91 protein-coding genes (2 of these 91 cut by a window edge) are annotated in these 115,343 nt (G+C 33.6%); 41 read left to right on the top strand and 50 right to left on the bottom strand.

What is annotated here, in order from left to right; genetic code table 11:
* Positions 1–292: the 5' end (the start) of an alpha/beta hydrolase gene (locus OIU83_RS06075; RefSeq protein WP_264205382.1), read on the bottom strand. The gene continues 644 nt to the left of window position 1, outside the view; only the first 292 of its 936 coding nucleotides appear in the window; the start codon lies at positions 290–292; the stop codon falls past the left edge of the window.
* A gap of 312 nt (positions 293–604) precedes the next feature.
* Entirely contained in the window at positions 605–1,534 is a 930-nt protein-coding gene (locus OIU83_RS06070; protein ID WP_264205381.1) for a ketopantoate reductase family protein, read from the bottom strand.
* A 100-nt stretch (positions 1,535–1,634) separates the two neighbouring features.
* Here OIU83_RS06070 and OIU83_RS06065 point away from each other — a divergent pair, with 100 nt between their 5' ends.
* Positions 1,635–2,468 (top strand): AraC family transcriptional regulator, encoded by an 834-nt coding sequence (locus OIU83_RS06065; RefSeq protein WP_264205380.1) that lies wholly within the window; start codon positions 1,635–1,637, stop codon positions 2,466–2,468.
* 504 nt (positions 2,469–2,972) lie between these two features.
* On the opposite strand, the gene OIU83_RS06060 is transcribed toward OIU83_RS06065, so the two are convergent.
* From OIU83_RS06060 to OIU83_RS06040, 5 genes are all read right to left on the bottom strand, one after another.
* Complete coding sequence (locus OIU83_RS06060; RefSeq protein ID WP_264205379.1) at positions 2,973–6,077, bottom strand: efflux RND transporter permease subunit; 3,105 nt, start codon at positions 6,075–6,077, stop codon at positions 2,973–2,975.
* A gap of 37 nt (positions 6,078–6,114) precedes the next feature.
* Positions 6,115–7,200, bottom strand: a complete 1,086-nt coding sequence (locus OIU83_RS06055; RefSeq protein ID WP_264205378.1) for an efflux RND transporter periplasmic adaptor subunit — start codon at positions 7,198–7,200, stop codon at positions 6,115–6,117.
* Positions 7,201–7,253: 53 nt separating this feature from the next.
* Positions 7,254–8,540 (bottom strand): TolC family protein, encoded by a 1,287-nt coding sequence (locus OIU83_RS06050; RefSeq protein ID WP_264205377.1) that lies wholly within the window; start codon positions 8,538–8,540, stop codon positions 7,254–7,256.
* Between the two features lie 96 nt (positions 8,541–8,636).
* Positions 8,637–9,995, bottom strand: coding sequence for a sensor histidine kinase (locus OIU83_RS06045; RefSeq protein ID WP_264205376.1), 1,359 nt, complete (start codon positions 9,993–9,995; stop codon positions 8,637–8,639).
* 2 nt (positions 9,996–9,997) lie between these two features.
* The gene (locus tag OIU83_RS06040) at positions 9,998–10,669 is read right to left on the bottom strand and encodes a response regulator transcription factor (protein ID WP_264205375.1); all 672 of its coding nucleotides are present in this window, start codon (positions 10,667–10,669) and stop codon (positions 9,998–10,000) included.
* Between the two features lie 424 nt (positions 10,670–11,093).
* Between OIU83_RS06040 and OIU83_RS06035 the strand changes: the two genes are divergently transcribed.
* Together OIU83_RS06035 and OIU83_RS06030 are read left to right on the top strand one after the other, a co-directional pair.
* Complete coding sequence (locus OIU83_RS06035; RefSeq protein WP_264205374.1) at positions 11,094–11,930, top strand: sulfite exporter TauE/SafE family protein; 837 nt, start codon at positions 11,094–11,096, stop codon at positions 11,928–11,930.
* Positions 11,931–11,934: 4 nt separating this feature from the next.
* Entirely contained in the window at positions 11,935–12,324 is a 390-nt protein-coding gene (locus OIU83_RS06030) for a DUF1634 domain-containing protein (RefSeq protein ID WP_264205373.1), read from the top strand.
* 16 nt (positions 12,325–12,340) lie between these two features.
* Here OIU83_RS06030 and OIU83_RS06025 read toward each other — a convergent pair whose 3' ends face one another.
* The 9 genes from OIU83_RS06025 to OIU83_RS05985 form a co-directional block, all read right to left on the bottom strand.
* Positions 12,341–12,871, bottom strand: a complete 531-nt coding sequence (locus OIU83_RS06025) for a hypothetical protein (protein WP_264205372.1) — start codon at positions 12,869–12,871, stop codon at positions 12,341–12,343.
* Between the two features lie 134 nt (positions 12,872–13,005).
* Complete coding sequence (locus tag OIU83_RS06020) at positions 13,006–13,701, bottom strand: DUF4328 domain-containing protein (protein ID WP_264205371.1); 696 nt, start codon at positions 13,699–13,701, stop codon at positions 13,006–13,008.
* Positions 13,702–13,825: 124 nt separating this feature from the next.
* A complete protein-coding gene (locus OIU83_RS06015) occupies positions 13,826–14,902 on the bottom strand; it encodes a serine hydrolase domain-containing protein (protein ID WP_264205370.1) in 1,077 nt (358 codons plus the stop codon).
* A 49-nt stretch (positions 14,903–14,951) separates the two neighbouring features.
* Positions 14,952–15,344, bottom strand: a complete 393-nt coding sequence (locus OIU83_RS06010; protein WP_264205369.1) for a VOC family protein — start codon at positions 15,342–15,344, stop codon at positions 14,952–14,954.
* 164 nt (positions 15,345–15,508) lie between these two features.
* Complete coding sequence (locus OIU83_RS06005; RefSeq protein ID WP_264205368.1) at positions 15,509–16,528, bottom strand: TQO small subunit DoxD; 1,020 nt, start codon at positions 16,526–16,528, stop codon at positions 15,509–15,511.
* A gap of 56 nt (positions 16,529–16,584) precedes the next feature.
* Positions 16,585–16,965 (bottom strand): hypothetical protein, encoded by a 381-nt coding sequence (locus OIU83_RS06000; protein ID WP_264205367.1) that lies wholly within the window; start codon positions 16,963–16,965, stop codon positions 16,585–16,587.
* Between the two features lie 172 nt (positions 16,966–17,137).
* Positions 17,138–17,548, bottom strand: a complete 411-nt coding sequence (locus OIU83_RS05995) for a hypothetical protein (protein WP_264205366.1) — start codon at positions 17,546–17,548, stop codon at positions 17,138–17,140.
* Between the two features lie 52 nt (positions 17,549–17,600).
* Positions 17,601–18,056 (bottom strand): hypothetical protein, encoded by a 456-nt coding sequence (locus OIU83_RS05990; protein WP_264205365.1) that lies wholly within the window; start codon positions 18,054–18,056, stop codon positions 17,601–17,603.
* A gap of 30 nt (positions 18,057–18,086) precedes the next feature.
* A complete protein-coding gene (locus tag OIU83_RS05985) occupies positions 18,087–18,635 on the bottom strand; it encodes a DUF2199 domain-containing protein (RefSeq protein ID WP_264205364.1) in 549 nt (182 codons plus the stop codon).
* Positions 18,636–18,957: 322 nt separating this feature from the next.
* Here OIU83_RS05985 and OIU83_RS05980 point away from each other — a divergent pair, with 322 nt between their 5' ends.
* From OIU83_RS05980 to OIU83_RS05960, 5 genes are all read left to right on the top strand, one after another.
* Positions 18,958–19,974 carry a YncE family protein gene (locus OIU83_RS05980; protein WP_264205363.1) on the top strand — a complete coding sequence of 339 codons (1,017 nt, stop codon included), beginning with the start codon at positions 18,958–18,960 and terminating at the stop codon, positions 19,972–19,974.
* A 32-nt stretch (positions 19,975–20,006) separates the two neighbouring features.
* On the top strand, positions 20,007–21,242 hold the full coding sequence (locus OIU83_RS05975) for a TolC family protein (protein ID WP_264205362.1): 1,236 nt from the start codon (positions 20,007–20,009) through the stop codon (positions 21,240–21,242).
* Positions 21,211–22,161: an efflux RND transporter periplasmic adaptor subunit gene (locus OIU83_RS05970; RefSeq protein ID WP_264205361.1), complete on the top strand. Its 951-nt coding sequence runs from the start codon at positions 21,211–21,213 to the stop codon at positions 22,159–22,161. Before OIU83_RS05975 ends, OIU83_RS05970 begins: the two co-directional genes overlap by 32 nt.
* A 5-nt stretch (positions 22,162–22,166) precedes the next feature.
* Positions 22,167–25,214, top strand: a complete 3,048-nt coding sequence (locus OIU83_RS05965; RefSeq protein ID WP_264205360.1) for an efflux RND transporter permease subunit — start codon at positions 22,167–22,169, stop codon at positions 25,212–25,214.
* Positions 25,215–25,285: 71 nt separating this feature from the next.
* The gene (locus tag OIU83_RS05960) at positions 25,286–26,029 is read left to right on the top strand and encodes a phosphatase PAP2 family protein (protein ID WP_264205359.1); all 744 of its coding nucleotides are present in this window, start codon (positions 25,286–25,288) and stop codon (positions 26,027–26,029) included.
* Positions 26,030–26,428: 399 nt separating this feature from the next.
* On the opposite strand, the gene OIU83_RS05955 is transcribed toward OIU83_RS05960, so the two are convergent.
* From OIU83_RS05955 to OIU83_RS05945, 3 genes are all read right to left on the bottom strand, one after another.
* Positions 26,429–27,223 carry a helix-turn-helix transcriptional regulator gene (locus OIU83_RS05955; protein WP_264205358.1) on the bottom strand — a complete coding sequence of 265 codons (795 nt, stop codon included), beginning with the start codon at positions 27,221–27,223 and terminating at the stop codon, positions 26,429–26,431.
* 194 nt (positions 27,224–27,417) lie between these two features.
* Positions 27,418–28,029, bottom strand: coding sequence for an FMN-dependent NADH-azoreductase (locus OIU83_RS05950; protein WP_264205357.1), 612 nt, complete (start codon positions 28,027–28,029; stop codon positions 27,418–27,420).
* A 41-nt stretch (positions 28,030–28,070) separates the two neighbouring features.
* On the bottom strand, positions 28,071–28,451 hold the full coding sequence (locus OIU83_RS05945; protein WP_264205356.1) for a DoxX family protein: 381 nt from the start codon (positions 28,449–28,451) through the stop codon (positions 28,071–28,073).
* A 149-nt stretch (positions 28,452–28,600) separates the two neighbouring features.
* On the opposite strand from OIU83_RS05945, the gene OIU83_RS05940 reads away from it, so the two are divergent.
* The 8 genes from OIU83_RS05940 (at position 28,601) to OIU83_RS05905 (ending at position 35,922) form a co-directional block, all read left to right on the top strand.
* Positions 28,601–28,972: a winged helix-turn-helix transcriptional regulator gene (locus tag OIU83_RS05940; RefSeq protein WP_264205355.1), complete on the top strand. Its 372-nt coding sequence runs from the start codon at positions 28,601–28,603 to the stop codon at positions 28,970–28,972.
* A gap of 164 nt (positions 28,973–29,136) precedes the next feature.
* On the top strand, positions 29,137–29,739 hold the full coding sequence (locus OIU83_RS05935) for a TetR/AcrR family transcriptional regulator (RefSeq protein ID WP_264205354.1): 603 nt from the start codon (positions 29,137–29,139) through the stop codon (positions 29,737–29,739).
* 60 nt (positions 29,740–29,799) lie between these two features.
* Complete coding sequence (locus OIU83_RS05930) at positions 29,800–31,062, top strand: TolC family protein (RefSeq protein ID WP_264205353.1); 1,263 nt, start codon at positions 29,800–29,802, stop codon at positions 31,060–31,062.
* Positions 31,063–31,069: 7 nt separating this feature from the next.
* Positions 31,070–31,963 carry an HlyD family secretion protein gene (locus OIU83_RS05925; RefSeq protein WP_264205352.1) on the top strand — a complete coding sequence of 298 codons (894 nt, stop codon included), beginning with the start codon at positions 31,070–31,072 and terminating at the stop codon, positions 31,961–31,963.
* The gene (locus OIU83_RS05920) at positions 31,963–32,871 is read left to right on the top strand and encodes an ABC transporter ATP-binding protein (RefSeq protein ID WP_264205351.1); all 909 of its coding nucleotides are present in this window, start codon (positions 31,963–31,965) and stop codon (positions 32,869–32,871) included. Before OIU83_RS05925 ends, OIU83_RS05920 begins: the two co-directional genes overlap by 1 nt.
* Positions 32,872–32,948: 77 nt before the next feature.
* Positions 32,949–33,689, top strand: a complete 741-nt coding sequence (locus OIU83_RS05915; RefSeq protein ID WP_264205350.1) for an ABC transporter ATP-binding protein — start codon at positions 32,949–32,951, stop codon at positions 33,687–33,689.
* An 11-nt stretch (positions 33,690–33,700) separates the two neighbouring features.
* Entirely contained in the window at positions 33,701–34,807 is a 1,107-nt protein-coding gene (locus tag OIU83_RS05910) for an ABC transporter permease (RefSeq protein ID WP_264205349.1), read from the top strand.
* Complete coding sequence (locus OIU83_RS05905; protein WP_264205348.1) at positions 34,804–35,922, top strand: ABC transporter permease; 1,119 nt, start codon at positions 34,804–34,806, stop codon at positions 35,920–35,922. Before OIU83_RS05910 ends, OIU83_RS05905 begins: the two co-directional genes overlap by 4 nt.
* Positions 35,923–36,010: 88 nt before the next feature.
* Here OIU83_RS05905 and OIU83_RS05900 read toward each other — a convergent pair whose 3' ends face one another.
* The 6 genes from OIU83_RS05900 to OIU83_RS05875 form a co-directional block, all read right to left on the bottom strand.
* Positions 36,011–36,892, bottom strand: coding sequence for a diacylglycerol/lipid kinase family protein (locus OIU83_RS05900; protein ID WP_264205347.1), 882 nt, complete (start codon positions 36,890–36,892; stop codon positions 36,011–36,013).
* A 232-nt stretch (positions 36,893–37,124) separates the two neighbouring features.
* Positions 37,125–39,539, bottom strand: a complete 2,415-nt coding sequence (locus OIU83_RS05895; RefSeq protein ID WP_264205346.1) for a TonB-dependent receptor domain-containing protein — start codon at positions 39,537–39,539, stop codon at positions 37,125–37,127.
* Positions 39,540–39,721: 182 nt separating this feature from the next.
* The gene (locus tag OIU83_RS05890) at positions 39,722–40,150 is read right to left on the bottom strand and encodes a PepSY-like domain-containing protein (protein ID WP_264205345.1); all 429 of its coding nucleotides are present in this window, start codon (positions 40,148–40,150) and stop codon (positions 39,722–39,724) included.
* A gap of 75 nt (positions 40,151–40,225) precedes the next feature.
* A complete protein-coding gene (gene porY, locus OIU83_RS05885) occupies positions 40,226–41,488 on the bottom strand; it encodes a sensor histidine kinase (RefSeq protein WP_264205344.1) in 1,263 nt (420 codons plus the stop codon).
* Positions 41,481–42,158 (bottom strand): response regulator transcription factor, encoded by a 678-nt coding sequence (locus OIU83_RS05880; RefSeq protein ID WP_264205343.1) that lies wholly within the window; start codon positions 42,156–42,158, stop codon positions 41,481–41,483. The genes porY and OIU83_RS05880 overlap by 8 nt, the downstream gene beginning before the upstream one ends.
* 121 nt (positions 42,159–42,279) lie before the next feature.
* Complete coding sequence (locus tag OIU83_RS05875) at positions 42,280–42,822, bottom strand: hypothetical protein (RefSeq protein ID WP_264205342.1); 543 nt, start codon at positions 42,820–42,822, stop codon at positions 42,280–42,282.
* 290 nt (positions 42,823–43,112) lie between these two features.
* Between OIU83_RS05875 and OIU83_RS05870 the strand changes: the two genes are divergently transcribed.
* From OIU83_RS05870 to OIU83_RS05840, 7 genes are all read left to right on the top strand, one after another.
* Positions 43,113–43,730 (top strand): outer membrane beta-barrel protein, encoded by a 618-nt coding sequence (locus tag OIU83_RS05870; protein WP_264205341.1) that lies wholly within the window; start codon positions 43,113–43,115, stop codon positions 43,728–43,730.
* A gap of 220 nt (positions 43,731–43,950) precedes the next feature.
* On the top strand, positions 43,951–45,597 hold the full coding sequence (locus OIU83_RS05865) for a DUF6377 domain-containing protein (RefSeq protein WP_264205340.1): 1,647 nt from the start codon (positions 43,951–43,953) through the stop codon (positions 45,595–45,597).
* A gap of 223 nt (positions 45,598–45,820) precedes the next feature.
* Complete coding sequence (locus OIU83_RS05860; RefSeq protein WP_264205339.1) at positions 45,821–48,037, top strand: glycoside hydrolase family 3 C-terminal domain-containing protein; 2,217 nt, start codon at positions 45,821–45,823, stop codon at positions 48,035–48,037.
* A 365-nt stretch (positions 48,038–48,402) separates the two neighbouring features.
* Positions 48,403–49,875: a DUF1254 domain-containing protein gene (locus OIU83_RS05855; protein ID WP_264205338.1), complete on the top strand. Its 1,473-nt coding sequence runs from the start codon at positions 48,403–48,405 to the stop codon at positions 49,873–49,875.
* Positions 49,876–50,059: 184 nt separating this feature from the next.
* Positions 50,060–50,632, top strand: a complete 573-nt coding sequence (locus OIU83_RS05850) for a Crp/Fnr family transcriptional regulator (protein ID WP_264205337.1) — start codon at positions 50,060–50,062, stop codon at positions 50,630–50,632.
* A 60-nt stretch (positions 50,633–50,692) separates the two neighbouring features.
* Positions 50,693–51,481: an SDR family NAD(P)-dependent oxidoreductase gene (locus tag OIU83_RS05845; RefSeq protein WP_264205336.1), complete on the top strand. Its 789-nt coding sequence runs from the start codon at positions 50,693–50,695 to the stop codon at positions 51,479–51,481.
* Positions 51,482–51,608: 127 nt separating this feature from the next.
* Positions 51,609–53,867, top strand: coding sequence for an acyl-CoA dehydrogenase family protein (locus OIU83_RS05840; protein ID WP_264205335.1), 2,259 nt, complete (start codon positions 51,609–51,611; stop codon positions 53,865–53,867).
* Between the two features lie 290 nt (positions 53,868–54,157).
* On the opposite strand, the gene OIU83_RS05835 is transcribed toward OIU83_RS05840, so the two are convergent.
* The 5 genes from OIU83_RS05835 to OIU83_RS05815 form a co-directional block, all read right to left on the bottom strand.
* Complete coding sequence (locus OIU83_RS05835; RefSeq protein WP_264205334.1) at positions 54,158–54,502, bottom strand: 5-carboxymethyl-2-hydroxymuconate Delta-isomerase; 345 nt, start codon at positions 54,500–54,502, stop codon at positions 54,158–54,160.
* 132 nt (positions 54,503–54,634) lie between these two features.
* The gene (locus tag OIU83_RS05830; RefSeq protein ID WP_264205333.1) at positions 54,635–55,003 is read right to left on the bottom strand and encodes a nuclear transport factor 2 family protein; all 369 of its coding nucleotides are present in this window, start codon (positions 55,001–55,003) and stop codon (positions 54,635–54,637) included.
* The gene (locus OIU83_RS05825; RefSeq protein ID WP_264205332.1) at positions 54,996–55,481 is read right to left on the bottom strand and encodes an acyl-CoA thioesterase; all 486 of its coding nucleotides are present in this window, start codon (positions 55,479–55,481) and stop codon (positions 54,996–54,998) included. Before OIU83_RS05825 ends, OIU83_RS05830 begins: the two co-directional genes overlap by 8 nt.
* A 52-nt stretch (positions 55,482–55,533) precedes the next feature.
* Complete coding sequence (locus OIU83_RS05820) at positions 55,534–56,115, bottom strand: TetR/AcrR family transcriptional regulator (protein WP_264205331.1); 582 nt, start codon at positions 56,113–56,115, stop codon at positions 55,534–55,536.
* Between the two features lie 262 nt (positions 56,116–56,377).
* Entirely contained in the window at positions 56,378–57,799 is a 1,422-nt protein-coding gene (locus OIU83_RS05815) for an aminotransferase-like domain-containing protein (protein WP_264205330.1), read from the bottom strand.
* Positions 57,800–57,903: 104 nt separating this feature from the next.
* Between OIU83_RS05815 and OIU83_RS05810 the strand changes: the two genes are divergently transcribed.
* The gene (locus OIU83_RS05810) at positions 57,904–58,818 is read left to right on the top strand and encodes an EamA family transporter (RefSeq protein WP_264205329.1); all 915 of its coding nucleotides are present in this window, start codon (positions 57,904–57,906) and stop codon (positions 58,816–58,818) included.
* A gap of 12 nt (positions 58,819–58,830) precedes the next feature.
* Here OIU83_RS05810 and OIU83_RS05805 read toward each other — a convergent pair whose 3' ends face one another.
* From OIU83_RS05805 to OIU83_RS05775, 7 genes are all read right to left on the bottom strand, one after another.
* Positions 58,831–59,274: a DoxX family protein gene (locus OIU83_RS05805; protein WP_264205328.1), complete on the bottom strand. Its 444-nt coding sequence runs from the start codon at positions 59,272–59,274 to the stop codon at positions 58,831–58,833.
* A gap of 5 nt (positions 59,275–59,279) precedes the next feature.
* Positions 59,280–60,560: an acetyl-CoA C-acetyltransferase gene (locus OIU83_RS05800; RefSeq protein ID WP_264205327.1), complete on the bottom strand. Its 1,281-nt coding sequence runs from the start codon at positions 60,558–60,560 to the stop codon at positions 59,280–59,282.
* Positions 60,561–60,725: 165 nt separating this feature from the next.
* Positions 60,726–61,463: a DsbA family oxidoreductase gene (locus OIU83_RS05795; protein ID WP_264205326.1), complete on the bottom strand. Its 738-nt coding sequence runs from the start codon at positions 61,461–61,463 to the stop codon at positions 60,726–60,728.
* Positions 61,464–61,829: 366 nt separating this feature from the next.
* Positions 61,830–62,936: an NADH:flavin oxidoreductase gene (locus tag OIU83_RS05790; RefSeq protein ID WP_264205325.1), complete on the bottom strand. Its 1,107-nt coding sequence runs from the start codon at positions 62,934–62,936 to the stop codon at positions 61,830–61,832.
* Positions 62,937–62,948: 12 nt separating this feature from the next.
* Entirely contained in the window at positions 62,949–63,248 is a 300-nt protein-coding gene (locus OIU83_RS05785) for an ArsR/SmtB family transcription factor (RefSeq protein ID WP_264205324.1), read from the bottom strand.
* 384 nt (positions 63,249–63,632) lie between these two features.
* Positions 63,633–64,340, bottom strand: coding sequence for an AAA family ATPase (locus OIU83_RS05780; RefSeq protein ID WP_264205323.1), 708 nt, complete (start codon positions 64,338–64,340; stop codon positions 63,633–63,635).
* 29 nt (positions 64,341–64,369) lie between these two features.
* Positions 64,370–65,101 (bottom strand): YggS family pyridoxal phosphate-dependent enzyme, encoded by a 732-nt coding sequence (locus OIU83_RS05775; protein WP_264205322.1) that lies wholly within the window; start codon positions 65,099–65,101, stop codon positions 64,370–64,372.
* A gap of 380 nt (positions 65,102–65,481) precedes the next feature.
* On the opposite strand from OIU83_RS05775, the gene OIU83_RS05770 reads away from it, so the two are divergent.
* From OIU83_RS05770 to OIU83_RS05750, 5 genes are all read left to right on the top strand, one after another.
* Positions 65,482–66,078, top strand: a complete 597-nt coding sequence (locus tag OIU83_RS05770) for a TetR/AcrR family transcriptional regulator (protein WP_264205321.1) — start codon at positions 65,482–65,484, stop codon at positions 66,076–66,078.
* Between the two features lie 9 nt (positions 66,079–66,087).
* Positions 66,088–66,315 carry a hypothetical protein gene (locus tag OIU83_RS05765; protein WP_264205320.1) on the top strand — a complete coding sequence of 76 codons (228 nt, stop codon included), beginning with the start codon at positions 66,088–66,090 and terminating at the stop codon, positions 66,313–66,315.
* A 21-nt stretch (positions 66,316–66,336) separates the two neighbouring features.
* Positions 66,337–67,617 (top strand): MFS transporter, encoded by a 1,281-nt coding sequence (locus OIU83_RS05760; RefSeq protein WP_264205319.1) that lies wholly within the window; start codon positions 66,337–66,339, stop codon positions 67,615–67,617.
* A gap of 273 nt (positions 67,618–67,890) precedes the next feature.
* Entirely contained in the window at positions 67,891–68,658 is a 768-nt protein-coding gene (locus tag OIU83_RS05755) for a helix-turn-helix domain-containing protein (protein ID WP_264205318.1), read from the top strand.
* A 30-nt stretch (positions 68,659–68,688) separates the two neighbouring features.
* Positions 68,689–69,849 carry an FAD-dependent oxidoreductase gene (locus tag OIU83_RS05750; protein ID WP_264205317.1) on the top strand — a complete coding sequence of 387 codons (1,161 nt, stop codon included), beginning with the start codon at positions 68,689–68,691 and terminating at the stop codon, positions 69,847–69,849.
* Between the two features lie 77 nt (positions 69,850–69,926).
* Here the strand turns inward: OIU83_RS05750 and OIU83_RS05745 are convergent, their stop codons facing one another.
* On the bottom strand, positions 69,927–70,553 hold the full coding sequence (locus tag OIU83_RS05745; RefSeq protein ID WP_264205316.1) for an MCP four helix bundle domain-containing protein: 627 nt from the start codon (positions 70,551–70,553) through the stop codon (positions 69,927–69,929).
* A 112-nt stretch (positions 70,554–70,665) separates the two neighbouring features.
* Here OIU83_RS05745 and OIU83_RS05740 point away from each other — a divergent pair, with 112 nt between their 5' ends.
* From OIU83_RS05740 to OIU83_RS05690, 11 genes are all read left to right on the top strand, one after another.
* Positions 70,666–72,768: a glycoside hydrolase family 97 protein gene (locus tag OIU83_RS05740; RefSeq protein WP_264205315.1), complete on the top strand. Its 2,103-nt coding sequence runs from the start codon at positions 70,666–70,668 to the stop codon at positions 72,766–72,768.
* Positions 72,769–73,034: 266 nt separating this feature from the next.
* Positions 73,035–74,000 carry a type I phosphomannose isomerase catalytic subunit gene (locus OIU83_RS05735; protein WP_264205314.1) on the top strand — a complete coding sequence of 322 codons (966 nt, stop codon included), beginning with the start codon at positions 73,035–73,037 and terminating at the stop codon, positions 73,998–74,000.
* A gap of 294 nt (positions 74,001–74,294) precedes the next feature.
* Positions 74,295–75,305, top strand: coding sequence for a LacI family DNA-binding transcriptional regulator (locus tag OIU83_RS05730; RefSeq protein WP_264205313.1), 1,011 nt, complete (start codon positions 74,295–74,297; stop codon positions 75,303–75,305).
* A 301-nt stretch (positions 75,306–75,606) separates the two neighbouring features.
* Entirely contained in the window at positions 75,607–78,696 is a 3,090-nt protein-coding gene (locus OIU83_RS05725; protein WP_264205312.1) for a SusC/RagA family TonB-linked outer membrane protein, read from the top strand.
* Between the two features lie 16 nt (positions 78,697–78,712).
* Positions 78,713–80,227: a SusD/RagB family nutrient-binding outer membrane lipoprotein gene (locus OIU83_RS05720; RefSeq protein WP_264205311.1), complete on the top strand. Its 1,515-nt coding sequence runs from the start codon at positions 78,713–78,715 to the stop codon at positions 80,225–80,227.
* Positions 80,228–80,719: 492 nt separating this feature from the next.
* Positions 80,720–82,711, top strand: a complete 1,992-nt coding sequence (locus tag OIU83_RS05715) for a beta-mannosidase (protein WP_264205310.1) — start codon at positions 80,720–80,722, stop codon at positions 82,709–82,711.
* A gap of 208 nt (positions 82,712–82,919) precedes the next feature.
* Entirely contained in the window at positions 82,920–85,196 is a 2,277-nt protein-coding gene (locus OIU83_RS05710; protein WP_264205309.1) for a GH92 family glycosyl hydrolase, read from the top strand.
* A 104-nt stretch (positions 85,197–85,300) separates the two neighbouring features.
* Positions 85,301–87,586 (top strand): GH92 family glycosyl hydrolase, encoded by a 2,286-nt coding sequence (locus OIU83_RS05705; RefSeq protein WP_264205308.1) that lies wholly within the window; start codon positions 85,301–85,303, stop codon positions 87,584–87,586.
* 4 nt (positions 87,587–87,590) lie between these two features.
* Positions 87,591–89,051: a glycoside hydrolase family 125 protein gene (locus OIU83_RS05700; protein ID WP_264205307.1), complete on the top strand. Its 1,461-nt coding sequence runs from the start codon at positions 87,591–87,593 to the stop codon at positions 89,049–89,051.
* 121 nt (positions 89,052–89,172) lie between these two features.
* Positions 89,173–90,075: an ROK family protein gene (locus tag OIU83_RS05695; protein WP_264205306.1), complete on the top strand. Its 903-nt coding sequence runs from the start codon at positions 89,173–89,175 to the stop codon at positions 90,073–90,075.
* 276 nt (positions 90,076–90,351) lie between these two features.
* Positions 90,352–91,356 carry an isoaspartyl peptidase/L-asparaginase family protein gene (locus OIU83_RS05690; protein WP_264205305.1) on the top strand — a complete coding sequence of 335 codons (1,005 nt, stop codon included), beginning with the start codon at positions 90,352–90,354 and terminating at the stop codon, positions 91,354–91,356.
* 373 nt (positions 91,357–91,729) lie between these two features.
* Here OIU83_RS05690 and OIU83_RS05685 read toward each other — a convergent pair whose 3' ends face one another.
* Together OIU83_RS05685 and OIU83_RS05680 are read right to left on the bottom strand one after the other, a co-directional pair.
* Entirely contained in the window at positions 91,730–92,485 is a 756-nt protein-coding gene (locus OIU83_RS05685) for a metallophosphoesterase family protein (protein WP_264205304.1), read from the bottom strand.
* On the bottom strand, positions 92,482–93,648 hold the full coding sequence (locus OIU83_RS05680; RefSeq protein ID WP_264205303.1) for an MFS transporter: 1,167 nt from the start codon (positions 93,646–93,648) through the stop codon (positions 92,482–92,484). Before OIU83_RS05680 ends, OIU83_RS05685 begins: the two co-directional genes overlap by 4 nt.
* An 83-nt stretch (positions 93,649–93,731) precedes the next feature.
* On the opposite strand from OIU83_RS05680, the gene OIU83_RS05675 reads away from it, so the two are divergent.
* On the top strand, positions 93,732–94,571 hold the full coding sequence (locus OIU83_RS05675) for an AraC family transcriptional regulator (protein WP_264205302.1): 840 nt from the start codon (positions 93,732–93,734) through the stop codon (positions 94,569–94,571).
* 144 nt (positions 94,572–94,715) lie between these two features.
* On the opposite strand, the gene OIU83_RS05670 is transcribed toward OIU83_RS05675, so the two are convergent.
* The 10 genes from OIU83_RS05670 to OIU83_RS05625 all read right to left on the bottom strand — a co-directional run.
* A complete protein-coding gene (locus OIU83_RS05670) occupies positions 94,716–95,276 on the bottom strand; it encodes a DUF2911 domain-containing protein (RefSeq protein ID WP_264205301.1) in 561 nt (186 codons plus the stop codon).
* Between the two features lie 59 nt (positions 95,277–95,335).
* Entirely contained in the window at positions 95,336–97,144 is a 1,809-nt protein-coding gene (locus tag OIU83_RS05665; protein WP_264205300.1) for a glycoside hydrolase family 2 protein, read from the bottom strand.
* A 305-nt stretch (positions 97,145–97,449) separates the two neighbouring features.
* The gene (locus OIU83_RS05660) at positions 97,450–98,583 is read right to left on the bottom strand and encodes a T9SS type A sorting domain-containing protein (protein ID WP_264205299.1); all 1,134 of its coding nucleotides are present in this window, start codon (positions 98,581–98,583) and stop codon (positions 97,450–97,452) included.
* 448 nt (positions 98,584–99,031) lie between these two features.
* Positions 99,032–101,464 carry a glycoside hydrolase family 2 protein gene (locus tag OIU83_RS05655; RefSeq protein WP_264205298.1) on the bottom strand — a complete coding sequence of 811 codons (2,433 nt, stop codon included), beginning with the start codon at positions 101,462–101,464 and terminating at the stop codon, positions 99,032–99,034.
* Between the two features lie 4 nt (positions 101,465–101,468).
* Positions 101,469–102,650 carry a glycoside hydrolase family 88 protein gene (locus OIU83_RS05650; protein WP_264205297.1) on the bottom strand — a complete coding sequence of 394 codons (1,182 nt, stop codon included), beginning with the start codon at positions 102,648–102,650 and terminating at the stop codon, positions 101,469–101,471.
* Positions 102,651–102,670: 20 nt separating this feature from the next.
* Positions 102,671–104,188 (bottom strand): RagB/SusD family nutrient uptake outer membrane protein, encoded by a 1,518-nt coding sequence (locus tag OIU83_RS05645; protein WP_264205296.1) that lies wholly within the window; start codon positions 104,186–104,188, stop codon positions 102,671–102,673.
* An 18-nt stretch (positions 104,189–104,206) separates the two neighbouring features.
* A complete protein-coding gene (locus OIU83_RS05640; protein ID WP_264205295.1) occupies positions 104,207–107,209 on the bottom strand; it encodes a SusC/RagA family TonB-linked outer membrane protein in 3,003 nt (1,000 codons plus the stop codon).
* A gap of 902 nt (positions 107,210–108,111) precedes the next feature.
* Positions 108,112–112,200 (bottom strand): hybrid sensor histidine kinase/response regulator transcription factor, encoded by a 4,089-nt coding sequence (locus OIU83_RS05635; protein ID WP_264205294.1) that lies wholly within the window; start codon positions 112,198–112,200, stop codon positions 108,112–108,114.
* Positions 112,201–112,335: 135 nt separating this feature from the next.
* On the bottom strand, positions 112,336–113,985 hold the full coding sequence (locus OIU83_RS05630) for a glycoside hydrolase family protein (RefSeq protein ID WP_264205293.1): 1,650 nt from the start codon (positions 113,983–113,985) through the stop codon (positions 112,336–112,338).
* Between the two features lie 31 nt (positions 113,986–114,016).
* Positions 114,017–115,343, bottom strand: the 3' portion of a protein-coding gene (locus tag OIU83_RS05625; protein WP_264205292.1) for an MFS transporter. 47 nt of this gene lie beyond the right edge of the window; the window shows 1,327 of its 1,374 coding nt (coding positions 48–1,374); its start codon lies off the right edge, out of view; its stop codon occupies positions 114,017–114,019.

Here is a 115,343-nt window from a genome sequence, read left to right as displayed (position 1 = left end):
TCTTTGGATTTTTTGTTAGTCCGTAGCCAATTAAATCCGGTGCAACATATTCATAACCTTGATTGTGCAAGAAGTTACCAAACAATCCAATTACTCTTCCGTTCCCACCAGCACCATGAAGAATGATTACTTTAAATGGAGAATCTGCATTTTTCATCCGATCCAAATGAATAGCATAGTCTTTCCATTGCCAATATTCTTCTGTTGGAAGTTTATTGTCTTTATATTGCAAATCTTCGGGTAAAAAAAGATTGTACTTTTTCCAATAGGATGTTTCGCTGTAATAATTCATTCGTTTAAGATAATAAAAAAGGTATAAAGTGGGAAGTAAAATATGGAAGATGTGAGAAGAAAGATTTTAAAAGAAAGATGTGAGAAACTAGAAGTAAGATGTGGTATATTCCGCATGTTTGTAGGTGTACAGCAGCGCGTCTTCGCAATCAAAATCACACATTATACTAAAGACAAAATAGGTGGTTTCTTGGGGAGTTTCTTACTACTTACCACTTTTCTCTGCGTTTACTTTATGAAACTTTACAAAATAATTCTCTTAATAATACCTACAAGGTCAAAAAAAGACCTTGCAGGAAATCAATCTTTCAATCTACTTCACGAAACTCATTGAAATAATCTTTTCGTTTACACTTTCGTAAAAGGGAGTTGGGATTTCGTGTTTCTTGCAATTTTCGATAACGTAATCTACTAAGAATTGTTTCTCTGTTTGATTGTTGTTTTCGAAATCCAATTGTAAAGATGATTTAGATTCAAATGGAAATTTAGTCAATAAATCTTTAGAAGTTTCAATGTCTTCATTTGTCAAGCTGATATTATTTTTGCTGGCAAGCGACTGAATTTCAATCATCATATTTTCGAGAATATGCATTAGGTTTTTATCTTCCAGAAGTTGACCAAATGAAACATTGTAAGCTGTTGTTATTGCCGCAACTGGAGCTACAAAAAGGTATTTTTTCCAAAGTATTTGATCGATGTTTGGGACATAAGTAATGTCTAAACCACCTGCTGTTAATAAATCAATTAACGATTTATTCTCTTCTCCTCCAACAAAAATTTTCCCAGGTCCTCCAACATGTTGAATATATCCTGGTTTTTTTACATTGGAAGCTACATAAATACAACCTTCCGTAATTTTCCCTAGTTCTGGTAATGTTTTTCGAATGATTTCTTTGGCATTTACAACATTTTGTAAAGTGATTATAATAGTGTCGGCACTTATACAATCTTTATAAGTAGCTAATATTTCGTTTACCGAGTAGGATTTGCTTGTGATTATAAGTACATCCAAGATTCCAATTTCGGCTGGATTATCTGATACTAAATCAGGGAATATAGTTTCTTTTGTACCTTTAGATTCAAATATTAATCCGTCTTTTTGAATGGTGTTTTTAGTTTCGCCTCTGCAAATGAATATTATTTTGGTAGTACTGTCTTTATATTTTTTTGCCAATGGAGCGCCAACAAATCCGCCGATTCCACCAATTCCAAGAATTCCTATTTTTATTGTATCCGAGTTCATCTTTTAGTATTTAAGGTTTAAATTATTGATGCAAAGTAAATAGGTTTACATTTATTAAATGATGTAAAAATATAGGTTATATTTGTAAAATTTAAGGATTATGAGAGATACCTTTTTTATATACAAAGATTTCGAAATTTATTCGGTTGAAGAACTCACTTGGAAGAAAGAAGTGCACAGGCATAATTTCTTCGAGTTATTATATATCGAATACGGAACGGGTAATCATATCCTAAATTCGATTCATCATAATTATAAAGAACACGATATTTATTTGCTTACGCCAAAAGACTATCATTCTTTCAAAACATTAGAACCTACAAAGTTTCATTGCTTGCGTTTTCTTCCTAATTTCTTTTCGAATAAAAAAGAAATTGAAGAAATCGAGAAGCTATTTTATTATCATAATCTGCTTAATGGGAATTTGATTTTCTTAGAAGATGATAAAGCATTCTGTGAATTGGTTATTTTGAAAATATTAGATGAAGTAGGAAAGCAAAAAGGGCAGAATGAAATCATAATTAAAAGTTTGATGATGTCGCTTATTCAAATAATTAGGAGGAATGCGAGTATTAATGAAAGCAATCTAAATATCCAAACTACCGAAATTTTAAAGATAGATACTATTTTAAGTTACATCCGTTCGAATATTGCGAATCCTCATTTGCTAAAGAAAAAAGAAATAGCCAGTCACTTTAATGTTTCTATAAACTACATTGGGGAATATTTTAAAACCCATTTAAATATAACTTTAAGAGATTATATTGAGCGAACTAAACTAAAAGTTGTAACCGAAAAATTAAGCAAAAGCAATCTGACTTTCTCTGAGATTAGTAATGATTTAGGGTTTATAGATAGTAGTCATTTTAATAAATTCATCATGCGAAGTACAGGTAGTTCTCCATCTGAGTTTAGGAAGAAGTTAATTGTTTAGGTGCAGAGGTATAGAGTTACAAAGGTACAGAGGTATAGAGGTGCAGAGGAACAAAGGTTTAAAGATTTTCTGTAGAGGCGCATAGTAGTGCGTCTTTAGCATATAGTAAAGGAACGCGGATGACACGGATTCGCTTAGGCGAAAACGCGGATAAAAACGGATTTTTAAAAATTAAAAAATCTATTTAATCTAGATTTCTTTGTCTATATGCCTATAATAAACTATAATCTAAAAAAATCCGTTTTTATCTGCGTCTTTCCTTTAGGAAATCCGCGTCATCCGCGTTCCATTTTTAGGCAATCTAGGCAATGCAAAAAGGGATTTAGGTATAAAGGCGCAAAGGAAAATAAGAAGCGGATTACATGGATTTGGTTTTTATATATTGAATCAAATTAATTCGAGAGAATTTGTGTAATTCGTGGCAAAAAACTAGATATTATATAATAAAAAAAACACCTTTAAACATTGCGCTTAAAGGTGTTTTTAAAATTTAATTTATTCAGATTATGAATCTGTTTTATCGGTATCTTTTTTACGATATACCAAATAAAATACTTGTGGTAATACAGTTAAAGATAAAATCATACAGGTTATTAATCCTCCTACAATCATAATTGCCAATGGTTTTTGTACTTCTGATCCCATTCCTGTTGATAATGCAGCAGGTAATAATCCGAGAGATCCCATAAGAGCAATCATTACAATAGGACGAATACGACTATAAATACCATTTGAAATCGCATCTTTTAGATGCATTCCCGCTCGCATATTTTCTCTAATGATTCCTATGAGGACAATACTATCAATTGCACTAACTCCAAAGAGAATAATGAAACCGATTCCCGCCGATATTCCAAATACAGTTCCCGTAACCCAAAGAGATAGGAAACCACCAATAAAAGCATATGGCATTGCACTTATTGCAACCAAGGTATCTTTGAAATTACCGAAATTGAAATACAATAAACATAAAATCAATACTAATACAACGGGAACAATCATCGCCAATTGTTTTGAAGCTCTTTCTTTGCTTTCAAATTCTCCTGCCCATTTCATTACATTTTCCTTAGGTAGTTTTACTTCTGCAGCCACTTTTTTCTGTGCTTCATCAATTGTGCTTCCTAAATCTCGACCTTCGATACTAAAACCTACAGCAATATATCGACTGTTTCCTTCACGATAGATGAATGTTGGACCAGTTTTATACTCTACGGTAGCGATTTCTTTTAAAGGAACCTTTTTGCCGTTCATGGTTGGAATAAGAATATCTTCAATTTTTTCTTTCGAGTCACGATATTCTTTTTCGAATCGCAATGTAATATCAAATATCTTTTCGTCATCATAAAACTTGGTTGCTGCTTGTCCACCAATTGTCATTCGGATTACAGCTTGCGCATCGGCTGTTGTAATGGCATAACGCGCCATTTTTTCGTCATCAAGTTGGATTCTTAATTCAGGTAAACCAATGTTTTTATATACATTAATATCTTCAATTCCTCTAACATCTTTTATAGATTTGGCGACTTTTGCAGCCATTTCCTCGAGTTGGAAAAGGTCATTTCCGAATATTTTTATAACAAGAGGACTTTTCACACCGGCGACATATTCTTCTACATTATCTTGAATCGGCTGACTGAAACCAAATCCTATTCCGGGATACACGTCCAGCTCCTTCTTAATTTCGGCGATTAAGTCCTCTTTACTAATTTTACGTTTCCATTCATCCTGATGCAATAATTCAATATGCAATTCGATATTAAAGAAACCTGTTGGATCAGTACCATCATTTGGTCGTCCTGTTTGGGTAAGTACAAATTTTACTTCTTCAAATTTCCTTATTTTCCCCTTCATTTCTTTCGTAAGCCTAACAGCTTCATCAAGATTTATACTGTTGGGTAAAGTCGCTCGCACATAAATTGCTCCTTCGTTTAGCTTAGGAATAAATTCGGAGCCATAGAATGCAAATTTTGCACAACATACAGTTAGTAATATCAAGAAACCATATAATGTTGCTTTACGATTTCGAGTACTCCATTTAAAAAGTTTAAAAAGGTTTTCTCTAAAGAAACGCGAAATCATATTTTCTTTCTCTACAATATTTTTGGTCAACATTACTTTACACATTGCTGGTACATAAGTAAGTGACAAAATCAATGATCCTAATAGCGCATAACTTAATGTAAAGGCTAGGGGAGAGAACATTTTTCCTTCCACTTTAGTGAAAGAAAATATTGGCATCAACGCAACAATTAAAATAATCAATGCAAAGAAAATATATGTAGCTACACTACCTACACTTCTCTTGATAAGTCCCATTTTACTCATGCTATTAAAGCGTTCCATTCCCACTTTATGAGCCTTCTTCTCGAGCGAGACGAATACTTGCTCGACAATTACGAGCGTTCCTTCCAGTAATAAACCGAAATCGAGCGCTCCCATAGATATTAAGTTGGCTGGTAATCCCTGAATTCGCAACATTATAATTGCAAATAAGAATGAAAGAGGAATTACAGATGCTACAATCAACGATGTACGCCAATTGTAAAGGAAAATAAACACGATTAAGGAAACAAGTAATATACCTTCGATAAGGTTTTTTGTAACTGTTTTTACGGTTGTATTTACCAATTCGGTACGGTCAATAAACGGAACAATTTTTACATTATCCGGAAGAACTCTTTCATTAAGTTCGTTTAAACGGCTTTTAAGCCTCTTTATAACCTCACCCGGATTTTCTCCACGTAACATAACTACGATGCCTTCTACGACATCATCATCGCCTTGTAAACCTACTTGCCCTAGTCTGGGCTTGGCAGAGATACTAACTTCGGCTACGTGTTTTACCAGTATTGGTGATGATCCTTTGGTTTCGATAAGGATATTACCGATATCTTCTACTTTATTGATTAGTCCAACTCCTCTTACTACATAAGCCTGGTCACCACGTTGTATTACATCTCCACCTACGTTTACATTACTTTTGGAAACGGCTTCATAAACATCCAATGCAGATAGATTGTAATTTTCCAGCTGTGTAGGATTAATTTTTATTTCGAATATTTTCTCTTCACCACCAAAACTTACCACATCGGCAACACCAGGTACAGATATCAATTCTCTCTCGATTACCCAATCCTGAATGGCTTTTATTTCCTTAATTGGTAAATCACTTTTTATAACATACCTGAATATTTCGCCTGTTGCCCCGGATGGTGGCTCAATGTCTACATCGGCTCCTTCTGGGAGATCCAATCCGTTAAGGCGATTTGAGGCATATTGCTGTGCGTAAAAATCATCTACATCATCATCAAATAATACGGTAACAACTGATAATCCAAAAAGCGAAATAGAGCGTACTTCGGCTTTTTTAGGAATGGTATTCATTTGTTTTGAAATCGGAAGTGTGATAAATTTCTCCACTTCTTCGGCACTTCTTCCTGGCCATTGTGTAATTATCCTTGCCCGGGTATTAGTTACATCGGGAAAAGCTTCTATAGGTGTATGGATATAGCTTACTATACCGGCGACTAGTAATATAGCTGTCAGGAAAAAAACTATAAGTGAGTTTTTTAGCGAGAAAGCAACTAAGCCTTGTACAAATTTTTTCATGTCTTGTATTGTGTTTATCCGTTTTTATGGAGGATACTTAGTTTTTTAATCTTTCGTGAATTAACAAGTGATTTTTAGTAATAACCATTTCACCTTCTTTAACTCCTTTATCAAAATAAATCCAGTTGTTATTTTTTATAACAGGATTAATTTCTCTGGTTTCGATTGTACAATCATCTTTATAGATTAAGATATAATCACGATTGTTATCAAAAATGGCTGCTTTTGCAGGAACTGCTGCCAGCATTTCGCCACCTATACTTTTGTCGATAACGATGTCTGCAGTCATTCCGGGTTTCAATTTTAAATTCTTGTTTTCCATAACAATTCTTGCCTTTAGAACATGCTCATCGGCATCAAAAACTTTAGCAAGCATTGTGATTTTTCCTTTAAAAACTTCACCGGGATAAGCGGGTGTTGTAACATCTACTAGCATATTCTCGGTTACATTTTTCAGATTACTGGTATAAACATTTACCAATACCCAGATTTCTTTTAAATCAGAAATTGTAAAAAGAGGATCGCTACCATCGGTTATTTGCATTCCCGGGCTAATGTTTTTGGCAACTACGTATCCTTCTGTTGGTGCTTTTATCTGAAAAACGGCTCTTTCGCTACTAGCGCTGAACATAGCAAGATTTGCTTTTACGTTTTCCAAAGATGATTTTAAAACATCCAATTCACTTTGTGCTTGCATTAGGTCTTTTTGTGAAGCGATACCATCATCAAACATTGATTTTGTCGATTGTAATTGGCGTTGTGCAACAGCTAATTGTGATTGCAACGATTTACTTTCGGATTGCATACTGTTAAGTTCTGTACTTTTTATCTCAGCAAGTATTTGTCCTTTTTTCACATAATCCCCCAACGAAAATGTAGTTTTGGTAATAATCCCCTCTACAAGGCTATTAAACTGCACCACATGATCGTTGTTATAGGTTATGTTTCCAGTAAGATTTATGGATTGAGTTACTGCACGTTTCTGAACAGGCTCTATAGTAATTTTTTCTTTTAATGCTTTATCAATACAAAATTTTTCATCTTTAGTTTCTTTAACTTCTTCCTTTTTGCATCCGTAAACGAGCATTAGCCCTAGTATAGGTAGTAAAATAAATTTCTTCATTATGTTTTGTTATTATTATCAGATAATTAGTGATCTATTCTGATTTCGGGTTTTTAATTAATTTCCTGACCTGCTATGTAGCGTAGTTCTTCAAGGTTTTTATTAAGATCTTTTTTAGAGTTTAGTAGTATCGATTTGTTATCCAAATATGCATCTACAAAATCAAGATATTCCAACATACTCGTATTTCTTTGCATGAAATTTTTGCGATAACTCTCCAAAAGTTTATCTAAATCTCCTTCATAACTTGCATCGACACTATCATAGAGTTTCTTGGTAACTATTAAATCCTCGTATGCTTGTAATACTTCTGCTTGTACACTTATTGTTTTCTCTTCGGTAAGTAATTTACCTTGGTCGATAGCTATTTTTGCAGCTTTTATATTTCCTTGATTTCTATTGAAAAAAGGAAGATCCAGAGAGAAGCCAATACCAACAAAATCGTTCATCAAACTGGCACCACGATCATAGCTAACGCCAAGAGTAACATCTGGTGTGCGCATTGCTTTTTCGTATTTGTACTTATTACTGTTATATTCATTTCCTAGTTTTAGGACTTTCATATCTGGTCTGTTTTCTACAGCCGATGCCATAAGATTCCCCAGATTTATATTTTCGATGTTTTTATTATCGGGAACAAAGCCATCTTCGGTAAGTTTGATATAACTTGTAGCAGGTAAATTCATAAGAACTTTAAGCTCTTTTTGCAATGAATTATTCTCTTTTTTAAGATCACTGATTTCTTTTAGGAATTGTAATTCAGTTGCTTTTAGTCTTATATATTCGCCTTTACCAATATTTCCTTGTGCAACTTGGTTGCTGTATGCTTTTAATAATGTTTGCATCGATGCAAGTTGTTTTTGATAAACAGCTTCCTGAGCTTGTACAAATTGTAATTCGGTAAGGTTACCTCGAAACTCGATTTTTAGATTACGTAAAAAAGTTTTGAAATATTCTTTGGCGATATCTACGCCAACTTTTTCCATGGCAATCATCTTTTTTCGTTTCCCAGCTGTTTGAATAAGTTGTTCCAGCTCGGCAGTTACTTGGGATGTTGTACCAAAATTACCCCATAATGGAGGTAATTCCTGTGCTGTGGCATTGTTCCAAAGATTTATCTCACCAATAGTAAGCGTAGGATTGGGCCATAATTTTGCCTGAATAACTTGTGCATCGGCAATATCGATATTCAGTTTTTCGGAAATAAGAGAAAGGTTCTTATCCAGAAACAAAGCCTCGGCCTGTGTTCGGGAAAGAACAATTGTATCGTTTATTGTAGCAATTTGTGCCACACCTTTGTGCGATACAATAACGAGTAGGGTTAAAAGTATACGTTTCAAATTAAGTTGTTTTAATATGATGCAAAGCTACTTGCGGTATATTAAATGATAATTTGATGTATGTTAAAAATAGATTAGAGCAACATTAGAAAACGATTAGAGTGGAGGAAATAGTAATGTTACAACAGTACCTTCATCTTTTTTTGAAGTAATTGTAAAATGAATATTATTTTGCTTGAAGATAATATTAGCCAAAGAAAGTCCTACACCGCTACCTTTTATATCATTCACATTTTTGCCTCGGTAAAAGGTTTGTTTGATAAATTTTAAGTCGTCTTTGCTAATGCCTGTTCCATGATCTTCGATTAAAATTTTAAGTTGATCATCCTGTTGCAAAAGACTTATTTTTATAGGATTACCATTTGAGTATTTTACGGCGTTCTCTATAATATTGTATAAAGCAATCTTAATTTCGTTACTATTTCCTTTTATAGAAAGTAGCTTATCATTAATGATTTCTATTGCAACTTGTATTTGAGAATCTTTTAATTGATAAACAGATGGTAATTGGTCATTAATATCCCATACTAATTCATCGACTCTAAAAATTTCATTGAGTTCTGTATTATCTCTTAAACCAGAAAGCATCATTAGCGTATTTAGCGTATCTTCTATCTGATAGACATTCTCTAATACTTTTTCGGACATTTGTTTGTATTCAGTACTCGTTCTTTCTTTTTGAGCAAATACCTCCAAATTTCCAGATATGGCAGTTAAAGGAGTTTTAAATTCATGAGAAACATAATTAATGAAGTTTTTCTGGATTACAAAAGTATCCGATAATCGCTTAAACAAGTTGTTGTAAGTTTCTATAAGTTCCTGTATATCGTCTTTGGTATTTGGGGAAATAATATGTCTGTCGAGAGAAGAAGCTTCTATTTCATTAACCTGATTTATAATGTTTTTTATAGGACTGTACGCAAGGTTCGAAAGTAAACGGCTCACAATATATATTATTACGAGTCCAATAACCAAAACCAGAATCATAATGATAAGCAATCGGCTTGTGATGGTTTTAAATTCAACATCATTTTTTTTGACAAAAACAACAAAATCCCCTTGATTATCATGGTAAAAACTTCCGAAATAGAAGTGATGATTTGATTTAAAACTTAATTTTCTATTCTTTCGAATATAATCAAGACGCTCTGGATTTATATTTTTATCGCCTTGTTTTTCACCATAAACAATTTGATTATGCTCATTATAAACGCGTGTTACTATTTCCAGAGAATTCTCTCTAAATTGTTGCCCAATTATTAGATGCTGGTTTTTGGGTAGTTCATCTTTTTCCAAATAGAAAATACCGGTTAACAAACAGGTTTTTTGAAGTTCATTATAAATCATCTTCTCCGAATAGCTATAAAAAGAGAAGTATGTTATAATCGAAGCAATTATAAATACGACACTAAACGTGAATGATGATATTAATGTAAATCGGTTACGTATTTTCATGACTATTCTTTAATCATATATCCGGTTCCTTTTATGGTATGGATAAATTTATGGTTTTGCTCGATTTTGTTTCTTAAATAAGAAATATATACATCGACAACATTGGTATTATTATCATAGTTAATTCCCCAAACAGCATTTAATATTTGTGTTCTGGACATTACTTTATTTCTGTTTTCCAATAAAAATAAAAGTAACTTATATTCTCTTGGAGACAAATCAATAGGTATATTATTCTCGGTAACCTTATGTTCTTCGGGATTTATGGTTAAGCTTCCGCATGTATATAAAGTTTCGACTTTATCATAATTAAATTTAGTTCTCCTTGTAAGTGCATTAACTCTCGAAATTAATTCCTGAAAATGAAAAGGCTTAACGAGATAATCATCGGCACCAGAATCTAGTGCGTTTACTTTATCGTCGGTATTACTAAGTGCGCTAAGCATTAATATTGGGGTATGATTTTTTTTAAAACGCATTAATTTGGTCAGCTGAATACCATCAATCCCTGGGAGCATTATATCCATTAAGATAATATCCCAAGTATTGTCCTGAATTAATTCTCTGGCAATCTCACCGGTTTCGGCAAGATGTACCGTGAAATTGTTTTCTTCCAAACCCTTTACTATAAATTCGCTTATGCGTTTATCATCCTCAATGAGTAAAACATTCATATAATAGTTGTTTCTTGTATTTATTTTAATTGCAAAGATTGTGTAAGATGGGACGCGGATGGCGCGGATTTACTACCGTAAAGACGCAGATAAAAACTGATTTTCACAAATTACCGTAAGGGAAAAAATCCGTTTTTATCTGTGTTTCCGCTTTAGCGAATCTGTTTAATCCGCGTTCCATTTTTATACAATGTTTATTTTGTCGTAATGTACAATTAGGAGTAATTCTATATAGCTAAAGTTGAAATTACTCACTAAATCATTTTAAAAAATGATTATCAAAAATAGTACTTAATTGCGTGAATCTACAATTAAATTGTAAGGTTGTAGAGGCTATTCTCTTTTTTTAATATTTTGTTATGAAATAGAATTCTCAAATAATAAATATCAATTCGTAAATTAGCGCCGATATAAACACAATCGAATGACAGTACTTACATTTACACTGATTATGATTTTTGGTGCTTTTTTAGCAGGTTTCATAGGTTCATTATCAGGTTTAGGCGGCGGAATAATTATAATACCATTATTAACAGTTGTTTTAGGAGTCGATATACATTACGCAATTGGTGCGGCTCTGGTATCGGTAATTGCAACTTCATCGGGTTCGGCGGCAGCTTATGTAAAAGAAGGAATTACGAATATGCGTTTAGGGATCTTTCTCGAGATTGCAACTACTATTGGAGCTGTTTGTGGAGCACTACTTTCTACAATTGCACCAACTTCTTTTATCGCAATTTTATTTGGACTTACATTAATTTTCTCGGCAATTAATTCATTAAGAAAGAAGGAAGAACACATTGTTTTAGAATCAAGTCCATTGGCAAAGAAACTACATCTGGATGGAACATATCCTTCACATGATGGAGAGGTTATTAGCTACGGAACTAAAAACGTTGTAGGTGGATTTAGCATGATGGGGATAGCAGGAATGATGTCGGGATTACTTGGGATTGGCTCAGGTGCTTTTAAGGTAATTGCAATGGATAATATCATGAGAATTCCATTTAAGGTTTCTACCACAACAAGTAATTTTATGATGGGAGTTACTGCAATGGCGAGTTCTGTAATTTATATACAAAAAGGATATATCGAACCAGGAATATGTATGCCAGTAGTTATTGGTGTATTATTTGGAGCTATGGCTGGAGCCAAAGTATTAGTAAAAACAAATCCTAAAAAGCTTCGTATCTTTTTTGCCTGTCTGATTTTTGTACTTGCAATAAATATGATTTATAACGGAATTAATGGAAAAATCTAAGATTATGACACACGAAAAATTTGGAGAAAAAGATTTTCAAACCATTATAGGTAATTTATTGCGTTACGGAGTATGGGTTTCATTATCGGTAGCTTTTATTGGCGGAATCGTCTACTTAATGCATCATGGAAATGATATCGAAGACTACTCGGTATTTAAAGAAAATGATAGAAATATATTCGAAGTAATCTCAGCAGTTTATAACGGAGTTATCCAAGGAAATGGAGAATCGTTAATATTTTTTGGAGTGATATTGTTGTTTCTTACACCAGTATTACGTGTATTACTTTCGCTATTTTCTTTTCTATTAGAGAAAGATTATTTGTATGTAGGTATTACATTAATTGTAATTTTTATAATACTTGTGAGCGTTTCTTTAGGGTTTTCTCATTGATGGTTGGCTGATATGACTAATTGATTTTACTGATTTTAGTCATAGTTACACCACCATAGGAATAACTTCCAATTGGTAGGCGATCTAGGAAATTCCGAAATTCTTGCTTTAAGTTTATTTTGTTATTAACTATAGATAAAAGCTCGCGTACTTGTAAAACTTCGTTTGGGATAGCTTTGTCTTTATAATAAAAGTCTCTTTCAACTTCCCAATAGGAATATTCATGGAAGGCATTATTTGTTATTGAAGTAAAGGAAGTTGTAGTTCCATCAAACCCTTTAAGACAATTTGGAGTATTTTCACAATCAAGGATAGTTTCAAATTGTTTAGCTTTAAGTTCGTCCATTAAGGTTTGAACGGTTTTATCAGGAACTTTAATTTTTATACTTATTAATTCGAAATTGTTTTTCCTATCTACTTTTGATACAGAATTTATTAAATACCCTTTGAATTCAGCCTTTTTGAATTCTAAAAGTTCAAGAGTTATTTGTTCTCCTAAATTTATTCTGTAAATCCTTTGATGTATAAGGTTATCAAATCTTGTCATTCCTTTTTTTATTTCATCAACTGTTTGTGCTCATGATAAGCTCGTAACAAATAAAAACAAAACTGGAATAATTTTTATTGATCTCATGTTCCTAAAAAGAGTGTAATTTAGATTTAATAAAATGATTGCGAATCCTATTCAATTAAAATATCTGTTGTATTAAGGTGTTTTTCAGCTCCTTCAACATTGATTAACATGGGCTCTACGCGAGAGTAATCTTTTATGATTTTTATAGCAATTAAGGCAAGTGGTATTCCAATAATATTTAAAGCTATGCTCGAAATCGTACTGGTATTCAATTGATCTATAGTTACGGCTTTCATAGAATATCTAAATACAAATTGCCCAAGAATACTGCTGATTATCCAAAGTGCCCACCATAAAGGCAAAGAAGCTGTTGAAAGACTACTAGTTGTTGTTATCTTATTCCTATCCAAAAAGAATTTTGTTTTTTTATACAATTCTTCCATAATCTGATATGGTCTATAAAGATTTATAAAAGGTAAAAACCAACTTCCTGCCGCCCATCCTTCCGTATGAGATAAGGGACCAGTTATTATATGAAGATTATAGTAAGCACGTCTAAACCATTGAATGAAAGTTATACCTGAAACTATATACGTAATCAAATAAATTATACCTATAATTTGTTCTCTACTATCGTTTGCATTTGCTGCATCTGTTGAAATAGTACCTCCAGCCATCGCATTTTGAATTAAATTGTATTGTAAAACACCCGAAATTAAACTTATAATCTCTAGAGCAAGCATAATCCATATTAGTGTAATTGCAATTTTCCCTCTTTGTTCATTAGGTCTTAATTCTTCCATTATTTTTATGTTTTGGTTTATTTGGTTTTTAACGGAGCGAATATATTCTATTTTTATAATACAATTACTATTTAAATTCTAGATTACGATATTATTTTAAAAGAAAATGGGTAAATAAGTAATCTTATTTACCATACCTTTTATTCAATTCTTCAAAAAGAATATTCAATCCTTTATCTGCGTTTTCCGATTGTACATTGGCAAATAATATAAAGGCTTTGTTTGTGTCTTTACAAATATATATGTCAGTCAAAAACGTTCCGGGAGTACCTTTGTGAAACGAATATTTTAATCCGTTATTTTTATCAATAAATGATTCCCAACCAAATGCAAATTCGGGTAATCCATAATGCATATAATTGAATTCGTCGGCACTTAATACATTAGATTTTCCTAGAAGTCCTTTTAGTTGTAATTGAATAAACTTAGCATAATCAGGTAGACTTACGTTGATATTTCCTGCAGATGATAACCAATTTAATTTGTAATTATCGGCAGATTCTTCGGGGTGTAATTCCTCATTATGTCCCCAAGTTTGGTTTTTATCTTTATAATTAGGTTGCCCAAATTCAAACTTTATATCTAGCGATTTACCAAGTTCGGCAACAAGGGTTTTATAATCTTTTCCAGTTACTTTTTCGAGCATTAATCCAGCTGCAACATAACTCGGATTAGACCAATATACTTCTTGCTTTTCTTCGACAGGTTTTTGTTGCAAAATCCAGGAAACAAATTCATATCGTTGTTTTTGCTCATTCCCTTTTATTTCTTCTTTTGTAGGCGTTTCATTTCCGTAAGACCAACCAATAATATTAGCACGAAATGTAATAAAATCTTGTAGCGTTAAATCATAATATGCAGGATTACTTTTGGTTTTTAATTCGGGATATAAATCAAAGAACTTAGTGTCCCATTTTATTTTTCCTTGTTTAACCAATGTCGTTGCAATATAACTACTAACGGTTTTTGTATTAGAACCAATTCTGAATTTATCAGTAAGTTCTGCTTTTAAATCCGAATTTATTTTTTTGCTTCCAAGCGCTTTAACTTCTATGATTTTTTCAGATGAAATTATAGCATAATTTAATTCAGGGATCTTATAAACTTCACGGATACTGTCGGCAAATTTTTCGATTGTTTGTCCGTATGAAAAATTAGAAATAAGAAGAATTAAAAAGCTGTAGAAGAATGTTTTTTTCATTATTAGTTTTTGGAAATTGGATTATAAAAAGAGTAATAGAACAGAAAAATTACCCCATTGGTGTGCAAATCTCAATTAAAAAACCATCAATATCTCTAACATAAGCAACAGTTTGTCCCCAAGGTTTTTGTTTTGCTTCTTGCAAAATGATCGCTCCGGCTTCTTTTGCTTTTGCAAGAACTTCATCTACATTTTCGGTTATAAAGCCCAATTCGAGAGCAAAAGGTTTATTGGTTAAATCACTTTCGATAAAACCGTCTTTTAAATTAGAACTAGCTAATTCTTTTGATGCAAATGAAATTGTAGTTTCTCCTGTACTAAGTTCTCCATAATCATTATCTGGAGTCACGAATTTTCTTGTAAAGCCAAATGCATTTTCATAAAACGAAATTGATTTAGTCACATCGTTGACATATAATATTGTGTAGCCGAATTTTACCATTTTTGAGTTTGTTTAATGTTTTATTAAAATCGTTATTTCTGAGATTTCAGTCAATGCTTTTAAAATTCAAAAGTTCGACGAAATAGAAGCAAAGCATTTTGTATTGAACGAAAATACAAATAAAAACAAGCTTCTATCTCGCCAAACCTAAAATTATTTACATATTAATTTGTCACTTTAGTCGTCCATTCTGTTCCGCTAATATCAGTAAGTGTTAACGTATAATTGGTGTTTTTTTGCAATTGATAATTCGTTAAATCAATATTCAGAATTGCTTTTGCGCCAAGCGGAATTATCAAACTGTGTTTGCCCGGTTTTACTTTCGCTACATATTTGTTGTCAATATCAGTTTTTGGGAATTTAGCTAAATCTTCGCCTTTTAAATCCAAAACGATATTTCCTTGCTCATTCTTTAGCTGAATTCCAATTAAAAACGATCCGTAAACATCGACACCTTCTGTGCGATATACTTGAAATTGTAAGGCATTATTTTTTATAGTTGCATCACTAATTTCAACTTTTGGTTTTACCGATTTGTTATGCAATTTACCAAATACGCCACCATGAAAATATTGGTTGGTAAATAAAGTAAGGAATAATATCAGTACGGAACCAATTAGGACGATTGGTTTGATATTGGGAATAGGAAGATTCCCAGAACCAAGCCATGAGAACCACTTTGTTTTTGTGAAAGAATAATTTTTGTTCATGAAATAATTGTCCAGAGAATAAGAACCACTTCCACTTAAAAAGACGGTAAATCCACAAGCAATTCCTAACACTCCAATTTGCCATTCATCCAGACAAGTGGTACCAATCCAACCGGAACCTAATAAAATCCCCATAGCTAAACTAAATACTCCGATACTCATTAATCGGGTAAAGAATCCTAACATAATGAGTAAACCTACAATGGCTTCGATAATTGTAAAGCTTACCATAGACCACCAAAGTGCATCGGGATGTGTAACCAAATATTCGATTATAGGCTTTATACCTAATGCGTTCGGAAGGAAATGATTGAATTTTTCGCCAATATACCCTGCTTCTTCAGGAATTAATTTATTTTCGAGAACAAGCCTGCGCCAGAAAGCCGAAAAGTAGGTCCAACCAATAACAAGCCTAATAGTAAGCGAAAAAAGACCAGCCATATTATATGACTGATTCGAATGAATATTTTTCATAAATGAATATTTTAATTTTTTAAAACGATACTAAATAAAATGCGTGACAGTTCTAATTATGCCAAATCGAATTTTAATCGTTTATATAAAATATACAACGGAGGTTTGTTTACCGCCGTTACATTTACATAAATATGTTTTCTATGTAATGGAGTTGTTAGGGAAATTTGATTTTGAGAAATAGAAACGGGTAAAACAGGAATTTGTTTCTTAAGTTTCTCAACGCTACTTTCAGATTGATTAAAGCTTGATTCTTGTACTTCGCAATAAGAAACTCCTGTTTGGGTAGTTTGGTTCTTATTAAGCGTCTGAAAGTACTCTATATCAAAAACAGAAAACAAAGAACTTTTTACCGAACACGGAGCAAGTGCAAATACTACAGCAAGTAGTATTACGACAAGGCGTATGTTTTTTCGGTAGGCTCTTTTATTTTTCATATTTTTCAAAGATATGCTTTTGTTTTGCTTTAGCGTGGAGAGTATGGAAATATTTAGATGTTAATGAGAGTTAGAAAGAAAGGTAAGGAAAAGATATTCTATCTAAATTATTTAATGTGTTAAACCTAACAAGTTTTTAAAACTTGTTAGGTTTGTATTGAAATAAGATTTTCTATAATTGGGTTTCATGAAAAAGTAAATATCCATTTTTTAAATCTACAAAATAAATTGAACTTATGTCATTTGGAGATGAAAAAGCAGTGAAACCTATTTTTGGTTTAAACCAAGAAGGTGCATTATCTGGTAAGTCAATTTCTGAGGTGTGAACTTTTAGATTATTTATTTTGATGAATTCCTCTATCCATTCCTGAGTTGCATATAGTTCCATGTACATTTTATATTCTAATGTAAAATGTGCAGATTGCCAATATTGCCCTTTAAGAATCTTCACATCGTTTTCGGGTTCGCGTCCTGACCATAATTTATATACTTCCTTTGGGTCATCGGAATTCTTTTCTATACAAGAAGTAAACAGAAAGGAGAATAGAATAATTACAATACAAAATGAATGGCTTGTTTTCATGGAGCTAGTTTAGATATCGTTGTTTTATTGAATCACCTTAAAATTATTTTGATTAATTAAATGATTTACAATTTGTGAATGTGTTTTTGAGTTCTAATTCTTTTCTAAACTCTGTAGGTAATATTAATTTTGTTTCACAAAAATCTTTAACCTCATACAATTCCGTCTCAGGATTTAATATAATAGCTTTTGAGGAAGAATAATCAGAATTATAAAACCATACATTAGCTTGTTCATCTACGTATAAGCACCAATAATGGTAAGGACTAAAGGTTTGATTTAATTCTTGTTGAAATAATATTTTATTATAAATATCTGTTATTGCAAATATAACAGACCTATCTTTAAATTGCTTTAATATTATTTTTTTAGTTTTAAGATCTCGTTGAAAAACAGAATATATTCCTGGTTTATTAATGAATCCGGATTTAATCTGTTGTCTTTTTAGCTCGGATTCATTGCATGATACAAAGAGTAGGAATATTAGAAACAAGAGGGTTCTTTTCATTTTTATTCAATTCAGATTTATCTCAGTTTATTATAAATTATGCGATGCTCTCAATATATTCTCAACCATCTCTTTGGCCTTTTCAAATGTTATTCCGTTTTCTTGGTCGATGGTTAGCGGATGATTTTCTTCGATACATTTAATCTCAGGAATAAATCCGAGTTCTTGCTCTATTGCAATTGTTTTTAAACTTAATGTTTCTCCGTAATTAGGAACCATGGTTTGTAACCAACCGAAATAAGGTTCTTGTTTGGTTCGGTTTTCATCTTCCCATAAATTTATTCTGGTTTCAAAATTCTCAGGGCTTATAGATGTCCAGATATCAAATGCAAAATCTTCATAATGGTCGATAATCGGAATCGTTAATCTGCCACGATGAAAAAAGTATGTATCATCGATAACACATAAACTTTCTTCGAGTTGAATTCTTTCTTCTCTTTCTTCTGGTGGAATTGAGAAATAATATTCGGGATAATCGGAACCAAAACAAAGTGGAAGATCATTGTAAACGATATCACAACAATCACATTTATAGGCTGTTTTATTTGTTTCTGGATTTAAAAAAGGAATTAATTTCAATTTATGCGTAGTTAGATTTTATTATTGATTGGACTTGGACTCATGCCTGGCGAAGGTATTAATTAAAAGGGAAATGGACAAAACTCCCTTGATGCAACTTTTTAGCCCTAAGGCGGTATTTCAACCTTAAATAAATTCAACGGTAACTTTTTTAGTTTTATTTCAAAAGAAAAACGTGGTGTTTGTTAAAAATACAGAATTTATTCAGAATTGGATACGAAATTTGTAGTACATTTAAGTAATGTTAAGATAATCTGGTAGTTATGCAGCGTATCTGAATTGATTAAATGGTTCTTTTTTATTCATCTAATTTATTTTAAAAATGAAAAACACCTTTCTTCTATTAATTCTGGCATTTAGTATTTCTAAAGTATGTGCTCAAAAATTCGAATTATCAAAAACAATTTCCGTTGCTGGCGATGGAGGTTGGGATTATCTTGCTGTTGATGAGGTTGCACAACATTTGTTTGTTTCTCATGGTAGTGTTGTAAATGTTATCGATTTAAAATCGGATAAAACAATTGCTACAATTCCAGATACCAAAGGTGTTCACGGAATTGCAATTGCCAATGATTTAAACAAAGCTTTTATTACCGATGGTAAAGATAATGCAGTTACGATAGTTAACCTTACTACATTCGAACTTATCGAAAAAATAAAAATTGAAGGCGTTAAACCCGATGCTATTTTATACGACCAATTCTCTAATAAAGTTTTTGTTTATAATGCCAAAAGTAATGATGCTACAGTTCTTGATGCTGTCACAAATAAAATAATTAAGACCATTCCGCTAGACGGAAATCCTGAATTTTCGGTTACCAATAATAAGGGTTTGGTTTATGTAAATATAGAAGATAAAAGTAAGATCCAAGTTGTCGATACCAAAACTCTTAAAGTTGTAAATACATGGGGTATTGCTCCCGGCGAAGAACCTACTGGTCTTGCATTGGATATTGCCAATAATAGATTATTCTCCGTTTGTGCCAATAAATTATTAATTGTTACTGATGCCATTACTGGAAAAATAATTAAAAAACTTCCTATAGGAGATGGTTCTGATGGTGTTGCTTTTGATGCTAAAAAGAAACTTATTTTCAGCTCCAATGGAGAAGGAACTCTTACTGTTATTAAAGAAGATAGTAAAGATGCTTTTTCGGTCTTAGAAACTGTTACAACCCAAAAGGGAGCCAGAACAATTGCCTTGAATAAAACTACAGGACAGTTGTATATGACTACAGCCGATTATGGAAAAACTCCCGATGCTACAAAAGAAAATCCAAACCCTCGTCCAGCAATAATACCAGATTCTTTTAGAGTTTTGGTAGTGAAACAAATATAAAAAGAGCTATTTTTTTCTGAAATATCAAGCAAATGAAATTCAAGATTTTTTTTATACTTTTTTTGTTTTGTGTGAAATCCTTTTCGCAAGAAAAAGACCTGCACTATTTTATTGAAAAAGCACAAAAGAATTCGCCATTGCTTAATGATTATCAAAACCAGATAAAGTCTGCCACAATTGATAGTTTAGTAAACAGGGCAACTTATAAACCACAATTATCAGGAAATCTTAATGCCAGTTATTCCCCAATTATTAATGGATATGGATACGATACCGCTTTGACCAATGGTCAGGCTGTTTCGGCACTTGTAGGGTTTAACCAAAAAATAATAGGAAAGAACAGGATTAGTTCACAAGGGGAATCATTCCGGTTAATAAAAGATGCTTTGGTGTTGAATAGAAAGATTGCCATTAAGGATTTGAACAAAGCAATTACAGCACAGTATATCACTGCATCTGGAACTGCTGTACAAATTAAGTATTATGAAAAACTAACATCACTTTTAAAAGAGGAAGAGGTTATCTTAAAAAAACTAACGCAGCATTCGATTTACAAACAAACTGATTATTTGATTTTTAATGCCACAGTAAAGCAACAAGAATTAACTGCTTTACAGCTAAAACAGCAATACCAGAATGACTTGGCTTTGCTCAATTATCTTTCGGGAGAAACAGATACGAACTTGGTGAATCTTAAATTTCCGGATATAACAATTCATCCATTGGAAAATAAAGGAGACATTTTCTTTCAGCAATTTAAAACAGACAGTTTAAAAGTTCAGAATGCAAATACATTGATTGATAATAATTATAAACCATCATTATCCTTGCTTGGAGATGCGGGTTATAACTCGAGTTTTGCTTATCAGGCATATAAAAATTTTGGTGTAGGTGTTGGTTTGGGATTAACGATTCCGATTTATGATGGTAACCAAAGGAATTTGCAACATCAAAAAAATGAAGCAGCTCTGGAAACTATCGAAGGATATAAAACCAATTTTGAAAGACAATATACACAACAGCTTTTTATGTTGAACCAAAAGCTTAATCAGACTATTGAAACTGCTAATGCGTTACATTCCCAACTTTTGGTTGCCGAAGCTTTGATAGAAGCCAATAAGAAATTATTACTTACAGGAGATGCTCAAATAACAGAGTATATCATTGCATTGAGTAATCTTATTTCTATTCAGGATGGAATAGCGCAGAATAATGTAAGCAAGTTGCAAGTTATCAATGAAATTAATTACTGGAAATCTAATGAATAGAAATATGCGAAACTATTTTATATCTCTCGTATTGCTCTCGGTTGTTTTTGTTTCTTGTAACAAAAAAGTCGAAGTCGAAAAGGTTGCCGAAACAAGTGTTCCAGTAACGATAACTCGTATTGATACAACTGCTTTAGAAAGCTTTATAGACTTGAATGCAACGGCTACTTATTTGATAAAAAACACCATAAAATCGAATGCAACGGGATATATTGAGCTTGTAAATGTTGTATCTAATGATTATGTAAAAAACGGACAGGTTTTATTTTCGCTTAAAACCCGTGAAGCAAAAGTTCTTGGAAATACTATAAATAAAATAGACCCAAGTTTGAATTTTGGAAAAGCAATAATTCTAAGAGCCACTTCGGATGGATTTGTAAATGCTGTAAATGTCCAAAAAGGGGATTATGTTCAGGATGGAGATCCTTTGGCGATAATTAATGATACAAAGAGTTTTTCTATTGTATTGAGCCTTCCGTATGAACTTAAAAAATATGTTACGATCAATAAGGTACTAAATGCTTTTTTGCCCGACGGGACAATTATCCCAACCAGAGTAGACAAATTTATGCCAACGGTAGATCCTACTTCTCAAACACAAAACGTGATCTTGAAATGTGTAAATCAACAGAATATTCCAGAGAATCTCATTGTGAAAATAAGAATCGATAAGGCGGTTGATAATAAAACGATAAGCTTGCCCAAATCGGCAGTTTTAAGTGATGAAACCGAGACAGATTTTTGGATTATGAAAATGATAAATAATACTACTGCTGTAAAAGTTTCGATAAAAAAAGGAATCGAAACAGCTAATAAAATTGAAATTTTATCGCCAAAACTGGAACCTGACGATAAGATTTTATTAACGGGTAATTACGGTGTTGCGGATACGATAAAGGTAAAAATCTTAAATAAATAATTATCATGCTACCTTTTTTTGCCAGACATAAAAACGGACTTAGTACTATAATCTTCCTGATTATTCTGGGAGGGATATTTTCATATTCTAAAATTCAAACAGGGTTATTTCCAGAGATTACATTTCCGAAAATAAAAATCATTGCAGATGCTGGGCAACAACCGGTAGATAAAATGATGATTACGGTTACAAAGCCACTAGAAAATGCTGTAAAAAAAGTTCAGGATTTAAAAACCGTAAGAAGCACAACCAGTAGAGGAAGCTGTGAGATATCGGCTTTTATGAATGGTAATGCCGATATCGATTTGAGTAAAACGAGAATCGAAGCACAGATTAATCAAATAAGAAATGATCTTCCACCAGATTTACAAGTTACTGTCGAAAAAATGAATCCTTCGATACTTCCTGTAATCGGTTATGCCATAGAAAGCAAGGATCGTTCACCTGTAGATTTAAAAAAAATAGCCAATTATACCATTAAACCTTTTCTTTCTCAAATAGAAGGAATAAGTGAAGTAAGGATTGTGGGAGGAAAGGAAAAGGAATATTGGCTATCTCTTGATTTTGATAAAATGAGCGCTTATGGCATTACGCCAGCCATGGTAACGCAGGTAATGAGCGAAACCAATTTTATAAAATCCAACGGTTATTTGTCCGATTATCACTATTTGTATCTTACGATTACCGATGCGCAGTTGGATAAAAAAGACGAACTCGAAAATCTTGTTATTCGTAATAATAGTAAAGGAATTGTAACGCTCAAAGATATTTGTACGGTCGAGATAAGAGAAGCCAAAGAGTATATAAAAGTGAATGCCAATGGTAAAGAGAGTATTCTTGTAGCTGTAATAAAACAGCCAGATGCGAACCTTATCACGGTTTCGGATGCGATGAGCGTGAAGCTAACGGAATTAAAAAAGATTCTGCCAAAGGATGTTATCATTAAACCGTTTTATGAGCAAGCTACTTTTGTTAATGATGCCGTTAAGAGTGTAACCGATAGTTTGCTAATAGGGTTATTTCTCGCAATTATAGTTGCTATTCTATTCTTGAAATCGGCAAAAGCAAGTGCCACTATTTTAATTACAATTCCGGTAACGCTTGGGCTTACTTTAATTGTACTGCACATAACAGGGCAAACATTTAATATAATGACGCTTGGTGCTATTGCAGCTGCTTTGGGATTAATTATAGACGATGCTATTGTGGTTGTAGAGCAAATACACCGTACACACGAAGAACATCCCGGAGAACCTACAATTACGTTATTGCAAAAGGCTGTAAATTATTTATTCCCTGCAATGTTGGGTTCATCGATTAGTACGATTGTAATTTTCTTTCCATTTGTATTAATGAGTGGGGTAGCAGGATCTTATTTTAAAGTATTAACCGATACTATGATTATAACCCTTGTATGTTCCTTTCTTGTTACGTGGTTATTATTGCCGGTTATTTATTTATTGCTTTCCAAAAAAGAATCTGTAGGTATAGAATCTACCGAATCCACTCATGAAGTTAAAACGCAAAACTGGGTTTCTTTTTTTATTGCCAAACCAATTATAAGTATTGTCTTTTGTCTAATACTTATTTTATCTGGTGTATTAATTCTGCCCAATCTGGAAACCGGCTTTTTGCCCGAAATGGATGAAGGAAGTATAGTTATGGATTACCAATCTCCTCCGGGAACATCACTGGAAGAAACAGATAGAATGCTTACAGAAGTAGAAAAAATAATAATAAGGAACCCCAATGTTGAGGCTTACAGCCGTCGTACAGGAACGCAAATGGGATTTTTTATTACAGAACCCAATAATGGCGATTATCTAATACAGTTAAAAAAAGATAGAAATAAAACCAGTAATGAAGTCATAGACGAAATAAGAGCAAAAGTTGAGAGTACACAACCAGCGTTGCGCATTGATTTTGGGCAAGTAATAGGAGATATGCTGGGAGATTTAATGAGTTCTGTTTCCCCTATCGAAGTTAAAATATTTGGTAATAGTCAAAAAGATTTACAAAGAATCGCACACCAAGTGGCAACTATTGTGGAAAGAACAAAAGGTACTGCCGATGTTTTTGACGGGAAAATTCTCGCTGGTCCAAGCATTAACATTGTACCTAATTATTCTAAGCTGGCTCAATTTGGGATTACGCCTGCCGATTTACAATTCCAGATGCAAACCGGATTAGAAGGAAATGTTATAGGAAGCCTCTTGGAAAACGAACAAGTAACACCAATACGATTGATTTATAAAAACTCCGAGAGAAGAAGTCTTGATGAAATTAAGAAAACACAATTGTTTTTGCCAAACGGTCAGTTTGTTCCTATTACAAATCTAGTAACAATTACTGCCGAGAAAGGCAGCTCGGAGATAGAAAGAGAAAACCTCCAGATGATGAGTGTCGTTACCGGAAGGCTCGACAATAAAGATTTAGGAACAGTAATGAAAGAGATTCAAAGTACAGTAACCAATGAAGTTAAACTTCCGCAAGGGTATTACATAGAATATGGTGGTGCTTATAAAGACCAACAACAATCATTTAAAGAATTATTACTGATATTAATCACATCTTCATTTCTGGTTTTTGGGGTTATTTTATTTCTTTTCAGAGATTTTAGAGCTTCACTGGTTATACTATTAATTTCGGTTTTGGGTATTACAGGGAGTTATTTATTGCTCTTCTTATCACATGTTCCATTAAATGTGGGAAGTTATACAGGAATAATAATGATTGTGGGAATCATTAGTGAAAACGCCATTTTTACTTTTTTACAATTCAAGGAAACCTATAAGATTACAAAAGATATTAATAACTCCCTTGTTTATTCTATCTCTACCAGATTGCGTCCAAAATTAATGACAGCCATCGGCGCTATTATTGCTTTATTGCCATTGGCAATAGGAGTAGGCACAGGCTCAGAGTTGCATCAACCTCTTGCGATTGCTGTTATTGGTGGCTTTATTGTAGCCCTGCCTTTACTTCTTGTTGTATTGCCTACTTTATTGGCATTGATCTATAAAAACCCGAAACATCTTAAACACTTATCATGATAAAAAATTACGCGTTTTACTACTCGTGTATTATTAATTTCTAAATCTTTAAAAAAATGCTAAAAATCATTATGTTTTCACTATTCAGTGTTGTTGCCACGAATGCACAGAATACGGTGAAAGATTCCATTACAGTTAAAAACGATACTGTAAAGAATATAAAATTTAATTACAAGCAACTTATTATTCCAGGCGTTTTAATAGGTTATGGGCTTATAGGTCTTGAAAGTGATTATTTAAAAGGTTTTAATTCTCAAATTCATACTGAAGTAAAAGAGGATATTGATAAGAAAATAACAATTGATGACTTTTCGCAATATGCTCCGGCAGTTTCTGTTTATGCCTTGAACGCATTTGGTGTTGAGGGAAAAAATAATTTAAAAGATCGAACTATTATATTAGGAACATCTTACGTAATTATGACAGCTACAGTATTAGCCTTAAAATCTATTACGAAGGTCGAAAGACCCGATGGAAGTTCCAATAATTCATTTCCTTCGGGACATACAGCAACTGCTTTTGCAGGGGCAGAGTTCTTGTATCAGGAATATAAAGATAAATCGATATGGTACGGTATTGCAGGTTATGCTGTGGCAACCGGAACCGGAATTTTTAGAATGGTAAATGATAGACACTGGCTTACAGATGTTGCAGCAGGAGCGGGAATTGGTATCTTGAGTACAAAAATTGCTTATTGGGTAAGTCCTTATGTAACGAAGAAAATTTTTGGCGAAAGAGAAAAAAGAGTTACTTCGATGATTACTCCTTTTTATAATGGTAAGCAAATGGGATTTGGGTTTGCAATGGGATTTTAGAACGTTTCGTCTAAGAGTATAACTCCGTAAGGTATTTTAAAAGCCATATAAGTTATTTAAGGAAATATAAGTTATTTAAGGAAATATAAGTTTTGAAAACATATCACTTAAAGGAACTTACATCATTTATATGGTTATTTTTTGTCTAACTACACATGTCCTTAAAATAATAATGCAAAAATAGCGTGGCACTATTTTTGCATTTTTTTTAACTAAATTGAGGGTTTTTTGTTTGAGGATAAATTTACTTTCTTTTTTAAATCAGATTTAAGATTACTCTAAATAAGATTGTAATTATTGATACAAGCATACTGATTGTGATTTATGAAAGATGAGAATTATCTAACAAAAATATCTAGTTAGATTTACCTAAAATTGTAAAAATGTAACCTTTGATAATTAAATATACAACCAATTGATATTTCCTTCTTCATGCGTGGTAATCTTAGCAAAGAAAGCTTTGGGAGTAAACCCTGTTATTGATTTAAAATCTTTTATAAGATGAGACTGATCAAAAAAGTCAAGTTGATAAGTTATATCTGAAAAATTAGTCTTAGTACGTACATTTATTTGCTGATGCATAGCCTGGCGAAACCGAATGATTTTTCGAAGATCAGAAGGTGTTTTTCCTATGTGTATTTCAAAATGTTTACACAATGTTTTTCGACTTATTTTATATTTATCTGCAAGATCTTTAATCGTATAATTACCATCGGTATGCTGCATATCGGTAATTATTGAATTTAAAAACGGATGACTAAATCCTTTAAATTTACTGATGAGGTAGCTTTCTAATTTTTTTATTTTTTCTTCTGCCAAAGCCGTATTCATGATTTCCCACATTGTAGTAGTAAAATCGGGAAAAGGATTAAAGTAAGAGAATGATTTACCGTTGTAATAGTTTAGGTTTTTTTCGAGAAAAGCATTTAATCCCAATGGCTTAAAACTAATGGTTATTTCGTGGATGTAGCCAGGAATATTAATTTCAATAGGTTTTGTGTAACCGCATATTAATGTAGCCAGTAGCGGATTATTGATGTTTTTATCAACGGTTAACTTATTTTTTTCGAATATAAATTCAGGATATTGATTAATAGAAACAATAGAATTTACATAAGGAAAAGTATAATAACGAATGTTTTCTGAGTCTGGGGATTTGTGGAGTACATAAAAATAATCAATGTATTTTTTCAACAATTTACTTTGGGGAATGAAAAGTTTCAGATCCATAAATGCAATGAACTAATGATTATTTATAACTCGATTTAACTTTCAAATATAATCAAAATCTATTATAAGTTTTCTTAAAGAAAGATAAAAGAGAAAATGAAATCGAAAAGCCATTATTACAATGACTTTTCGATTTACATAAATATGTATTTACTTAATTAAAAAGCAAATTCGGCTACAGCATTTTGAGCTTTTGGGAAAGCAGTTTCGGTAATTTCGGGCATCTTAATACCTTCTACTCGAAAAGTTGTAATATCAGTGAGACCTATAAAACCTAATATAGACCTTAAATAACTATCGGCAAAATCATAAATTTTCATTGGACCTTCGGAGTAAATTGCGCCCGATGCAAGTGCCAGATATACTTGCTTGTTGACTACTAATCCTTCTGGGTAACCATTGGCATAAGTAAAAGTCACCCCAGGCCTTGCGATATGATCTACCCATGATTTTAATGTAGAGGGAACGCTAAAGTTGTATATCGGTACACCAATTATAATAATATCAGCTTCCATTAATTCCTTAACGGCTTCGTCCGAATTTTTTACTGCTTCATGAAGAGTATCAGTTCTTGTTTCTTTGGGAGTATTAAAAGACGTATAATGTGCTTTTTCCAGATGAGGTAGGGGATTTTGAGTTAAATCACGTGTGTGTATCGTACTATCTGGATATACAGCTGTTAACTTGTCTATTATCGCATTAGACAATTTTATAGTAAATGAATTTTCGCCATTAATACTTGTAACGATGTTTAGAATTTTTTTGCTCATGGTATTTTTTAGATTTTTAATTGTTTAGAGTAAAGACTATTTTATTTAGAGTAAAGAGTAAGTCTATGACCAGAATAGAAATAAGAAAGTGCAAGAATCCCCAGGAATACTAATGGCATTACTGTATGTTGTATTGCATCGCCCACAGATAAATGTGCAATAGTTGCCGAAATAAAAACAATAATAAATCCTGCATAAGCCCATTCTTTGATTTTACTATTTATAAAAGGAAGAATTAAGATTACTGCACCCAAAACTTTTGCAATAGCAAGTTCAATCCTAAAGTAATCAGGAAAACCAAGGTGTTGTGCAAAAACTGTTTTCATTTCAGGATTTGTTATATAACTATATGCGCTAAAAAGCATCATTAAAGAGATAATTCCAGTACTGATCCAATAGATAATTTTGTTCTTTTTACTCATAATTTTAATATTGTTGTTTAAATGATTTTAGGAAATTCGAATTCCCTTTTATTTTGTTTTGTTCACACCACAAACTTAATTACATTTGCTATCTATTTTATAGTACTATCCTCTGGGATAGCGCTATCCAAAAGGATAGTAAAGGGAAAATGATGGAGATACAAGAAAAAGCAATAGCAATAATACATAGTCCTGAAGAATGTAAGGGAGCATTACTCCCTGTAAGAGATGCATTGGAAGTATTAAGCGGAAGATGGAAATTACAAATATTGATCTCTTTATCAAGCGGTCCAATGCGTTTTAAACAAATCTCTAAAGCTGTAATAGGTATTACCGACAAGATGTTATCTAAAGAATTAAAAGACCTTGAGATTAATAAACTTGTTGTAAGAACCGTTTATGACACTTTCCCACCCACAGTAGAATATACAGCAACCGAACATAGTAAATCGCTTCAAGGAGTTATCGAAGCCCTGAAAGATTGGGGTATGTTACATCGCAAAGAGATTATCGGGAAGTAGTTATTCCTGTTACTTTATTACAATACTTATAGCATTTTAAATCAGACATTTTATAGTATTGTTTTTTGATTTTAGGATAGGTTTGTTTTGTTTTTAATCAAATGATTAAATCTTTTGTTTAAAACGAAATATATTTTTTATCTTTATGTAACATTCATGAAATCATGGTATTAAAGAATAAAGACGCAAGCACCGAGGAGAAAATAAAAGAAGCAGCTCGAACAGTATTTACCCAAAAAGGATACTCGGCTACGCGCACCCGTGATATTGCCGAAGAAGCAGGAATTAATCTGGCATTGCTAAACTACTATTTTAGAAGTAAAGAGAAACTTTTCGAATTGGTAATGGCCGAAAAAGTAAGTGAATTATTTGGCGTGATTGCGCCAATAGTAAACAGCAAAAAAACTTCTCTGGACGAAAAAGTAACTTTAATAGTCGACGCTTATATTACCATGTTGAGCCAAAATCCAGGGTTGCCTTTATTTGTATTAAGCGAGATAAGAAATAATCCGGAACATTTTGGAAACAGAATCCAAGCAGGGAAATTGCTTACTGAATCTTTTTTTGTAAAACAACTTATAGAAAAAAGACCAGATATACACCCATTACATTTTATAGTAAATATTCTGTCGATGTCGATTTTTCCATTTATTACCAAACCCGTTTTGGAGTCGGCAGGAGTTATGAATTCAGACCAATTGAATGAATTTACAGAAGAACGAAAAATATTGATTGTAAAGTGGTTTAAAGTTATGATCGAAGCATAGTCTTTTTGGATTTGAACAGATCAAATGATTAAAACGAAGTATTAAAATAAAATTATAAATATGAAAAGGTTATTTGTAGTTATACTGGTTCTTTTTTCTGTATTTCAGTTTTATGCACAGCAAGATAAGTTGTTAAAACTTCAGGATTGTTATGCTATGGCAGAAGAGAATTATCCGTTATCCAAAAAACGAGATTTGATTACCAAAAGCAGCGAATTCACAATTGATAATATCGCCAAAGGATATTATCCCAGATTTGATGTTTTTGGTCAGGCAACCTATCAGTCGGATGTGACCAAATTACCCATTAGTATTCCTGGTATCGATGTGCCAATTCTTAACAAAGATCAATATCGCGCTTACGCAGAAGTAAACCAGTTAATCTATGATGGCGGTGCATTGAAACAACAAAAGGCAATTGTCGAAAAGCAAACAAAAGTTTCGGAGCAGCAACTCAAAGTAGATTTATATGCTGTAAAACAAAGAGTAACCGAACTCTATTTTGGAATACTTGTTTATGATGAACAACTTTTCCAAAATGAATTACTCAAAAATGATATCCGTATCGGAATTAAAACTGTCGAAGCACAACTTGTTAACGGTACAGCTTATAGAAGCAGCCTTGATTTACTTAAAGCCGAATATCTTCAAACGGATCAAACAGCTACAGGTATTCGCAATTATAAAAAAGCATATCTGGATATGTTAGGTCTTTTTATAAACCTGGAACTATCTCCGGACACACAATTACAAACTCCGGATAATATTGTAAATTCAATGGAAATAAAACGTCCCGAACTTGAACTTTTCAATTACAGAAATGAAAGTCTGGAGATTGACAAAAAAACAATTTCGATTGGTAATTTACCAAAGTTTAATTTTTTTGTACAGGGAGGTTACGGGAATCCCGCGCTTAATGTCCTTAAAGAAGGTTGGGAATCGTATTATATAGGAGGTGTAAGGCTCAATTGGTCTTTAACGGGTTTTTATACATCTGATAAACAAAAACAAATTATCGAGATTAATAAAGAACAACTCGAAGTAGATAAAGAAGTTTTTCTCTTTAATACCAATCAGTCGATTAAACAACAAAATGCAGAGATTACAAAACTAGAAGAATACCTTGTTTCGGATAATGAGATTATAAAACTTAGGAATAATGTAAAAAAAGCGGCTCTTGCACAGTTGGAAAACGGCGTTATAGATTCCAGTGATTATCTGCGTGAAGTGAATCAGGAAAATGCTGCAACGCAAAATAAAATTATCCATGAAACAGATTTGCTTTTGGCGAAATACAGACAAAAATTAATAACTGGTAATTAATCACAAGATGAAAAAAATAGTATTAATAACAATAGTAACATTAGCAATATCATGTTCCGGTACCAAGGATGAATTTGATGCAACAGGAACTTTTGAAGCGGTAGAAACTATTATATCTGCCGAGGCTGGCGGAATAATCAAAGAACTGAAGGTTGAGGAAGGTAATGCATTAAAAGAAGGTCAGGTTGTGGGGTATATCGATACGATACAACTTTCGCTTAAGCGAGATCAATTATTGGCACAAATTAAAGCAACACAAAGCAAAAAGCCCGATATCAATTCACAATTGGATGTATATAGAGAACAACTAAAACAAGCCAGGATAGACGAAAAACGCATGCGAAATCTGGTAAAAGCCGATGCCGCAACGAGAAAACAACTGGATGATGCAACAACCAATGTATCAGTTATACAAAAACAGATAAATGCATTACAAAAACAGTTGGATATTAATACGACAGGAATCAATGAAGATACCAGAACTTTAAAAGTGCAGGTAGACCAGATAAATGATCAATTGGCTAAATCTAAAATTGTAAATAAAATTAATGGAACGGTACTCACTAAATATGCCGAGATGGGTGAGATGGCAATCATTGGTAAACCGTTATATAAAATAGCCGATTTGTCGACCATAATCCTAAGAGTATATATTACCGGAGATCAATTACCAAGTATTAAAATAAATGATAAGGTGCAAGTATTTGTAGATGCAACAAACAAAACCTATAAAGAATACGGTGGCATTGTAGAATGGATTAGCGATAAGGCAGAGTTTACGCCAAAAACGATACAAACCAAAGATGAACGCGCCAATCTTGTATATGCTGTGAAAATAAGAGTTAAGAATGATGGTTATCTTAAGATAGGAATGTATGGCGAAATAAAATTCTCGAAATAATGGAATCGGTTGTTGTAAAAAATATTACCAAAACCTACGGAAAGGAAAAGAAGATAGCCGTTGATGACGTTTCTTTTTCGGTGAATAAAGGAGAGCTTTTTGGATTAATAGGTCCAGATGGAGCAGGGAAAACCAGCATTTTTAGGGTTTTAACAACGCTTTTGCTCGCCGATAGAGGTTCGGCTTCGATTGATGGACTTGATGTGGTAACAGATTTTAAATCCATAAGAAACACCATTGGTTATATGCCTGGTAGGTTCTCCTTATATCAGGATTTAACGGTAGAAGAAAATCTATCTTTTTTCGCCACATTATTCGGAACTACGATACAGGAGAATTATGATTTGATAAAAGATATTTATATCCAAATAGAACCTTTTAAAACCCGTAGAGCAGGGAAATTATCTGGAGGAATGAAACAAAAATTGGCTTTGTGCTGCGCTCTTATCCATAAACCGAATGTGTTATTTCTGGATGAACCCACAACGGGAGTTGATCCCGTATCTAGAAAGGAGTTTTGGGAAATGCTCAAAAAACTAAAGGAACAGGATATCACAATTATAGTTTCTACGCCTTATATGGATGAAGCCAATCTTTGTGATCGCATTGCATTGATCCAAGAGGGGAAAATACTTTCTATCGATAGTCCGAAGAATATTATCGACAATTATCCTGATGTGCTTTTTGCCATCAAAGCAGATAAAATGTATCCGCTCTTACAAGCTTTGTCTGTATACCCAAAGAGACTTGCAAGTTATGCCTTTGGAGAGTTTGCACATTTTTCTTTTCAGGGAAAACCAAATCAACCAGATTTATTGCAGTTTCTGGAAAATAAAGGAATTAAAAACATAGAGATAAAAGAGGCAGCCGTAACGATTGAAGATAGTTTTATTAAACTTTTGAGTTGAGAATTTGTCAGACGTTAAGCTTTGTCAAAACTCAAAACTTTGACAAAGCTTGATCCAACGGTTAAAAAAACATTTTTATGAGCAAAAAAGTAATTTCATGTAAAGGATTAACCAAACGATTTGGAGATTTTACTGCAGTAGATTCTATCACTTTTGATGTGGATAAAGGGGAGATTTTCGGGTTTCTAGGTGCAAATGGTGCAGGTAAAACTACAGCTATGAGAATGTTATGCGGTTTATCCAACCCAACTTCTGGTGAGGCTACAATTGCGGGTTTTGATGTTTATAAGGAAACAGAAAAAATAAAGAAAAGCATTGGTTATATGAGTCAGAAATTCTCTTTGTATGATGATCTTACAGTACAGGAGAATATTACTTTTTTTGCAGGGATTTATGGGCTTAGTGATAAAGCGATTAAAGAGAATAGTGCAGCACTTTTAAAACAGTTAGGAATGGAAGATCAGGCAAACAAAAGAGTTGGCTCACTTCCGCTGGGATGGAAACAAAAACTGGCATTCTCAACTGCAATTATACACAAACCGGAAATTGTATTTCTGGATGAACCTACAGGAGGAGTAGATCCTGTAACGCGCAGACAATTTTGGGATTTAATCTATGAAGCTTCAGGAAACGGAATCACGATTTTTGTAACGACACATTATATGGATGAAGCCGAATATTGTAACAGGGTCTCTATAATGGTCGACGGAAGGGTAGAAGCACTTGATACTCCAACAAATTTAAAAAAGCAATTCGGCTTAGCAACAATGGATGAGGTTTTTTATCATCTTGCCAGAGAAGCAAAACGCGGAGAATAATAATCTAGGAGATGAAACAGTTTTTAACATTCGTAAAAAAGGAATTTTTGCACGTACTGCGCGACAAAAAAACATTATTCATTCTCTTTGGAATGCCAATAGTGCAGATTCTTATTTTTGGTTTTGCACTCACAAATGAAGTCAAAAACTCAAACATAGTAGTTGTAGATTATGCCAAAGACATTGCTTCGCAGGAAATAATTAGTAAAATAGATGCAAGCCGATATTTTGAAATTACAAAAAGTCTTGCCGGAAGCGCAACATTGGAAGCAGCATTTAAAACTGGAGAAATAAAAATGGCAATTGTATTTCCGGAAGGTTTTAACAATCAATTATTACATGAGAATAAAGCACAAATACAGGTTATTGCAGATGCTTCCGATCCTAATACGGCTACGACATTAACCAATTATGTTTCGTCTATCATAAATGATTATCAGGCGCAATTAAATGAGACTAATCCGGTCCCATATCAAATAAAGCCAGAAGTAAAAATGTTATATAACCCACAACTAAAAGGAGCTCCAAATTTTGTTCCCGGAGTTATGGCACTTATTCTTATGCTGGTTTGTGTAATGATGACAGCAATTTCTATTGTTAAGGAAAAAGAGATGGGAACGATGGAAATTCTTTTGGTTTCTCCCTTTAAGCCTATTATGATAATACTATCTAAGGCAGTTCCTTATCTTTTACTTTCGATGGTTAATGTAATTACTATTTTATTATTGAGTGTATTTGTTCTCGATCTTCCTATTGCGGGAAGTATACTTTTGCTTTTTGCCGAGAGCACACTATTTATTATAACCTGTCTTACTTTGGGAATATTTATTTCTATCAAGACAGATTCGATGCAAACGGCTATGTTAATATCATTGCTAGGGATGTTATTACCTACATTACTTTTTAGTGGTTTTATGTTTCCTATAGAGAATATGCCACTGCCCTTGCAATGGTTTTCGAATATTGTCCCTTCTAAGTGGTATTACATAATTGTGAAGAATGTTATGATAAAAGGACTGGGATTCTCATATGTATGGAAAGAAACCCTGATTCTATTTGGGATTACAATTTTCTTGTTGATAATAAGCCTCAGAAGCTTTAAAATACGTTTGGCATGAGAATCATAAAATTTTTGTTCATAAAAGAGTTCAAACAAATATTCCGTAACCGCGCTATTCTGGCAGTGATAATGGTAATGCCGGTTATACAGCTTATCATTTTGCCGCTTGCCGCCAATTTTGAAATAAAGAATATTAATCTGGCTGTGGTAGATAATGACCGTTCCGATTATTCCAGAGATTTAATTAATCAGGTTATCGCTTCGGGTTATTTTAAGTTACGCAGCTACAATGATTCCTATAAACAGGCTTTCATTCAAATAGAAGACGATAATGCCGATTTAATTTTGGAAATTCCGCGTGGATTTGAGCAAGATCTTATACGTGAGAACAAGCAACAGCTTTTTATTGGTGTAAACGCCATAAACGGAACAAAAGCAGGTTTAGGAGCAGGTTATATAAACCAAATTATACAAGAATATAATAACGGACTAAGAAACAAATTGAATGTAGCAGATAGTTTTAATGCGATTCCTGTAATAGAGATTACAACGTCCAATTGGTATAATCCACATTTAAATTACAGACTATTTATGGTTCCGGGAATATTGGCTATTCTCGTTACACTGGTTGGTGGTTTTCTCTCGGCTTTGAATATTGTAAAAGAAAAAGAAGCGGGTACAATTGAGCAAATTAATGTTTCTCCAGTTAAAAAATACCATTTTATCTTAGGGAAATTAATTCCGTTCTGGATACTCGGTAATGTAGTATTTACATTGGGATTACTTGTAGGTTGGGTTTTTTATGGCATAATTCCGTTAGGGAATATCTTTGTTTTGTATGCTTTTGTGTGCGTTTATCTATTGGCTATTTTAGGTTTTGGTTTATTGATATCTACAATATGCGATACGCAACAACAAGCCATGCTTATCATGTTCTTTTTTGTAATGATATTTGTTTTAATGGGAGGTTTATTTACTCCCATAGACAGTATGCCCGATTGGGCAAAAACAGCTTCGAAGTTCAACCCGATAAGTTATTTTATTGATGTAATGAGGATGGTAATAATAAAAGGAAGTGGCTTTAAGGATATCAGCAAGCATATTTTAATTATACTGGGATTTGCAATCGTACTAAATACCGCAGCTGTTATTAATTATAGAAAAACGTCTTAAAATGGTTTGTGTTAATTACCTCCAGCTAAAGCAGGAGGCAATTCAAAAACTTAAAATTAAATAAGAGATTGTTAACCTCATTCTCGTATTACTCCGTAATAACCATAAGCCCGCTTTTAATAATCGATACTTTAATCACATTGGTTTCAAAATTGTAAGATTCACCATCTATCTGGGCATCAAGATATATTGCCGCAGGTACTTCTATCGTCAATTCCTGAATTAATGTATGTTTTGCTTTTTTGAAATTTTCAACTGTATTGCGTAACACATGATAACCTAAAAGCATTTTTTCTATAAACGATAGTTGAGGTACAACAATTAGATCCAGCCAGCCATCGTTAAGACTTGCTTTTGGCGTTAAACTCATATTATATCCCATTTCGTTAGAGTTTGAAATGAATAATAAGAATGGATTAGCCTCTATCTTTTTATCATCCAGCGATAGTATCGTTTTACGGGTTTTAAATTCTAAACTAGAAGATAAAGCAGCTTTTACATAAGCTACAAGCGTACGTTTTCCAGAGTGTTCGTATTTTTTTATGATTAGTGCATCAATTCCAATTCCTGTATTGCTAAAGAAATAATGATCATTTATTTTACCTACATCTATAGACGAAACAGTCCCTTTTCGGATAATTTCAATAGCTCTCTCAAAATTCCTTGGGATATTTAAGTTTGATGCCAAACCATTTCCGGAACCAACCGGAATAATTCCTAATTTTATAGTAGTACCAATTAAACAGGATGCAACTTCATTTATCGTGCCATCTCCACCACAAGCTACGATATAGTCAGGTTTATTGGCTACAGCTGCTTTGGTTAATGCTATGGCATGTTTTTTATGTGTTGTGTTATCAATCTCAATCTTAAATTGATCTTTTGGGAAATAATTCTGAATAAATGAAGCTGAAATATTATGTTTTCCATTACCCGAAATTGGGTTAACTATAAAATGGATGTATGTCATTATTTTAAAATTTGCGTATAAGAATAGAATTTAGCAATATAGCATTTTATACCTATACAATGTAACAAAGTTTCAATCTCAATTCAGAATTAATTCTGAATTTTACGGATCCATTAATTTGAAGCAATTTTTCTAGTTATTCCTTGTAATAAATAAGCTGTTGGGTGTAATTCGTAAAAATTTTATTTAACACAAATTATACCCAACAGATTTAAATAATTATGCAGCGGTATTAAAATTTATAGCTGTAGCCAAATCGAACAACTTGGGTTTCATAATAGTCACTATTGTTATAACTAAATCCATCTCCTTGAATTTCTTTCTTTATTACAAGAGTATTTAGAACATCTGTAGCATTAAGGAATATTTCGCCTTTTCCTTTCTGTACCGTTTTTTTAACTCCTAAATCTATCGAGAAACGAGAGTTTATTCTTCCTTGCGGGATAATGTCTGGAGCAAGATATACAGCCGATAATTGTCCGCTTACGGTTTTATTTAACAGGAAAGTATTATTCCATTTTACATTTCCAGAAAAAATTTGTTGTTTTTTTCCAAAATAGGTTGTTGGAATTGGGTATAAATTTGTCACGGTAAATGCATCTATTTCATTTTGATATCCATTACCATTTAAATTAAAAGTATACCATGAATTTACTTCTTTAGAATATACGATTTCAATACCTGTAGAGGAGCTTTTGCCTGCGTTTTGGAAAACATTATAAATAAGATTACTGTCGGGAATTGTGGTTGCAATTCGGCTAATGGTACCATTTACAAAGCGATGATAAAGCGATGTAAACAAGTATCCTTTATCAATTGTAGTTTTGTATCCGAGTTCAAATGCACTTGTAAATTGTGGTTTAAGAGCAGGATTACCAACTTTTATAATTTCGGCATCATCGTATTTTGGAAAAATTCGAATATCTACTTCACTAGGTCTGTCGACTCTGCGATTGTAAAAAGCAGTCAACTTGTTTTTATCATTAATTTTATAGCCAAATCTTACGCTAGGGAAGGGCTGTATATAATCATAACCATCACTTTTGTAGGTAGGATGATCGGGATTAACGTCATATTGCAGGTTTACATACTCCATACGAAGACCTACTTCGGCCTCTATTTTATTATTTTCGAAAATGTAGTTTCCGTACAATGCAGGAATAATTTCTTTGTAAGTTGCCCAACCGCCGGCATTAGGATCCAAAGGAGAATTTAATCCCGGATAAAATTGCATATTGGTAGGGATTTGTCTGTTTCGGAATTTTAATCCAGTTTCAAAACGACCGTATTTTAAAGGCTGAACATAATCTACGTTTATATCGATTACCTTCTCATCAGAAAGTAATTTAAAAGAATCTTTTCCAGTAAAGGTTGGCATAATATTATCAAAGAAGTATTTCTCATCTTCTTGGTGATAGGTATAATTAATTCCAACGTTTAATTTATGTCCGGCTTCTTTAAATTTATGCTGATAAGAGGCAGACACCATTGCAGTTGTTTTTAACTCATCTTCTACAAATTGCCATAAGCGCAGGCGTTGAGAATAATCCTGATTAAAGAATGGTTCATCACCATTATCGATAATTTTTTCACTTCCAAACATTCCCGATATAGCAAAGGTATTTTGCTCATTATAATTCCAATCTATTCCTGTTTTTACAGTTGTAAAATGAGTATTACGATTTCTTTTTGTTTGCTGGTTTATAATCGTACCATCATCATAAGTTCGGGTAACAAACTCATTTTTATTAAGCGTTTCGGTATATAAATAATCAGCTTGTAAATAGGCATTTATTTTGTCTTTACGGTAATTCAGCGAAAGCGATGGATTAATCTTTGGTGTTACCTGATATTGAGGTCTTATAGTAGGTAGATTTTCTTTTCGTTGCCATAAAGCACCGTATCCAGAAGCGATACCAACTTTCCCGTTAAAACCTTCCTGTTTGTTCTTTTTGTAAATAATATTGATAATTCCCGCATTACCATTTGCATCAAATTTGGACGAAGGATTATTTATGATTTCTATTTTTTCTATTGCAGATGCCGGTATATTATCCAATCCCGATTGACTTCCAAAACCCGTTAAAGCCGTTTGTTTTCCGTCTATAAGAACCATAACCTTATCATTACCTCGCAACTGTACTTTGCCATCCTGAACAGTAACACCTGGTAAGCTTTGCATGGATTGTAATACCGAACCACCACTTTGGGTAATATTATCGGCTACCGAAAAGACTTTTTTATCCATTTTGGCACTTACAGCATCAGCTTTGGAGGTTGTTATGACAACTTCATTCAGCGTATTTATATCTTCCTCAAGTTCTATATTTGATAAATCCAAAAAGTCCGATAATGAACCTACAAATAGTGACTGTGTTTTGGTTTTATATCCTACAAAACTAATTTCCAAAATATAATTCCCAGAGTTAATACTAGAAAAAGTAAAACGTCCTTCTTCATTACTTACAGTACCTGCAATAAATTTTTGATTAGCAGATGATTTTAAAACAATATTTACATAAGGAACAGAAGTCTTTAAACTCTTGTCTTTTATCATTCCCGAAATAGTGACCGATTTGGTTTGAGCAGTTGCTTTTGAGACTATAAACAGTATCAAAGTCAGTAAAAATAATATCTTTTTCTTCATTGTATTTTATTTAATTGATTGTTTTGCCCGAAAAAATTAGGCACGTAAAAATGCAGTACTAATTATAGATTTTACTCTATATAGCTTTTTTATAAGTGTATTTTAAAAATGTATTTCAGATTAAAATGTATCTATACCATTGGGATTTTGATACATTGTCGAAAGACGAAAGACATATGTTTTTATTCCATAACCTCTTTTATAAAGTTCCCTTTATGGTCGAATATTAAGTCCTTTTTATAAATTTCTACCTCAAAATATACTTTACCAGTTGGTTCCGTGATTTTAGTAATGTCTTTAACTTTTTTACGACGATAATTGGATTTTACATATTGTATAATGCCATTCGGTAATTGTCCAGCTGTTATTTGAATTTCGGATTGGAGAAGATTTCCGGAACTGTCTACTAAAGCGGATTGTTTCTTATTATCAATTGTGAATGATGCTTCGTAATTATCTTTTTCTTTTTCCCATTTTACGTTCGTAGCATCTGGGAATTTTAATAAAATCGTTGATTTTACAATACCTGGAACACTTTTAGGATCTAAATCCTGAGCCATTGCAAAGGCAGAAATTAATATTGTAAATACTGTTGTTATTAATGTTTTCATTTCTTTTAAGTTTTTAATTAATGAAAAATTATCTGAGACAAAATTAAACTTAGATTCTGTAGGAAGTTTGAATTTTTAAAATTTAACTGTAAAACAGTGTAAATTATTGTCGAAAGCATAGCTAATTTTCCAGTGACTTATCTCTGTTATCTTTTTTATAATTGCCATTCCCAGTCCATTTCCTTGCGATGAAGGATTTGATTTGGAGAATCGATTAAATAATTTGTCTACGATCAATGCTGTTTCTTGCCCTGTATTTAAGAACGTTATAGAATCGCTTGTAATTGTAATAATGATTTTTCCGTTTTTATTATTGTGTCGAATAGCATTTAGAAATAAATTATTAATAAGTACTTCGGTCAATGATGGATTGCCTTCTATTTTTAGTTTCTCGGTATATTCGATAACAATATTTAAGTTTTTAGCTTTTGCTTGTTCTGTAAAAAACTCAAGATGTTTCTTTAAATACTCATTTATAATAATGGGTTCTTTGTCCGGATAATTTCCATTTTCGATTTTAGAGAGCAATAATAAATTTTTGTTCAGCCTGTTTAGTCTGGAAACATCTTTGTTGAGAGAACTTAAAACTTGTGACTGATCTTTGGTTACGTCAAGCTGAAAAAGTGTATCTATTTTTGTTTGAAAAAGTGCCAATGGTGTTTGCAATTCATGAGCTGCATTCTCGACAAATTCTCTTTGATTATTATAAATATCGGTATTTTTTTCGATAAGACGGTTAAGACTTTTATTGAGACGGTTAAATTCCTCTACATCCGTATCCATAAAATGAGGTTTTTTGTTCTTATCGATTTCAAATCCCTGAATTTGGTCCAGTGTATCGTAAAAAGGTTTCCAAAGTTTTCGGGAGGAGATTTTGGTAATGATTAATATTCCTAGAAGTAGAATGATAATTACGACCAAAAACAACATGGCAATACTTATAATCAGATCTTCTTTCTCAATAAGATTAGTTCTGCCTACGTATGTATACGGCTGTCCTTTGATTAATATTGGTGTGTTTAGTTCTCTGTAAGGTTCATTTTCATTCTCTAGTTCATCAAAGTATACTTTACTAAAAAGACTGTCTTTGGTAACAATATGCTTGGGGAAAATTTGAACGTTTCGATTGTATTTATTCCATAATGCGATATCTTTAGCATCAAATTTTGGTAACTTATTTTTTAAGAATTCATCTCTGTGCAAAGCCAGTGTCTCGTCGGTTTCCTCTATATACAAACGCTCAGTAATATAATAAAAAACGGGAACTGATATTAACAGTACAAAAACTGAAAATATCAAAAATGTCGTTGTAGTTTTATTTAAAAGTTTTTTATTCATTGTCCCATTTGTATCCTAAACCGTAGATTGTTTTTATATAATCGCCACTTCCGGCATGGCTTAGTTTCTTTTTTAAATTCTTTATATGTGCATAAACAAAATCATGATTATCGAGCATATCTGCCATATCTCCCGAAAGATGTTCGGCTATGGCGCCCTTGGAAAGAACTTTATTTTCATTACCGATTAAAAAAAGTAATAAATCAATTTCTTTTTTTGTGATATCCAGCTTCGTGTTATTTACAGTTACAGTTTTGGAGAGGATATCGATGACAATCTCATTAAAGACAACATTATTATTGCCTTTAAAATTTTTGCGTCTTATAAGCGCCTGAATCCTTACAAGTAATTCAGATAAGTGAAATGGCTTTGTTAAATAATCATCGGCACCAAGATTAAATCCTTCGATTCGGGTATCCAATGTTTCTTTGGCAGAAATAATAATAACGCCTTCGGTTTTATTTCTTTTTTTTAATTCTTTTAGTATATCAAATCCATCCCCATCAGGAAGCATTAAGTCCAATAATACACAATCATAATCATAATTATTGATTTTATCAAGAGCATCTTTATATGTTCCCGAGGTTTCACATTGAATACCATTGGGTTTAAAATAGCCCTTTATATTCGCAGCTATTTCCAGTTCGTCTTCTATTATCAAAATTTTCATACCGCAATTTAGCAATTCAATTCTGAATGAAATCTGAATTTATGATTTTGGTTCGTTTTTTATATAATTAAACTATATAAGTTATTTAAGGAAATATAAGATTTAAAAGGGTTTAGCTTTTTTAATATTCTTTTACATCGGCTATTAAAAATGATTTACCGGAATGAATAACCTTTATATCTCTTTTATAGCTATGTTTATAAGTAAGATCTCTAACGATGGTTTCAAAAATATATGCTTTGTCCTTAGTTACCGATAAAAATTTACAACTCATCACTTTTATTTTTCCATAATCTTGTGTTGGAATAAGAAAACCTTCTGTACCAACATATTTAGTATCAAATGTATTTTTCCATTTCTTTTTAAAGGTCTCATTTGTTAAGCCATTATCGTATTCTATATTTATTGCATCGCTTTTATATTCTGCATAGGTTTTGGTTGTGATATCACTCATTTCAAAAGTTTCTTTATTAAAATTAATTTCAATAGCTTTTATCAACCATTTTTTTGCATTTTCCTGATCTTGATCCTTCGTTTTTTGCTCAATAACCGTTTGGTTTGTTTTAGTATTCGAATGATGATTTGGTTGTGATTTTCCGTTTTTTATTAACATAATTGCCGATAGCAAAGGGAATATGAGCGCAAGAAAATTCACTTTGTGCATTGTTGATTGTTTTTTTTTGATAAAACGAAGTTATAAATTATTAGCATTTCTCAATAATTACAAAAAGAATTAACAGCCTCTTTTTTTTATTGCAAATTTTTAAAGTGTTTAAAATTTAGATTTTGTGTAGATTTTCCCTCACTTGTTGCATTAATTCTGTTTCATTTTAGAATTTGGAACGGACTTATTTTAGAAAACTAGGTATGTTAAAAAAGTAAGATTAATTTTAACAATCTAAAATTATAAGTCCCAAAACTGAATAAATAATAATCTATTTAATAAACAAAATTATGAAACATTACAGTCTGTTACTCGTTGTTTTTTTAGTATCAATGGGTATGAAAGCCCAGGATGCAAATTCCTTTTCTCTTAATCTATATGGAGGGTATACTTTTTCTGATAAAGTAACGTATTATAATTCCTCTGGAGAAGTAGGAGATGGATTTGAATATGGCGCAGGTCTTGAGTATTTTATTACAAAGAACGCTTCTGTCGAGTTAAAATATTTAAGACAAAAAGTTGATTTACCTATATACATATCAGGAAATCAAATTAACCCTGGCGATGATAAATCAACTTTTAACTTCATTATTGGCGAAGGAACTTACTATTTTGATACAGGTTCATCTAATGTTTCTCCTTATTTAGGAGGAGGTCTTGGGGTTGGTATTGTCAATATACCACGAAATGGTAGCGATACTAATTTTGCTTGGGATATTAAAGCTGGTGTAAAACTAAGAACAAGTTCATTACTATCAGTAAACCTAAATGCCTACTTACAATCTATGAGCACTGCGGTAGGAAATAGCTATTATTGGACATATTATTATGGTCCGGTAGCTGTAACCGATTATGTAGCTTCTTATCAGTTTGGGTTAGGAGCTGTATTTAGCTTTAATTTCAAATAGAAAAATACTCTTTTCAAAATAAATAAAAGCATCCGCATTGTCGGATGCTTTTTTTGTTTATATATTAGAATTAACTGCAAAGTAAGCAAAGATTTATGCGAAGTTCGTAAAGTTTCTTCGTGCCTTAGAATCTTAGTCTCTTAGAACCTTTAAAAAATATATTTCTTTAGTTGCACTTTACTATCTTTGGCTGTCATAATTATTTATTTTAAAAACAGTTTTGAAAAATAGTCTTTTGTTTCTTTTTCTCGTTATAGTGTGCTATCCGGTATGTGCTGGAAACGGGGCAGATACAATTTTTGTAAATTTAGACTTAGCTTTAAAAAATAAACAGAAATACGTACAGCTTAAAGAAGAACGAATTGCCAATTTTAAGAAGATAAAATCATCTGATTTAAGCGATTATCAAGAATATGATTATAATAAAAGCTTATATAAAGAATACCAAAAATTCAATTCGGATTCGGCTATTTTCTATGTCAGGAAAAATCTAACATTAGCCAATAAACTTCATAATTTATATTTAGAAGAAACTGCTCAACTGCAATTGGCAAATCTATATTCCTCATCGGGAAGATATCGAGAGTCTGAAGAAATTCTGAAAAGCATAAATAAAAAACTCTTACCACAACAATTACTTTCGGATTACTATGAAGGATATCGCGAGTTTTTCTCGCATTATTTAACAAATAGTTATAATCCTGCGTATGTAGAGCAATCCGAAAAGTATCGTGATTCTTTATTTGCAACACTAAATCCCCAATCGCTGAAATACAAAATTGTTCTGGCAGAAAAGAATATTTCTGATGGGAAAATTGATAGTACCGAGAAGGAATTGATTCATTTATTGAAGCAAACAAATCCTGAGAATCCGCAATACGCCATGATTGCTTATCTTTTGGGGAATATATACAAAAAGAAAGAAAATCTTGAATTAAAAAAGGCCTATTTTGCTATTTCGGCGACTGCCGATATTAAGAATTCTATAAAAGATAATGCATCGATTCAAGAGTTGGCATTGGTTTATTTTGAATTGGGAGATATTGACACAGCTTATAAATTAACAAAATCGGCTATTGAGGATGCTATTTTTTGCAATGTACAATTTCGAACGCTCCAAATGTCCGAAGTATATTCGATCATCAATACTGCTTATCTGGATAAAGAAGCTAAAAGAAAAAGCCAATTGCAATTGTATCTTTTGCTAATAAGCATACTTGCATTATTCCTTGTTTTGGCGGTGATTTATGTTTACAAACAAATGAAAAAGGTTTCGAGGATAAAAGAAGAGCTTTCGAAAACAAGTGAAGAATTGGTGAAACTAAATGCAGATATTAGTAAAACAAACAATCAGTTACAGGAAAGAAACGCTCAGTTATCGGAATCGAATCATATTAAAGAAGAATATATTGCGCATTTTTTTAGTCTATGCTCCACATATATCAATAAACTTGAAAATTACCGCATTACCTTAAACAAGAAAGCAACTGCCAAACAGTTTGAAGAATTGTATAAAATTCTAAAATCAACAACTTTGGTCGATAATGAATTGGAAGAATTGTACAAGAATTTTGATACTATTTTTCTAAACCTATATCCCACTTTTGTAAAAGATTTTAATTCTTTACTTATCAACGAAGAGCAGATTATACTTAAGCAAGGAGAGTTATTAAATACCGAATTGCGCATTTTTGCATTAATACGTCTTGGAATTAATGATAGTGTGAAAATTGCAGCTTTCCTTCGTTACTCTTTAAGTACAATTTACAATTATCGCACAAGAGCCAGAAATAAGGCTGCCGTTTCTCGTAATGAATTTGAAGAAATGGTTATTAAAATAGGCTTAATTGTGGTTAAAACGCAATAATTTATTTCAATTTCACTACTTTTTTTATCTATTTTTAATTGTTAAGTATTTGTAGTTCAGTTCTTTGGGTTTTTTAGCTACTACTTTTGTATAATAGGTGCTTTTATGTAAACTATAACGTTTTAGCTTTACAATATAATTATTGGCATTTAATTCTGGATTATGAGTTATGCAGGTTCTGTAATTATATAAAAAAACAATTTTATTAATAAAGTAAGTAGTTATGTTTAAAAACATTAAAGCAGTTGTTGTTTTACTTATATTAGGTTCATTCGGAGTGAATGCGCAGAATAAAGTACCAGTTTATCTGGATGATAAAAAGCCTATTCAGGAACGTGTCGAGGATGCGCTTGCACGAATGACATTAGAAGAAAAAATAGCAATGGTTCATGCGCAATCAAAATTTAGTTCGCCTGGAGTTCCACGTTTAGGGATTCCTGAATTTTGGATGACCGATGGTCCTCATGGTATTCGCCCAGAGGTTTTATGGGACGAATGGGACCAAGCAGGATGGACGAACGATTCTTGTATTGCTTTTCCAGCACTTACAGCTCTTGCAGCAACCTGGAACAAAGAAATGTCTTCATTATATGGCAAATCAATAGGTGAGGAAGCACGTTACCGCAATAAGACTGTTTTATTAGGACCTGGAGTAAATATTTACAGATCTCCGCTTAACGGACGTAATTTTGAATACATGGGAGAAGATCCTTTCTTGGCTGCAAAGATGGTTGTGCCTTATATTAAAGGTGTTCAGGCAAACGGAGTAGCGGCTTGTGTGAAACATTTTGCATTAAACAATCAAGAAACAAATCGTCATACTGTAAACGTAAATGTAGATGATCGTGCTTTGTACGAAATCTATCTACCAGCATTTAAAGCAGCTGTTCAAGAAGGAGATGCCTGGACAATTATGGGGTCTTATAATAAATACAAAGAACAACCTAACTGCCACAATGAGTATTTGTTAAATGATATTCTTCGAGGAGAATGGGGATTTAAAGGTGCTGTTGTTGCCGATTGGGGAGGAGTTAGCAATACGCGTCAGGCAATTACAAATGGTCTGGACATGGAATTTGGAACTTGGACAAATGGTTTATCTGCAGGTACAAAAAATGCTTATGATAACTATTATTTGGCAAAACCATATTATGATTTAATTAAATCAGGACAAGTAGGAACCAAAGAATTAGATCAAAAAATACGTAACATACTTCGATTGGCTTTCCTTACTACAATGGATAAAAACAGACCATACGGTTCGTTTGGAACAGAGGAACACGGTCTTGCTGGTCGTAAAATTGCCGAAGAAGGAATCGTTTTGTTGCAAAACAAAAACAATATATTGCCAATTAACCTTAATAAAACTAAGAAAATTGCAGTAATTGGAGAAAATGCAATCAAGATGATGACTGTAGGTGGTGGTAGTTCATCATTAAAAGCAAAATATGAAATTTCTCCACTTGATGGATTAAAGAAAAGAATTGGTACACAAGCCGAAATTATCTATGCTCGTGGATATGTAGGTGATGCAGAAAGTAGTTATAACGGAGTTGCTTCTGGACAAGATTTATCAGAGAAACGTTCGGCAGAACAATTATTGGCAGAGGCAATTGATGTTGCCAAGAAAGCCGATGTTGTATTGTTTATCGGTGGATTGAACAAAAGTAATCATCAAGATGCAGAAGGAGTAGACCGTTTAAGTTTAGAGCTTCCATACAATCAGGATAAAATTGTAACCGAATTGCTTAAAGCAAATAAAAACCTTGTATTCATTAATATCTCAGGTAATGCTGTAGCAATGCCATGGGTAAATGAAGTACCGGGAATTGTACAAGGATGGTTTTTAGGATCGGAAACTGGTAATGCTTTGGCAGCAGTTTTAGTTGGAGATATTAACCCATCTGGAAAATTACCATTTACTTTCCCAGTAAAATTAAAAGATAACGGAGCGCATGCTTTGGGTGAATTCCCGGGAGGTAATGAGGTTACTTATAACGAAGGTATTTTTGTAGGATACCGTTGGGCAGATAAGCAAAAAGTGAAACCTTTGTTTGGTTTTGGACATGGATTAAGCTACACAACTTTCCAATATGGAAAAGTTACCGCTGACGCAAAAGAAATAACGGCTGCTGATAAAATAACCTTCTCTGTAAAAGTTAAAAATACAGGAACAAGAGACGGTTCAGAAACGGTTCAGTTGTACATAAGTGATTTAAAATCTTCTTTGCCACGCCCTATCAAAGAATTGAAAGGATTTGAAAAAGTAAACCTAAAAGCTGGAGAAGAGAAAATAGTTTCGATTACAGTAGATAAAGCAGCGTTAAGCTTTTTCGACCCTGTTAAACATGACTGGGTTGCAGAACCTGGAGATTTTGAGGCATTAATTGGAGCTTCTTCAACAGACATTAAAACGAAAGTGAAATTTATATTAAAATAGTTCACTAAAGATGCTTTTGAAGCTTGGTAATAATAAAGGCTTCAATGGTTGGTTAGTTAGTTTCTATGATCCCGATTGCATTATGTAATCGGGATTTTTTTTGCTTAAATTTACTAAGTCAAATTGCAATCAAAAAAATGCACAGACTTCATACGTTTAAATAGGTTAGGTCAAAAAGAAAAATTAATTTTAAAGCTCGGGAATTTGATTATAAAGTGTAACTTGTAAGAAATTTCCAATTTTAATTATGGTTACTCACATAACAAATTTCATTATCATCATATATTTATATATTAATTGATGTTTTGAGAATATTTATTAATCACAAAGTATATAATTTTGCTTTGTATTAAACCCCAAAATTTATGAAGAACTTTACTTTAACATTTTTAATAATTTGCTTATTTATTGCTTGTAAGAAAGACGAGCAAAAAGAGAGTGATGCAAAAAAAGAAACTACTGCTACAGATGACAACACAATTGTAAAAGCTGCCGAAGCTGCTTATTTGTATGGGTTACCATTAGTTTTAATGGATATTACCCGCAGACAAATAACCAATAAAGAAGTTGCGAATAGTATGGGAGCGCCTATGAATCAGTTTAGTCATAAATCGGCATTTCCTGATGTTACCCTTAAAAATGAGACATTCCCCAATGCCGATACTTATTCTTCTTCGGCTTGGATTGATTTACGCAAAGAACCTTTGGTACTTTCTGTTCCGGATACTTATGGAAGATATTACCAATTTTCTATAATTGATGCGTATACAAATGTTTTTACCTCTGTGGGAAAAAGAACTACAGGAACAACTGCAGCAAATTTTTTGATAACAGGACCAAAATCTAATGAACCTGTGCCGATAGGAATGCAAGAACTTAAATCTCCAACTAATATGGTACGTATCGTTGGTCGAATTCAGGTAAATAGTTACATGGATGGATTAAAAGTTTATAAGTTACAACGTCAATTCAGACTTGTTCCTTTAAGCAGTTGGACTACAGATTATATTGATCCTAAAGGAAAATTTGATTCATCGGTTCCAAAGGGAACACCCACCGAGATTGTTTCGAAAATACCAGTTGGAGAATTTTTTAATTATGTTAATCAGTTATTGGTTAATAACCCACCAAAAGCAGCAGATGCAGAAGCAATGAAACAGTTTGCTATGATTGGAGTAAAACCCGGAGCCAAATTTAATTTAAGCACCTTTAATGCTTCTGTTCAGTCTATATTACGAACCCTTCCGGATAAAATGCTGGAAGAAATGAATAAAGCTCAGGCAAAGACAGCACAGCTAGAAAACGGATGGAGTCCTATAGATATAACATTAGGAGCATTTGGGACCAATTACGAGTACAGAGCAGTAGTTTCGTATGCAGGATTAGAGACCAATCTTCCTCAAGACGCTATACATTCTACTTGTAAAGTCGATGAAGAAGGTGAAAAATTCAACGGAGCAAATAAATATGTAATTCATTTTAATAAAGACGAAATTCCGCTTACCAATGCTTTTTGGTCATTAACAATGTATGATGCTAAAGGTTTCCTTATCGCAAGTCAGATCAATCGATTTTCAATTGGTAGCCGCGATCCATTAAATAAAAATGCAGATGGTTCTATTGATATTTATTTTCAAAGAGCATATCCGGGACAAATGAGAGAGAAGAATTGGCTACCGACACCAGCAGGAGATTTTACTATAATGTTGAGAGTATATGCTCCAAAAGAAGAAATGATAAGAGGAGCATTAAAAATACCCGCAATTAAGAAAATCGTTCCAATTGTACCTGGGACAGAACCATTACCAACGGTAGCACCTATACCAGAATCAGAATAATTTTTATATAAGTCTTATCGCATAGACGTATTCCTGTATGTCTATGCGATCTATGTTGACAAAAAAATAACCACAGAAAAGACAATGGTTTTCGCAAAGTTTTTTAGCTTTGAACCTAAGAACCTTTGTCCCTCTGAACCTTTCCACCTTATACAGTAATTTATTAAATCAACAAATTTTTATAATGTATACTAAACTACTTGAGCTTGTAGCAGAGATTATTGCAATTGATAATTCGGATACTATCCTGGTCGAAAATTTCTTTGAACCTGTAAATTGTAGTAAAGGAGAAATTTTGGAGAAAGAAAATAAAGTAGCTCAATATTTATATTTTATTAATTCTGGTTTTATGAGGGTTTTTTATAATCAAAATGGAGATCAGGTAACTACACATATTAATTGCCCTTCGGGTTTTATTACTTCTTTTAATAGTTTTATCACAGGAACTCCTGCATTGGACAATATCGAGTGCATTACAGCCTGTGAAGTATTACGAATTACAAAAAAAGATTTTGATGCATTATGCCATAAAAGCCAAAAGTGGGCTGACTTTGCCAGAATTATTTATGAAAAATCTTTAATTTATAATGAGCAAAGAACGAATGATATCATTGCATTATCTGCCGAAAAACGATATCTCAAAATTTTAAAAGATAATCCTGCTATGATACAAAATGTTCCACTACAATATATAGCGTCGTTTATAGGAATTAAACCCGAAAGTTTAAGCCGAATTCGAAAACAAATCATTTCCTAACATACATCAAGTAGATTGTTTTGGTTATTACTGAATTTTGTATCAGAAATAATTAAAGAAATGAAAACGATAAAAAACAAAACAGCATTTATTACCGGAGCATCATCTGGTATTGGCGAAGCATTTGCTTATGAATTAGCAAAACAAGGAGCAAATCTTATACTAACGGCTCGATCTGAAGATAAATTACAAGTCTTAGCCAGAAAAATTTCCAATGAATATAATGTAAAAGTAACTGTATTTACAGGTGATCTTTTGCAAAAAGAAACCCCACAAAAATTATACAATCAAATAAAACAAGCCGGATTATCGGTTGATTTGTTGGTTAACAACGCAGGGTTTGGTAAATGGGTGAATTTTCTGGACGAGAGTATGGAAGATTATGATGAAATGATTGAAATAAACGTTAATGCCCTTGTGAAATTATGCCATCTTGTATTGCCGGATATGTTGAAAAAGGGGGATTGCGGAATCATAAATGTGGCTTCAACAGGAGCATTACAGCCATGTCCATATGTAGCAACATATTGTGCGAGCAAATCATTTGTATTGAATTTCTCTGAGGCGTTATATGGAGAATATTCTAAGCGTGGAGTTACTATTACAGCACTTTGCCCGGGTAATACTACCACAGGTTTTCAATCGATTGCAAAAGCAAACACTAAAGGCATGGCTGCCGATACTCCAGAAACTGTTGCAAGACAAGGAATCGCAGCAGTATTAAAAAATAAAAGCTTTAAAATAGTTGGAGCTGTAAATTATTTGCAATCTTTTTTACCAAGATTGTTACCTAGAAAAATGGTGATTAATATTGTTAGCGGAATGATGAATGGAAAAGTAAATGGTTGAAATATTAAATAGAAAAAAAACTTTTTTATTTAACCAAAATCACTTACCAAAATTTATTATGACATTGTTAACGCACTTTAGTCAGTATAATTTATTAATTTAACCAAAGTTAAAAATTAAGCTTACTATGGAAAATTCAAGACTCAAATCCTTTATACCTCTTTTTTATCTTGTTTGGTCGGATGACCTTTTAACACAAAAAGAGTTCGTTACTTTGCAAGAATTTATTCGTTCTCAAAATTGGCTTTCCAAAGATGAACAAGAAGAATTACTTTCTAAAATAGATATTTCGACACCTCCTTCAAGAGAGCAACTTACAAAATGGAAGCTTGAAATAGAAAAAAGTATTCAGGACAAAAGGTCTGTTAAATCTATATTTGATATTGTAGTTGCGCTTTCTGGTGATGATAAAAATATAAAAGATCTTGAGCCTGTTTTTGCAAAACTAGAGAATGATCTAGGTGTTTTTGGAGAAGAAGCTATAGGTTCTTTTAAGAAAAAGGCAACTTCTCTTACGTCTAATTATAAAACGGATAGTAGTTTTGATACCACAATACTGACCGAAATTCTCGACGGAAAACAAGCGGCTATTATAAAAAAAGTAAAATCGGTTATAAGCAAACCCGAGTTTGCATATGAAACTTCTACAGATATTAATGTTTATCGCCAAAAAGTATACGAATGGTGTAAAATCCTTGCCAAAGAAAATCTTGGCAATATGGCATATCCTAAGCAATATGGCGGAGGGGAAAACATAGCCGATTATTTTGCCATTATGGAAACACTGAGTTATCACGATTTAAGTTTAGTGATAAAGTTTGGTGTCCAATTCGGACTTTGGGGGATGAGCGTACAATCACTGGGAACAGAAAAACATTATAGCAAATATTTAAAAGATATTGGTTCCCTAAAATTACCCGGTTGTTTTGCAATGACCGAAACACACCATGGTTCGAATGTTAAGGGGCTTGAAACCACTGCAACTTACAATCATGATGACAAAACATTTACTATTCATACACCGAATAAAAATGCGCAAAAAGAATACATTGGTAATGCAGCCGTACACGGGCAAATGGCAACTGTATTCGCAAAACTAATCATCAATGATGTTGATTATGGCGTAAACGCATTTGTTGTGCCTTTAAGAGATACAAACGGTGCTAATATAAAAGGCGTTACTATTGGTGATTGCGGACATAAAATGGGATTAAATGGTGTAGATAATGGAACAATAAGCTTTAATAATGTTGTTATTCCAAAAGAGAATATGCTGGACAGGTTTGCTTCGGTAAGTGAAAAAGGGGAGTTCGAAAGCCCTATTCCGAGTGATAATCGACGTTTCTTTACTATGCTGGGAACTTTAGTAGGAGGTCGAATCGGGATTCCACGTTCGGCATTGGCTGCAGCCAAATCGGGTTTGGCAATAACAATTAGATATAGTGACCAACGCAGACAATTTGGACCAGAAGGTGGCTCTGAAGTTCCGATTTTAAACTATCGCATGCATCAACGTCGATTGATTCCGCAGCTGGCAAAAACATATGCAGTACATTTTGCTTTGCAATACCTTACGAATCGTTTTCTGAACAAAAAGGAATCCGAAATGCAGGAAATCGAAGCACTTGCAGCAGGAATGAAATCTTATTCGACTTGGAGCACAAGAGATATATTGCAGGAATGTCGTGAAGCTTGTGGAGGAAAAGGGTATTTGTCTGAAAATAGAATTGATGCCTTAAAAAATGATACTGAAATTTACACCACTTTTGAAGGTGATAATACGGTATTGATGCAATTGGTTGCTAAAAATCGTTTATCAGAATTCAGAAAATCATTTGGAGAAATGGGAGCAATGGGAATAATCAATTATGTTTATGAAAATGCTATGTCTGCAATTTCAGAAAAAAATCCAATTGCAACCCGTAAAACAGATGATGCTCATTTGCTTGACAATGAATTTCACTTACAAGCATTTTTGCACAGAGAAAAAACAACTTTGGCATCTGCTGCAAAGCGAATAAAAAAGCTCATCGATAGTGGGATGGATGCTTATGATGCATTTAATGTTGTGCAACACCAAATGATCGACGTGGCTCAGGCATATCTCGAGAGAATTGTTTTGGAACAGTTTCAGGTTGCAATAGAAGCTATTAAAGACAAAGAAGTAAAAGAGATTTTATCCAAATTATGTCAATTATACGCACTTGCCCAAATCGAGAAAAATAAAGGTTGGTATCTGGAAGACGGATATATGGAAGCCGTGAAAACGAAAGCTATCCGTAAAATGGTCAATCAGCTTTGTTGGGATATAAGACCCGATGCCGTTTCATTGGTAAATGCATTTGACATTCCGGAGAGTTGTCTTGCAGCGCCAATCTTGAAGTAATTATCAATTGTTAGTTATTAATTGTTAGTTCTTGTGTTGTATATAATTGAACGCTGATAACACGGATTAAACGGATTTAATTCTATTCTATTTTAAAACAATGAAAAATTAACCTAAGAAAATTAACAGCAAAGAGCGCAAAGTTCTGGAGTTTGTTTAACAGTAAATGATTTTGTGAAATTAGTCAATTCGTAGCTAAATCTTTTTCAATCCCTTAGATCTGTGGAAAAATATAAACCATTAAGAGATAAAAACTTATTTTTTTATTCTCTTAATGGTTCAAATAAAAATTAAACCATTGCTTTATTACAATAAGTAGATTTTTCGAAATCTTTTATGTTTATCGATAATACGGGAACATCTGGAAATAATGTCTTTAGCTTAGTTATAATTGCTCTTGAAAGATTGCTCTTTTGTTCTGTGGTTCTGCCTTCCATTATGTAACCAAAAACATGAATGAAATCTTCCTGAGTATTTCCGTTATTGTAATACGTAAAAGGATTTATCCGAACTTTAATTTCTATAGCATCAAATAAACCTGTTGACTCAGCCGAGTCAAAGACTTCTTGCATTATATCTTTTGGAGATTTTAATCGCACTATATTTTCGGAGCAGTCAATTACAAAATGTGGCATAAGTTTACTTTATATTATTACATTAATTTTTTCCTGTAGTAAACAAAGTTATAAAAATACTGATTAATTCGACGGAAAGTTCATCGCTTAATAACACGTTTAGTTATAAATTTTCGGATTAAATAAAGTTACTTAAACAGGGATAAATTGTTTTGGATCATAGAAAAACTTTTCCTTTTTTATAAGTTCGCCTTCCCAGTTTTGATATGCAATTTCTTCTATTTCTGAGATAGTTCCATCTTTCCATTCAAATTTAAAATACCACTGAATTACTACGAAATCATCATTTATAAATACAGGACGAATGCACTTGGATACTAATGATTTTACTCTTGCTAGTACATTTTTTTCATTGGCAACAAGAAAATCCCGACCAACACGTGGTTCGGATTGATTTTCTTGCATTGTAGCGTCTTCGGTATAAAATTTGGCAATTGCGGTATCATGCTCGTTGGATTCTACCATCGAGATAAATCGTTCTACAGTTTCTAACTTAGGCATGTTTTTTTGTTTTTTGAATGATTTCCATATATCGATTTTCAAAAATAGTTTGTTCAACAGGGACTACAACAGCTTGAAATAATTTCATAAGATCATCCGAGTGATCAGCTACTTTTTTTGTCTGAAAGCTGTAATGAATAAACTTTATCCAAAGTAATGCTTTTAATTCGGTTTCGTCTTCATTCCACATTTTCATTTCTACCAACAGGACATTATCTGTATATTGAATTAATTGAGATTCTATCACAACAGTTTCCATTGTAAATGCTGGTCTCATATAGCTTATCTGGTTCGAAGCTACAACCCAGCTTAAAGCAGATGTTTTCATGAGTTTAAATATATCAAGATTATAATGTTCGGCGATTTGATCCTCACGAGCATTAATGAAATATTCCAGATACTTTGAGTTGTTTAAATGATTGAAAGGATCACAATCCTGAAACCTGATTTTTCTTTTTGTTTTTAATACTTTTTCCATTTTTTGTTAAATTGCATTACATACCAATTGGTATTTAGGGAGTTAAATTTTTTTACTTTTTTATGCTTTCTATTATCATGTCATCAATGCAATCCATCGCATTGCTTATGTAGGTTTCGTCATTATGGGTAAACGCAAGTAGTGAACTTCCTTCGATCATCGATAAAATTATTTGGGCATATTTATTTGTATCAATATTCGGTTTGATTTCACCATTTTCAATTCCTTCTTTGATAATATCTATTAGACCATTAATGAATTTTTGGGATAGTTTTTCGGCTGCTTTAAACAATTCAGGATTTACAAATTTTGTATCAACCCCCACTCGTAACATTGGACACCCACCTCTGTCTTTGACTAAATCATAATAAGTGCGTTGATAATTGGTTATCGTATATAATTTATTTACAGCACCTTCTTTAGTCGAAACTAGTTTGAATAATGGTATAATGGCAATACTTACATTGTGTTGAAATGATTTTAATGCTAGATCTTCTTTATTCGAGAAATTACAATAAATAGCTCCTTTGGTAAGACCAGTTGCATTTGTAATATCAGATAAACTAGTACCTACATACCCTTGTTTGTTAAAAATGGGGGCAACTTTATCCAATATAAATTCAGAAGTATTCATAGGGCTGATTGGGTTTCGAATAAATTATGGAACAAAAATAATAAATAAATACCAATCGGTATGTGGTGAATTTATTTTTTTGATAAAAGTTTTAGAAATATTATTTTCTGAAGATTCTCTGTGGAAAATATTGACTGAAAAGGAACGCGAATGACACGGATTTGCTAAAGCAAAGACACGAATAAAAACGGATTTTTAAAAACTTTGCGACCTTTGCATATCCCGAGGCTTCGGGACTGCGCCCTTTGCGGTTAAATTTTTTCTACATCTTACCAACCAACATTCCAAGCATTTGTATTGATTCTCGAAGCTCATTACTCCACGGTAATCCAAAACTTAAACGCATACAGTTACAAAACTGTTCCTGAAATGAAAATATACGCCCGGGTGCAATGCTAATGTTGTGCTTCATTGCCAGTTGATAGAATACTGCGGTGTCGATTTTTTTATCCAATTCCAGCCAAAGAAAAAATCCTCCTTGTGGCTGACTCACTTTGGTTCCTGCAGGGAAGGATTCAAGGATAGTATTTATATAATTGATACTATTGTGATGTAAAATTTGCCTTATTTTTCTAAGATGATTTTCATATCTGCCATTTTTAAGGAAATCGGCAACGACTTCGTGGGTTATGGTAGGACAGGAAATTGTGTGATACAATTTGGTGCGTAATATTTCTTTCTTGAATTTTCCGGGTGAAACCCAGCCTACACGATATCCGGGTGCCAGAGATTTGGATACAGAGTTGCAACAAAGCACAATGCCACTTTCGTCATAGGTTTTACAATTAGTTGGTCTACTAGTTCCAAAATATAAATCACCATATATATCATCCTCAATAAGCGGTACGTTATAATGTTCCATTAACCGCACAACTTCTTTTTTATGCTCCACAGGCATCATGCTTCCAGATGGATTACTGAAATTACTCATTAACAAGCAAAGTTTAATCTTCTTGGTAGAAAGGGCTTTTTTTAAAGCATCCAGTTCAATTCCTGTAGTCATATTGGTTGGTAATTCCATTATATATAAACCCAATGATTTTGCTAGTTGTAAGATTCCAAAATAAACAGGACTTTCTGTAATAATGGTGTCGCCGGGTTTGGTTAATGTCATTAGGCAATGTGATATTGCACCAATGCAGCCAGGAGTTGTTATTACATCATCTTCGGTTAATGTACCGCCCCAAGTGAATGACCATCTGGCAATTTCTTTTCTTAAATTTAGGTTTCCCTGTACTTCATCATAACCAGTACCACTATTTGGGAATTGTCGCATGGCTTGTACCATTCCTTTGTTTAATTTGGCTATTGGGAGAAGTTCATTTGATGGGAAACCCAGAGAAAGCATTGTAACGTTTTTATCCATCATGCTTCCGTAAACGAGGTCTATTAAATCTTCTCGTTCAATATTGGCACAACTTATTATTGGGGTACTTGGGGTAGGTTCCGGGATTGTTCGGGAGGAGATATTACTCACATAATAACCCGATTGTGGTCTTGATTCTATAAGAGAGCGGCTTTCCATTTCGTAGTATGCTTTACTCACGGTACTCATACTATATCCAGTCTCGGCACATATTTCCCTTATTGATGGAAGTTTGTCTCCAACATTAAAAAGTCCCGACTTAATTTGTCTCTCGATTCGGTCAGCAAATTGTAAATATAGATAGTTGGCATTTTTCATTTTAAAAACATAACTGTTACGCTGCAATTTAATAAAACTGTATCTGTATTGCTATTTTATTTTAGTGAAATTTGCTGTATTACAAAATGTAAATAAAAATTCCGATGAAAAGCACAAAATATTACTTGGCAGCTATTACAGCATATACAATTTGGGGCTTTTTTAGTCTGGTATTAAAACCAATACATTCTTATGCTTCTCTAGACATTTTGTTCTATCGCGTTTTTAGTTGTAGTATATTGTTGTTACTAATCACTTTTGTTTTTAAACGCAAAAGAGTAAAAGAAGCAGTTGCAACTTTTAAGGCATTACCACTTGAGAAAAAGCGTAGAACTGTTTTATTAAACATTGGCGGAAGCATCTTTTTAACAGCTAACTGGTTTACCTTTATTTATGTAATGAATCATGTTAGTGTAAAGGCAACGTCACTAGCTTACTTAGTTTGTCCAATACTAACCACATTGTTGGCTTATTTTATTTTGCATGAAAAACTTTCTAAAACGCAATGGTTATCTGTGGGATTAAGTGTTACAGGATGTTTACTTCTATCATATGCAAATATTATGGATATGTTTTTTAGCATAATAATAGGTTTAACTTATGCATCTTATTTGGTTAGCCAACGTGTTAATGTGGGATTTGATAAATTTATAGTACTTACTTTTCATATCACTTTATCGGCATTGTTCTTATTGCCATTTTTTCCTGCTTATGGTGGGCCTGTTCCTACTGAATTCAAGTTTTATTTGTGTATTGAAATAATAGCCCTTGGCTTTACTATTTTTCCACTATTACTAAACTTATTTGCTCTTACGGGGCTTAATTCATCCACAGTCGGGATGTTATTGAATATTAATCCGATGATTGCTTTTGGATTGGCAACTTTTGTATATCACGAACAAAGCGGACCATTACAAATTTTATCGTATGGAATTATTTTTATCTCAGTTTTAGTTTTTAATTCGCATCATATTTTTAAAAGCAAGCAAAAAGAGATTCCAATGACAAAGTGTAGTTAATTAGCAAAACAGTTAATTATTTTTAGCAAGTAATTTGTCAATACTCCAATTATAAAAAGGGATTGTTGCTAATAGTAAGGAAGCTGCGCTTGCAGTAAATACCGAATAATTAAATGGTGCTCTGTATCCTGCAAATATAAGCATGCTTAAAGCAAAAGATAAAGTTAACGCAAAGCTACCATAGGCGGATAATCTGGTCTTAAAACCAATAATTAATAATACACCAAATAGTACTTCTGCCAGCGTTGCGATTATTCCCATAACGTTGGCAATATCATGGTTGAGATAAGGCATTAACGAATTGGTATAATCAACAAAATTAGTCCAGTTTCCCCAACCCACGTTTGGTTCTCCCGGAGCTCCAAGCATACCTAAACGATCCATTACGGGTAATATAAAACCAATTCCTAAAGCCAATCTTAAGAACATTTGGGCAAACTGTTGTGTATTTATCATATGTTTTATTTCTCTATAATCATTGTAATTCCTTGTCCTCCAGCTGCGCAAATAGAGATAAAACCTCTTCCAGAACCTTTCTCGTTGAGTAGTTTTGCCATTACGCCAATTATTCTTCCGCCAGTAGCGGCAAAGGGATGTGCTGCCGCAAGACTACTACCTTTTACGTTAAGTTTATTTCTGTCGATTGCACCAAGAGATTTCTTTAATCCTAATTCTTTACTGAGCTCAGGGCTTTCCCAAATTTTTAATGTTGCCAAAACTTGTGCTGCAAATGCTTCGTGAATTTCATAATAATCAAAATCTTGTAGTGTAAGTCCAGCTTTATCGAGCATTCTGCTTGCAGCAAATAACGGTGCTAATAAAAGGTTCTGCTGGTTTTTTACATATTCGATTGCGGCAACTTCAGCAAAAGTAATGTAGGCAAGAATAGGAAGTCCTTGTTCTTTTGCCCATTCTTCACTGGCAAGAAGTATGCAAGATGCACCATCGGTAAGAGGAGTAGAGTTGCCAGCTGTAAGAGTTCCATTTGTTTTATCAAAAGCAGGAGGAAGCTTTGCTAGTTTTTCGATTGTACTATCTCTTCTTAAATTATTGTCTTTATCAAGTCCTTGAAAAGGAGTTATCATATCATCAAAGAAACCTTCATCGTAAGCTTTTGACATATTAAGATGGCTTTTCAAGGCTAGATTATCTTGATCTTCTCTGGAAATTTTATAGTATTTGGCTGTAATTTCGGTATGTCCACCCATAGAAAGTCCCGTTTGAGATTCTTCATTTCTAGGAACTAAAGGTGTAAAATCTTTTGGACGAAGTTTAAAAAACTGCTTTATTTTGCCTCCCAATGATTTTTCTTGTCGAGCATCAAGGAGTATTTTTCTCAAATTTTCACTCACAGCCATTGGTATATCGCTTATAGAGTCAACGCCTCCAGCAATTCCAGATTCAATTTGCCCGAGCGCTATTTTATTGGCGATATAAATGGCACTTTCTATACCCGTATCACATGCTTGTTGTAAATCGCAAGCCGGAGTAGCGGGATCAAGCGAAGTCTTCATTACGCATTCTCTTATAAGATTACTGTCGTAAGTATGTTTGATTACAGCACCACCGGCAACTTCACCAAGTAACTTTCCTTTCAGTTTATATTTATCAATGAGTCCGTTAAGAGCAGCAATCATCATATCTTGATTTCCTACTTTTGCGTAAGCAGTATTTGCTCTCGCAAAAGGGATTCTGTTATATCCTATAATTGCAACTTTTCTAATTTTATCGTGATTATTCATATTCAGAATTTTATTAGAATGAAAATCTTAAAGTTAAAGTCTTTCTTTAGAAGAATAAATTTAATGAATTAGATTCAAAAGCATTGACTTATCTATAAAATAATAAGTCTCCAGTTTTAAATATAAAACTGGAGACTTATTTGTATTGTTTTGACTAAATTGGTTTTACATGCAATTACCATCTGGAGTACAGGATTGACCATCGATTATTTCAAGCTTTGTAGCTGGATTATCTTTTCTCCATTCTCCAAATGATTTCTCTAATGTCTGTAAAAATGTATCTGGAGATTGTGCTCCATTAACAGCATATTTGCGATTGAAAACAAAAAAAGGAACTCCGTTTATACCAATTTCTTGAGCTTCCTGTATATCACTTTTTACCTTATCTGCATATTGATTATCTGTTAAAGATTGTTTTACATCTTCAGGAGTTAATCCAATATCTTTTCCTAATTCTTCTAAAACTTTTGGATCTCCAAAGTTTTTTCCTTCGGTGAAATAAGCAAGAAATAAACGTTCTTCGGCTTGATCACCAAGACCTTTTATTTTGGCTAATTGTATCATTCGATGTGCGTTGAAAGAGTTTGCTACAACAGCATTATCGAAGTTATATTCTAATCCGGCATTTTTTGCAGTTTGAACCACACCTTGATGCATTCTTACGGAATCTTCGTAACTAATCCCTTTTCGGTTAGCAAGATATTCGTAAACATTTTCTTTTTTGTCAAAGTGTTCTGGGATGTTTGGGTCAAGTTGAAAACTTTTCCAAACAATTTCAATGTCTTTATTATCGGCAAATTTGCCAAGTGCCGTTTCATAATTTCGTTTTCCAATGTAGCAAAACGGACACATGATGTCACTCCAAACTTCTACTTTCATTTTAGGTGTTCCTATTATTTCCATGGTATTTTATTTTAATATTTTGTGTTAAGTTTAACCGCAAAGTTTTGAATTCGTTTAATACTTATAATCTGTGACTGAGAAATTAACCGCAAAGAGCGCAGTCTCGAAGCCTCGGGATACGCAAAGTTCGCAAAGTTTTATAATCTGTAGGTTAAAAAAGTTTTACCATAAAGGCATTAAGTTTAATTAAGGATTAAGCTTAATCTTTCTTTATTTCTTAATGGTGAAAAATCATTTAATCTATGGTTAAATAAAACTTTCAGTCTCAGTGCCTCAGAACCTTAGTCTCTTAAAAAGAAGAAAGCTGATTACTTAAATGGGTGAAAGTAATCAGCTTTCTTAAGAAACTTGTACAGGTTTCTATATTTATTCAACAACCAATTGACCTAGAGCTTCTTTGCTAAAGCCTTTTAGCTCGTCGGTTTTTCCTGCTTTAATTTTTGAAACCCAATTTGGGTCAGAAAGTAATGGTCTTCCAACAGCTACAAGGTCAAAATCTCCTCTATCCATGCGTCTTGTTAATTCATCTAAAGATGTTGGTTGAGAGCTTTCACCTGCAAATGCACCAAAGAAATCACCAGAAAGGCCAACTGAACCTACAGTAATTGTTGGTTTTCCTGTTATTTTTTTAGCCCATCCTGCAAAGTTTAGGTCGCTACCTTCAAATTCCGGCTCCCAAAAACGACGTTGAGAACAGTGCAAAATATCTACACCTGCATCTACTAGAGGAGCAAGCCAAGCTTCCATCTCTAATGCGTTTTTAGCCAATTTATAAGTGTAATCTGCTGGTTTAAATTGTGAAAGTCTGATGATGATTGCAAAATCTTCACCAACTTGTTTTCTAACTTCTTTAATTACTTCTACTGCAAAACGAGTACGTTCGGCAAGAGTTTTTCCGCCGTAAACATCAGTTCTTTGGTTTGTAGCATCCCAGAAAAACTGATCAATAAGGTAATCATGTGCACCGTGAATTTCTACACAGTCAAAACCTAATCTTTTAGCATCAGCGGCAGCTTGACCAAATGCAAGGATTGTATCTTCGATATCTTTTGTAGTCATGGTGTTTCCATTACTAAACCCTGGACGGTTTAATCCAGATGGACCTTCAAAAGGAACTGGAGGAACCCAACCTGAGTGATGATTATCCATGATGCCCATATGCCAAATTTGTGGTCCCATTTGTCCACCAGCAGTATGAACGTCATCGATTACTTTTTTCCATCCTGCTAGTGCTTCATTACCGTAAAAGTGAGGTACATTGGCATCATTAGACGATGAAGGTCTGTTTATTACAGTTCCTTCAGATAAAATTAAGCCTACTTCACCTTCAGCTCTTTTTTGATAATAAGTAGCTACATCATCTGTAGGAACTCCGTTTGGAGAAAATGAACGCGTCATAGGCGCCATTACAATTCTATTTTTAAGATTTAACGTCTTTAATTTGAAAGGCGTAAATAAACTATTTGTGCTCATATTACTTTTTTTTTATAAATTCGATTCAATTATTTTACTTAGTTCTGTAAATGTTTTTTCGTTGCGTTTATAATACGTCCATTGTCCAACACGTGTAGATTCTATAAATCCAGCACGCTGAAGAATAGACAGATATTCGGAAACAGTCGATTGCGTAAGTCCAGCTTTGATTTGTATTTGTCCCACACACACACCGTGTTCAAAACCGAAAGGTTGCTGACCCGGAAAATTTATTTCAGGTTCTTTTAACCATTCCAACATTTGTAGTCTGGACTTATTTGATAATGCTTTAAATATTTCGATATGTTCCATGACCCAAAGATATCGACTTTTTCCGATATATCTATATTAGGGAAAATATTTAGCAAATTTTTAAGATAGAAAAGGGGAGGGAAACTATTTATTAGTCAGTGTTGTAATGAGGTATTCTGTGCTTTTTTGTAGTTTTATAGGGGTTTTAAAACCTGATAGATTTGAATTGTATTGTTATAATTATTTTAAGATTTTATTAGTTTTAAAAATCTCTTAAGGAAAGTAATGCTAGATTTATTGATTTGATTTTGTAGATATAACTATACCTATAAGGTCAAAAAGACCTTGCAGGATATGAGCAACATAAATTAACACAAAACAATTAGTGTAAATTAGTGGAATTCGTGTTTAATTTTATTCTTGCTTGAAACTTTGTTTTGAATTTTATTTCTGTAGTTCTAATTCTTCAATGATTTGTTTTTTCATTGTAGTATTAATGTAATCTTTGGTTTCTGCATAAGATATTTTATACTTACGCTCAATTTCTTGCAGATGCGATGGGAATGATGCTAATAATTTATCATAGTAAATATCCAATTCTTTCTCGTTGGGCATTTCAAATTTCAATCGTATCTGAAATCTTCTTAATAAAGCCGTATCGATAGTATTATAATGGTTTGTTGCACAAATAAGCAAACTATCATCTGGGAAATAATCTATTAATTGGATAATCGTGTTTACTAAACGACGCATTTCGCCTACATCTTTATCATCGCTTTCACGGCTTTTTCCTATTTGGTCAAATTCATCTAGGAATAAAACAGCCTTTTCACGAATGGCTTTATCAAATATTGCTTTTATGTTTTTGGAGGTTTCCCCAATTCGAGCATTAATTAATGTGCTCAGATTTATGATAACGATGTTTTTGTTTAGAGCTGTTGCAATGGCTTTGGCAGTCGTTGTTTTGCCACAACCCGAATGTCCGTATAGGAAAATCTTATTGTCTACTTTAAGATTATATTTTTTTAATTCATCAAGATATTGATGCTCCTTAATGGTTTGCGTCAATGCAGCTTTATTTTCTTCGCTGAAAAGTAAATCATTCAACGCTATTTTTTCGGTATCGTTTACGGTAAGTTCGTATAGATTCATCTCATTTTTATTTGATGCAAAATTAAGCCTTATTCTGCAATATTCTCATTCCAAATTTCTTTTCCCAAAAATCGATTTCCGAAGATAGATGTTCCAACTCGTACCATATTAGAACCTTCGGCTATAGCCAATTCCAAATCTTGTGACATTCCCATAGAAAGTTTTAATTCGGTAATCCCCTCAATTCTTTCTGCATAAATCTCATCTCTTATTTGCCTGAGTAAGCTAAGAGAAGGTTGCATTTTCTTTTTCTCTACATCCAATAGTCCGATAGTCATCAAACCCTTAATGTTCAAGGTGTCATATTTCTTTATTTCTCTGATAAACGGAATAACTTCATTTGGCGGAAGCCCAAATTTGCTTTCTTCGTATGAGGTATTCACTTGTATAAAAACATCTAAATTTCTTCCTTGGTTTTGCAATTGTTTGTTTAGTTCTTCAGCCAAACTTATTCTATCCAAAGACTGAATGCAAGTAACATATTTCAGAACATCTTTTATTTTGTTGGATTGTAAGTGACCAATAAAATGACGCTCAATATTTAGTTCTTTCAAACCTGAATCTTTATCTCGTAGTTCTTGCATTTTGTTCTCGCCAATAAGAGTTTCGCCAGCCTCAATAGCCATGCGTATTTTGTCGGCAGGAACGGTTTTGGTAGCTAGTAATAACCGAACATCTGATATATTTCTACCAGACAGTTTACAGGCATTTTCGATGCGCTCATGAACCTGTTTTAAATTGGAAATTATCATCTCTTTCATAAGTGCAAAGGTAAGTATGACTGGATCATGATGATAATCCAGTTTTAAGTTTTGCTTATGGTCCAGATTTTTTTTAAGGTTCTAAGTGACTAAGGTTCTGAGGCACTAAGAAACTTAGACTTGAAGTTTTATTTAATCACAAATTAAATGATTTTTCACCATTAAGAAATAAAGAAAAATTAAGCTTAATCCTTAATGAAACTTAATGCCTTAATGGTAAAACTTTTTTAACCTACAGATTATATAACCTTGCGTTCTTCGCGTATCCCGAGGCTTCGGGACTGCGCTCTTTGCGGTTAATTTTTAAGCATAAGTAAAAAAATAATTAATAAAAGAGCGTTCATTCATTTATTGTTTTATATTTGCTAAAAAAATCTAACATGAGAGTAAGAGATATAGATAAAGAGAAGTTAGTTATTGCCAATGCAATAGAACTAATTGTTCAGGATGGTTTTCAGGGTTTTAGTATGAATAAGCTAGCTAAAGCATGTAATATTTCTGTGGCAACTCTCTATATTTATTACAAGGATAAAGATGATTTGATTAAAAAAATCGGAGCAGATATAGCGATAGAATTCTTTTCATATACTATAGAGAATTTTTCGCCCGATATGACATTTGAAGATGGTTTATGGATACAATGGCAAAACCGAGCTGCATTTACGTTTAAGTACCCTAAGAAAGTAGCTTTTTTTGAAGTAATCAAGCAATCTCCACATGCTGATGATATTTTAAATTCTACAACTAAATTCTCGGATTTTAGGGAGATAATGAAGCAGTTTATTTACAATGCATTGGAAAAGAAAGAACTGGTTGAGTTGCAGTTTGAAGTTTTTTGGAGCATTGCTTACGGTCCTTTATACACATTACTTAATTTTCATAATGATGGAAAAAGCATGGGAGGAAAGCCATTTAAACTCACTCAGGACATGATGAAAGAAGCCTTTCGGGGTGTGATAAAAGCATTAAAACCATAAAATAACAGTATGGAAACAGATTTGGACAAAATTTATATTTTTAAAACCAACATAGCACAACTATGTACCGATTGCAAAGTGACTAAAACATTGGGTAATCACGCAGATATTCTGCAATGGAGCGTTGATACCGAAGATATTGATTGTGTATTACGTATTGTTTCGGAAACACTTACTGCAGCAACGATAATCAATATTATAAACAGTCTTGGGCATGAATGCCAGGAATTAAATTAATCAAAAAATAGAATCAATCAAATGGAAAAAACGAAATTAGAAATTCCTCCTTTTTCTTCTTATCAAAAATATATTATCGCCTTATTGGCACTTTTACAATTTACGGTTATACTCGATTTTATGGTTCTTTCTCCACTTGGGGATATACTAATGAAAAATCTAGATATGACTACAGCAAACTTTGGTTTTACAGTTTCGGCTTATGCATTTAGTGCCGGTATATCGGGATTGCTTGCAGCAGGTTTCGCAGACAAGTTCGATCGAAAAAAACTACTTGTTTTCTTTTATACAGGATTTATTATCGGAACTGTTTGTTGTGCCTTGGCAACCAATTACGCATTGTTACTTTCTGCGAGAATTGTAACGGGTCTTTTTGGAGGTGTTATTGGTTCGGTATCATTGGCTATCGTGACAGATTTATTTGTCATTCATCAGCGTGGTCGTGTGATGGGATTTATCCAAATGGCATTCGCTTCAAGCCAGATTTTAGGGATTCCGGTTGGGCTTTATTTTGCAAATCACTGGGGCTGGCATTCGGCTTTCTTAATGATTGCCGGACTAGGAATTCTTATACTAGTTACAATTGTAATCAAGATGAAGCCAGTTACCGAACATCTTAAATTACAGTCGGATAAAAATCCATTTTTACATTTATGGCATACTTTAAGTAATAAGAACTATCAGGTTGGTTTTGCGGCTATTGCATTCTTGTCTATTGGTGGTTTTATGTTACAGCCGTTTGGTAGTTCCTTCTTGGTAAATAACATACATATTAGCCAGTTGGAGCTACCAATGGTGTTTTTCTTTACTGGACTTTCTGTGCTTTTTATAATGCCTCTTGTTGGTAAATTAAGCGATAAGGTTAGTAAGTTTCGGTTGTTTACTGCGGGGTCATTACTGTCGATTATTATGATATTAATTTACACGAATCTTGGCCCTATTCCTTTATGGGAATTAGTAGTATTAAACATGATTTTGTTTATGGGGATTATGAGCCGCATGATTCCATCTACAACACTTAATACCGGAATTCCAGATATGAAAGATCGTGGTGCTTATATGTCGATTACTTCATCAATGCAACAAATTGCAGGTGGTATTGCAGCAGTTTGTGCCGGGTTTATTGTACATCAGGAAACTAAAACATCTCCTTTGGAAAATTATGATATCCTAGGTTATGTAATCTCGGCGGTGACCCTTTGTTCAATATTCTTTATGTGGAGAGTAAACCAATTGGTAAAATCAAAAGGTAAAGCTGTAGATGCTGGAGTGAAGGCTGAAATTGAAACAGAAAGTGTTTAAGTCAGATTTAACCATTAAAATTTAACCGCAAAGAACACAAAATTTAGATGCTTTTACTAAAAAGTTTTACCATTAAGGCATTAAGAAAAATTAAGCTTTGTCCTTTTTTTTGCCAGTGATTAAAAGGATTAGAAAGATTTTTTTGCCATTAAGAGATTAAGAAAAATTAAGCTTAAAACTTAATGGTGAAACTTTGCGTCCTTTGCGTATCCCGAGGCTTCGGGACTGCGCTCTTTGCGGTTAAATCTTAATGCCTTAATGGTTAAAAAAAAAATGAATAAAACTAATCAAGAAATACATGAGATAGACTTTCGGGAAATGAAACCAAGTTTCCCGTTGTCTAACTATGTCGAAAGTTTTTGGATGCTTTCGAATGTTTCTGATCAGGAAAAGCAAATTGTTATTCTGCCAGATGGGAGGATAGATCTTATATTTTCTTTTGAAGATAGAAATGAAATTACACTTTTAGGAGTCGATTCAGAACCTTCTTGGGCTGTGCTTGCGCCAAAGACTTCTATGTTTGCGGTTAGTTTTAAACTATTAGCTATCGAGTATCTTTTTGAAGATAAATTTACTGTTTTAATAGATACTGCCTATAATTTGCCTTCGGATTATTTTGGAATTTCAATTGAGGATTTTGAAAATTTTAAAGGATTTTGTGATTTAGTTTCTTCGAAGTTCCTGAGCATTCTGAATCATGAAATTGATGAGCGTAAGAGAAAATTGTTTGATTTAATATATAATTCAAATGGTGAAATTACGATTGCTGAAATTGCCGAAACAATTCATTGGAATAGCCGACAAATTAATCGATACTTTAGCCAAAGATTTGGGATTTCATTGAAAGCCTATTGTACCATTCTTCGGTTTAGATCGACATTTGAACAAATAAAAGAAGGAAAACTTTTCCCTGAACAGAACTTTACTGATCAGGCTCATTTTATAAAAAACATAAAGAAATTCTCTGGTGTAACTCCTAAGGAACTGAACAAGAATATAAACGACCGATTTATACAATTATCGACACTCAAGAAGAAATAATTTTGTCTTATAAAATTAAATGATTGAGTTATGTTGATTAAAAATAAAAAAATAGCAATTGTAGGAGGAGGACCTGGAGGTTTAACACTTGCAAGGCTTTTGCAACTTAAAGGTGCAGAAGTAAAAGTATATGAGAGAGATTTTAATTCGGATGTAAGGGTTCAGGGAGCAACTTTGGATCTTCATGAAGAATCAGGATTAGAAGCACTTCGCAGAGCAGGATTAATAGATGCTTTTTATGTTAACCATCGTCCTGAAGCAGGGAAATTACGTATTCTGGATAAAAACCTGAATGTTGCCATGGACACACATTCTGCAGATGATTATGAAGAGAACCGTCCAGAAATAGATAGAGGTTCGCTGCGAAATATACTTCTAGATTCTTTACAACCCGAAACCGTGGTTTGGAACAGTCAGTTTCTTATGATGTCTCCAAAAAATGAAGGTTGGGAACTGACATTCAAAAATGGATTAAAAGAAGAAGCCGATATTGTAATCGCAGCCGATGGAGCCAATTCTAAAATAAGACCTCACATAAACGCGATAAAACCAACATACTCGGGTGTTACAATTGTAGAAGGAAACGTTTATAATGCTGAAAAGAATACTCCAAAGTTATATGAGCTTGTAAATGGCGGAAAAGTATTTGCTTTTGGCGAAGAAAAAACATTGATTTTGAGTATGAAAGGGGACGGAACACTTTCTTTTTATACAGGTTGTAAAGCAGATGAATTTTGGGTTCGTGATAGTGGTATTGATTTCTCAAATAAAAATCAGGTATTTGAATGGTTTAAGAGCGAATTTGGCTCTTGGGATTCAGTTTGGCAGGAATTATTTGAGAATGATGATATGTCGATTATTCCGCGACCACAATATCATTTTCCGCTAAATCAGCAATGGGACGCTTTGCCAAACCTTACTATGCTTGGTGATGCAGCACATCGTATGCCGCCTTATGCAGGAGAAGGGGTAAATATGGCAATGCAAGATGCTTTTGAATTAGCAGAAGCACTTTGTGGTGATAACTTCTCGGATGTACAAATAGCGATTGCTGCTTATGAAAAGCAAATGTGTAAAAGAGCTTCGGAGATTACAAAAATCACTTTGGATTCTACTGAAATGATGCATTCTGACGATCCTATCACTAAACTGATTAATATGTTTAATGGAGTCAATCAGGTAGAAAAGTAATTAGTTAATAGCTTTAAAAGGAAAGCCTCTTGTAGTAAATTACAAGAGGCTCTTTGTTGCAAATATGTCTAGAATTCCTAATTAAGACTGGGTCCTTCAGGGATTTTAATAATTCGTTTGTGCCTTTTTGTAAGTAATAAATAGATAATTACAACACCAAGAATTATTAATAAAGCAATTTCTAGTTGTGCTTGTATATTATATTGATTATACATTTTATCGGCGTTTTCCAATTGTAATTTGGCTTCTTCAACTTGGATTTTAGAAAGAGATTGTAAGGTAGTTAAAGCTCGGCCTGCAGTTTTTTCTATTTCTCCCCATTTATTTTCCTGTGCCAGTTTATTTATTTTTGAACAGTTATCAAGAAAAATATCAAAATCTTCTTTTTCTTTTGGAGTCAAAACCGTTTTGTGATATAGCAAGTTTATCGCTTTTATATCATGGATAGATGTGATAATAGAATCAGCCTTATCGGCATCATTAATATTCTTGAGAGCATAAGCTTTAACAAGGTTCAATTCGTTGGCATAATGAAAAATATAGGTAGAAACGAGAAGCCTGTCTTTATATATTGCATTAATGTTTTCGTTTGTAGTTTCGGCGTTTCTTAGTGTATTAAAGGTGCTAAGTATGATAATTAACATTACAATTGCCAATATAAATGCGGCTTTTGTCTTTTTGCTACTGTTTTTTAAACCCATCATTTTGTGTTGATTTGTATTGCAATATAATTATTTTGAATTAAAGTTTGCAATATCATAAATTTTATTATTTTTACTAAATCGATTTAGTAATTATTCTTACCTTATATAATTCATGAAAAACATATTTTTTAGCAGCTTTTTTATTCTGGTATTTACTGTATTTGTCAATGCTCAGGAACTTAAATCTCCCGACGGAAACCTAACATTATCCTTTAGTTTAAATAAAATTGGAGCACCTGTTTATTCCTTAAACTTTAAACAAAAAGTAGTCATTAAGGATAGTAAAATGGGCTTTGTTTTAAAGTCGAATATTATGCTAAATAATGATTTCCAAGTTATAGATACCAAGTTTCAATCGGAGAATAGTACTTGGGAACCGGTATTGGGTGAACAAAAGGAAATTAAGAATAATTACAACGAAATGAAAGTCGCTCTTTTACAAGAAAAGAGCAAGCGAAAAGTGACGATTTATTTCCGTTTGTTTAATGATGGGTTAGGTTTTCGATATGAATTTCCCATACAAGATAATTTGCGTCATTTTATTATTCAGGAAGAAACAACCGAATTTAATTTAACGGGAGATCATAAACTTTTTTGGATTCCGGGAGATTATGATACTAATGAATATAGTTATACAACTTCCAAAATATCCGAGATGCAATCTTTGGTATATGATGCAACTCACGTATCTCTTGCAGCGCAAACAACTATTAAAAATCTGGCTACGCAAACACCTTTAATGATGAAGACCAATGACGGACTTTATATTAATATTCACGAAGCTGCTTTAAAAAATTATCCAGCAATGTGTCTTAATGTCGATGATAAAACCTATTCATTGAGTTCACATCTTGTTCCGGACGCTTTGGGTAATAAAGGATATATCCAAACAGGAAGTTTTACACCTTGGCGAACAATTGTTGTAAGTAATGATGCGCGAAATATTCTGGCTTCGAAGATGATATTGAATCTTAACGAGCCTTGCAATTTCGAAGATACTTCCTGGATTAAACCAGTTAAATATATTGGTGTTTGGTGGGAATATTTTACAGGAGGTGGGTCTACTTGGGCATATTCAGATACTCAGGATGTTGTTATTGGAACTACCGATTTTTCCAAATTAAAACCCAATAATACACACGGAGCAAATACGAAACATGTAAAAGAATATATTGATTTTGCTGCCGCAAATGGCTTTGATGCTGTTTTGGTAGAAGGATGGAATGAAGGTTGGGAAGATAACACCGCTTTTAAGAAAGAACATATTTATAGTTTTACAAAAGCATATCCAGATTTTGATGTAAAAGAATTAAGTGATTATGCGAACAAAAAGAAGATTAAAATTATCATGCATCATGAAACTACATCTTCGACTGCCGAATATGAACGACAATTAAATGACGCATTAAACTTTATGGTTGATAATAATTATAATGCGGTTAAAACAGGATATGTTGGACCAATTATCCCGAGAGGAGAACATCATGACGGACAACAAATGGTAAATCATTATACATATGTAGCCAAAGAAGCGGCAAAGCATAAAATCATGGTAGATTCTCACGAAGCCGTTCGACCTACAGGACTACACCGAACGTATCCTAACTGGTTTGCACAAGAATCGGCACGAGGAACAGAGTTTGAGGCTATGGAAGGAATTCATCCTGATCATACTACAATCTTACCTTTTACCCGACTTATGGGAGGTCCAATGGATTATACTCCTGGGATTTTTCAAGGAGATTTATCGGTTTATGGTTCTAAGAAGAACAAGTTAAGTACAACATTAGTAAAACAATTGGCATTGTATGTTACCATGTACAGTCCGTTGCAAATGGCTGCCGATTTACCCGAAAATTATATGCGTTTTAAAGATGCATTTCAGTTTATAAAAGATGTCGCACTAGACTGGGACGAGACATATATCCTGGAAGCGGAACCTGGCGATTACATTACCATTGCTAGAAAAACCAAAGGAAAACAAGAATGGTTTATTGGTGGAATCACTGATGAAAATCCACGTATAGCTTTGATTGATTTTAGTTTCCTGCCTGCCGGTAAAAGATATACAGCAACGATTTATGAAGATGGAAAAACAGCCGATTATAAAACCAATCCGCAATCGTATAACATTCGTAAAGTTGTCGTAAACAGTAAAACAAAATTGAAACAGAAATTAGCGGCTAGTGGTGGAGTGGCTATTTCTATAAAATAAATACTGTTTTGAAAAATAAATAGAACGCAGACGACACGGATTCGCTTAAGCGAAAAAACGGATTTTTTTATTTCGATGGTGTTTAAAATCCGTTTTTATCAGCGTCTTTCCTTTAGGAAATCTGCGTCATCTGCGTCCCTTTTTAAACAATCCATGCTCCGGTTGTGGCGAAAATAAAGTTTCACGCAGATTTTTTAAAATTATTTTAATCCTTATAATCTGTGGCAAAAATCAACAAAATAGATATTAATTTAAATAATATAAAAATGAGTACAAAAATTTATCCTTTGCAATTTGAACCAATCTTGAAAGATAGAATTTGGGGTGGCGAAAAATTAAAAACAGTTCTTAATAAACCTATTGTTTCTAAAATTACGGGTGAGAGTTGGGAATTATCTACTGTAGAAGGAGATGTAAGTGTAATTGCAAATGGGGAACTAAAAGGAAAATCTTTAACTGATTTAATTGATGTGTCGCCAAATGAAATTTTAGGAACGAAAGTGTATAAACAATTCGGAAAACAATTTCCTTTATTGTTTAAATATCTAGATGCTCGTGAAGATCTTTCGATACAAGTACATCCTAATGATGAATTAGCAAAAGAACGTCATGATTCATTTGGAAAAACTGAAATGTGGTATGTAATGCAAGCCGATACTGATGCGAGAATTATTGTAGGTTTTAAAGAAGATTCCAGTAAAGAAGAATATTTGGAGAATCTAAATAATAATACCTTGGTTTCTATTCTTGATGATGTAAAAGCCAAAGCGGGTGATGTTTTCTTTCTTGAAACAGGAACTGTACATGCAATAGGAGCGGGATTGGTTGTTGCCGAGATTCAGCAAACATCGGATATTACGTATCGGTTGTATGATTTTGACAGAATAGATGCTCAGGGAAATAAAAGAGAACTACATATAGATTTAGCGCTTGACGCCATTAATTATAATAAAGTAAATACACATAAAAAATATGAAACTACTCCAAATAAATCCAATGTAATTGTAGAATGTCCTTATTTTACAACCAATTTTATTCCGTTAAACGGAGATATTAAAGTTAATAAAAACGGTGAAACTTTTACAGTTTATATGTGTATTGAAGGAACATTTGAATTAGAATATGAAAATGTAAAATACGAATATAAACAGGGAGATACCGTTTTAATTCCTGCTGCAATGGATGTTTATGTGCTAAATGGAGAAGGGTCAATTTTGGAAGTTACGATTTAGAGGTTTAAAGGGGTAAAGGTTCAGAGGGAGAAAGTTATTGAGGTACTAAGGTTTAGAAAAATATACTTATACTATAACTGCCACTGAATACTGAGACTGAATAGCGAGAACTAAATACTAATCACAGATGCTAATTAATCGGTAAAGACTTATGATTTCTGATGATTATACTGTTAATTGACTTTAAAATAATGATTTGTTTAAAAATAATTTTTACAAAATCGTTTTAGTAACTGTTTTTGTATATATTTGTGAAATGATTAATAATAGTTTATTAATAAATTAACTAGCCAGATGAAAAAGATTACTATTAAGGATATTGCCACCGAGGCACAAGTGTCTATATCTACTGTATCTTTTGTTATTAATGGTAAAGGCGAGAAAATGGGAATTAGTGCGGCTGTAATTAAAAAGGTTCAGGATGTAGCCGACAAGCTCAACTATAGACCTAGTATGATTGCTACGAGTCTTAGAACTGGGAAAACAAGATCTATTGGGCTTATTGTCGAAGATATTTCGAATCAGTTTTTTGCAGATCTCGCCAGAGTTATTGAGGATGAAGCTAAAAATATTGATTATAGAGTTTTTTATTGTAGTACAGGAAATGATGATGGGCGTTCGGAGGAATTAATACATAGCCTTTTGCAGGCTAATGTGGATGGTTTTATAATTACTCCAACAGAAAATTTAGAAAAAAGTATTGATCTCCTTTTAAAATTGGAGAAACCAGTTGTATTAATCGATAGATATTTTCCCGGACAAAAGGTCAGTCATGTTGTAATGGATAATTATGATGGGGCTCATTCGGCAACTAAATTTTTATTGAATAAAGGATATAAAAATATAGCTGTTTTTAATAATAAATCTGGAATGATACAGATGAAATTAAGGGAAGATGGTTATAGAGATGCATTAAAAGAAGAAGGGATTTATGATGAATCACTTGTTCTTCATATGGATTACCATAGTAGTGAAGAAAACAGAATTGCTGCGATATTGAGTTTTTTTAAAAAGAATCCCAAGATCGATGCCGTTTTATTCTTAGCGAATTATTTGGGATTGGCAGGATTACAAGCTTTCCGAGGAATGGGAATTAGGATACCGGAAGATATTGCTGTTATAAGTTTTGATGATCATGATAGTTTTAAATTACACACACCAACTATTACTGTAATTGCGCAGCCGATAGAAGATATAGCAGTTAAGTCTATACAATTATTGATGAGTCAGATGACAGATATGAAAACATTTGCAGTAGAGAAAGTCCTCAAAAAAGGGAGCCTAATTATAAGAGGATCAGTATAATTATGATTAAATAGGTTAAAGAAAATTAAAAAAGACGGTGAGTTTTTTTTTACTCATTTTGCTAAATCGTTTTAGTAAGTTTTAATTGATCAAAAAATAATATTTGTTAAATTTTTTTGATCAATTCACTATATCGATTTAGCAAATTGAAAGCGGTACCAAGTTACTGTTGATTGGAGGCATTCATAGTTTAGGGCCTATGGATATCATATTAAAATTGAGTTCACATTTTTATTAATATTTATTACAAACAAGTCAAACAAAAACAAAAACCAAGACAAATAAACCAATACAAATGCTTATGAAACAAGTTTTAGCAGTGTTAGGAATGGTATTGTTGACCAGCTTAGGGGCTGTGGCGCAAAACCGATTAATAACAGGCATAGTCGCAGATGCAGATAACAAGGGAGTTGTTGCTGCATCCATTGAAGTAAAAGGAAAACCTTTTAACGCAATTACAGATTCTGAAGGTCGTTTTAAAATGAATGTTCCAGAAGGTAAGGTTACTCTATATGTATCTTCTATTGGTTATGAAGCAAAATTAGTAGAGTTACAGGCAAATGATACGAAAGTTTCAGTTATATTAATTTCGGCAGTACAAGAATTAAAAGATGTTGTGATTACTTCATTTGGAGTAAAAAAACAGAAAAAGAGTTTAGGATATGCCGTTGGAGAACTAAAAGGAGATGACCTAACAAAAAATAAAGAGATTAACTTAGGTAATGCACTTCAGGGGAAAATTGCTGGGGTAAATGTTTCTGCACCAGTTTCTGGACCATCTGGTTCTAGTCGTGTTGTAATTCGTGGAGCAACTTCGGCATCGGGACTTAATCAACCTTTGTATGTTGTAGATGGTATTCCTATTGATAATAGTCAGCAAGGAAATGCTAATATGTGGGGAGGAGCCGATAAAGGAGATGGAATGTCTTCATTTAATCCAGACGATATCGCATCTATGTCGGTATTAAAAGGTAGTGCCGCATCTGCTCTTTATGGTTATAGAGGATCAAATGGTGTTATCTTAATTACTACCAAAAAAGGAAAAGCCAATACAGGACTTGGTATAGATTTTAGTACAAACTCTACATTTAATACTCCAGCAAATCTTTTAAAATGGCAAGATCAATATGGATCGGGAGAGCCTGTAAATGGCGTTCCTACGAGATATAATAATTTACAACAGCTTGGAGATAATTATTATACTGCTTGGGGAGATAAATATGATGGAACACCATCTCTTTCACTTGATGGAAAGACCAGACCATACCAAGCATACGGTAAAGATAATTTAGATCATTTTTATAGAACTGGATATTCTTTCAGTAACACATTGGCAATATCTGGCGGAAATGAATCGACAAATTTTAGATTGTCATTCGGAAACACTAAAGATGAGTCAATCCTACCAGGAACAAAATTTGGAAGAAACAATTTTGCTTTAAATTTAAATTCAGCTGTAAATGAAAAGGTAAGTATTGAGGCAAATGCACAATATGTTACTGAGAAAAGTCATAACAGACCTTATTTGAATGATGTTTCTAGAAATCCATCTTTTTCTAGTACATTCTTGAGCCCTGCAACAGATATAAGATGGTTAAGTAATGGATATGATGCAGATGGTGGTGAAGCAGATTATTTTGGATCAAATAACTATCAGACCAATCCATATTTTGCAACTCAGGAAGATCTTAATGATGACCTTAGAAAGCGTTTTATTGGTTCTACAAAATTAAATTATAATATCACAAATAAAATTTATGCTAAGGCAGTAATTGGGATTGATGATATTAATTATGAATATACCGAAATTGAGCCTACAGGAATTAACTATCTTCCGGGTGGATCTTATGAAAATAGGATTGAAAGCCGTTCAGAGGTTAATGCATCGGGGTATTTAGGATACAAAGGAGATCTAACCAAAGATCTTTCATTGGATGCTTTTGTTGGGGCAAACCGTCAGCATAATAGATTTAGTGTTAATAAAATGAAAGGGAAAAACTTTATTGTTCCGTTTAAATATTTTTATGGAAACACTATACCTGAAAAAACAGAAAAATTGTACGCAGAAAGCGAAGTAAACTCTCTTTTTTATTCAGCCGATTTAGGATATAAAAATTTCTTATATCTAAATGTAACTGGTCGTCAAGATTGGTTTTCTACTTTAGATCCTGCAAACAATAGCACTTTCTATCCATCTGTAAGTACGAGTTTTGTTTACTCAGAAATTATGAGTTTGCCAGACTGGATGTCTTATGGTAAGTTTAGAGCAGGTTGGGGTAATGTAGGTGGAGCTTTACCAGATGCGTATGCATTAGCTTTAACTTATATCGGACCAGACGGGCAAACAGAGTCGCAAGGACAACCTATTTTGGGTATTAATGGAGAAACAGTTCCAAATAAATACTTAAAACCTTATAATGTAAGTACAATAGAATTTGGTTTCGAAAATACATTCTTCAATAATAGAGTAAGTACCGATTTGACTTTTTATAGCAAGAAAACAACCAATGATATTACCGATGCCGATATTTCTCAAAGTACAGGTTTTAGAACTACCAAAATTAATGTAGGTGAGATTTCGAATAAAGGAGTTGAGTTTGCTTTGAACGTAAAAGCTATAAAAACAGAAAAATTTAGCTGGAGTATTGGTTATAACTTTGCTTACAACAAAAGTGAAGTATTGAACTTATCGGACAATATAACTACCAAAACACTAGAAAATAACAGAGATTCAAAAGCTTCTGTAGTTTTAGAGAAAGGACAACCTTTTGGAGTAATTAAGGCTTATGATTATTTAAGAGATGCCAGCGGAAATATTGTATTAGACTCTAATGGTAAATTCATGAGAGGAGATTTAATCATAGCTGGACAAGGAGTTGCTCCTACAGCAATGGGAATATCAAATGATTTTGTTTATAAAAATTTCACACTTTCGATTTTTGTAGATGCAAAATTAGGAGGCGATATTTACTCGGCTACAAATCAGTTAGGAACACGTTACGGATTATCAGACATTACACTTGATGGTCGTGAGGGAGGAATTGCTGTAACAGGTAAAGATATTAATGGTAATCCTGTAAATACAACTGTTTCTGCATACGATTATTGGAGAAGTTATAGCGAGGTATCGTCAAACTTTGTTTATAATGCCGATTTTGTTAAGCTTAGAGCAGTTTCTTTAAACTACAATTTCCCGAAAGCATATTTAGCACATTCGCCATTTCAATCTGTTAGTTTAGCATTTTCTGCTCATAATTTATGGACAATATATAGTGCAACACCTAATATTGATCCAGAGTCAAACTATTCTAATGGTAATGCACAAGGTCTTGAAAGAGCATCTATGCCGCTGACAAGAAATTATGGAGTAACTCTTAATGTTAAATTCTAAGAATAAAAATTAAAAGATGAAAAATAAATATATAAAAATATTTTGTATCGCAATTGTTAGTGCAATGACATTGACGGCATGCGATAAAGGATTCGAGGAATTAAATACGAATCCAAATGCTTTAACAGATCCAGCAATTAAATCAATGTTTACACTTGCCGAGATATATATCGATGGACAAGATTATTCTAATACCAGAGGAAATAATGCTTATGCTGCACAAATAGTACAACAATTTGCTTCATTGGGAGGACCAGGTTCAAAATATAGTTACTCTTCGGAATATTCAGGTTCTCTTTTTGGAGAATCATACGGTAAGGGATTGAATCAAATTTTTCAGTTGATGTCTGTTATACCAGATACTCCAGAAAATTCGAACATGATTCAGGCATGTAGAATTATGAAAGTATTCATGTTTCAGAAATTAACAGACACTTACGGAGAAATTCCATATTTCGAAGCAGGAAAAGGATATAACGGAAACATATTTGCACCTAAATATGATACACAACAAGCAATCTACAATGATTTATTAAAAGAGTTGGATGAAGCAAGTAATGCATTAGATGCAAATAAAGCTTTTGTAGGTAACGCCGATTTATTTTATCAAAGTGATGTAGCAAAATGGAAAAAATTTGCAAATTCATTGATGTTAAGAGTAGCCATGCGTTTGTCTAAAGTAGATCCTGCAAAATCGAAAGAATATGTAGAGAAAGCTTTCGTAAAAGGTGTTTTTGGTTCTAATGATGATAGTACTGTATTAAAACATGATCCAAGTCCTCAAGGAGTTAGAACAAACCCAATTACGTCATCTTGGGTTATGAATGATCTAAAAGGAGGTAATGCAGATATTAAATATAGTAAAACTTTTATAGATTTATTAAAAAACACCAATGATCCGCGTTTAAGAATCTATGCCAAACTGGAAGGTTCAGATAATAATAATCCTGCAGACCAACAAGGGTTGGCAAATAGCGCAAAAGAGTTCGCAGGTGGAGACAAAAAGCTTTTCTCGGATCCTAATACTTCTACGGTATTGCGTTTGGATGCACCTACTTTAATCATGTCTTATGGCGAAGTACAATTTTTATTGGCAGAAGCTGCTGCAAAAGGTTGGAATGTTTCAGGAACAGCTCAACAATATTATCAAGACGGAGTAAAAGGAGCAATGCAAGTTTTAACCATTTTTGGAGACAAAGTACCTGCAGTTACAACAGCCGAATATGATACTTATATAGCTGCACATCCTTTTAACGCTTCTGGAACAGAGGCACAAAAGATAGAGCAAATTATAACTCAAAAATGGATTGTTTTGTTATTCAATGGTTTTGAAGCCTTTTCTGAGTGGAGAAGAACAGGATATCCGGTTTTAGTTCCGGTTAATGATCCTCTTGGAGAAACTAATGGTACAATTCCGAGAAGATTGATATACGATCAATCTGAGCTGATAACAAATTCGGCCAATTACAAAGAAGCAATTTCACGCCAAGGGTTAGATTTAATGACAACCAGAATTTGGTGGGATAAATAATTAATTTGGTTAGGTTAGTTAAAATAAGTCGGATGGGATATACATCCTGTCCTGGCTTATTTTTAAATTTCTATTTTGATTTTATTTTAAAAAAAACATTTGTTATAAAGAGGTTAATATATTGTTTTTTAGTACCTTTTTTTTCGCAACCAGTAAAATTGCTTTTGCTGAAAAAGATGGAATTACTTTCGATAAAACTTAAAAATCTAATGACATTGTTTATTGATTTTAATATTGAATAAATAGATTTTACTCAAAATACCAAAACCGCTCTTATTGTATACTGTAAAGATCAAGCAAGTTTAAGTTTGGCAGCCGTAAAAAGGAAATTATTTCTGGATATTTTTGTTAGTTACTCTTATTCTTGGATATAAAACCTAAAAAAGAGAAGGAACTAATTGTGCAAGCAATTATCCTTCTTTTACTGCCAACGGTTAAATAACTGCTACTCTTTACATATGATTAAAATTTAGACACGAATATTCTATAAAAATGAAATATAAAAAAAGCTTTTATTCGATAGTCAGCATTTGTCTTGCAAATTTTTCATTTGTAGCAAGCGCTCAAAATATTGAAATAAAAAAAGGTTGGGAATATCGCGAAACCAAAACTGCAAAATGGTATCCAGCCACCGTTCCGGGTGAAATCCACACCGATTTATTAAACAATAAATTAATTCCAGATCCATTTTATAGAGACAATGAGAAAAAACTAGAATGGATAGAGAAGAAAGATTGGGAATATAAAACCACTTTTCAGGTAACACCAGCAACGTTAAACAAAAAAAATGCAGAACTAGTTTTTGATGGATTAGATACCTATGCAACAGTTTACCTAAACAATCAATTGGTATTAAAAGCCGATAATATGTTCCGCCAATGGAGAGTTGATGTAAAGAAAATAATCAAATCAGGAAATAATGATTTGGTAATCGTATTTAAATCGGCACAAAATGTAGTCGATTCGCTTGCCAAGAAAGATTTACCATTTATAATTCCAGATAATCCTCGTGCTTATGTGCGTAAAGCGCAGTACCATTTTGGATGGGATTGGGGACCAAAATTCACCACTTGCGGAATTTGGAAAACACCACGATTGGAAGCCTATGACAAAAAAACTCCAGAGAAACCCTATGTGCTAGATCGTAAGATAGAATTGGTACAACAACCAGATAGTCTTGGTAAATCATTTTATTTTAAAATCGATGGGAAACCGGTTTATATGAAAGGAGCCAATTATATTCCTTCGGATGCATTTCTTTCCCGAGTTACCAAAAAAGAATATGAAAAAGTGATTGGTATGGCCAAAGATGCCAATATGAATATGTTGCGTATTTGGGGTGGAGGAGTTTATGAAGATGATTATTTTTATGATTTATGTGATAAAAACGGAATCTATGTTTGGCAGGATTTTATGTTTGCCGGAACAATGGTACCGGGAGATGATGCTTTTTTTGATAATGTGAAAAAAGAAGTTCAGTATCAGGTAAAACGCTTACGTCATCATAAAAGCATTGTTTTATGGTGCGGTAATAATGAAATCGATGAAGCTTTTAAAGATTGGGGATGGCAAAAAAGCATGAAAATGTCCAAGCAAGATTCGACTCGATTATGGAAAGATTACGTTCGATTGTTCCAGGATAGTATCCCGAAATGGGTGAAGGAAGTCGATAATAAACGACCATATATTAGTTCATCACCATTGTTTCATTGGTCCAAAGAAAAGAGCCTTACCGAAGGAGACAGCCATTATTGGGGAACTTGGTGGGGACTGGAAGATGTAGAAGCCGTACAGAAAAAAACAGGACGTTTTGTGAGCGAATACGGAATGCAAGCGATGCCTAATTATTCTTCTATCGAAAAATTTACATTGCCAGAAGACCGATATTTATATTCGGATATCTTACAGGCGCACCAAAAAGCTGGAAAAGGATTCCTGAAATTAGATTCTTATCTGAACAGATATTTCATTGATTCAACCAAAATAAAGAAAATGAATGTCGAGGATTATACATACCTCACACAATGTTTGCAATATTATTCGCTTAAAAACATTATCGGAATCCACCGTTCAAAAGCACCTTATAATATGGGAACATTAGTTTGGCAACTTAACGATTGTTGGCCAGTAGCAAGTTGGAGTGTGACCGATTATTACGACCGACAACCCAAAGCCGCTTGGTATGCTATGAAAGAAGCTTATCGAGATGATAAAACCCCGGAAATTGATCTGACACGTCCGATAAATTTAAAACTTGAAGACCCAAAAATCACGTGGAAAGTACAAGGAAGCAAACTGATTTTAAAAGCTTCAAAATTTGCGAAATATGTAAATGTTTCCATAAAAGGATATACAGGCAAATGGAGTGATAATTACATCGATTTGAAAGAAGGTGAAGAAAAAATAATTACTTTCGAAGGTAAAATAACGAAACCAGAGATTAAGGTTTATTCTCTGTATGATGTTTTGAGAAGATACAATTAAAGGGACTAAGTTTTTGAGGTACAAAGACTCAAAGGTTTCTTGTATTGCGAATAAAAAAGGGTTCAAAGGTTTTCTGTAGAGACGTACTGTAGTGTGTCTTCAATAGATAAAAAGATTAAAATCTTTGCATCCTCTGCGTGTCCCGAGGCTTCGGGACTGCGCACTTTGTGGTTAAATTCTACACAATTCAAATAAAAAAATAGATTATATGTTTAAAAAATATAACAAAATAGTTTCTAGTGGAATTTTTGCTTTAAGCATAATTTTCACCAATCCTGCAATTTCACAGGAAAAGAAAGCTAAACAAAATAGTTTAGATTATACTCAATATGTAAATCCACTAATAGGATCTGCAGGTCATGGACACGTATTTGTTGGTGCAAACGTTCCTTTCGGAGCTGTACAATTAGGACCCGTAAATGTTTTTGAAGGTTGGGATTGGTGCAGCGGATACAACTACGCGAGTAATACCATATTAGGGTTCACGCATACCCATTTAAGCGGAACTGGAATAGGAGATTTAAATGATATCTTGTTATTGCCAGTATCAGGAAAAGTACCTCTTACCAAAGGAACAAAAGAAGATATGGTAACTGGTTATGGCTCCTATTTCTCTCATAAAAACGAAGTAAGCAAAGCAGGATATTACAGCGTTTTGCTTGATAAATACAAAATTAAAGCAGAGCTAACAGCTAGCAAAAGAGTAGGTTTTCATAAATACACATTTAATACCACTACAGATAATCATGTTTTACTAGATCTTGCCGATGGTGTGGGATGGGATAAACCGGTAAAAACATTCATAAAAAAGATAAACGAAACCACCCTTGTAGGATATAGATATTCTGCGGGTTGGGCAGCAGATCAGCGTATCTTTTTTACTATCGAATTCTCCGAGCCAATTACTAATATCGCATTGTACGACAATACAACGGCAGTTGCAGGTAATGAAGGAGAAGCGGTAAGAATGAAAGCAGTTTTGGATTTTACTACTTTAAAAAACAAACAAGTTTTAGTAAAAGTAGGAATATCTCCAGTAAGTTATGAAAACGCTTCCGCGAATATTAAAGCCGAGATTCCGGGTTGGGATTTTAATGCTGTAGCAAAAGAAGCAACATCAAAATGGAACAAAGAACTAAATAAGATTCAGATAAAAGCAGATGATAAAACTACGAAAGTTTTTTATACGGCCTTGTATCATACCATGTTTGCACCTTCAATTTTTAATGATGTAAACGGAGATTATAGAGGAACAGATAAAAAAGTATATGAAAAAGCAGGTTTTACCAACTATACTACCTTTTCTCTTTGGGATACATACCGTGCTTTACATCCTTTATATACCATTACACAACCAGATAAAATCAATGATATTGTAAAATCATTTTTGGCAATCTATGAGCAACAAGGGCGATTACCAGTTTGGCATTTAATGGGGAATGAAACCAATACTATGAACGGGAATCACTCGATTGCAGTTATTGTAGATGCTTATATGAAAGGGTATAGAGATTATGATGTAGCATTGGCTTATGAAGCGATCAAAAAAACGTCAATGCAAACTCGTGACGGAATGGATTATATTCAAAAGCTAGAATACATTCCGGCTGATAAAATGCTAGAATCAGTTGGTAATGCCCTAGAATATGCTATTGATGATTATTGTGTAGCACTAATGGCAAAATCATTGGGTAAAACCGATGATTATAACTATTTCTCAAAAAGAGCCAATTTGTACAAACTTTATTTCGATAAAGAATCCACATTTATGAGAGGGAAATTAACAGATGGTAATTGGAGAACACCATTTAACCCACTTTCATCGGCACATCGTAAAGATGATTATGTAGAGGGAAATGCGTGGCAATACACTTGGTTAGTTCCTCAGGATCCTTATGGTTTAATTGAATTATTTGGAAGCGAAGATAAATTTTTAGCTAAGCTAGATTCACTTTTCTTAATAACAGATAAAGTAGAAGGCGAAGAGATTTCCCCAGATATCAGCGGATTAATTGGTCAATATGCACAAGGAAACGAGCCAAATCATCATATTCCATATCTTTATGCATACGCAGGACAACCTTGGAAAACAGCCAAACTAATTCGTGAAATCGATGATAAATTCTACTCGACAAAACCAGACGGATTATGCGGAAATGAAGATTTAGGACAAATGTCGGCTTGGTATGTCTTTTCATCGATGGGATTTTATTCGGTTAATCCGGCAAACGGAATTTATGTTTTAGGAAGTCCTTTGGTAAACTCAGCGACAATTCATCATAAAGAAGGAATTTCATTTACATTAAAAGCAATAGATAATAGCAAAACAAATATCTATATCCAAAGAGCAGAGTATAACGGTAAGCCGTACACAAAATCATACATCACGCATGATATGATTGTAAAAGGAGGAGAATTAAAATTGTTTATGGGAAACAAACCATCGACAACTTTTGGAGTGAAGAAAGAAGATAGACCGCTTTAATTTTAGATTTTAGAATATAGATTTTAGTTAAGAAGTCAGAAGATTTTAGTCGCAGTTTACAGTCACAGTTTTTAGCCTAAAGCCTAAAGCAAAAAAAATAAAATATGAAAATAAAGAGTTTAATTTTTTTAGGGGTATTACAATGCTGCATTTTTGTAAATGCACAAGTTAAAGCGTTAGATCCGGTAGAATATGTCAACCCATTAATGGGAACACAATCACTATCTAATCTTTCCAACGGAAATACTTATCCTGCGATTTGCAGACCTTGGGGAATGAATTTCTGGACACCACAAACCGGAAAAATGGGTGACGGATGGGCGTATGTTTATACGGCCGAAAAGATAAGAGGATTCAAACAAACACATCAGCCTTCGCCTTGGATGAACGATTACGGACAGTTTTCGATCATGCCCGTAACAGGGAAATTAACTTTTGCAGAAGACGAAAGAGGAAGTTGGTTTAGTCATAAAGCTGAGGTTTCAAAACCATATTATTACAGCGTATATCTTGCAGATTATGATGTAACAACCGAAATTACTGCAACTGAAAGAGCAGCACATTTTCAGATTACATTTCCAGAGAATGAACAATCTTCTATTGTAATCGATGCATTCGATAAAGGTTCTTATATCAAAATAATTCCATCAGAGAATAAGATTATAGGTTACACAACTCGCAATAGCGGTGGAGTTCCGGAGAATTTTAAGAACTATTTTGTATTACAATTCGATAAACCATTTTCAACAAATTATACTTGGCGTGATAAAGTTCTGGAAAAAGACAAACTAGAATTAAAAGACAATCATGTAGGTGCAATAGTAGGTTTTAAAACCAAAAAAGGAGAGAAAGTAAATGTAAAAGTATCATCATCTTTTATCAGCATAGAACAAGCAGAACTGAATTTGAAGAACGAGTTAGGAAAAGCAACTTTCGATGAAACTGTAGCCGAATCTAAAAAAGAATGGAATAAAATTCTAGGAAAACTAACTGCCGAAGGAGGTAGCGAAGAGCAACTTAAAACATTCTATTCTTGTTTATATCGCACCGTTTGTTTTCCACAAAAACAATATGAAATAGACGCTAAGGGAGAAATTGTACATTATAGCCCTTATAATGGCAAAGTATTACCAGGCTATATGTATGCAGGAACAGGATTTTGGGATACTTTCCGTGCCTTATATCCATTACTTAATTTAGTTTACCCTTCTATAAACAAAGAAATGCAAGAAGGATTAATCAACGATTATAAAGAAGGCGGTTTCTTGCCAGAATGGTCAAGTCCGGGATTCAGAAACGTAATGGTTGGGAACAATTCGGCATCTGTAGTATCCGATGCTTACATCAAAGGATTACGAGGTTATGATATAGATAAATTATACGAAGCCTTATTACATGGAGCCAATAATGAAGGTCCGATGGATGCAGTGGGAAGAAGAGGAGTTAAGTATTACAACACTTTAGGTTATGTTCCTTATGATGTAAAAATTAATGAGAATGCAGCAAGAACGCTAGAATATGCTTATGATGATTTTACCATCTGGAAATTGGCGAAAGCCCTGGATCGTCCGAAAAAAGAAATTAACTTATTAGAAAAACGAATGATGAATTATAAAAATCTTTATAATCCAGAAATCGGATTGATGAGCGGTAGAAATAAAGACGGAAGCTTTCCTAAAAATTTCAATCCGTTTAAATGGGGCGACGCTTTTACCGAAGGCAATGCGTGGCATTATAGCTGGAGCGTATTCCATGATATAAATGGTTTAATTGATTTAATGGGTGGTGAGAAAAAATTCACGGCCAAATTAGACGCTGTTTTTACAACACCTCCAATTTTTGATGATAGTTATTACGGATCAGTTATTCATGAAATCCGCGAAATGCAAATCATGAATATGGGACAATATGCGCACGGAAACCAACCTATCCAGCACATGATTTATTTGTATAATTACGCAGGCGAGCCTTGGAAAACACAATACTGGTCTCGTGAAGTAATGAACCGTTTGTACAAACCAACTCCAGATGGATATTGCGGAGATGAGGATAACGGACAAACTTCGGCTTGGTATGTTTTCTCAGCAATGGGATTCTATCCAGTTTGTCCCGGGACAGATGAGTACGTTCTTGGAGCACCATTATTTAAGAAACTAACATTAAAAATGGAAAACGGAAAGGAGCTTATCATAAATGCAGCAAATAATTCCGAAACCAATAAATATGTTCAGGAATTAAAATGGAATAATGCAACTCATACCAAAAATTACATCAATCATTTTGATGTACTAAAAGGTGGTGAATTAAATTTTGACATGAGCAGCAAACCTAATTTACAAAGAGGAACTTCAGCAAGTGCCTATCCATATTCTTATTCAACTTCAAAATAATACTATGCAATCACGTAGAAAATTTATAAAAAATACAGGGATTTTTTCAGCAGGATTATTGGCGCTTCAAACGGATGCTTTTGGAATGCAATCGGATGCTTTTAATTTTGCACTAAAAGATTTTATTACCAAAAGACCACCATTGGCCGAAAGGAAATTTACAAGTAAAGCTATTGAAGCAGCAATTGTAAGAATCAAAAAACAAATAGCAAATCCGGAACTAGCTTGGTTATTTGAGAACTGTTTTCCTAATACACTAGATACAACAGTCGATTTTGAAATCATCGATGGAAAACCAGATACCTATGTAATTACAGGAGATATCGATGCGATGTGGTTGCGTGACAGTACAGCACAAATATGGCCGTATATCCCATTTATAAAAGAAGATAAAAAACTAGCCGAATTGGTAAAAGGTGTAATTAACCGCCAAACAAAATGTATTTTGTTAGACCCTTATGCAAATGCTTTTTACAAAGATTTTAATCAGGTAAGCGAATGGAAAAATGACATGACCAAAATGCAACCTGGTATTCATGAGCGTAAATGGGAGATAGACAGTTTGTGTTACCCAATACGATTGGCACACGGATATTGGGCAGCAACCGGAGATATAAGTTTGTTCGACAGTAAGTGGAAAGAAGCCATGCTTTTGGTATTGCAAACTTTTAAAGAACAACAACGATGGACCGATAAAGGACCATACAATTTTCAGCGAGTTACAGCTTGGGCTACAGATGGTGTACCGTTAAGCGGTTACGGATATCCTGTAAAACCTTGCGGATTGATTGTTTCGACTTTTAGACCAAGCGATGACAGTACTTTGTTTGGGTATTTAATTCCGAGTAATATGTTTGCGATCGAAGTGCTTGGATATCTTCAGGAAATTTTCTCTTTACCGGCATTAAAAGATGATAATTTAGTGGCTAAAGCCAAAGAATTACAGGGACAAGTTCAGAAAGGATTAGAAGAAAACGGAATCATCGATCATCCAAAATTCGGAAAAATCATTGCTTTTGAAGTAAACGGATACGGAAGTTTCCATATGATGGATGATGCCAATGTTCCGTCCTTATTATCATTGCCTTATTTAGGCGCGATTGAACCAGATAGTCCACTATATTTGAATACTCGTAAAGTAGTGCTTTCAGAAAATAATCCATTTTTCTACAAAGGAAAAGCAGGTGAGGGCGTTGGTGGCCCCCATACTGGAACAGATACGATCTGGCCTATGAGTATTGTTTTAAGAGCGATTACCAGTGTCGACGAAAAGGAGATAAAACATTGTATTAGCAATTTAATCAAAACAAATGCCGATACAGGATTCATGCACGAATCATTTCATAAAGATGATGTAACGAAGTTTACCAGAAAATGGTTTGCATGGGCGAATACACTTTTTGGCGAAATGATTGTGCATACCAGCATTCATTATCCTCAGATCTTAAAAGATAAAAACATCTAAAAATAAATTTACCATTAAGAGATTAAGTATCCTAACAGGTTTTTAAAACCTGTTAGGTATAAATTGAAGACTAAAAAAATCTTTATCTCTTAGTAACCCAAATCCAAAAAAACACAAAAGAATGAATAAAGAATATGCCGTTGGATTAGATATTGGTGGCACACATATTACCGCAGCAATTATAGATATTACAGCTATGAAAGTGATTGATTCTTCTCTGCATAAAGAATCATTTGATTCTAATATGCCAGTGGAAGAAGTTATGACTATATGGGAAAAAGCAATTCGTATTTCTATCAAGAATTCCAAAGTTGTAAATACGACAGGATTAGCAGTTTGTATGCCTGGTCCATTTGATTATACCAATGGAGTTTGTTGGATAAAAGATCAATCTAAATACGAACATTTTTACGGATTAAATGTTCGAGATTTATTTCAGGACAAATTGAATCTTTCGAATGATTTTCCGATTTTGTTCGAAAATGATGCCGTTTGTTTTGGTAAAGGAGAAGTTTTTAAAGATACTGATAATCTTTCCAAAAAAATAATGGCAATCACGCTAGGCACAGGACTTGGAGCTTGTTTTATAGATAAAGGAACATCGATTAGTACAGGTGATTTAGTACCAAAAGATGGAGAAATATATGACCTTCCGTATAAAGAAGGTATAGCCGAAGATTACGTTTCGGTACGTGGACTTATTGCTGGTTATTTCGCTTTAAGCGGAAAAAAATTAAACAATGGATTAGAGCTTTATAATTTAGCTAAAGCAGAAGATAAATTGGCAATAGAAGTATTCGAAAAAATGGGGGAAGATTTGGCCGAAATTGTTATTCCGTGGTTAGAAAAATTCTCTGCTGATAGTTTTATTATTGGAGGGAAAATTGCAAATGCAAGTGAATTTTTCTTGCCGTTTTTTAACAAAAAAATAAAAGACGCAGGAAGTAATGTTACAGTATCAATTTCTACAGATAATGAAATAGCCGCTTTATTAGGTGCTACAAGCATGCTTTATAAAGCGTAGATTTGATTATATTAGTTGATTTTTTTCTGCCACAGATAAAGGATTAAGAAGATTTATTGATAAGAATTCCTATCCAGCAAGGTTTTTTTCAACCTTGTAGGTTTGATTTTTAATATTTATAAAGTTAAGATTAAGTAACTGTTTTTTACCATATAAGTTCATATTAAAAAATCTTTATTGCTTAGTTTTTAGTAAGTAAAAAACTTTAATGTGCTTATATAACTTATATGGTTTAATTTTTTTAATATTATATATGGTTTAAAATTTTATTTATTTATGACAAATTCAAATCGCAGAAATTTTATAAAAACAGCGGCAATAGGCTCGGTTGCTGTGGCATTGCAATCTTTCAATTCAGATTCAGGAGAAGATGAAAAAAGCATAGTATCTAAGAAGGGAAAAAAGCCGATTGTACTCTCTACTTGGAAGTTTGGAATTCCTGCAAATGAAGCTGCTTGGGAAGTTTTAAAAAGCAAAGGAAGTGCCTTAGATGCTGTAGAAGCAGGAGTTAAAATTCCCGAAGGTGACCCAAAAGAAAGAAGTGTAGGTTATGGCGGACGTCCAGATAGAGATGGTCGTGTAACGCTTGACGCTTGTATCATGGATGAGAATGCCAATATAGGTTCGGTTGCTTGCTTGGAATATATAAAACACCCAATATCAGTTGCAAGAGCGGTAATGGAAAAAACACCTCACGTAATGTTGGTTGGCGATGGTGCTTTGCAATTTGCATTGGCGCAAGGTTTTAAAAAAGAAAATCTGCTAACAGAAGAGTCCGAAAAAGAATGGAAAGAATGGCTGAAAGACAGCAAATACAAACCAATTGCTAATATCGAAAATCACGATACTATTGGAATGATTGCTCTGGATGTCAACGGAAATCTTTCGGGAGCATGTACCACAAGCGGAATGGCATTTAAAATGCACGGACGCGTTGGAGATTCTCCAATTATCGGAGCGGGTTTATATGTGGATAACGAAATTGGAGCCGCAACAGCAACAGGACATGGAGAAGAAGTAATCAGGATTGCAGGTTGCCATCTTGTAGTTGAATTAATGCGACAAGGAAAATCACCTCAAAAAGCTTGTGAAGAAGCTGTGGCAAGAATCGTAAAATTAACTAAGAATAGAAACAAAGATTTAAAAGATATTCAAGTTGGTTTTATCGCCTTAAATAAAGCAGGAGAATATGGTTCCTATTGTATTCAGGGCGGTTTTAACTATGCAGTTTATGATGATACAGGAAATAAATTAATCGATGCCGATTATTTCTTGAAGTAAGATATTAGTTAGCTCTGCAAAGGGGTAATTGTTTTACCCTAAACTTGTCTTTCTTGATACAGAAGGAATTTCAGTGTGAAACTCCATATTCTTGTTTTATCCACAACATTGTATTCTCTCAATATTGTCTTTCCTGACGCAAGAAGAATCTCCGTTAGTAATTCGACAATCTAAGACAAGTTTGTGTTAGTTTCTCACAGAGATTCTTCTTGCGTCAGGAAAGACAAGTTTGCGGTTGTATCGAAGAGCATTATTTGTAATTATTATTATTATTATTATTATTATTTAAGTGGCTTTGTCAAGAAAGACAAGATTGAGAAATTAAAATCTTATTAAAAACTATTCAGACCGAGAGTCTAATAATAAAACAAACTTATACTGAAACATTTTTTTTAAGAAACTGAGCATAAAAATCAGGGATTTCGCTTTCTTCAATGGCGCTTATTACTTCGTTTATAGGGTATTGCAACTTAACAATTTCGGGAGTTATATTTTCGTCAGAAACATGTAATATAAGATATGTTGCCAATGGATTTTCTTCTCTAGATCGACCTACAGAACCAGAATTTATTAATGTTCCAGCAGGAGATTCTGCGGTTGCTTCTATATGCCTAACGTATGGTTTGTGTGTATGCCCCATAATGATGATATCGGCTTTTTCCTGAGCAAGCATCGATTGAACATCTTCAAGATTATGATTCTCATAAATGTATTCATCATTACTTCGGGTACTGCCGTGAACCAATAATACTTTAGTTTCTTTTCCAGAAATGGTAAAATGGAGCAAAAACCTTTCAGGAAGAGTTTTTAAGAACGCCTTGTTCTCTGGCTTTATAGTTTGTTTAGTATAATTAATTCCGTTAACACGTGCAGCTCTTTCCTCGGGATTGTGTTTTGGTAATGGAGTTACTTCATGATCAAATGCAATGCGTTCATCATGATTTCCCATTAAGCAAGGAATTTCTAATGCTTTAATAAGTTCGATAACTTCATTGTGCCAAGGAGCAAAATCGACCAAATCGCCTAAGCAATATATTTGATCAATGTTCCTTTGTTTTATATCTTCGAGAACGACTTTTAGCGCAGGTAAATTACCATGTATATCGCTAATTATTGCTATGTTCTTCATGCTTTACGTTTGTTTGAAAAAATTACTATTATTAATGCAATAATACTCCATAAAAGCATTTGTGAGGTAGCCATATCCCATTTTCCTAACTTCCAACTCAAAAGTCCGAAGTAAGTTCCTACTGCGGCACCGATAAAATAAGTAGTCATGTATATGGTATTCAGTCTGCTATGCGCTTCTTCGTGTAAACTATATATACGTGTAAAATTGGTAATTTGGGTTGCTTGTACGCCAATATCTAAGAAGAAAACACTAAGAATTAACACGGGAATAGAATACGGGAATATTTTTATAAGAATAATGCTGCCTATAATCATCGAGACTGTAGTTAATAAAGAGCTTCGTACATTACCTTTATCTGCTAGTTTGCCAAAATACGGTGCGACCAATGCACCACCAATGGCAATTAATCCGAAGAGTCCGATTATGCCCGAATGATAGTTTAAAGGCTCACTGCTAAGATGAAAAGTAAGCGTTGTCCAGAAGGAACAAAATACACCAAATGTAAATGATCCTAAAAGTGCTGTTTGGCGCAAAACGGGATATTTGGGTATGAGTGCCAAAGTAGATTTTATGAGATGAAAATAACTGCCTTTAAATTTTGAAGGTACTTCGGGCAGGTATAATTTTAGCATAAGTGTAACCAAAAGAACCATTAATCCTGAAATTCCAAACACATAACGCCATCCTAATAATTCGGTTATAAAACCACTAATAACTCTCGCTCCTAATATTCCAACCAATATTCCGCTGAAAACTACACCCACATTTTTACCTCTGTTTTCTTTGCCCAATGTTGCTGCCATTGGTAATATAATTTGGGCAGGAGTAGAGAATAGACCAACAAAAAAGCTGAGTATATATAAGGCTGTTAATGATGATGTCAAGGTTATAAAAAACAAAGTAAGCACGAGTAATCCACACAATAAAAGAATAAGATTCTTGCGATTTACTTTATCGCCAAGCGGAAGTAAAAAGAACATCCCAAGTCCATATCCTAACTGAGAAAGCATTGAGATTTTCCCGATTTGGGTTTCGGTAACTTTAAGTGATAAAGCTATTGTTTGCAATATGGGTTGATTGTAGTATATATTGGCAACGATTACTCCGGCTGAGACTGCCATAAGCGGAATCACTGCTGGTTTGAAACTGGTTTTATTCATAAACTTTTTTTGCAAAGCTATTGTACTCTTAAAAGTAAAAATTGTACTTTTAAACTCTATTTTTGTAAAAAAACAACAATCATTTGGAACGTTTTATCCAACATACACCTTTATTTATTCGGCATTTTACGACCGAAACCTGGCCATTTCCTGTGCACAATCATAATCATTTTGAGTTGGTTTTTATTCATTCGGGTAGTGGATTACATCAATTAAACGACGGAGAGGTTACGTATAAAGGACCTTGTGTCTTTTTGTTATGTCCATCTGATTATCATCTTTTTATAATTGATAAAGAAACGGAGTTTAGTGTATTAAAATTTAATAATCGCTATCTGGACGGAACCTCAGCTGATACTGCCAAAAACGAATGGAATAAAGTCCTTGATCAATTGCTTGGAATAAGTAACACTTCAGACGGTAAACTGGTTGATGCTCCCAAAGAGTTAGATAAAATAAATCATCTGATGCGACTTATTGTTAGCGAGTGGGATGGAGGTAGCCAGAACGGATCTAATGAGGTGCTGCTTTATTTAATACGAAGTGTGTTTGCTGTAATTAAGAAAAATGCTTTTGAATCATTAGGAACTACTATGGTTTTGAATGAAGGACTATTGGTAGGGATTATGAATTATATCCATAAGGAAATTCGCGTGCCTGCTAATTTAAACCTGATGGTTTTGTCGGGTTATTTTAATATGGCACCAAATCATTTAAGTAGTTTGTTTAAGCGACAAACTGGTGGTTCTATAAAGAAATATATTGATGATTATAAATACAAATTGATAGAAAACCGCCTTAAACATAGTAGTGCTTTAATGAAAGAAATAAGCAATGAGTTTGGATTTTCGGATGTAAGTCACTTTAATAAGTTCTTGAAAAAACAAACAGGATTAAATCCTAAAGAAGTTCGACGTCTTTAGTTTTTAGTTTTTAGTATTCAGTCTCAGTCTCAGTTGCAGTTTTCAGTTTCAGTGTTGAGTATTTACTCTCAGTTTGCAGTATAAAAAAAGAGATACTTATTTTGATTAAGTATCTCTTTTATATTTGGTTGTAATGGCAAATAATTATTTAATTGTAATTGGAACTTCTACTGTTGTTTTATCCCAACCAATTACCAGATTTGCTACAGCACCTTGATTTGTAAAAGCAATTGATAAAGCTTCAATTGGTGTAGATACTGCTTTAACAGGAACTGTTACTCTGGCAATATCTTTGGTTTCATCATAAGCATAAGCTCCCCACATATCAATTTCTTTATTGATAATGATTATCCATTTATCTTTTTCAGGAATGGCAAACAAACTATATGTTCCAGCTGGAATGTTTTTACCGCCAATTGTAACTGGTTTGTAGAATTTGATTTCGGTGTTTTCATTAGCTCCCACACGCCAAACTTCACCAAAGGGAATTAGTTCGCCAAAAATAGCACGCCCTTTTACCGAAGGTCTTGAATAAATAACTTTAATAACAGCTGTTGGACTATCTGTTTTTTTGGACTTAACCGCTTTATTTGGGTAATAACTAATGTCAAGTGGACTTGCATCCAACGGTGCGAATTTAACATCTTGTGCATTAACTGAAAAAGCAGTCAATAAGATGATTACTAGTAAATTAAAATTTTTCATAGTTGTAATGATTTTATAATAGTTTACACAAAGTAAGAGAATATCCAAGAGAAATCATATTATTCATTTTTCTTTTTTTCATACCAATCACGCATGATGTAAAATGCTTTCTTTTTTTGCCCATCATTAGATATCAATCCTTTACGATTATACCCGTCCTGAATACCCGGAAGTAATCTTTTCGGTGATCTAAAATCTACCAGAATCCAAGGACTCAAACCACTAAGTTGTGGGATTTTCTCAATCATCTTAAGATTTTGAATGTATAAATATTCCTGATACTCCTCTGTCCAGCGTTCATTTTTTTCTCCGTGTAATCCTTGTTTGGCATCTCCCCCAAATTCGGAAACAATTACAGGTTTATTATATGGTGTTTTCCAAAGCGTCTTTTCGGCATCTTCCAGATTTCCACCATACCAACCTAAGTATTGGTTAAAAGCAATAATGTCAAGATATTTCCCGATTTCGTCATCAATCATCCCGATTCCATCTACTTTATGGGTTAGTAATGCAGCACTGATTAATCTTGTATTATCTAATGATTTTGTATGCGTAACCAAGTTTTTGATAAAGGTATTTCTCGCGTCCGAAACTGGTGTTTCATTTGCCATCGACCAAATAATAATCGAAGCTCTGTTTTTATCTCTTGTAACGGCAGCTGTTAATTGATTTTCGGCATTTTTATAGGTTTCGTTATTCGTAAATTCTACTGTCCAATATACCGGAATTTCTTCCCAAACCATTAATCCCATTTTATCGGCCATACGTACGATGTTTTCATTATGTGGATAATGTGCTAAACGCACATAATTGCAACCCAATTCTTTTGCCCAGTTTAATAAGCGTAACGCATCTTCATCAGAATTGGCTCGTCCTCCTTTGGCATTTTCTTCGTGAATAGAGATTCCGCGTAAGAAGATTGGTTTTCCGTTTAGCAAAATTTTATCGTTTAGGGTTTCAATTGTTCTAAAACCAATAGTGTCTTTTTGTTTTTGTCTGTTAAAATCGATTGTTACTTCATATAACTTTGGATTTTCGGGTGACCAATAACTAATTTTTTTAACTGGAATTTCAAAGTTTAAAGTTCCATCTGAGTTAATTTTCCCATTGTAATTAATTTTTAATTCAGGAATAGATACTGTTGCAAGATTAAATTTTGGATCAAAATTATTAATCTTGATAAAGCCAGAAATTACGTTTTTATTCTTTTTATCCAGTTGTAAAGTATAATCCTGAACAAATGATTGTTCGGTTTCGATTAAAGAAACATCGCGAGTGATTCCGCCATAGTTCCACCAATCGGTATTGGTTGTAGGAACATCTTCTTTATGGCGTGTATTATCAACTTTTACAACTAGATAATTGCCTTTGGCTTTTACAATCGCTGTAACTTCGAAATTAAAAGGCGTAAAACCACCTTCATGAGTTCCTAGTTTTTTCCCATTTAAATAAACATCTGCTTTGTAGTTAATGGCTCCAAAATATACAAAAAGACGTTTTTTGTCTTTTAAATCATAATCAAATGATTTCTTGAACCAAATATTTCCCTCGTAGTATTTTAGTTCTGGAACTTGCGAATTCCAATCTCCCGGGATATTTATTTTAGGTGATTTATCAAAATCATATTCTACCAGTTCTTGTTTGTTTACAGCGTGATAATTATTGAAAAAAGCCGAGTTGGATGGTTTTTCCTGTTTGTCATATTGATCATGATGAAAGCTATAAAATCCCGTTTCGTAAGGGTCAATTATATAGTTCCATTCACCGTTTAAGGATTTGGTTATTCGGTTAGGAACATTGGTTATTAATTCTTGCGCAAGTCCAAGAAACGAAGCGGTTAGTAATAGTAATGTTAGTATTTTTTTCATTGTAATTTTTTAAAGATTATTAAGGCTTATATTTTCTTAAATGGCTTATATGGTTTAAGATAAAAAGTTAGCCATTAAGCGAAGAGTTTAAAGTTTAATCCGTTGAGCATAAATGATTTTAATACATAGAAACATAGATTTCGGATTCTCAAAAAAGGCGTTTCACTTATTTCAAAAACACAAAGCTGACTATGTGAAAGAAATGTATTTCTTTTGGTGCTCTTTTTTGCATATATAGTCTATGTTTCTATGTGTTAAATAACTTCCAAACGAGTTTTAAAAACTATATTTTATTGTTTAGTGTATTATTTTTTAATCATTTTGGTGCCTTTTGATATTGTATTTTCTTTCTTGAATTTTACAATATAAATTCCGGGTTTTAACGAGGATACATTAATATTCGACGTAATCGTATCATGGGTAATAACTTGTTTTCCATTACTGTCGTATATCATTATTCCGTTATAATTATTCAAAATATCGTCTGATAATTCAAGTTTATCAGTAACAGGATTAGCAAATTTTATAGGAATTTCAGCAGATGGATTATCTTTAGTCGCTAAAGTAGTTGTTAGCTCCTGAATGCTAAAATCAGAAAAACGCATTGCTTCATCTCTCATATTCCCAATATCGGTCAAACTACGATAGATTCCCCATTTAGGTCTAATAAAAGAATTTGCTGTATAAACAGTTCCTGTAGATGAAGTATAGGCTGGACGAATGGTTTGAATATTCGGATTACTGTAATTCATAAGTACTGTTCCGTCGCTTACTTTTTTTATAAGTATCGAATACGTTCCTTGTAAACCTATTGCAATAGTTTCTGTAGCTTCTACCCAAACTCCTTCGAATAAAGACATATTAGGCGTTTGATATTTTATGGTTGCTGCAGCGGCATCTTTATCATAAATTAGTTCTAGTCTGGTTGCTCCGTTGGATAGCTTTCTCAGTGTTAAAGTAAAAAGAGGATCGTCGTCGTCGCCATCTACCGCTTTTACCTGATGGATATGTGTAAAACTTGTAGTAGGTTTAAATCCTACCGGAACTTTAAAACGCCATTTGTATTGTACTGTCTCGCCAAGTGTCCCTTTTAAATTATCGGGCGATGGGGCATAGGTTTTTATCTCTACACGTTGCCTATCGGTTTTGCCTGCTACGGGTTCGTTATCTGGCGGTGTAGATTGTACGTGAGAATAAAATACAAATACATTTTTGTTTAATTCAGTATCGAAAACCTCAGCAATATGACGACCAAAACTCGGATGTATTGCATCGGGAGCTTCGATTGCTCCAAGAGGTACACTTGGCGAGAACACACTCGATATTAACTCATAAGTTCCAATTCCGCCAGGACCATCGGCGTTTAATGTCACTTGGGCATTGCTTGTAAAATTTGCAAGTAATGCTAAAACAATTGGGCAAAAGTTTATTGATTTCATAAGTAATACATTATTAGTTAGTCATTATTGTTTTGGCTTAAGCCAATGAATTGTATTATTGTTATTACAGATTAGAGAATTTCTAGCCAAGGCGCAAAGTTTGAATTGGCTCCAGCTTTAGCTGGAATAATAAAATGAAATTATAGATTTTCGGCTTTAGCCAAATGCTTATTATTTTTGGCTAAAGCCAAATTACAATCAATTCTTTAAACTCCAGCTAAAGCAGGAGCCAATTTATAATCTTAGCTCAACAAAGATTATGGAATAACTAACGGAGATTGCTTCGCCAGTTCGCTATCGCTCGTGTCTTCGTTCCTCAGGATGATAAAAATGAGAAGAAAAGAATCTTTTTATAAAAGGCTGTGCCTTTGGGAAACAAATCCCGTTAAGTTTACCTAAAAACCTAAAAACATAATCTCACTATATATTATAACGCTCCGTATTCCTGTTATGGTATTTTTAAATATTCTCCTTTAAAACTCTGATTTAATACTGTCATTTCAATTGGTGCATTTGTTCCATCAGGAACTACTTCTATAGATGCTTTTCCGTTTGCCATTTTAATAGACTCGCTTCCTGTAGGCGTTCCTTGGCTTTTCATGGTTTTACCTCCTTTTAGACACTGAAAATAAACGCTTTCTTCATAATCTAAACAGCGTAAATCGTTATTGTCTATTGCGATTGCTGTAACGAGGTAATTTCCATTTTTTAATTTCTCTGAAGATAATTTTAAAGATGTTGCTGCTTCATTTTTCTTAAAGCGATAATTTACTTTTAAAGTATCCGAAACTGTTTTGCCATTTTTGTCTTTACCAATTGCAATTAAGGTATTGTCTCCTTTTATAAAATTAACATTCCAAGTTAAACCACAAGCTGGGTATGTAGTACTATTTCGTTGCTTTTCTCCAAGAGATTTTCCTTCGTGGTACAACGTTACTTTTTCGCAATTGCTAAATACGTTTATTGTTTTTGGTATATTCTCAGGACCTTGGCGTTCTGTCCAAGTATGCGATTCGATGTATGTAAATGGTTCTTTGCTCCAATAGCTTTTAAAAACGTAATAGGCATCTTTAGGATTTCCGCTTCTGTCCATGATTCCTTTTTGGTTCATGTACGGAATATCATCTTCGGGACGTAATGGCGTAGCAAAATCTTTAAACGCCCATTGAATATTCCCCACAAATGTTGGGTCATTCTCTGATATATGCAAATGCCAATCGAATAAATCGACGATATAGCTTTCGCTCCAATCTCCGATTTGAGCAATATTAGCCACTTTGGTTTGTACAATTGCTTCTTCCCAGCCTTCGGCTTTTATCACGCCTTCGCCCGTAACAGGATTTTCGCTGTGTCTCCCTACATGACTATCGCCACCATATTCGGCATGGATAAAATGTTTGTATTCTTTTTTGTAAACATCAATTGCTTTTTGGTAGCTTTTATAACTTCCAGAATACCATCCCGACCAGATAGAAGGGGAGAATACATCTACGATTTGTGAACCTTCATAATATTTTCGGATTGCTGTTTTTCTTGTAGGATCCAGTTTGTGCGAGATGTCGTTTAATTCCGTTAAAAAAGCATTCGTTTTTTCGGTATTGTCTCCATCGGGGAAATCGGGTAACCAGTTCATTTCATTACCTAATGACCAGATAATAATACTTGGGTGATTGTAGTTCTGATTAATGATTTCGGTCAACATATTTTTGGTGTTGGTTTTCCAAACCTCATTCCCAATTCCGCCACGACACCAAGGCAATTCGTCCCAAACCAAAAGTCCAAGTTCATCACAGGCTTTATAAACCTCAGGATCTTGCGGATAATGTGCCAAGCGAACAAAATTTGCGCCCATTTTCTTAATCGATTCCATATCGGCACGATGTTGCGCATTGGTCATTGCTGCGCCTACGCCAGCTTGTTCTTCATGACGATGTGTACCACGAATAAGCAATCTTTTTCCGTTAAGGAAAAAAGGTCCGTGATCTTTAAACTCAAACCATCTAAAACCTACTTTTTCGTTTACGCTGTCTTTTGCCTGATTCTTCTCTGATAAAATAGCTGTTATTGTGTATAGATTAGGTTTCTCGGTATCCCATAATTCAGGATTTTTAAGATTCTCGAATGCTATATTTGTTGTTTTATCTGTAACTGCAATTGTTTTACTGGCTACTTTTTTTCCTTTCGGATTTTTAAGAATTACGGTTAATGATAAATCCTTAGAATTCTCAGGATTTATGGTCGAAGTCAAAATATTTACCGAAGCACTTTTGGCAGAAACCTGTGGTGTTGTAATCTTTAAATTATCAATGTGGTTTTTATATTTAGTCACAAACCAAACATCTCGTGTGATTCCGCCATAAATAAAGAAATCACTTTTTTGCGACGGTATAATTTCGATATCATAACTATTATCTACACGTACAAAAACGTCATTGTTTCCTTGGTTTATATAATTAGTAATGTCGATTGTAAACCCAATATAACCACCAATATGTCCGCCAGCTTCTTTACCATTTACATAAACTTTGGTGGTAACATTAGATCCTTCAAAATATAAATAATACTGTTGGTTTTTATCTATTTGCGGAATGTTCAGTTTTTTTTGATACCAACTGGCATCTCTTCTGTAACCTGGATTTAAGTCGGTTGCGTCTTCACTGTTCCAAGAATGTGGCAAGTTTAATGCGCTCCAGTTTGTTGCTTTTTTCGCATCATTGAGATTTGGTGAACTGTTTTCCAGATACAACCAATTGTCATTGATGTTTGTTTTGGTACGCATTGCAGCATTGGCTTGACCATAAGCACTAATGATACATAACTGAAAAATAATAAGGAGCGCTATAGTTGTAAATGGCTTATAGTTGTAGGATAGTTTTTTCATAAAGTTATAAGGCTTTTTTTCTTAATATTGCTTCTAGAAAATAATAGTCGGCATATACAATTGGCTCATCGATTTCGTCATGTTTAGGCCAGTTTCCTGTACTATGATCTAATATAAATGGCGCATTAATCTTGCTATCCAAAACGTATTTATCCGAACTTAAAGAGTTGATTATTTTATTGGCGTAGGCCAAATAACTTTTGTTTTGAGTATAGCCATACAACTCATATAAAGCCGAAGCCATAATTGCTGCTGCCGATGCGTCGCGTGCAGCATTAGGAATACTTGGGTCATTAAAATCCCAATATGGTATTCCATCTTCGGGCAATTTTTTATTGGTCATAAAAAATTGTGCTGTTGCTTCGGCTTGTTTTTTATAAGCAGGATCTTTGGTATATCGGTATGACATGGTAAAACCATAAACTGCCCACGCTTGCCCGCGAGCCCAAGACGATGCATCGTTATAACCTTGTAGCGTAGTTTTCTTTCTTACTGCTCCTGTAACAGGATTATAATCTATAACATGATAACAGCTATTGTTTTCTCTAAACTGGTTTTTTAAGGTTGTATTGGCGTGTTTTATGGCAATATCTCTGTATTTAGTATTCCCAGATAATTTAGTTGCTTCAAACAGCAATTCTAGATTCATCATATTATCGATAATAACAGGAAAGTCCCAAATGTCTTTGTTGAAATCCCAAGAACGTATAGAACCTACTTTTTCGTTAAAACGGGTACATAATGTTTCGGCTCCTTTTACGATTACTTTTGCATATTCGGGATTATTCTCCATTTTTAATCCTTCGCCATAACTGCAATAAATCTTGAATCCTACATCGTGAGAATGTGCATTTACGCTTTCCTTTTTGCTAAAAGGTGTCCACTTTTCGGCTTGAGTTTTATATCTGGAGTCGCCTGTAAGTTTATACAATTGCCATAAGTTTCCGGCATAAAAAGCACTTGTCCAATCTCCAGAACCTACTTTCTTTATATGATTGTTTTTAATGGTCATACTCCGTGGCATCGACATAGAATCTACAGGGTAATCGAGTAGCATTTTATAGCGTGTTTCTAGCAAATTATTTGTTTGTGCAGTTGTGTTTGTTTGTGTATTATTCTTGGATTTACACGCTGTAAACAGCAATGCAAACCCAAGAATAAAAAATATGTGACTAATTTTATTCATAATATTTAATTAATAGGATTTTAGTAACCAGGGTTATTAGGAGCCAAATTAGGGTTTATTGCTATTTCGGTTCCTGGTAATGGGAAGTAATAATCTCTTGTTGGGTCAAAGTTAGCATGAGGTTCAAAACCTGCTGGTCCAAATACTTCAGGTCCGTTTTTTAATCTCTTAATATCGTACCATCTTATGTACTCGAATGCAAGCTCTAATCTTCTTTCGTTGATAACCATTTTTCTAAAATCGCCTTGTGATAGGCTAGGAGTAACATTGGCAGGAAAGGAAACTTGTTTACCCGCTTTATTTCTTGCTCTTGCACGAACTCTGTTTACATATCCTTCGGCCTCTGTAGTTCCGGGAGTGATCTCGTTTAAGGCTTCGGCTGCAGTAAGCAATACTTCGGCATAACGCATCGTAATGTAATTGTGCTGCGATGTTCTACCATTTGCCCCAGCTTTGCCCGGAAAACGGAAATATTTGGCAATATGTGGTCTTGGTGCTTTCTCATTATCACTAGATGGGAAAACTTGTAACGATCCACCCGGACCAGTTTTCTTCCTGATAATGGTATCAAAACTCACAGCTCTTCTATAATCTCTTTGATCCCAATCATTAAATACTTTAAGGGAAGGTACGGCAACAGAAAATCCCTGACCATAAGCATAACTATCATCTTTTAATGATCCTGTAAAAAACGCGGTATAATCCTGACCGTAATTTCCTGAGGTAAAATTGTTAAAGTCTACAGTAAACAATGGTTCTTTTAGTGAAGCTGCTTTTGTAGCATTAAATAAATCCTGAAAATCGGCATCTAATCCTAAACCAAATTTTGCCTCGTTTGTAATAACATATTTCGCTTCGTCATATGCTTTTTGGTAATTGCCTAATGTAAGATATACCGATGCCAGGTAACCTGCTGCAGTACCTTTTCCAGGAACAGCTTTTACTTTTGGTTTATCCTCCAGCCATTGTTTTGCAAATTCCAGATCGGCTATGATTTTTGTATATACTTCGGCTTCTTTGGTTTTACTTAATTTATTTACTTGCGAAACTTCATTTACAGCAAAATCGATGTACGGAATATCTCCAAAAATACGTACCAAATGATAATAGGTAAATGCTCTTGCAAAATAGGCTTGGGCAACAATTGCATTTACTTTGGCAGGATCTCCCGGTGTTTTTGCAGCTCCTGCTATTGCTTGATTTGCCGATGCGATAATAATATACGATTGTGGCCAGAAATTAGCAACAAGACCATTGGTATCATTCATACTAAAATCATTTACATCGATTCTTGCCGCTTGGGTTGTTCTGTCGCCAATATCCGACATATCATCACGTAACATTAAGGCAATTGTAAATTCTCTTCCCCAATAATTATTGTGAGCAATATTGGCAAAGCTACCATTTACGGCTGCTTGCAAATCATCGGTATTATTAAAAAAGTTGTCAGGACGAATTACTCCTACAGGGTGCTCTTCGAGGTCTGAGCACGCAAATGCAAATGCTCCCAAGAAAAATAAGGCTATATATTTTTTCATGTGTAGTATTGTATTAAACTAAAATTTTACATTAAAGCCAAAAGTGAATGTTCTCACGTTTGGATAACTTCCGTATTCCAATCCCAAATTGGTATTGCTTCTGGTATTGGTATCGTTTAAATAGTTTACCTCAGGATCAGAACCCGGATAGTTGGTAATTGTCCAAAGATTTTGTGCACTTACGTAAAAGCGAATTTTGCTCAATCCCATTTTCGAAGTAAACTTTTCGTTTAAGCTATATCCTATTGAAACGTTTTTTAAACGAATGTAACTCGCATCATAAACAAATCTAGAAGTAACTCTTTTAGTTCTTGCAGCATTAATAGGCACATTGGTATCTGTATGAGTAGGTGTCCAAGCATCAAGAACCTCAGTAGTTGCATTATTATTCCCAGAGGCTAATTCCATTAAGGTATAATTCAATATCTGGTTTCCTTCTGAACCTTGAAAGAAGATATTCATATCAAAGTTTTTATAGGTAAAGTCATTGTTTAGCCCAAAGATGAAATCAGGATTAGGATTCCCAATAATTGTTTTATCATTAGAGTCTAATTTTCCGTCGCCATTTACATCTTTAAATTTTTCTCCACCGGGAATAGTTTCAAAATTTCCGGGAAGAACCGTTTCTCCTTGTTGGATAACACCATCATAGACAAACCCAAAAAACGAACCTACAGGTTGTCCAACTCTCAGGATTTGAGAATCTGTGGCAAGAAAATGCCCTGGAGTAGAGTTAATAAGTAAGTCTTTGTTATCGGCAAGTTTTAATACTTTATTCTTGTTTGATGAAATATTAAAGTTGGTAGACCATGTAAAAACTTCACCAATAAAATTTCTGGTATTTATACCAAGCTCCCAACCTTTATTTTCTAATTCTCCCACATTTTGTAGTTGAGAAGCAATTCCCGAGATTCCCGGTAAAGGTCTGTTAAACAATAAATCCTTAGTAATGGTTTTATAGTAATCGGCAGTTAAGCTAATTCTGTTATCAAACAAGCCTAGGTCAATTCCGTAATCTTGTTGGTATGATGTTTCCCATTTTAAATTAGGATTGTCTAATGAGGTTAATTGTACGGCATTAACAATTACATCGCCGCTCACATCATATATTTCTGAATATCTTGATAATGTAGAATAAGGATCAATAGATGGATTTCCTGTAGCACCATAACTAGCTCTTAGTTTAAGATTAGAAATCGATTTACTGTCTTTTAAGAAATTTTCCTTGCTCACATTCCAGCCAATTGCTCCCGACGGGAAAGTTCCATATTTTTCGTTTTTACTAAAGCTAGACGAACCATCTCTTCTGGCAGTAAACGTAAATAAGTATTTATCGGCATAATCAAAATTCAACCTTCCAAAAGCCGAAATCAATTCTGTTTCAGACAACGAAGAACCCGGTTTTAAGAACACAGTTCCTGCACCCAAATTATGATACGAATTTGTATTGGTTAAGAATCCTCTAGATCCAGCATAAGAAGTTTGGTTTTTATTTTTCTGATAGGAGTAACCACCAAGAACAGTTAAGATTCCTTTTTCTATAATTTCATGTTTGTATGTTAGGTAATTCTCTGTAAGGAAAGAAGAATTTCTGGAGTTACTTACCGAAGCTTCTCCTTTTATAGTCTTCCCTGCTATTAATGTTGACGGAATGAATCTTCCTGTTTGCGAATTAGAATCAGATAATCCCAATGTAGTTTTAAACTCAAAGCTTTTATTAAACTTGTATGTAGCAAAAAAGTTAGATCTATTTACAATCGATTCTACTTCGCTCACATTATCCATTGCTGTTGCATACGGATTATCGATATCATCGCCAATAGGAGCTGAGGTTGTATACGAACCATCTGGGTTGTAAATTCCTTTATCGGGCATAAATCTGTAAGCCGATGCAATAACACCCGCAGCACCAGTTCCGCCAGCACTTGTTTGGCTTACAATTCCTTCTTTGTTGGATTTACTTTGAAACAAATTCAATCCTACTTTAAATTTATCGGTAACATCTGCCTCAAGATTACTCACAATCGAGTATTTATCGATTCCAGAATTAATTACTACTCCCGATTGATTAAAATAGTTTCCAGAAACATAGAATCGCACTTTCTCTGAACCACCTGAAAATGATAATTGCGTGTTCGATATCATTCCTTCACGATAAATGACATCTTGCCAATTTGTATTTGCAGGGCCTTGCGTATGTGTTGTAAAGCTTTTTCTGTAAGTTGCAAATTGATCTGCATCTAGTAAATCTAATTTATTATTTACTGCTTGCACAGAAGTAGAGTTGCTAAACTCAATAACTGTCTTACCCGGCTTTCCTTTTTTGGTAGTAACCATAATAACTCCATTAGAACCTCTGGAACCATAAATAGCCGTTGCCGATGCATCTTTTAATATCTCTACCGATGCTATATCCTGAGGCGCTGGCATAGAAACTCCTGCAAAACCATCAACCACAATAAGCGCGTCTCCACTAGCATTAATAGATGTTCCCCCACGTACCCTAATTTTTACAGGCGCACCTGGTTCTCCTCCGTTATTAGATTGTACGGATACCCCAGCAGCACGACCTTGTAAAGCCATCTCTGCATTTAACAACGGATAAGCCGTTAATTCCTTGGCAGTAACCGATGATACCGAGCCCGTTATATCGCTCTTTTTACGAGTACCATAACCAATAACGATTACTTCATCAAGATTCTTAGTATCGGGCTTTAAAGTCACATTGACTACGGTTTTATTTCCAAGTGGAATCTCCTGAGTTTGATATCCCACAAAGTTGAATACTAATACAGCATCTTTCTCAGAAACTAAGATAGAGTAGGAGCCATCCATATCGGCAGATCCTCCTATTGAAGTTCCTTTTACAAAAACATTGGCACCAGGAAGACCAAGAGAATCATCACTAGAAACTATCTTTCCAGTTACCCTTCTCTCCTGTGCATTCATAATAGCATTCCCTAATAAAAAGAGGCATAGGAAACACCATTTAAGCGATTTGATTTTTTTGGTTGTTAACATTCATTTTTGGTTTAAGGTTAATTTTAAAGAAAATAAAGAAGTAATAAACTCATGCTTATTATTAGCGTTACTAATAAAACTTGTGCTAAGATGAGCTTTTCTTTTCTGAATTTCATATCGCAAATGTATATTCCGAAAACGATATAGAAGTCCAAAAAAGGGTATCCAAAAATCCAAAAACATGCTTTTAGGTGCTGAAAATACTAGGAATGTGGGGAAAATGGATTTTTGGACTGGCTTAGAATTTTTAGACTTGCTTAGATTGTTAGATTCTAGACTAGCTTAGATCATTAGACTAGCTTAGACTGACTTAGATAAGTTAGATTTTTAGATTTGTAATTTTGTTACCCTTAGGAAGAGATTCAGTTTACGGAGACGCACTGGGGTGCGCCTCTACGATTCCTGGATTGTGTTGATTTTTGATTGTGTGAAAATAAATAGAGTATATATCCTACTTTATATAATCTTGTTACCCTTAGCGTCCTGAAACCTCAGGAGAAAGGCTCAGTTTGCGGAGACGCACTGCGGTGCGCCTCTACAATTCCTGGATTGTGTTAGTTTCTAATTTTATACACTAGCTAACACTGGGCTAACCACAAACTTGTCTTTCTGAGGAACGAAGACACGAGCGATAGCGAACTGGCGAAGCAATCTCCACGAGTAGCTCGATAATGTAAAACAAGTTTGTGTTAGTTTCTTACGGAGACCCTTCGTTCCTCAGGGTGACAAGATTGGGTAAACAAATAGGATATTTACTCTATTTGTTTACGCATAATTTGTAATCAACACAATCTAGGAATCGTAGAGGCGCACCGCAGTGCGTCTCCGCAAACTGAGTCCTTTATTCCTCAGTTTGAAATGACTATGAGAATAGAAAATTAAACTCTCAACACCCCAAAACCTCAAGAAACCTTTTCGTAAAACTTATCCGCAAATTGCGACGGCGTTTCTCCGTATCTTTTTTGGAAACATTTACTAAAGTATTTGGGGTTGTTAAAACCTATTTTATAGCTTACTTCCGAGATGTTGAGTTTGTTTTGCTCTAGGAGTTGTACGGCACGTTTTAATCTTACTTCATGAACAAACTCATTGGGAGTAAAATTCGTCCAAGCCTTTATTTTAAGGAACAACATTGTACGACTTACCCCAAGTTCTGAGCTAAAAAACGGTATATCGAAGTGTTCATTTGATATGTTATCCTCAACAATCTTAAAGGCTTTTTTTAATAGTTCCTCATCCATTGAGGAAACTGTTATCTCCGAAGGCGAGAAGTTATCCTCACTAGAGAACTTGTTCTTTAGTCGCTCGGTGGAATTCAGAAGATTCTTAACGCGAAGTTTAAATTCAATTAAGTTAAAAGGTTTACTAATATAATCATCGGCACCACTTTCTAAACCTTCAAATTTATATACCAACGAAGATCTCGAAGTAAGTAATATAACCGGAATATGACTGGTTTTTAAATTCTCTTTAATCTTAGAGCACAGTTCCGTTCCTACCATTTCGGGCATGATAACATCACTGATAATTAAATTCGGAATGTATTTTAGAGCCTTTTCAAAAGCAACCTTTCCGTTATCGGCTTCAATAATATTATAATCTTTCTTGAGTAAATTCTTCATGAAAGAACGTAAGACCTTGTGATCTTCAACAATCAAGATGGTTTGTTTATCGGCTTTGATAATAAAATCATCAATATCCTCGTGTTCCGTTATAGTTGTCGTTTCTAGCTGAGCAGCATATTGAGTAATATCATCACTTATTTTAAAATCTGTAATGATTTCGCTTTCCAAAAGATGTTCTCTACCAAGCGGAAGTGTTACTTTAAAAACTACCCCTTCCGTTTTTTTATTCGTTACATCTATAGAACCTTTATGAAGTTTTACGATGTTTTTTACTATTGATAATCCAATTCCAGTTCCTTTGTTATAATTCTTCTGAACGTTATTGTGTGTTGGAATTTCAAAAAACAAATCAAAAATTTTATCAATATGTGCTTCGGCAATACCAACACCAGAGTCTTCGACGGCTATAAAAATGTTTGCATTATCGCGTGATATTTTAATATTGATATTTCCACCTTTGGGTGTATATCTAAAAGCGTTTGAGATTAAATTATAAAAAACACGTTCTAGTTTATATCTATCAAAATAAACTAATATTTCATCTTCAGTAGATTCAAATGTATAACTGTAACCACCATCTTTGGCATATTCGATAAAAGACAAGAAAATTTCTTTGGTAAATTTCACAATATTCCCATTGGCAGATTCTAGTGTAACCTGATGATTTTCTAATTTTCTAAAGTCCATTAATCTATTGATGAGGTTCAGGAGATGATTCGCACTTCCTTCAATCACCAAGAGTTTCTTATACATTTCATTAGTTCCGTTATAATCTGCCAATATTTGTTGTAAAGGCCCTAATATTAAGGTTAGCGGAGTCCTGAATTCATGAGATATATTAGTGAAAAAATCTAGTTTAGCCAAGTTGTTTTCTTCAATACGCTTGGTTTCCAGATATTCTAATTCTAATTTTTGTTTCAATCTCGCTTTCGATTTTATGATCCAAATCAAGCCATATAATCCCAGACCAATTACCAAACCATAAAATAAAAATGCCCAAACACTTCGCCAAGGAGCAGGTTTAACAACAACGGTTAGTGTAGTCGGAACTTTGTTCCAAACACCATCATTATTAGCCCCCTTTACCTCAAAAGTGTACGTTCCCGGATTCTGAATTGCAAATATTGCTTCGGTATTTTTAGTAGTCGTCCAGTTGTTCTCTAAACCAATTAATCGGTAACTATATTCGTTGTTTTTAGATCTGATATAATTAGGTATTGCAAAGCTTATCGTGAAATTAGCCTTATCATAATCTAGCGTTATAGTTGTGGTATAACCAATACTTTTTTCTAGAATCTTATCTTTATCATTAGGATTGATAGTCTCATTTTTAATTCTCAAGTTCGTTATTAATACTTGTGGAGAATAAGGATTCAGAGAGATTTTTTTAGCATCAAAATAGGTTATTCCCGAAGGGCTTCCGAAATAAAATCGGTTTGAATCTAGTTTTAATGAAGCATTATCATTGAATTCATTACTTGTTAATCCATCTTTTTGATCATAAAGTACAATCTTTTTCTGTAGTGTATTGTACTTTATAATTCCTTGATTTGTACTTATCCATAAGTTTTTATCGGCATCTTCCAGAATTGAGTGTATCGAAGTAATAACAGTATTACCTACTTTTAGATTAATCTTAGTAAACTTTTTTCCATCAAAATAATGTAAGCCTTTTGCTTTTGTACCAACCCAAATTCTACCCTGATTGTCTTGAAATAAAGTAAGAATATCATCTCCAGCCAAAGCTGAACTATCATAAAAGAAATGTTTTATAGCGTAGTTATTTTGCTTAGTCTCTTTTAACGAGATAAAATTAAGTCCGTTTTGAGTACCTATCCAAACACCATTTTTTTTATCGACCAGAATTGTTCGCACAATATTATTAGTCAGATAATTGGCGGTGGTATTATCATTCCCAATTACTTGAAAAGTTTTATCAAGCGTATTATATCGAATTAGTCCTTTACCAAAAGTTCCGATCCATAATATACCGTTTCCTTCGGTTTTGATAGAATAAACACCTGTTTCTTTCAGTAAATTGTTTAAATCGACAGGGATTCTGTCTTCTTCGATTCTTTTTGTAATAGTATTATAAGCCGATATTCCTTTAGAAAATGTACCGATCCATAGGATATTATTCTCTGCAAGACACATCGATTTTATATCATTCTTAGTCGTTTGTCCCGATTTACTATTAATGTAACTCGTTGCCTCAGTATTCTTATTATAAATCGTGATTCCGCCACCTTCAGTCCCAAAATAAATATTCTGATTTTTATCGGCAACAATTGCGCTTACGACATCAAAGCTCAACGGAATCTTCTTTGAATTCTGGTTGTAATTAGAAAAATTGACATTGGATACATCCCAAATATTAACGCCTTTGTAATAACAACCAATCCACACCGAACCCTTTTTATCAATAAAAACCGATTTTACTTTATCAATTCCGTTGCTATTATTGCTGTTATTTATTTTCTGAATACTCTTATCTTCTCCAAGAATATATATTCCATCGTAAGCACCAATCCATAACGAACCTTTTGTATCTATTGCCAAAGCTCGAATGTCCGAACTTATCTCTTTGTACTTTTCATTATCCAAAAAGGGAACAAATTTATTAATCGATTTATCAAGTTTTAGCAGCCCTTTATTCTTTGTACCAATCCATAAATCACCATGAATGTCTTCGGCAATAGCCTGAACATTTAGTTTATCGATATTGTTTAGCGGATAATCTTTAAAATAAAATTTGCCATTTTTTCTATTCGTAAGCTGACATAAACCTTTGGTTGTACCAATACATATTTCTCCTTTTTTAGTTTTTAAAATAGTAATAATATTATTGCTAGGTAAACTTGAATTATCGGTATCTGAATGAAAAACAGATGTAAATAGGTTTGTTTTATTATTATAAATAGTTAATCCTTTAGATGTTCCAAACCACATTTCGTCACCAATTTTCTTGATAGACCAAACAGCATTACCGCTTATCGTATGATTGGTTTTGGTATGCAAATATCTCTTAAAAGTATTGGTAACTGGATCATAACAATTAAGACCGTTATATGTTCCCACCCATATTTTGCCAGTGGCATCTTCCTCAATTGCCAGAATATCATTGTTGCTTATAGACGTTTTATCTGTAACATCATTTCTAAAAACAGTGAATTTGCTGCCATCGTATTTATTAAGTCCATCACGGGTTCCAAACCACATTTGCCCAAATTTATCCTGATGTATAGCAATGACCGAACTTTGAGAAAGTCCATCGGTGGTCGAAATATTTTTTAGACGGTATTTATTCTGAGAAAATAGATTTCCAGAAATAAAAAGTAGTGCCAGAAAAGCTATTTTATATTTCATAGCGTTTTTTTTAGGTTTAAAGGTTCAGAGGAACAAAGGAACAAAGGTTCAAAGATTCAGAGAGACAAAGGTTTCCTTTTTTATGGATTTATTATCGAGAACTTTGTCCCTTTGAACCTTTGTCTCTTATTAAACTCATTTCAATCGTTTTTTCAATTGATAATCATATAATGAAGGAACTTTATCTATAGGTATATTAAGGAATTCGATATAAGCATCGGGTTCATATTTTACATCAAATTTGCAATTGCCGTTCACACCAATAATTCTTGCAAAAGGTCCGTCTTTCATTCCGTATAATAAAACAGGTTTTGAGATTTTATCAGGATTTGATACCAGAATATTGAGATTCCAGAAAGTACTGTATGGCGCGTGTGAAGGTTTCCAATAATCGGCTCCACCGCCACCAAATAAAGCGTAACTGCTGTTTTTATCGGGAGTGATATGAACCGTAATATTATCAAATAAATTTTGATGATTGGCACCCGAATGTTGGTCTAAAAGGGGATCTACAAAGATCTCACAATCTTGATATACGTTTTTAGTAGCAAACGTATTAAAACTCAAGGGATGAACGGCTTTGTTATAAATTTTAAGATTCTTGACCAAAACGTTGTGCACGCCGCCTAATGTCACGGTATAATGTGCCATATGATCCCCATTGGTAACAATATCCTGAATGGTAACATTAGCAATTTCTTCGGCAAGAATACCACTATCGGCATTTGTAATTGTTACATCTTTGACCCAACTATTAAAAAGACGGGTTAAAAATATTGCGTTATTTCCCGGCTCAACATGATGTGCAATTCTAGGAATATCGGGGAATGTAAAACGTAAATGTTCGATTCCGACCTCGTTTAAGTGTTTCCATTCGACCAATTGTGCCTGATAACTTGGTTTTATGGAAATAGTTAAGGGAGTTTTTATTGTTATTTTAGTGCCTGCTATTTTTATAATTTCTACTTGTTGTCTTACGATAGGTAACATCGGAAATTTCCAATGATGAGAACCAGGTTTTACATTGGCGCCTTTATACAAATCTTTAATGATTTCGCCATTTTCACCGTCTTTATTAAATAATTGAAGCTCTACAATATCGCCAACTTTCAAGCCTTTTATGTCCGAAACAGTTATAATATGTTCTCCCATAGTACCACTGCTTACTTTGGCTAGAGGATTAGATTTTGGTTCATATTTGTCCAAATACGATTTTACTCGTTCCTTGGGAACTTGCGTCCAGATAATTCCGCCAGACCATGCATATTGCGAAAAAGGTAAATCGACATTATTTTCGGGTTCGCGTTGCCTTTTATCAAATGTGTTTAAGTATTCTCTTAATTCTGCCAAAGATTCAGGATCCTTGAAATACATCATCGGTCTTGGGCAATAAATCTCCGTTCCAGTTTCGCCCGAACCTGCACCACGAAGTACAAAATTGCTTCTTTCTATATATAAAATATCACTTAATATGATTCTGCCAGCTGGCAATTGTAAAACTACATTTCCTTCGATTTCATTACAGGCTTTTATTGCTTTCAGCAATGCTTTCGAATCATCCAAACCATCATTGGCTTTTACTCCATAATCGGTAGCATTTACAATTTTTCCTTGCGATTCCGGAATTTTGCTTTCGCCAAAATGATATCCGGCATAGCTAAAATCGGGAAGATAATTAGTCACAAGTTTTTGTTGAGAACCAATAATTTTTGGGATTTCTTGCCCGATTAAATTAATACTACTTATAAAAATACTACAACAGATAATAATGGTTTGACGATTCATTTTTTCTTTTTTCTGGTTAGTTAATGTGGTATTATAAATCAGTAATAAGCTTATATTTTGGTACTAAAGCTTTCATTAAAGTCCAAGCTATTAAGTAAGCACAAGCACAGATGATAAACATTATAGTATATCCTGTTTCTATATGTCCTAATTTTTCATAATAATCACATAAAGCACCACCCAATTTAGAGACAATTACACCACCAAGTCCGCCAGCCATTCCGCCAATTCCAATGATGGATCCAACGGCTTTTTTAGGGAACATATCCGAAACCGTAGTAAAAATATTAGCCGACCAAGCCTGATGTGCCGATGCGCCAATCCCGATAAATATAACCGGAATCCAGAAACTGACATGACCTAGTGGTTGAGCAAAAAGAACAAATAAGGGGAAGAGCGCAATTATAAACATGGCTTTCATTCGAGCTTCATAAGGATTATATCCCTTGTTTATGAAGTACATAGGAAAATAACCTCCGTAAATACTTCCCACCATAGTCATACTGTACAATACCGCCAATGGAATTGTGATTTCGGTTTTTACCATTCCGAATTGTGCTTCCAGATATTTAGGCAACCAGAATAAAAAGAACCACCAGATTCCATCGGTCATGAATTTACCAAAAGCAAACGCCCAAGTTTGTTTGTAGCTTAAGAGTTTTATCCAAGATATTTTTTCTTTTTTCGAATCATCTTCAGTTGGTTCTTCTTGTATTTCTTCTTCACATATATATTCAAGTTCTGCTTGAGATAATCGTTTCTGGTTTATTGGTTTTTCGTATAATACGTACCAAAAAAACATCCATATAAAACCAATTGCACCAATGATTATAAAAGCCATTTGCCATCCCCAGTTTACAGCAATCCAAGGCACAGTTAAGGGGGCTAATATGGCTCCAACATTAGAACCAGAATTGAATATTCCGGTAGCAAATGAGCGTTCTTTTTTAGGGAAATATTCGGCAGTAGCTTTTATCGCAGCAGGAAAATTCCCAGATTCTCCAAAGCCTAAAAAAGCTCTCGAAATCATAAAACCTGCAATCGAAACAGGAACAGCACCAATCCCAACCCAAACAAGTAAGTTGTTAAAACTACTCCCGATAGGTATTGCATAAGCATGCATAATTGCACCTATAGACCATACAAATATGGCTAAGATGTAACCTAATTTTGTACCTAATTTATCGATAAGCCTTCCTGCAAATAGCATCGAAATGGCGTAAACAAACTGAAACACTGCAGTTATGTTGGCATAATCGGTATTAGACCAATTAAATTCTTTGGATAGGCTAGGAGCCAATAAACTTAATACCTGTCTGTCTAGATAGTTAACTGTAGTAGCAAAGAAAAGTAAGGCG

The sequence above is a fragment of the Flavobacterium shii genome (assembly GCF_025847235.1).
GTDB classification, from domain to species: domain Bacteria; phylum Bacteroidota; class Bacteroidia; order Flavobacteriales; family Flavobacteriaceae; genus Flavobacterium; species Flavobacterium shii.
This window is presented reverse-complemented; position numbering and strand designations above follow the sequence as displayed.

Excerpts from the sequence above, each read along its gene's own strand:
- OIU83_RS05920 (WP_264205351.1), top strand. The coding sequence starts at position 31,963 with ATGGAATCGGTTGTTGTAAAAAATATTACCAAAACCTACGGAAAGGAA.
- OIU83_RS05645 (WP_264205296.1), bottom strand. The coding sequence starts at position 104,188 with ATGAAAAAATATATAGCCTTATTTTTCTTGGGAGCATTTGCATTTGCG.
- OIU83_RS05840 (WP_264205335.1), top strand. The coding sequence starts at position 51,609 with ATGGAAAATTCAAGACTCAAATCCTTTATACCTCTTTTTTATCTTGTT.
- OIU83_RS05895 (WP_264205346.1), bottom strand. The coding sequence starts at position 39,539 with ATGAAGAAAAAGATATTATTTTTACTGACTTTGATACTGTTTATAGTC.
- OIU83_RS05970 (WP_264205361.1), top strand. The coding sequence starts at position 21,211 with ATGAAATTAATTACTGGAAATCTAATGAATAGAAATATGCGAAACTAT.
- OIU83_RS05860 (WP_264205339.1), top strand. The coding sequence starts at position 45,821 with ATGTTTAAAAACATTAAAGCAGTTGTTGTTTTACTTATATTAGGTTCA.
- OIU83_RS05635 (WP_264205294.1), bottom strand. The coding sequence starts at position 112,200 with ATGAAATATAAAATAGCTTTTCTGGCACTACTTTTTATTTCTGGAAAT.
- OIU83_RS05935 (WP_264205354.1), top strand. The coding sequence starts at position 29,137 with ATGGTATTAAAGAATAAAGACGCAAGCACCGAGGAGAAAATAAAAGAA.
- OIU83_RS05915 (WP_264205350.1), top strand. The coding sequence starts at position 32,949 with ATGAGCAAAAAAGTAATTTCATGTAAAGGATTAACCAAACGATTTGGA.
- OIU83_RS05795 (WP_264205326.1), bottom strand. The coding sequence starts at position 61,463 with ATGGAAATAATAGGAACACCTAAAATGAAAGTAGAAGTTTGGAGTGAC.
- OIU83_RS05765 (WP_264205320.1), top strand. The coding sequence starts at position 66,088 with ATGGAAACAGATTTGGACAAAATTTATATTTTTAAAACCAACATAGCA.
- OIU83_RS06020 (WP_264205371.1), bottom strand. The coding sequence starts at position 13,701 with ATGGAAGAATTAAGACCTAATGAACAAAGAGGGAAAATTGCAATTACA.
- OIU83_RS05810 (WP_264205329.1), top strand. The coding sequence starts at position 57,904 with ATGAAAAGCACAAAATATTACTTGGCAGCTATTACAGCATATACAATT.
- OIU83_RS06010 (WP_264205369.1), bottom strand. The coding sequence starts at position 15,344 with ATGGTAAAATTCGGCTACACAATATTATATGTCAACGATGTGACTAAA.
- OIU83_RS05855 (WP_264205338.1), top strand. The coding sequence starts at position 48,403 with ATGAAGAACTTTACTTTAACATTTTTAATAATTTGCTTATTTATTGCT.
- OIU83_RS05755 (WP_264205318.1), top strand. The coding sequence starts at position 67,891 with ATGAATAAAACTAATCAAGAAATACATGAGATAGACTTTCGGGAAATG.
- OIU83_RS05690 (WP_264205305.1), top strand. The coding sequence starts at position 90,352 with ATGACAAATTCAAATCGCAGAAATTTTATAAAAACAGCGGCAATAGGC.
- OIU83_RS05870 (WP_264205341.1), top strand. The coding sequence starts at position 43,113 with ATGAAACATTACAGTCTGTTACTCGTTGTTTTTTTAGTATCAATGGGT.
- OIU83_RS05890 (WP_264205345.1), bottom strand. The coding sequence starts at position 40,150 with ATGAAAACATTAATAACAACAGTATTTACAATATTAATTTCTGCCTTT.
- OIU83_RS05785 (WP_264205324.1), bottom strand. The coding sequence starts at position 63,248 with ATGGAACATATCGAAATATTTAAAGCATTATCAAATAAGTCCAGACTA.
- OIU83_RS06000 (WP_264205367.1), bottom strand. The coding sequence starts at position 16,965 with ATGAAAAATAAAAGAGCCTACCGAAAAAACATACGCCTTGTCGTAATA.
- OIU83_RS05910 (WP_264205349.1), top strand. The coding sequence starts at position 33,701 with ATGAAACAGTTTTTAACATTCGTAAAAAAGGAATTTTTGCACGTACTG.
- OIU83_RS05735 (WP_264205314.1), top strand. The coding sequence starts at position 73,035 with ATGAGTACAAAAATTTATCCTTTGCAATTTGAACCAATCTTGAAAGAT.
- OIU83_RS05930 (WP_264205353.1), top strand. The coding sequence starts at position 29,800 with ATGAAAAGGTTATTTGTAGTTATACTGGTTCTTTTTTCTGTATTTCAG.
- OIU83_RS06035 (WP_264205374.1), top strand. The coding sequence starts at position 11,094 with ATGACAGTACTTACATTTACACTGATTATGATTTTTGGTGCTTTTTTA.
- OIU83_RS05975 (WP_264205362.1), top strand. The coding sequence starts at position 20,007 with ATGAAATTCAAGATTTTTTTTATACTTTTTTTGTTTTGTGTGAAATCC.
- OIU83_RS05695 (WP_264205306.1), top strand. The coding sequence starts at position 89,173 with ATGAATAAAGAATATGCCGTTGGATTAGATATTGGTGGCACACATATT.
- OIU83_RS05790 (WP_264205325.1), bottom strand. The coding sequence starts at position 62,936 with ATGAGCACAAATAGTTTATTTACGCCTTTCAAATTAAAGACGTTAAAT.
- OIU83_RS05745 (WP_264205316.1), bottom strand. The coding sequence starts at position 70,553 with ATGATGGGTTTAAAAAACAGTAGCAAAAAGACAAAAGCCGCATTTATA.
- OIU83_RS05710 (WP_264205309.1), top strand. The coding sequence starts at position 82,920 with ATGTTTAAAAAATATAACAAAATAGTTTCTAGTGGAATTTTTGCTTTA.
- OIU83_RS05725 (WP_264205312.1), top strand. The coding sequence starts at position 75,607 with ATGAAACAAGTTTTAGCAGTGTTAGGAATGGTATTGTTGACCAGCTTA.
- OIU83_RS05940 (WP_264205355.1), top strand. The coding sequence starts at position 28,601 with ATGATGGAGATACAAGAAAAAGCAATAGCAATAATACATAGTCCTGAA.
- OIU83_RS05715 (WP_264205310.1), top strand. The coding sequence starts at position 80,720 with ATGAAATATAAAAAAAGCTTTTATTCGATAGTCAGCATTTGTCTTGCA.
- OIU83_RS05960 (WP_264205359.1), top strand. The coding sequence starts at position 25,286 with ATGTTTTCACTATTCAGTGTTGTTGCCACGAATGCACAGAATACGGTG.
- OIU83_RS05820 (WP_264205331.1), bottom strand. The coding sequence starts at position 56,115 with ATGAATACTTCTGAATTTATATTGGATAAAGTTGCCCCCATTTTTAAC.
- OIU83_RS05660 (WP_264205299.1), bottom strand. The coding sequence starts at position 98,583 with ATGAAATCAATAAACTTTTGCCCAATTGTTTTAGCATTACTTGCAAAT.
- OIU83_RS05770 (WP_264205321.1), top strand. The coding sequence starts at position 65,482 with ATGAGAGTAAGAGATATAGATAAAGAGAAGTTAGTTATTGCCAATGCA.
- OIU83_RS06030 (WP_264205373.1), top strand. The coding sequence starts at position 11,935 with ATGACACACGAAAAATTTGGAGAAAAAGATTTTCAAACCATTATAGGT.
- OIU83_RS06005 (WP_264205368.1), bottom strand. The coding sequence starts at position 16,528 with ATGAAAAATATTCATTCGAATCAGTCATATAATATGGCTGGTCTTTTT.
- OIU83_RS06045 (WP_264205376.1), bottom strand. The coding sequence starts at position 9,995 with ATGAAAATACGTAACCGATTTACATTAATATCATCATTCACGTTTAGT.
- OIU83_RS05630 (WP_264205293.1), bottom strand. The coding sequence starts at position 113,985 with ATGAATCGTCAAACCATTATTATCTGTTGTAGTATTTTTATAAGTAGT.
- OIU83_RS05830 (WP_264205333.1), bottom strand. The coding sequence starts at position 55,003 with ATGCCTAAGTTAGAAACTGTAGAACGATTTATCTCGATGGTAGAATCC.
- OIU83_RS05680 (WP_264205303.1), bottom strand. The coding sequence starts at position 93,648 with ATGAATAAAACCAGTTTCAAACCAGCAGTGATTCCGCTTATGGCAGTC.
- OIU83_RS05775 (WP_264205322.1), bottom strand. The coding sequence starts at position 65,101 with ATGAAAGAGATGATAATTTCCAATTTAAAACAGGTTCATGAGCGCATC.
- OIU83_RS06060 (WP_264205379.1), bottom strand. The coding sequence starts at position 6,077 with ATGAAAAAATTTGTACAAGGCTTAGTTGCTTTCTCGCTAAAAAACTCA.
- OIU83_RS05670 (WP_264205301.1), bottom strand. The coding sequence starts at position 95,276 with ATGAAAAATTTTAATTTACTAGTAATCATCTTATTGACTGCTTTTTCA.
- OIU83_RS05760 (WP_264205319.1), top strand. The coding sequence starts at position 66,337 with ATGGAAAAAACGAAATTAGAAATTCCTCCTTTTTCTTCTTATCAAAAA.
- OIU83_RS05825 (WP_264205332.1), bottom strand. The coding sequence starts at position 55,481 with ATGGAAAAAGTATTAAAAACAAAAAGAAAAATCAGGTTTCAGGATTGT.
- OIU83_RS05800 (WP_264205327.1), bottom strand. The coding sequence starts at position 60,560 with ATGAATAATCACGATAAAATTAGAAAAGTTGCAATTATAGGATATAAC.
- OIU83_RS05700 (WP_264205307.1), top strand. The coding sequence starts at position 87,591 with ATGCAATCACGTAGAAAATTTATAAAAAATACAGGGATTTTTTCAGCA.
- OIU83_RS05875 (WP_264205342.1), bottom strand. The coding sequence starts at position 42,822 with ATGCACAAAGTGAATTTTCTTGCGCTCATATTCCCTTTGCTATCGGCA.
- OIU83_RS05850 (WP_264205337.1), top strand. The coding sequence starts at position 50,060 with ATGTATACTAAACTACTTGAGCTTGTAGCAGAGATTATTGCAATTGAT.
- OIU83_RS05740 (WP_264205315.1), top strand. The coding sequence starts at position 70,666 with ATGAAAAACATATTTTTTAGCAGCTTTTTTATTCTGGTATTTACTGTA.
- OIU83_RS05990 (WP_264205365.1), bottom strand. The coding sequence starts at position 18,056 with ATGAAAAGAACCCTCTTGTTTCTAATATTCCTACTCTTTGTATCATGC.
- OIU83_RS06025 (WP_264205372.1), bottom strand. The coding sequence starts at position 12,871 with ATGACAAGATTTGATAACCTTATACATCAAAGGATTTACAGAATAAAT.
- OIU83_RS05950 (WP_264205357.1), bottom strand. The coding sequence starts at position 28,029 with ATGAGCAAAAAAATTCTAAACATCGTTACAAGTATTAATGGCGAAAAT.
- OIU83_RS05980 (WP_264205363.1), top strand. The coding sequence starts at position 18,958 with ATGAAAAACACCTTTCTTCTATTAATTCTGGCATTTAGTATTTCTAAA.
- OIU83_RS05945 (WP_264205356.1), bottom strand. The coding sequence starts at position 28,451 with ATGAGTAAAAAGAACAAAATTATCTATTGGATCAGTACTGGAATTATC.
- OIU83_RS05720 (WP_264205311.1), top strand. The coding sequence starts at position 78,713 with ATGAAAAATAAATATATAAAAATATTTTGTATCGCAATTGTTAGTGCA.
- OIU83_RS06015 (WP_264205370.1), bottom strand. The coding sequence starts at position 14,902 with ATGAAAAAAACATTCTTCTACAGCTTTTTAATTCTTCTTATTTCTAAT.
- OIU83_RS05750 (WP_264205317.1), top strand. The coding sequence starts at position 68,689 with ATGTTGATTAAAAATAAAAAAATAGCAATTGTAGGAGGAGGACCTGGA.
- OIU83_RS05685 (WP_264205304.1), bottom strand. The coding sequence starts at position 92,485 with ATGAAGAACATAGCAATAATTAGCGATATACATGGTAATTTACCTGCG.
- OIU83_RS06040 (WP_264205375.1), bottom strand. The coding sequence starts at position 10,669 with ATGAATGTTTTACTCATTGAGGATGATAAACGCATAAGCGAATTTATA.
- OIU83_RS05640 (WP_264205295.1), bottom strand. The coding sequence starts at position 107,209 with ATGTTAACAACCAAAAAAATCAAATCGCTTAAATGGTGTTTCCTATGC.
- OIU83_RS05815 (WP_264205330.1), bottom strand. The coding sequence starts at position 57,799 with ATGAAAAATGCCAACTATCTATATTTACAATTTGCTGACCGAATCGAG.
- OIU83_RS05905 (WP_264205348.1), top strand. The coding sequence starts at position 34,804 with ATGAGAATCATAAAATTTTTGTTCATAAAAGAGTTCAAACAAATATTC.
- OIU83_RS05705 (WP_264205308.1), top strand. The coding sequence starts at position 85,301 with ATGAAAATAAAGAGTTTAATTTTTTTAGGGGTATTACAATGCTGCATT.
- OIU83_RS05730 (WP_264205313.1), top strand. The coding sequence starts at position 74,295 with ATGAAAAAGATTACTATTAAGGATATTGCCACCGAGGCACAAGTGTCT.
- OIU83_RS05965 (WP_264205360.1), top strand. The coding sequence starts at position 22,167 with ATGCTACCTTTTTTTGCCAGACATAAAAACGGACTTAGTACTATAATC.
- porY (WP_264205344.1), bottom strand. The coding sequence starts at position 41,488 with ATGAATAAAAAACTTTTAAATAAAACTACAACGACATTTTTGATATTT.
- OIU83_RS05805 (WP_264205328.1), bottom strand. The coding sequence starts at position 59,274 with ATGATAAATACACAACAGTTTGCCCAAATGTTCTTAAGATTGGCTTTA.
- OIU83_RS05650 (WP_264205297.1), bottom strand. The coding sequence starts at position 102,650 with ATGAATAAAATTAGTCACATATTTTTTATTCTTGGGTTTGCATTGCTG.
- OIU83_RS05845 (WP_264205336.1), top strand. The coding sequence starts at position 50,693 with ATGAAAACGATAAAAAACAAAACAGCATTTATTACCGGAGCATCATCT.
- OIU83_RS05925 (WP_264205352.1), top strand. The coding sequence starts at position 31,070 with ATGAAAAAAATAGTATTAATAACAATAGTAACATTAGCAATATCATGT.
- OIU83_RS05780 (WP_264205323.1), bottom strand. The coding sequence starts at position 64,340 with ATGAATCTATACGAACTTACCGTAAACGATACCGAAAAAATAGCGTTG.
- OIU83_RS05995 (WP_264205366.1), bottom strand. The coding sequence starts at position 17,548 with ATGAAAACAAGCCATTCATTTTGTATTGTAATTATTCTATTCTCCTTT.
- OIU83_RS05835 (WP_264205334.1), bottom strand. The coding sequence starts at position 54,502 with ATGCCACATTTTGTAATTGACTGCTCCGAAAATATAGTGCGATTAAAA.
- OIU83_RS05900 (WP_264205347.1), bottom strand. The coding sequence starts at position 36,892 with ATGACATACATCCATTTTATAGTTAACCCAATTTCGGGTAATGGAAAA.
- OIU83_RS06055 (WP_264205378.1), bottom strand. The coding sequence starts at position 7,200 with ATGAAGAAATTTATTTTACTACCTATACTAGGGCTAATGCTCGTTTAC.
- OIU83_RS06070 (WP_264205381.1), bottom strand. The coding sequence starts at position 1,534 with ATGAACTCGGATACAATAAAAATAGGAATTCTTGGAATTGGTGGAATC.
- OIU83_RS05880 (WP_264205343.1), bottom strand. The coding sequence starts at position 42,158 with ATGAAAATTTTGATAATAGAAGACGAACTGGAAATAGCTGCGAATATA.
- OIU83_RS05655 (WP_264205298.1), bottom strand. The coding sequence starts at position 101,464 with ATGAAAAAACTATCCTACAACTATAAGCCATTTACAACTATAGCGCTC.
- OIU83_RS05665 (WP_264205300.1), bottom strand. The coding sequence starts at position 97,144 with ATGAAAAAAATACTAACATTACTATTACTAACCGCTTCGTTTCTTGGA.
- OIU83_RS06065 (WP_264205380.1), top strand. The coding sequence starts at position 1,635 with ATGAGAGATACCTTTTTTATATACAAAGATTTCGAAATTTATTCGGTT.